The organism is Alishewanella aestuarii B11, from assembly GCF_000280055.1.
Classification (GTDB): Bacteria; Pseudomonadota; Gammaproteobacteria; order Enterobacterales; family Alteromonadaceae; genus Alishewanella; species Alishewanella aestuarii.
Genome location: NZ_ALAB01000021.1, coordinates 57,672 through 159,382 on the forward strand (window position 1 = coordinate 57,672; position 101,711 = coordinate 159,382).

Here is a 101,711-nt window from a genome sequence, read left to right on the forward strand (position 1 = left end):
GGGTAAGGCCGATAGCACTGCTTCGGTTTGTAGGCTAAGGTAGGTATCATTAAACCAGTGCTCAGCCAGGTTGATTTGTCGCAGGCGTTTTTTCAGATCCTGCTTTACTTTGTCGCCACTACAGAGTGCGCGGTACAGCACGATTTCGGCCAGCACTTCTTCCAGACTAAAGTGTTCAAACTCGTCAAAAACCTGCTGCTGGTAAAAGTGTTGCCGTAACAGTTGCATCGCCTGATGCCGGTGATGTTCAGTCAGGGCTTGCTGATAAGCTTGCCAACCTGGCCAGTCTTCAGCATCCGGCGGCGAGGAAACTTGCTGTAATAGCTGTTCATCGACGTCGCCATATAACGAGGTCTTGCCTGGTACTTTCTTGCTGACCAGACTTAACATCGACCAGCCTTTTTGAAAGGGCTTAACCACACCCTCCGGGCTTAACAGCAGATCTATCGCCTGTCTGGCGTCCCCATCTGACAAGGCCTGCAGGCCCAAACTGGTGATACCAATCACATCGTGTGCGGCCTGTTCTAACAGATGCATCTTGTACTTATTGTAGAATTTATCTGCAAACTTCAGGCTCATCAGCACCGCTTTGCTTTTGATCTGTTGCAGCTGTTCGGCACTGAGTTGTTGCTCAGCGCGTGCTAAGGTCAGGACCTGGCTTAAAAATGGGCCGGCACCCTGCTCACGTACTACTAACTGCATTGAAAAGTCCTTTAATCCAGAAAACTGAACATATCGTCGACTTCGGCAAACTCATCTTCGACCTTGTTCTTTTCTTTCGCCTGCATCACCAGTTCAGTGGCAAATTTGCTGATGATGGCTTCCCAGCCCGATTTTTCATCGCGGATCAAGGCTTTGATCGAGGTTTCAACCTTAGGGGTCAGTTGCCGGATCAGCGCCAGTAAACTTTTCGGATCATCATAGCCAATATTGTGCGCATCTTCCGCTAGTTGCCGCTCGGTATAGCTTTCGGCTTCTTCCAGATGTTCCTCATCTTCGTACAGCTTATCTTCCCAGTAGTTTTCATACTCAAGAATTTCACCGCGATAGATCTCAATAAAGGGGATCGACAGATAAAACAGACCCGCCGGATCTTCGGCTATGCATTCCAGAATTTCTGCCTGTTTTTCTTCGTTGTCCTGAGTGCGGATCAGGTAGGTCAAAAAGTCGAAGGTATGCTGCTTCAGTTCTTCGGCATTATTTTTGATTTTCTCTTCCCAATACAGCGGTTGCTGGCAGACGATGTCGCGGATTTTCTCTGGCGTCATTAACTCGGAAATAATCGAAGGGAACGACAGATCATGCTGGCTGTTAATTTGCGTCAGGGTCACGATATCAATTTGTTCAATGACCTCGGACAGCTGCTCATCGCTCATGGTATTGGCAATGATCTCGAAGCGTTCGCTGGCTTGTTTCGGCTCCACCAGCGCCAGTTGTTTAATTTCATCAGCCGCGATTTTAATCAGCTCAGTACTCATTATTAGCCCTCGTGCTTAAAGCGGATTTCATCGTATTGATCGTCGTAGCCTTCTTCATCGCTATCCTCATCATCGGCATAGGGATCATCATAATCCGCCATATCCTCATCATTTTCATCGTCTTGATAGTCGTCGGCTTGGTCGGTGTCTCGCGATTTGGCAGGTAAAGGCTTATCCTGGCTAAGTAAATACAGCGCAGCGCAGGCCTCAATTAAGACGCTTTCTGAGTAGGCCCGAATGGCTTTAACTAAAGCCAGATCGGCATTATTAAAGGCAACTGAGATTTTAAATTCGTCCCAGGACGGCACCTTGCCGCTGCTGAGCCATTGCTGCCATTTGAGCTTAGCGGCGCTCGGGAACTGCACCCGGCCAAACAGTGCCATCGGCAGGTATTCCGGTACCGACTCCAGCATTTGGGGATCGGCCAGCAATACGGCTTTCATTTTGTTGGTAAATTGTTCCAACGCTTTCGGCTGCTCGGGATCGATATAGGAGTCCATATTTTCCCGGGCATCGGTTGTTAGCTGTTTAATTTTCGCCAGATTAAGTTTGGTCGCCATCTTGGTCTCACGCGTAATATTCGTCCCACAGCTCGCGCATTGCCGCGGCCGGATCATTCACAATAACGTTGTTAAAGTCTTTTAAAAAGGCACTGCGCTGTTTCGGATCGGACAGCACCTCGTAAGCGGTTTTTACCTGCTGTAGCTGTGTCGCGGCCCGTTGTTGTTCATCTTCCGACAAACCATGCAGTTTATCCGGATGATATTTATTGGCCAGCCGCCGGTAAGCTTTTTTGATGTCTTCGTCACTGGCATTCGTTTTTACGCCCAGGATCCGAAAATGATTTTGCATCGCTGTGGTTCCTCAGATCGCTAACGGTTAAGCGCCTTGCGTCGCTAATCTGTCGCGCAGCTATGATAAAGGGCTGATCATAGCAGATTGCACTGCTCAGCACATAGCAGGAGTTTTTTTAAATCGCCCCCTTGTTTATCGCCGGGCGCACCGTCATCATAAGCAGCATAACTGCAATCTGCTGCAGTTGTTGTCGTTGGCGGGAAGTGATGCGCTGGTTCAGTGGTTTAGCCATTTTGTTGTACCTGAGTTTATTGTGCACGCCACAAGGCTTTGTGGTGCACGATTTACGTCTGGCACCACTGGCCGATCAGCAACTGACAGCTGTTACCGCCAAACCACATAGCCTAAATGAGCGCACTCTGGCTGCGGATGACAATGATGACGTTGTCAGCGGTGGCGAAAACGTCGCCCCGGCTGTTACCGCACCGCCGGTAGTCACTGCCTTACCTGCTTTTGCTGCTGCCGGCTTTTATCGGTACTTCAGCGCCCGTGGCCCGCCACAACCCTAATCCCAATCGTTAAGTATCTATATTGGGCGCCCTCTGGGTTTGCCTGTGTTTGGGTTTATGGTAATGGAGCTGTTATGCAGCTATTTCGTAATGATCTGTCGATCAATTTTATGCGTTGGCGTTGGCTGGCCGTGGTGCTGTCCAGCCTTTTAGTGGTGTTGTCTTTAGTGTTATTACTGACCCGCGGTTTGAACTGGGGATTGGATTTTACCGGTGGTACTGTGCTGGAGCTTAGTTTCGCGCAGGCGGCCAACCTCGATCTTCTGCGGCAACAGCTGACGCAGGCCGGCTATGCAGAGGCGGTAGTGCAGTTTTTTGGCAGTACCCATGATGTGTTGGTGCGGTTGCCTTCAGAGGCGGGCGCAGTGCAACAGCAAGTCGGGGAGCAGGTGTTTCGTGCCTTACAGGCGCAGAGTGAGGTGGCAATGACACTGAGCCGGGTCGAGTTTGTCGGGCCGAGCGTCGGTGAAGAACTAAAACAGGATGGTGGGCTGGCAGTACTGGTTGCCTTACTGGGGATCCTGGTTTACGTTGGTTTTCGTTTTGAATGGCGTTTATCCTTGGGTGCGGTATTGGCGCTGGCACATGATGTGATTTTAACGCTGGGCTTGTTTTCACTGCTGCAAATTGAATTTGATTTAACGGTACTGGCAGCCATTCTGGCGTTAATTGGTTACTCGATTAACGATACGATTGTGGTGTTTGACCGGGTACGCGAAATGTTCCGTAAGCTGCGGGATGAAAGCGTATTAGAAACGGTCAATCAGGCCATTACCTCCACCCTAAACCGCACCGTGATCACCTCGGCGACCACTATGCTAGTGCTATTTGTACTGTATTTTAAAGGCGGTGCTTTAATCCATGGCTTTGCCACTGCACTGCTGTTTGGTATTGCTGTGGGAACCTACTCTTCCGTTTATGTTGCCAGCTCGGTGGCAGTGTTACTGGGGCTGAGTCGTGAAGACTTGATGCCACCGAAGCCGGTTGAAACGGAAGAAGGTGAGCCTTTAGTCTAATTAAACCAGCGTGGGTCAATAGCCAGCTTGAAGATTAGCGGTGAGAACTGCTGAAACGCCGCAGCATTATCCGGACATTTAATATTCTCCGGATAATGCCGCTGCCATGGATCATTGACGAGCGCCACCTGATCACCTACCACGGCAACACCCTCGATCGAGGTATTAGCCAGCGGCTCATAGGGCGGGCAACTGCTGTTTGGACGGGTAGGCGCGTAAAAGCGCAGTGGAACCACCTTTGCCGGTTGCTGCCGGCTTAAATCTAGCACCCAGAGCTGATCATCATTGCGTGCCGCGGCCAGCAGATAGCCGGGATGCCCCTCTTTTCTGGCCGGCAGAAAGTCCAGACCATTGATCGGGTGATCTTTGGCATCCGGTACCGGCAGCGGCAACTTGAGATCGGCAACCTGAACAAACTCATCGCTGAGCCAGAAATCGTCGCTATAGGGCGTGACAAAGAGCATCGGCGCATTGGCCTGATTTTTCTCCAGCGCCAGATACAGGTTACGCTGATTATCAAACGTCAGGCCTTCAATGCCATCATTTGGGAAGTTACCAACCTGAGCTGCTGCCGGGAACTGTACTGGCCGCACCGCGACGACCTCGGCAAAGCTTAAGGCTTTATCGGTTCGGATTTTTACCAGTAAGGTCGGATAGGCGGTGGAATGGGTAACGCCGAAGCGCCGGGCGCAATTTGCGGTTAACTGAAATTTGCTGGAGTCTTCGGTGACGCTGATTAGCGTGCTGTCGTCCAGGCGATCCCAGGTCAGGGATTCCCAGTCCGGGTTGCCGGCTAACAGCCCGGCAAAGCAGCTCTGTTTTAGCGCCGGGTTGACGCTAATGGCGAGCGGGGGCGCGACTAGCTGCCCGGTTGCCGGATTGATCCTTAGCAGCTTGTTTCTAAGTGCAGGGGTCGCGCTATTATCGCCAATATGCACCAGTTCACCATGGCGGTAGGTTAACCCTGAGCTTTGTGGGTCGGGTACTGTCTGGCCATTGACATCGGTAAGCCATTGGCCGGCGAGATGCTGTTCGGTTAACCATAGCGCCGGTGTATCTGCGGCGACAGCAAGACTGCCAGCAAGGTTTAGAGTACAGCCAGCGGCGAAAAGTAAAGATGTAACAGCGCGTTTCATTAGCGAATAGTCCTGAAATAAAAAGCGTATTCTGCCAGTGTCGGATGACAATTCAAGTTTTGCTGCGCTACGGGCAACAAAAAACCCGGCGGACCGGGTTGAGTTTGTTAGTGCTTGGCTTTCGCTGCGCTATGCTTTGTCAGCGCTTGGCTGCGTCTACACTTGGCTGTGCGGTTAATAACCCTGAGCGTGCACATCGCGCACAGCACGACCAGACGGATCCGTCAGCTCGGCCATTTTGGCATCCCAGGCCAGGGCTTCCGGCGTCGAGCAGGCAACGGATTTACCACCTGGTACACAGGCAATAGCGCCAGCATGTGGGAAGTGCTCTTCAAAGATCACCCGATAGTAATAGGCTTCTTTGCTGTCCGGCGTATTGACCGGGAAGCGGAAGGCGGCAGTCGCCATCTGCTGATCACTGATCTCTTTCGCGGCATGGGCTTTTAAGCTGTCGATCCAGTTATAGCCAACGCCATCTGAGAATTGCTCTTTCTGACGCCACAGGATCTCATTCGGTAGCAAACCATCGAAAGCCTGACGCAGGATATGCTTTTCCATCTTACCGCCACCGCACATCTTCGCTTGCGGGTTTAAACGCATCGCCACGTCCATAAATTCCTTATCCAGGAAGGGTACCCGGGCTTCAATACCCCAGGCTGACATGGCTTTGTTGGCGCGGTTACAGTCGAACATATGTAAGCGCTCCAGCTTACGCAGCGTCTCTTCGTGGAACTCTTTGGCGTTGGGCGCCTTATGGAAATACAGATAGCCGCCGAAGATTTCATCCGAGCCTTCGCCCGATAGCACCATCTTAATGCCCATGGCTTTGATTTTCCGTGCCATCAGATACATCGGGGTCGAGGCACGGATGGTGGTAACGTCATAGGTTTCTAAATGATAAATCACATCACGCAGCGCATCTAAGGCTTCCTGTACACTAAAATGGATGGTGTGATGCACAGTACCGATGGCGTCCGCGACCTTTTGTGCGGCCGCCAGATCCGGTGAGCCGGGCAAGCCAACGGCAAAAGAGTGCAGCCGTGGCCACCAGGCTTCACTTTGATCATCATCTTCCACCCGGCGCTTGGCAAACTGCTGGGCAATTGCCGAGATCAGCGATGAATCCAGACCACCGGATAACAGCACACCATAGGGCACGTCTGACATCAGGTGGGTTTTAACACTGTGTTCTAGCGCGGCTTTTAACTCCGCCTCGCTGGCCAGGTTATCTTTTACCGCGTCAAACTGCATCCAGTCGCGCTGGTAGTATTTACGTAGCTCGCCAATTTTGCTGTCAAAGTAATGACCCGGTGGGAATTCTTTAATTTGCTTGCACACCGGCACCAGCGCCTTTAATTCTGACGCCACAAACAGTTGACCATGCTCGTCATAGCCATAGTACAGCGGAATAATACCGATATGGTCACGGGCGATCAGGTAGCGGTCTTGTTCGGCGTCGTACAGCACAAACGCGAACATACCATGCAGGCTGTCGATAAACTCAGCGCCGTGCTCTAAATACAGCGGTAGAATGACCTCACAATCCGACTTGGTTTTAAACGGATAGGGCGTGGCCAGATTTTTTTCCAGTTGTTTGTGATTGTAGATCTCACCATTCACTGCCAGAATGTGATTTCGATTATCATTAATGAGGGGTTGGGCACCATTTTCAGTATCTACGATGGCCAGGCGCTCGTGCACCAGAATGGCATTGTCGTTATTCCAGATCCCGGACCAATCCGGGCCACGATGACGTAATAACTTAGATAACTGCAGCGCCTGCTGGCGCAATGCTTTAACATCGGTTCTGATGTCAAGCACCCCAAATATCGAACACATGATAACCTCTGATAATCAAATTAAATAACACATAGTTTGGCAGTATGTACGTCTATACGTACCCCCTGACTGTGCCATGCCCGCTTAAAATTGCAAGTGCTTTTTGGGCTGCTGGGCGAAATTTATCACTGCTCCGATTACTGAAAGTCAATAATGCTGAAAAATTCATCAAAAAGCCGTTTTACCCCACCTGCCGACTGGTCTGCCGCCTTACTAACGGCCAATCCCATTTTTACTGATTTGGTGGCGCGTTTTCCTCTGCAAAACCAGAGTCAGTGGCCCGAACCGGCTCAGCTTAACCACTGGCGGAGTAACACCGACTTTAGCTTTGTTGAAAATGCGCTATTGGAGCAGGATGGCCGTTACTATGAAGATTTTATTTTCGCCACCCGGCAAATCCCGACCCGGGCAGCAAACTGGCATGACTTTTTTGGGGCGCTGATTTGGTGTTTGTTGCCCCGCAGTAAGGCGCTGTTAAACCAAATGCATATCGCGGAGATCGCCCAGTATGGCCAGAAACAACGCACGCCGCTGCGCAATAAGCTGACGTTATTTGATGAGTGCGGTGTGGTGCTTTGTCTGGAACCCTCAGCGGTGGCACATGCTGGCTTACTGCGCGATCACCAGTGGCAACAAAGCTTTTGGCTGCAGCGGGCTGACTGGTGGCAGGGGGTGCGGCCGCTGATTTTTGGCCATGCCATTTATGAAATGGCAGCAGTGCCTTTTATCGGTTTAACTGCCAAAGCACTATTTATCGAGGTGCCAACGGGCTTTAGCCAGTGGTCTTTAACAGATGCTTACACTTTTCTCGATGAAAAGCTGCTGCTGCAAATTGCTAACAATCACTTACTGCTTGATAATCTGCAGCTAACACCGCTACCCTTGCTGGGGGTACCGGGTTGGTACGCCGCAAATCAACAGGCGGAGTTTTATGCAAATACGGATTATTTTCGTCCACGTAGAAGGCCATAACAGGACAGGCAGATGATTGAAATAAAAAATCTGGCCAAGGCATTTGCCCTTGGTAAAGGCAGCAAACTTTCAGATACCGAAAAGCAGGATGTACGCTATGCCGACAAGGAATTCCGCTCAGTACGTGATGTCAGTTTTCACTGTGGGCAGGGTGAAGTATTGGGTCTATTAGGCCCTAATGGCGCCGGTAAAACCACCACCCTGCGCATGCTCTCTACGGCGTTGAAACCGGATGCCGGCTCGGTACTGATTAACGGTGTCGATGTGCTGCGCGAGCCGGTTAAAGCGCGCAAACAAATTGGTTTTTTATCGGCTGATACCGGTCTGTACGGTAAGCTGAGTGCCTATGAAAATATTGCCTATTTCGGCCGACTGCACGGCATGAAGGAGGCCGCTTTAAAGCAACGGATTGATGAGCTGTTCACCATGCTGAATATGCATGACTTCGCCAGCCGTCGTGCCGACAATATGTCGACCGGTATGAAACAAAAAACTGCTATTGCCCGCGCGGTGGTGCACTCGCCGAAGGTGGTGATCCTGGACGAACCCACCACCGGCCTGGATATTATGACGGTACAGACGGTACTGGATTTTATTAAAGGCTTAAAACAGGTCGGTACCCCGGTGATTTTCTCTACGCACCATCTGGATGAAGTGGCCAGCTTATGTGACCGGGTGGTAGTGATTGATAAAGGGATCAGTGCGTTTTCCGGTGATCTGGCGGAGTTTAAAGCCCTGGCACCGACCGGTGATTTGCGTGACGCCTTTTTAGCTGTGTTAAAACAACAATCCAATGAGCAAGGAGCAGCCTGATGTGGCAGGTTTATTTAAAAGAATTAACTGAACTGATGCGTGATCGCAAAACCCTGATTTTTGTGATCTTACTGCCAATTTTTATTTTCCCGGTGATTTTCGGTGTGATGGGGTTGGTGCTATCGTCGACCACGGCCAAAGCGATGCAGGAGCAACACAAGTATGTGATTGTAAATGGGGACCAAGCGCCGGAATTTGCCGAAGCCTTGTTTTACCATAAGAATTTTAAACGGGTTGAGTCTACGCTGACTGCGCCTGAGGAGCTGATAGCCGCTATCCGCGCCGGCGAATTTGCCGTGGCGGTAGTGATCCCGGATGATTTTCAGGCCAAGCAAAGCGCGGTAGAACAAAGCCAGTGGCAACTGATTTATAATCAGTCCAGTCAGCTGGATTTTATGTCGCGGTACTTTAATGAATTACTGGAAAACTATACCGGCCAGTTACAACGTCAGTCTTTATCAGCGCTGGGGGTTGATCCGGTAAAACTGACTGCTATTTTAAAACCGGTGTCGGTACAGAAAGTCGATACTGCTGATAAACGCGAAAATATCGGTGAGAAGTTTGGTGCGCTGATCGCCTATATCCTGATCCCGCTGTGTTTGCTGGGCGCTTCCTATCCGGCCATTGATATGGGCGCCGGTGAAAAAGAGCGCGGTACCCTGGAAACGCTGTTGATCTGTCCGGTTAGCCGCTCGGCCATTGTACTGGGTAAATTCTTAACGGTATTAACTACCGGTCTGGCTGGCGCGCTGATTACCGTCGCCAGCTTCGGGATCTGGGGTGCAGTTATCGGTTCCTTTGCCGGTTTTGCCGTGGTACAGGAGGCAATGGGAGCGATCGCGACCGTCGAGCTGCTGCTGATCTTCCTGATGATCGTGCCCACCTCAGCCATTTTTGCCTCTTTGTTGTTGGCGATCTCTATTTACGCCAAAACCTTTAAAGAAGCGCAAAACTATATGAGCCCGTTGTCAATTCTGATGTTTGTGCCGCTGGCTGCCGCCATGATGCCAGGGGTAGAGCTGACCACCAAGACCGCGATGATCCCGGTGATGAATGTGGCACTGGCCATTAAAGAGCTGATTAAGGGCACCGCCGATGGCAGTATGATTGCGCTGATTTTCGGAGCGACAGTGGCGTTGGCCGCTGCCTTGATTGCGTTCTGTGTGCACTGGTTCCAACAGGAAAAGGTGCTGTTCCGGTAACAGTAGACTTTTTATCCATCAGCATCAAAAAAGCTATTGATAACGATTCGCAATAATATTATTATGGCGCAGTTTTCTGAGAAGAGGCTGCGCCATGTTTGTTTGTATTTGCAAAGCGGTAACGGATAAAGCGATTAAGCAAGCTATTGCCGGCGGTGCCGAAACGATGCGTGAGTTAAAAGCAGAGTTAGGTGTCGGTAGTCAATGTGGCAAATGCGTCTGTCAGGCGCAGCAGATCCTGCATAATGAGCTGGTAAAACAGCAACAATTAATCGACAGTCTGGCCAAGCCAGCTGCGTAAGTATGAATTAATCTGCAATCCCCACCTTTTGCTTATTTTCATTACAACCAAACAACGCCATAATAAGCCCTGATTTTTATCAGGGTTTATCGTTTTGGCATTTTGCTGGCCGGCGGCACTTTGACAGTTAGGAGTTGGGAAATGGATCAGATCAAACAGGTTGCCATTGTTGGCGGCGTGCATGGGAACGAATTCTCTGGCATTTACCTGGTAAAGCAGTATCAGCAACAACCTGAGCAAATTACTCGCAGTAGCTTTACTACCGAAACCGTTTGGGCTAACCCGGAAGCGCACTACGCCAACAAACGCTACCTGCACAGTGATTTAAATCGTCAATTTAAAACCGTCGATCTGGCGAATCCTGACCTGAGTAATTACGAACAAAGCCGTGCCAAGGTGCTGAACGCGCAACTGGGGCCAAAAGGCAATGCCCGCATTGATCTGCTGATTGACCTGCATAATACCACCAGCAATATGGGCGCCTGCCTAATCCTGACGCAAGCCGGCCCCTTTTATAATAAGCTGGCTGCCTACGTCAAAATGAAAATGCCGGAAGCCATTATCTCGCGTGATGAAGATCATTTTGCTGCTGAAGATCATGCACTGATGTGTACCTTGGGTCGCTATGGTGTGCTGGTAGAAGTGGGACCACAGCCACAGTCGGTATTACGACAAGACGTGCTGGAGCTGATGCATCGGATGACGCAGCATATTTTGGATTTTGTCGAGCTGTACAATAACGATGCGTTGCCGGTACTGCCAAAACAAACCGAAGCTTTCCGCTACTTGCACAGTATCAAGTTACCCATGAACGAACGTGGTGAGCGTATTGGCATGGTACATAAAAATGTGCAGGATCGGGATTATCAGCCGATCCATCCGGGAGACCCATTGTTTACCTTATTTGACGGTACCGTCGTTCCCTATCAGGGAGAGACGGTGGTGTATCCGACTTTTATCAATGAAGCCGCTTATTATGATAATAATCTGGCTATGTCATTAAATGAGAAAGTCCTGATTGAATTGTAAGGATGTTTGGCTGTAAGCCATGCTTGGCAGTCAAAAGCTGAAATAACCATAACAGGAAGTTAACTCAGATGTCATTGCGTTACCGGGTGTTGTTACTGGCGTTGTTGTTGTCAGGTTTTGCTGTGTCGGCTGCTGAAAAGTGCAAGCAAGAGCAGTGTCACAATACGGTGGTCTTTATCACAGAGCACAGTATGCCCGGCACTTACCTGAACGAGCAGGGCGTACCGGCCGGTGTCATGGTTGAGCTGGTACAGGAGCTCAGTCGCAGGATGCAGCAACAGGGAGCGTATTTTTTAATGCCCTGGGCGCGAGCCATGCAGCGAGCGCAACAAACCCCAAGATCGGTGTTGTTTGAAACGGTGCGTAATCCGGAGCGCGAAGCCTTGTTCAAATGGGTGGGGCCGGTTAAATTTTTCGATATGCAGCTTTATGGCCCGGCTGAGCTCGCTGGTTTAAGTATCAGTGCCGCTGAACTCAGCCACCGCTATGTTGCTTGTGGTTATCGCGGTGCTTCTTATCAACAAGCTTTAGAAAGCATGGGCTTTAACGAAGGCCAAAATCTGGTTCTAATGTCACGAGCCGGCGATTGTGTGCAAATGTTACGCCTGGGGCGGGCTGAGCTGACCCCACTTAACGTGCTGCGCCATGGACCACGTTTTACGCAGGCCGGGCTGAATCTGGTGCCATTACAGCCGATTAGCGAAGTATCGCTTTATCTGGCATTTTCTTTGGATTTTTCGGACGCTGAAATTGCGCTATGGCAGCAACAACTCGATCTAATGTTCAATGATGGTACGGTACGCAAGTTGTATCAGGACACTTTTTCAGATGAATTGATTCAGCGTTTAGAGCGCGCGGCGCAACTCAGAATTGCAATACAGCAAACCGGGGCAGAGCGTGCTCCGTCAATAGAGGCCGCGCCTGGCCAGGAGCCATAAGCGCGGCTGCTAAGTTTACAGTTGCTGGTAACTGGCTTTTTTCTGAATTAACTCAATCGCATAATTATCCGGATCCCGGACAAAAGCAATCTCGGTCGTACCACCTTTAACTGGCCCGGGTTCCCGGCTGATGACGCCGCCCTTGGCGCGGATTTTGTCGCAGGCGTCGTACACGTTTTCCACCTCCAGCGCAATATGGCCAAAGGCTGAGCCTAAATCATAACTGTCTACACCCCAGTTATAAGTCAGTTCCAGTACAGCGTTACTGCTCTCATCACCATAACCGACGAAGGCCAGCGTATATTTATATTCCGGGTTTTCCGATTGCCGCAGCAATTTCATTCCTAATACTTCGGTATAAAAGGCGATGGATTTTTCCAGGTTACCAACCCGTAACATCGTATGTAGAATGCGCATTTTTTACTCCTATTCGGTTTTCGTTTTGAACTCGCAAAGGTCTTCAATCAGGCATGAGCCGCACTTAGGTTTACGGGCGACACAGGTGTAACGGCCATGCAGAATTAACCAGTGGTGGACATCCAGTTTAAACTCGGCGGGTACCACTTTTAGCAGTTTTTGTTCCACCTCATCGACATTCTTACCCGGCGCCAGTTTGGTACGGTTAGATACCCGAAAGATATGGGTATCGACCGCTATTGTCGGCCAGCGAAAGGCGGTATTCAGTACCACATTAGCCGTCTTACGGCCGACACCCGGCAGTGCCTCCAGTGCCTCGCGTTCCTCGGGCACTTCGCCATTGTGCTGCTCGACCAGGATGCGGCAGGTTTTAATCACATTCTCAGCCTTAGTATTAAACAGGCCAATAGTTTTAATATAGTCTTTTACGCCATCTACGCCCAGTGCCAGCATCGCGGCCGGCGTACGTGCGACCGGAAACAGTTTACGGGTGGCTTTATTAACGCCCACATCAGTGGCCTGCGCTGAAAGCAGGACCGCAATCAGTAACTCATAAGGTGAGCTGTATTCGAGCTCGGTAGTCGGGTTTGGATTGGCCGCACGCAGGCGGCTTAGCATAGCAATACGTTTGTTTTTATTCATGCGTTGTTTGTCTTATTGCACCGAGCCGGTAACCCGGGCGCGGGCAATACTGCCTTTTTCAATGATCTGCCGCTTAGCCAGGCGCTGGTCAATACTGTTCTTTAACGCAATCAGCAGCCCCATACCAATAAAGGCGCCTGGCGGCAGCATCGCCAGTAAGAAATGATTGTCGCTGTGAAATACTTCAATTCGCAGTACTCTGGCCCAGTCGCCCAACAATAGCTCAGCACCGTCAAACAAGGTGCCCTGACCCAGCAGCTCGCGCATGCCGCCTAACACCAGTAACACCAGTAAAAAGCCCAGCCCCATCATCAGCGCATCAATAGCGGACGGTAACACCGGGTTTTTCGACGCAAAGGCTTCGGCGCGGCCGATAATGGCGCAGTTGGTAACAATCAGAGGAATAAAGATCCCCAGTGATTGATAAAGCCCGAAGGTAAAGGCGTTCATCAGCAGCTGCACCACTGTCACAAAGCTGGCAATAATCAGTACGAAAATTGGGATCCGGATTTCATTAGGTACGTGTTGGCGTACCAGAGATACCACGATATTCGAACCGAGTAACACCAGTAGCGTTGCCAGGCCCAGCCCCAGCGCATTGGTCAGGGTACCTGTTACCGCCAACAGTGGGCAGAGCCCGAGTAACTGCACCAGGCCAGGGTTATTTTTCCATAGCCCCTGCAGGCTAAGCTCTTTAAATTGACTCATGGCATGATCTCACAATTTGCCGTGGCGTCTGCCAGTTCCGGGTGTTGTTGCACGAAGCGGGCGGTGCGATAGATGGCATTGATCACCGCTCGGGGGGTAATGGTCGCGCCGGTAAACTGGTCAAAGTCACCGCCATCTTTTTTTACCGCCCAACGTTTGGCATCGGCCTCGGTTGCGCTCTGGCCGCTAAAGGCATAAATCCAATTATTTCGGCGGCTCTCAATTTTATCACCCAGCCCCGGTGTTTCCTGATGGTTCAGTACCCGGCTGCCCAATACTTCGCCGCCAGGCGTTACTGCAACCAATAAATCGATATTGCCGCTGTAACCGTCCGGTGCTGTCGTTTCGACAATAAAGGCTTTTAGCTGTTGCTGAACGCGCCAACGGTATACCGCCTGAGCTGTGCTGCGCCCCAGCGCCTCAGGTGCCGTTACCTGGACACAATCGGCCAGTAGGGTGCGGACATCGGCTGGCTCGGGCAACACCTCCTGCAGGGTATTCATCCGGCTTAACAGCTGTTGTTCGGCAATGCGCTCTGCCGTGAGCTGATTTATGGTACCAAGAATAGCGACACAAAGCAGGGCGACCAGTGCCAGGATCAGGGCATTTTTACTGATAAAGCGGATCATTTCAGGTTCCGTTTTGCTTTGTGGCCATAGGTGCGGGGCCGGGTATAATAATCAATCAAGGGGACGCTCATATTGGCCAGCAGCACTGCGAAGGCAAAGGCATCCGGATACCCGCCATAGCTACGGATCAGGTAGACCAACAGACCAATTAAAGCGCCATACCAGAGGCGGCCTTTATCGGTAGTAGAGGCTGAAACCGGATCGGTGGCAATAAAAAAAGCCGCCAGCATAGTCGCGCCGCTAAACAGATGGAATAGCGGGCTTGGGCTGGCACCGGCTGAACCCAGCCAGAATAACAGCGAAGGCACGGCCAGACCTGCCAGCACGGCTGCAGGAATACGCCAACTGATCACCTTTTGTTGGATCAGTAGCAGTCCGCCCAGTAAGTACGCCAGATTCACCCATAACCAGCCGGCACCGGCAAAGCTATAAAATACCGGCCGTTGTAAGCTTTCTGCCAGCGTCATCCCGGCCGCCAGATCCTGACGCAAACTATCCAGCGGCGTCGCTTGTGTACTGCCATCAACGCCTTGTTGTAGCTGCGACAAACTAAAGCCACTGCAGCTGTACTCGGTAAATACCATACAAAACGCATCGAGCGGGCTGAGCGCGACCGGCTGTAAACTGACCGACGGCAGCCATTGCGTCATCTGTACCGGAAAAGAAATAAGCAGCATGACATAGGCGGCCATCGCTGGATTAAACAGATTGTTACCCAAGCCGCCATACAGCTGTTTCACCATCACAATCGCAAAGGCCGTACCTATCACAATCAGCCACCAGGGCGCATAGGGCGGTATTGCGATCGCCAGCAGTACCGCGGTTACCAGGGCACTATGATCAAGCAGGCGCGGCAATACCGCTTTCTGGCGCAACCGGAGGATCAGGGCTTCGCAAAGCCAGGCGGTACAAATAGCCAGCAGCAGTTGCACCAGCACACCGTAGCCGAAAAAGACTGCCTGTACTGCTATACCGGGCAGGGCAGCCAGCGCCACCCATTGCATCAGACTGCTGGTGGTGCGTTGGTTATGGTGGTGTGGTGAGCTGGCTATTTTAAAGCTCATTCTGTTTTACTCTCTTCACTGTCTCGTTGTTCACTGAGCTGTTGCTCAGTAGTCTGGTGCTCAGTACTCTGCTGCGCTTTGCGGGCTTTGGCGCGGGCCAGGGCGGCGGCGACTGCGGCTTTGCGCGGGTCGTCATTGCCGGCAGTGTCAGGCTGTATCCCAGTATCAGGCGCCAGGCTTTGCTGTGCTGTTGTCACAGCGATGTCTGCCGCAGCAGGCTTAACTATGGCTGTTTCTTGTGCCGGCGTTGCCGATTGCTTTGCTTTGGCTCTGGCCAGTGCTGCGGCAATAGCCGCTTTACGCGGATCTTCCTGCATCGCAACTGCATCTGCGGCCACAGGCTCTGTTACTGTTGTTTCTACGGTCGCTGTTACTGATTGTTTTGCTTTGGCTCTGGCCAACGCTGCAGCAATAGCGGCCTGGCGCGGATCTTGCTGTTCGGGTTCGGCAGCGATGGCAGAGGGTTCTGCCATGGTGCTATTGGTCTGCCCTGCTTGTCGGGCTTTGGCTCTGGCCAGGGCGGCGGCAACGGCGGCTTGGCGTGGGTCGGCTGCTTCTGGTGTTGTTGGCTCAGCGGCTGAGGTTTGCTCTACAGTAGGGCTGGAATCGGCATCTGCCTGACGCGCCTTAGCACGGGCGATGGCAGCGGCGACGGCAGCGGCTTTATTGTCCAACGAGCTGTCAGATGTGCTGGCCGGCGTGCGGTCTGCCACACTGGCTGCGGCTGCAGCCTGTTTCTGCGCCTGATATTCACGGGCTTGTTGTTTTTTCAACTCGCGTTCGGCCAGAATTTGTTGATGATCTTTGGCGCTATCGGTTGCCTGCAGCGCTGCTTTTTCCGCTTGTTGGGCTTTAACCCGCGCCAGAGCTTCGGCAACAGCCTGGTTTTCATTCGGTTGCGCCTGCTGTCTGGCGGCCGCCAGTTGCTGATTGCGCGCCAGGCGCTGCTGCTTTTCCTGCTCCAGCCGGGCATTGCGGGCTTCAAAGCGGGCTTTTGCCTGCTCTGCTTTTAAGGCTTCGCGTTGTTGCTCACGGATCTCGGCCTTGGCCACGCGGTAATATTGCACCAGTGGAATTTCACTGGGGCAAACGTAAGCGCAGGCACCACACTCTATACAGTCAAACAGGTTGTATTCCTGCAGCTTTACCGGATCCCGGGCCTTGCTGTACCAGAGCAACTGCTGGGGTAATAGTGTAGCCGGACAGGCATCCGCACATTGGCCGCAGCGGATACAGTCCAGTTCAGGACCATTATCCGGCAGTTCGTCGCGGGTTGGTGCCAAGATACAGTTAGTGGTTTTCACAATGGGTACCGCCAGATCCGGTAGCGTAAAGCCCATCATCGGGCCACCCATAATGACCTTCTGCTGTGCTTCGCTTTGAAAGCCACAAAAATCCAGCAAGGCACTGACAGGAGTACCCAGCAGTGCCAGTACATTTTGTGGCTGGCGCAGCGTTTCGCCGGTCACCGTAACAATTCGCGAGATTAACGGCTGATCATCCAATACTGCCTGAGCAATAGCAAAGGCCGTGCCGACGTTTTGCATTACGATGCCGATATCAGCTGGCCGGCGGCCGGCGGGAACCTCTTTATTGGTGAGCAATTGGATCAGCTGCTTTTCACCGCCAGACGGATATTTAACCGGGACTTCCCGTACATAGTAGTGTTCGCGTTGGCTGCAGGCGGCTTTAAGGGCGGCGATTGCAATAGGTTTATCCGCTTCAATCCCAATCAGCACCGCCTTGGGGTTTAGTAGTTGACACAGAATATCAATACCTTTGACGATGGTAGTAGGTGCTTCCTGCATCAGGGCATCATCGGCGCTGATATAGGGTTCGCACTCCACGGCATTAATAATCAGATAATCTACCGGTTGCTGCATTCCGGCTTTTAAATGCGTTGGAAAGCCAGCGCCACCCATGCCAGCAATACCGCTATCCTGGATCCGCTCCAGTATTTGATGCCGGCTGCTGGTGGCAATATTCAGTGGCCGCCGCTCGCGCCATTCGTCTTTGCCATCCGGAACTAAGACTATCACCGGCTCAGGTAGGGCTGAAGGGTGAGCGCTGGTATGCTGGCTGATACTATGAATAACACCTGAGGTTGGCGCATGTACCGGTACCGTCATAGAATTATCGGCGCTGGTTAAGGCTTCACCCTTGAGTACCCGTTGTCCGACAGCGACAATCAAACGGCCGGCAACACCAATATGCTGACGTAATGGCAGATAGAGCCGATCTGGCAGCGGTAACTGCGCCACCGGCTTACTACTGGTTTGACTTTTCCGTACCGGCGGATGGATGCCACCGTGAAAGTCCCACAGGGTGCCGGCCTGAATTTGCTGAAATAAGGTTGGCAAATATTGTTACTCCACCATCTTAACCGGTATGGCCTGCAGATCCCATTTCCAGCGCTCCACAGAGTCGGCAACAGGGATCATATCAATACAATCGACCGGGCAGGGTTCAACACAGAGATCGCAGCCGGTACATTCATCGGCAATCACCGTATGCATTTGTTTTGACGCACCGACGATGGCATCAACCGGACAGGCCTGAATACATTTGGTACAGCCGATACATTCATCTTCACGGATAAAGGCCACCCTTTTGATGGCGACTTCCTGCGCGGCATTCAGCGGTTTGGCTTCGACGCCTAACAATTCCGCTAATTTCTTAATGGTTGCCTCACCACCGGGGGGGCATTTATTAATGTCATCGCCATTGGCGATGGCTTCAGCATAAGGCCGGCAACCAGGGTAACCACACTGTCCACATTGGGTTTGCGGCAGAATATCATCAATCTGCTCTACCAGTGGGTCGCTTTCGACTTTAAAGCGGATTGCTGCATAGCCGAGCAGTGCGCCGAAAATTAAAGCCAGGGTACCTAACGCCAGTAATGCATTGAATAAGGTCATAGCGCTTTCACCAGACCACTAAAGCCCATAAAGGCCAGCGACATCAGACCGGCGGTAATCATCGCAATGGCCGCGCCTTTAAAGGGTACTGGTACGTCAGCGGCGGCCAGCCGTTCACGCATGGCAGCAAACAGGATCAGCACCAACGAGAAGCCGACTGCCGCACCAAAACCATAGAGGGCGGAGTTAATAAAATTATGCCGGGCGTTGACGTTTAATAAGGCGACGCCAAGCACCGCGCAGTTAGTGGTGATCAACGGCAGGAAGATGCCCAGTAAACGATATAATCCCGGGCTGGTTTTATGCACTACCATCTCCGTAAACTGCACCACCACGGCAATCACCAGAATAAAACTCAGAGTGCGTAAATACAGCAAGCCCAAAGGCGCCAGTAAATAGCTGTCGACCAGATAGCTGCAAATCGAGGCCAGGGTTAACACAAAGGTTGTCGCCAGCGACATACCAATAGCCGTCTCCAGCTTACCAGACACCCCCATAAAGGGGCAGAGGCCAAGAAATTTGACCAGTACAAAGTTATTCACCAGTACTGTGCTGATTAACAGCAGCAAGAATTCAGTCATAAGGGTAAAGTACTCAGCATAGGGCCTATATTATGCAAGCTTGGGCTAAGGCTTACAACCTGATAAAACAAAGGGTTTTACCTTGCAGTAAAACCTTGGTTGTAAAGCAATACAGACTGGACTACAAAGGTTGCGGCTTGCCGATGTAGTAACCCTGGGTGCCATCGATAAACAGCGACTCCAGCATATGTTTTTCTTCCTGAGATTCAACACACTCGGCAAAGACGCCGACACCGATACGGTGTGCCAGGTCGATCATCAGGCGCATAAAGTATTGATTGTTTTTGTCGTTATCAATATGACGGGTATAGCTACCGTCCATTTTAACGTAATCCGGTTTCAGGTCACGGAAAAACTTGAAGGAAGTGATACCAACACCGAATTTCTCTACGGTGATCCGGGCACCGGCGCGGTGCACCATATCGATAAAGCGTTTACTGGTTTTCAGGTTCTGCTGCAGACCAAATTCGGTCACTTCAAATACCAGCCGTGAGGCAATATTGGCATCCTTTAACAAACGCCGCTCTAGCCAGATATTAAATTGGTCATCGTGGACAGTACGTGGGGACAAGTTAATACCAAAATACTGGTCTTGCATACTGCGCTCTTTGATTGTCGTCAGCGCGGTCTCAATAATCATCCGGTCAACTGAAATAATTTTATCCAGTTTTTCTGCCATCGCTAAAAAGGATGCGGTAGGTAAAATCTGATCTTCGTGCGTTTTAAAGCGCACTAAAATCTCGGAGTAGGCCTTGGCCGCGCGACTGGAAGGCTGAATGGTTTGCACTAACAAGCTGATTCTGCTGTTCGCTAACACCTCTTCAATCACATTGCGCCAGTTCTGGTTGCCGTAGCTGTTGCTGGCATTTTCCAGACCGCTGCTGTCTTTCTGCAGATGCCAGGCGTTAGGCTGTTTGGTTTGCGCCAGGCTAATCGAGGTATCGGCTGTTGCCAGCAACTCCCCGAGCGGTTTACCGGCTTCGTAACTCACCAGGCCGGTATAGGCAACAGACTCCAGCTCCGCCAGCTTCTGGAACTCGTTAAAACGACTTTGCAGCTGCAGCGCAAAATTCTCCGCTTCTTTTGGCGTGACATGAGGTAACAGCAAACCAAAATCGGAGCTGTTCAGCCGATATAAACGCGCATGCTTATAGGTTGCGATGGTTTTCTTGATAATTTCCGCGACCTGGCTGACATAGTTGTCACCTTCCTGGAAGCCCCGGCTCTGATTAATACTCTGTAATTCGGTACAACGGGTAATAGCAAAAATGCCAAATTTATTTAAGTCTTCGTTTTGGCTAAGTTCGTCATAGCCTTGCACAAAGCGATTACGGTTCGGCAGGCCGGTTACCGGATCTTTATAGGCTTCCTCGGCAATTTGCTGAGCGTCGGCTGTCATTCTTTCATATTGCTGGCGGGTGTGTTGTGCCAGGCGCTGTAAAGCCTGAGCAAGATCAGAAAACTCCGCCGGGAGCTTCCGAAAGGCATGAACATCCGGTTGCTGTTGATTCAGGAAGCCTTCGATTGCCTGATTCACGGCCGCGCTGGTGCGAGTGTATTTATGCTCCAGGCTACTTTTAACAAAAAACACGGGCACCCAGCCTAATAACAGTGGCAATACCAGCAGTAGCCAGAAAAAGCTTTGTAGTGGCGCCAGAATTTGCTGCGGGTTTAACTCAAAGCGTACCACCAGCTCTTGCGCTTCATCTCTGACATACTGTGACGCAAAGTTATGTCCGGTCAGATTTAATAGCGCATGCAGCAGACTGCTTTGACGTTGAGGGTTGTTATACTCGTAAAGAATAGTGCCATCAGTTTTGCTGATCTGCAGACTGTTTAATGGGAAACTGCGTTCAACCTGACGGCTGAGTGCTTTACCATCTACGCCCACGTGTGAGATCAGCACCTGTTCCATGGCGAGCTTGGTTTGTACTTCCTGTTGCTGCAGTAAATTTTTACTCTGGTGTAAGAACGCAATCATTAAAAGCAGGATTAACAGCAGGGCAGAGACAAGTTGCGCGATAAGCAGTGTACGAAAATTTTTGATCATGCTAAGCCACCTTCAGAGCCAAGTTCCTGTGCGCAGGTCGGGTATTCCTTAATCACTTATATTAAAGCAAAAAAAACCTTAAAAATAAATAAATAACCAAAAAGGCTGATTTACGCGATGAGTGACACAGAAAAGAATGTGGCTCCCCAGACTGGACTCGAACCAGTGACCTACGGATTAACAGTCCGCCGCTCTAACCAACTGAGCTACTAGGGAACGATAAGTGCCTTTAAGGCTGATAGTGAAGTGGCTCCCCAGACTGGACTCGAACCAGTGACCTACGGATTAACAGTCCGCCGCTCTAACCAACTGAGCTACTAGGGAACAAAAATGCTGTTGAGGAAGTGGCTCCCCAGACTGGACTCGAACCAGTGACCTACGGATTAACAGTCCGCCGCTCTAACCAACTGAGCTACTAGGGAACAGCATTCAACGGGGCGCAATACTAATGCCAGCACATCAGCCTGTCAACACTTTGACTGCGGGATTTTCAGCACAAAGGTTCACTTGCATAGAGTTTCGCCATTATGCTGCTTTTGACAGCATTCTTGGGCGCCAGAATGGTGTGATTTTCAGAAAAGACAACCGCTGCTACAGATAAATTTGTTGTGCAGCGCTCGCCGGTAAAGGGGTGGCAAAAGTTACTCACAGAAGCTGTGGATAACTCTGTGAGTTATCAGTTATCTGTTGCAGCCAAGCCTTGATTCTGCTGCGTTTGGCTGCGGTCAATAGCTTTGCGGCAAAAAATTATATCATTAAAAAACAATAATTTATTCTTTGCGGCTTCAGATTGGAGGTGGATGATTAGCTGATTGTTGGTTAAAGCGGCGATTTGCCGCTATTGTGCACTTTTTTGCTTATTGTCGGTCGTAACGTTAATACGGGCATGGTGCTGGACGGCGAACTTAACTACAATAGAGCGCCCTTATCCCTCAGTGTATAAAATGTCAGAAAGTCGGCTTCAATCTCAAAATCCGCTATTAACAGCTGCTATGTCGCCTTTGCTGCAACGCCTGACCTGGCCGGTACTGGGCGGTATGCTGACGATGATGAGCTTTAATCTGGTTGATACCTTTTTTATCAGCTTATTAGGTACCGCACAGCTGGCGGCGATCAGCTTTACCTTTCCTGTTACTTTTTTACTAATCAGCCTGGCAATAGGTTTAAGTATCGGTACTTCAGCCGTCATTGCGAAGGCGCTGGGAGCCGGTTTAGCTGATACGGCTAAAGAAGACAGTCTAGCTGCTTTATGGTTAGGTGCCGCGCTGGTTAGTGTGCTGGCGCTGATTATCGCCTTTTACCTGGAACCATTATTTAGTTTACTGGGCGCCACTGACACGACGTTGCCGTTTATCCGGGAATATATGCTGATTTGGCTGGCAGGTTCAGTGCTGCTGGTTACGCCAATGATTGGTAATGCTATTTTGCGCGCAGCGGGCGAAACCAAGATCCCCAGCTTAGTGATGGCGAGTGGTGGTTTGGTCAATGCGGTGCTGGATCCCATCCTGATCTTCGGTTTAGGCCCGGTGCCAGCCATGGGTATGCAGGGGGCGGCACTGGCGACCGTGTTCTCCTGGTTAACGGGTTTTATTTTTATTATTTATTGGCTGGCAGTGAAAAGAGGTCTGCTTGATCGTTTCTATTTGCCGCTATCGCTAGCACTGCCGATCTGGCGGCGCATCTTGCATATCGGTATGCCGGCCGCTGTGGCAAATATGCTGACGCCGATAGCTATGGCGATACTGATGGTAATCATTGCGTCCTATGGTCCGGAAGCGGTCGCTGCGCTGGGGGTTGGTATGCGGCTGGAAAGTATTGCCTGTCTGGTGGTGCTGGCGCTCTCGATGACCTTACCGCCGGTTGTCGGGCAAAACTTCGGTGCCGGCTTGTTGGGGCGGGTGCAACAAGCCTACTTTACCGCTTGCCACTTTGTTTTAAAGTGGCAAGCCGGCGTCTTCCTGTTACTGGCGCTGCTGGCTTATCCGATAGCGGCCTTGTTTACCCAGGATCAACAGGTTGCGACCTATATCCGCTATTTTATCTGGTCATTACCGCTAAGTTATGGCTTGCAGGGCGTAATCATCTTAACCAACTCCTCGTTCAACGCTTTACATTTGCCAGCGAAAGCAATGATATTGAGTTTGGTACGGTTTTTTGTCTGTTATATTCCGCTAGCCTGGCTGGGAGCAAAAATCGCTGGGGTGCCAGGATTATTTATCGGCGCTATGGTTGGCAATTTACTGACCGCCAGTCTGGCCTATTATTGGTTTAAGCAGGTTATACAACGTTATCAGTAAGGAATTATATGTCGCGCGCTTTTGAACTTGTATCCGACTATCAACCGGCCGGCGATCAACCTGAAGCCATTCGTAAATTAGTCGAGGGTCTGGAAGACGGACTGGCGCATCAGACCCTGCTTGGGGTAACCGGCTCCGGTAAAACCTTTACTATGGCCAATGTGATTGCCAAAGTAGGGCGGCCGACGCTGATTATGGCGCATAACAAAACCCTGGCCGCGCAATTGTATGGCGAGATGAAGGCGTTTTTCCCGCACAATGCCGTCGAATACTTTGTTTCTTATTACGATTATTACCAACCTGAAGCCTACGTACCCTCGACAGATACCTTTATTGAAAAAGATGCCTCGATCAATGAGCATATTGAGCAGATGCGTTTATCCGCCACTAAAGCGCTGATGGAGCGCCGCGACGTAGTGATTATCGCATCGGTATCCGCGATCTATGGTCTGGGTGATCCCCAGTCCTATATGCAAATGTTGTTGCATCTGAAGCAGGGCGATATCGTCGATCAGCGTTTTATCCTGCGTCGCCTGGCGGAGCTGCAATATACCCGTAATGATCTGGCCTTTGAACGCGCCACTTACCGCGTGCGTGGTGAAGTGATCGATATCTTTCCGGCGGAATCGGATGATATTGCGGTAAGGGTTGAGCTGTTCGATGAAGAAATTGAGCGAATTAGCTTATTTGATCCTTTAACCGGTGCTGTTGAGAAAATTGTCACCCGCTTTACGGTTTATCCAAAAACGCACTATGTCACGCCACGCGAAACCATTTTAGCGGCCGTCGAGCAAATTAAAGTCGATTTGGCTGCCCGGCGTCAGGAGCTGTTAGCCGCGAATAAATTGCTGGAAGAGCAGCGGATCGCGCAGCGCACGCAGTTTGATATCGAAATGATGGTCGAGCTGGGTTATTGCTCAGGTATTGAAAACTATTCGCGCTATTTGTCGGGTCGTGATCCCGGCTCGCCACCGCCAACGCTGCTGGAATATTTCCCGGGTGATGGCCTGATGTTTATTGATGAGTCGCATGTCACCATTTCACAAATTGGCGCCATGTATAAGGGCGACCGTTCGCGCAAAGAAAACCTGGTGAATTATGGTTTCCGGCTGCCTTCGGCTCTGGATAACCGGCCGCTGAAATTTGAAGAGTTTGAAATTATTGCACCGCAGCGGATCTATGTGTCGGCAACACCGGCGGCCTATGAGCTGGAACACTCGGCCGGTGAGGTGGTGGAGCAGGTGGTGCGGCCAACCGGCCTGGTCGATCCGGAGATTGAGATCCGGCCGGTGGCGACCCAGGTCGATGATTTGATGTCGGAAGCGATGCAACGGGCAGAACGAAATGAGCGGGTATTGGTCACCACCTTAACCAAAAAAATGGCCGAGGATTTAACTGAGTATCTGAGCGAACATCAGATCAAAGTACGTTACCTGCACTCAGATATTGATACCGTCGAACGGATGGAAATTATCCGGGATTTACGGCTGGGCGTGTTTGATGTGCTGGTGGGTATTAACCTGCTGCGGGAAGGCCTGGATATTCCGGAAGTGTCGCTGGTGGCCATTCTGGATGCCGATAAAGAAGGGTTCTTGCGCTCAGAACGCTCGTTAATTCAAACCATCGGTCGGGCGGCGCGTAACCTGAGTGGCCGCGCCATCCTGTATGCTGATCGCATCACCGACTCCATGCAGCGGGCGATTTCGGAAACGGAGCGGCGGCGGGCCAAACAGCAAGCCTTTAATGCCTTGCACGGTATTGCCCCGCAAGCGATTAAAAAGAAAGTGGCCGACGTGATGGATCTGGGGCAGGCACCTCAACCGATGGATCCGAAGCTAAGGCAGGTGGCGGAGCAAAGCCGGTTGCGGCAGGGCAAAACGCCGTATCAGTTACAGGCGGAAATTAAGCAACTGGAGCAAAAAATGCTGCAGCACGCCCGTGATCTGGAGTTTGAACAGGCAGCGGCGTTACGGGATCAGATCCACCAACTAAAGCTGTTATTGCTCGAATTACCGGCAGATTAAGGTGTGATTGCTTAAAGTCTAAACGTTTTCATAGGGTTATTCAGTTTTCATTAAGTTGCAACGCCTAAGATGCGCTCAGTTGCACGAAACCAACGGAAAACTGACTAAGTGAGGTCATCTATGAAACGTACTTTAATCGCAACCGCCTTATCTTTGTGCTCTGCCGGCGTACTGGCCAATAGCTTCCAGCATCAGACTAATCTGGACTATCAGTGGGGCGATATCCTGAATGCCGACCTGCGCTCTTACAATTTGTCACACCAGTTCTATTTAAACCCGGTGCAGGCTGCGAATAATATGCCACTGGCAGAAGCTGGCTTTTTAAGCCGTAGCAGCAGCCTGCTGTTTGGCTACAGCTATAACCAGTTCGACTTTGGTAATCTGGGCAAAACCAGTTTAAGCGGTTGGAGTCTGGGTGGTGAATACCGTGATGTTAGCCATAACTTCTATGCCAGCTTATTATGGACTGAACTGAACAATAGCGATGATCGCGTGGGTCAGGCAAGTCTGGGTTATTACCTGGATCCAAGCTGGTTGCTAAAACTGGATGTAGAACACCTGCGCCCGGATGGCGATGGCAGTGTTACCCAGTACGGTGTGAGCACCAAAAAGTTAATGACGCTGGCACATGGCGATTTTATCAGTGTTGAAGCCAGCTATATGGATCAGGCCAATAGCTCACTGGGCCGTTTCGGTGTCGCGGGTGATTACTATTTTGGTCGTAACCTGTCACTGGGACTGGCTTATGACTGGACCAGCAAGGGCGTATTTAATTCTGAATCTGACGCCTTTACGGTTCGCGGTCAGTGGTATGCGATGCCAAATCTGGCGTTACGCGCTGGTGTAACCTTTGATAGCCTGGAAACCGGCGACGATCTGTACCATCTTGGTGCCAGCTTCCGCTTCTAAGCTGCTAAACCTTTGTTGCTGATATTAGGGGCCATGCTGGCCCCTTTTTTATACCTGTTATACCGATAAGCCCCAATCATCGCGGGCTTGCCGCGCCAGGGTTTCCTGAAATTGCGGTGCTGCTATCGCGATCAGCGCTTTCGCCCGTTCAGTTAAACTGCGGCCACGCAACTGGGCGATACCGTACTCCGTCACGATATAGTTGACGTGGGCGCGGGTCGTCACCACACCAGCACCAGGAGTCAGCAAGGAGCTAATGCGGGAAACCTTGCCACCCGCAGCGGTAGCGGGCAGGGCAATAATAGCGCGGCCACCTTCAGATAAACTGGCGCCGCGGACAAAATCCATCTGACCACCGACACCGGAATAGATCTTAGTACCGAGTGAATCGGCACAAACCTGACCGCTAAGATCAACCTGCAGCGCACTGTTAATCGCCACCACTTGCGGATTCTGGCGGATCACTGCCGTATCGTTGGTGTATTCCACATCTAAAAACACGACCTGTGGATTGTCATCGACAAAATCATACAAGGCTTGTGAGCCCATCGCGAAGGTGGTGACAATCTTACCGCGGTGCTTTTTTTTGTTTTGATTGGTAATGACGCCTTTGGCAATCAGTGGCAGTACGCCATCGGAAAACATTTCGGTATGGATCCCCAAACGCTGGTGCGATCCGAGGCAGGCCAGAGTCGCATCCGGGATAGCACCGATGCCCATTTGCAAACAATCACCATCGCGGATCAGGCTGGCAACGTGCTGGCCAATTTGCCGGGTCACCGGATCCAATTCCGCCGGCAGATGCAGCGGCATCGGTGCACTAAACTCGACATAGCGGTCAATTTGGCTTAGGTGAATAAAAGAATCGCCATGGGTACGCGGCATTTGCGGATTAACCCAGGCGATCACTTTTTTCGCCATTTGCAGCGCAGCACGGGTGGCTTCGACCGAAATACCAAGACTGCAATAGCCATGGTTATCTGGCGGCGAAACCTGGATCAGGGCCGCATCCAGCGGCTGTTCGCCACTGCGGAATAGTTTGGGAATTTCCGATAAAAAAATCGGTACATAGTCAGCCTGGCCGCACTGAATAGCGCTGCGGGTACTGCTACCAACAAAGAAACAGCGCTGACGCAGATGGCCCTGTAGCTCGGGCTGGCACAAGATTTCGCTATGTTCAGTATGTAGCTGTAGCAGAGTAAGGTTTTGGTAGCGTGGCGCCAGTTTCGCCAGGGCCTGTAATAAGAACCATGGCGTGGCGGCCATAGATTGACACCAGATTTGCTCATGATCGGCGAGGATACTTAAAGCCTGTTCGGCGGTTTCGCAGCGCATAGGGTCTCCACTGAGCGGTAAAGCCCCAGTTTAGCTGTTTTTGCGCGGCGCAAAGCTGATAACGATCAAGTCGCAGCCATAAAAAAGCCCCGCACGGGGCGGGGCTGTTTCGAAAAGCGACAATTACTTGTTAGCTTTCTTTTCTTTTTCTTTGGCGATAACCACTTCAGCCACGTTGTTTGGACATGGTGAGTAGTGATCGAATTCCATTGAGAACTGACCACGACCAGAAGTCATAGTACGCAGGTGGCTGATATAACCGAACATCTCGGCCAGTGGTACGTGCGCTTTAACGCGAACGCCCATAGCGCCTGATTCCTGGCCTAAGATCATACCACGACGACGGTTCAGGTCACCGATCACGTCACCGATGTTGTCTTCTGGTGTGAAAACGTCGACTTTCATGATTGGCTCTAACAGCTGTGGACCTGCTTTCGGCATAGACTGACGGAAAGCGCCTTTAGCAGCGATTTCGAACGCGATAGCTGATGAGTCAACAGCGTGGAAACCACCGTCGAACAGCTCAACTTCAACGTCCAGTACCGGGAAGCCTGCCAGAGGACCAGTAGCCATCATTTCTTTAAAGCCTTTCTCGATAGCCGGGAAGAATTCCTTCGGAACGCTACCGCCCACTACGGTTGACTTAAAGGTGTAACCGGTATTCACTTCGCCCGGACGGATGCGGTAGTCGATCTTACCGTACTGACCAGAACCACCAGACTGCTTCTTGTGCGTGTAGCTGTCTTCGATTTCACGGGTAATGGTTTCACGGTAAGCAACCTGTGGTTGACCCACAATCAGCTCAACGCCATAAGTCCGCTTCAGGATGTCAATCTTGATATCCAGGTGCAGTTCACCCATACCTTTCAGGATGGTTTCGCCAGAATCCTGGTCAGTTTCAACGCGGAAAGTTGGATCTTCAGATACCAGACGGCCGATAGCCACGCCCATCTTCTCGATAGCGCCTTTATCTTTTGGCTGTACTGCGATAGAGATTACCGGCTCTGGGAATACCATTGGTTCCAGCGTACAAGGGTGTTTCACGTCACACAGGGTGTGACCGGTTTGCACGTTTTTCAGACCGATCAGCGCGATGATGTCACCGGCTTGAGCCGTGGTTAAGTCGGTACGGTCGTTAGCATGCATTTCTACCATCCGGCCAACGCGCTCGGTTTTACCGGTGAACGAGTTCAGAATGGTATCGCCTTTGTTCAGTACGCCTGAGTAGATACGGATAAAGGTCAGGGCGCCGAAACGGTCGTCCATGATTTTGAACGCTAAAGCACGGAATGGCTCGTCAGCAGAAACGATAGCGTACTGGCCAGTTTCGTTACCTTCTTCGTCAGTCAGTGGCTGTGGATTAACTTCAGTTGGCGCTGGCAGATATTCAACTACGCCATCCAGCACCAGTTGCATACCTTTGTTTTTGAAGGCTGAACCACAGAAGGTTGGGAAGAATGCCAGATCACGGGTACCTTTACGGATACAACGCTTAACGTCTTCAATTGAAGGTTCTTCACCTTCCATATAAGCCATCAGCAGTTCGTCGTCCATTTCCAGCGCGGTTTCGATCAGCTGTTGACGGTACATTTCAACGTCATCAGCCATATCAGCAGGCACGTCGGTTACAGTGTAGTTTTCAGGGATACCTGAATCATCCCACACGTAAGCTTGCTTGGTTAACAGGTCAACCACACCTTTGAAAGTTTCTTCACGACCGATTGGTAACACCATGATAAGTGGGTTAGCACCCAGTACTTTTTTAACCTGTTCAGTTACACGGATAAAGTCAGCACCGATGCGGTCTAATTTATTAACGAAAATCAGACGAGATACTTTAGCGTCGTTCGCGTAGCGCCAGTTGGTTTCTGATTGTGGTTCTACACCACCAGAGCCACAGAATACGCCGATACCGCCGTCCAGAACTTTCAGTGAACGGTATACTTCTACGGTGAAGTCAACGTGACCCGGGGTATCGATAACGTTGAAACGGTGACCTTTCCAGTAACAGCTTACAGCCGCTGACTGGATAGTGATACCGCGCTCAGCTTCCTGTTCCATAAAGTCGGTAGTCGACTCACCTTCGTGAACTTCGCCCAGCTTATGGATTTTACCGGTTAATTTCAGGATCCGCTCAGTGGTAGTGGTTTTACCGGCATCAACGTGCGCGAAGATACCAATGTTTCTATATAAGGATAAATCTGCTGACATAGTAGTCTCTATAAGCTAGGGTTTGAAAATTAGGGCGACAATATACAGGATTTTTTTTCAGTTTGCCCGAAAAAAAATCAGTGAAATTTGTTAAATTTCTATGTAACTGTCAATTCTTCGGCACGCTGTGTTATTCGACCAGCGTTGCCCATAAATCATATTCATCCGCATGTTCTACCACCGCCTGCACCAGTTGACCTGGTTTTAGGCTGGTTTCACCATTCAGATACACCGCACCATCAATCTCCGGCGCATCAGCAAAACTACGGCCAATTGCGCCTTCGTCGTCCACTTCGTCAATTAGCACACTGATGGTGCGGCCGACTTTAGCTTGCAAGCGCTCAGCACTAATCGCTTGCTGTAGCTGCATAAAACGATGGTAACGCTCTTCTTTTACATCCTCTGGCACCGGATCCGGCAGCTCGTTGGCTTTGGCACCGTCGACCGGGCTATACTTAAAGCAGCCAACCCGATCCAACTGCGCTTCTTGCAGCCAATCCAGTAACAGCTGGAAATCTTCTTCGGTTTCACCCGGGAAGCCGACAATAAAGGTGGAACGGATAGTCAGATCCGGGCAAATTTGCCGCCATTTCTTGATCCGCTCCAGTACCTTTTCCGCCTGTCCCGGCCGTTTCATCAATTTTAAAATCCGTGGGCTGGCGTGCTGGAACGGGATATCCAGATAGGGTAATACTTTACCTTGCGCCATCAGAGGAATAATGTCATCGACATGCGGATAGGGATACACATAATGCAGCCGCACCCAAATGCCCATTTCGCCCAGTGCTTCGCACAGCGATTGCATTGAGGTTTTTACCGGCTGACCATTCCAAAAGCCCGTGCGGTGTTTCACATCAACGCCATAGGCACTGGTATCTTGCGAGATAATCAACAGTTCTTTTACGCCGGCGTTTTTCAGGCGCTGCGCTTCATCCAGCACTTCACCAATCGGCCGGCTGACCAAATCACCACGCATTGACGGAATAATGCAAAAAGTACAGCGGTGATTACAGCCTTCAGAAATTTTTAAATACGCATAATGCTTCGGCGTCAGTTTTACACCGTGGTCCGGCACCAGCATGGTAAAGGGATCATATTTCGGCTTCGGTACAAACTCATGCACCTGTTTTAACACATTCTCATAACTGTGCGGGCCGGTAATCCCCAGCACATTAGGGTGCACTTCACGAATTTCATCTTCCCGGGCGCCTAAACAGCCGGTGACAATAACCTTGCCATTTTCCGCCAGCGCTTCGCCGATGGTGTCTAAGGATTCCTGCACCGCAGAGTCAATAAAACCGCAGGTGTTCACGATCACCAGCTCGGCGTCGTCGTAGCTTGGAACGATATTATAGCCTTCAGCTTTAAGTTGGGTCAGGATCCGTTCTGAGTCGACCAGGTTTTTCGGGCAACCGAGCGAAACAAAGCCTATTTTGCTGCCAGTACCATTGCTGTCTCGGGCGGCTAAGGTTTTGGCCGGGGTATCCAGGGTTGTGGTCTGGCTGGGATCGAATGTCTGAACGCTCATAGTTGCCTGTGCAGGGTAAAGGAAAAACCGGGCGCGCATTATACCTAAAGCGCGCTAAAGATACAGAGAGTATTGTTTAAAAAGTCAGCGATAGCGCTTTTGCGCTTTGCGTTTGCGCTCGGCTTCGCGTTCGGCTTTCTCTGCCGACTTTGCCGCTTCTTCGGCCTTGGCGTCAATCAGCTCCTGACTCACCATCTCCGGTGTTTCCAGCGTAATGGGGCCAAGGTTGCCGGCTCGCAGCTCCGTAATCAGGATAGCACCGGCTTTTTCTAAATCGACCACGCCGCCTTTACGCATGGCACCGCGGCGCATGCCGATCGCATCCAGCAGCGCCAAATCGTTCTCTGGCTGCTCCGTCAGTCCGAAACGTGTCATCACTGCTGACGGATAGGCTTGCAGCAGATAGTCGGCGGCAAAGAGCGCGATATCGGCATAATCAAAAACCGTGTCTTTGATGGCGCCGGTCACCGCCAGCCGGTAACCGCAGGTCGTCGGGCTAAGTTTGGGCCATAAAAAGCCCGGCGTGTCGGTTAAGATCACGTTATTTTCCAGCTTGATCCTTTGCTGTGCCTTGGTCACGCCGGCTTCGTTACCGGTTTTGGCGATAGTACGCCCCGCCAGGGTATTGATCAGCGTGGATTTGCCGACATTGGGGATACCCATAATCATCGCCCGGGCGGCACGCACTTCCAGATTACGTTCCGGCAGCATGCTATTGCAAAGCTCCAGCAGGGCTTTGATTTGTTCCGGTTGCTGTTGGCTGATCGGGATGGCGCGGACATTTTTTTGCTCGGCAAAATAGTCAACCCAGCGCGCGGTGAGGGCAGGATCGGCCAGATCGGCTTTGTTTAATACCTTGATACAGGGGGTATCTTTGCGCAGTTGCGGCACCAGTGGATTCTCGCTGGAAAAGGGGATCCGCGCATCCAGCATTTCGATAATAATATCGACCTGTGGCATCACCTCGGCGATTTCTTTGCGGGCCTTGTGCATATGGCCCGGAAACCAGTTAATTGACATGAGGTATCCTGTATAAGGTTAAAATTGGTCCAGCAGTTCGCGCCGGTAATCTGCTGGGTCCAGCTTAAGTCCCAGTTCGGCTATCTGCTGTTGTAATTGATTAGCGGCCAGATTTAGCTCTGACATCATCAGCGTATTATCGTCGAGTTGCCAGATCAGCCTGGAGCCGGCATAGCTGTATGCCAGTATCAGCAGTGCGCTTGGGTTATGCTGTTCGGCCGCCGCCTGGATTGCCCGCAGCTTGCGCTGAATTAAATTCAGCTCGTGTTTCAGATCCCAGATATAGGCGACTTCGCTAAAGTAGGGGTGGCGCTTTAGTTTTTTTAAAGCGCTGCCAACCAGGATACAGCCGATAACGACCCCGGCGAAGTTTAGCCAGAAATTAGAGCCGCTGCCGTCCGATAGCAGGCTGATCAACAGCGTCGAACTGGCAAGGCTGACAATCAGCAGCGCCAGTATACTTAACACCGTAATCCGGTTCAGACGTTTACGGTATAGCGCTTTATCAATCACTTTTAGTTGCATAATGTTCCTAGACTACTCGATGATGCTGGCATCAGAGCGTGCCGTCGCCGGATCAAAACGGCGGATCTGTAAAATAATGCCCAGTTTAGGATGATCCAGATAATGGATTTCGCCACTGATTAAGCGCCGGCTTTGTTTTACGTTAATGCTTTGCAGGCTGTTAGCCTGAGGGCGGCGCAGGTTAAAGTCGGTATTTACAAACAGATAACGATCCAGATGTAAGCGAAACAGGCCATCCAGCTGCCAGACCTGAGACGGTAAATTAGCTGCGCTTTGCTCCAGCCGCCGCTGTTCGTCTGTGCTGCTTTCCGGCTGGGTCAGCGCCACTCCGGCCGCCAGTTGTTGCCGTCGGCTGGCGATCTGGGCCAGTAAATCGGCTTCCTGCTGCTCTTCCGTGGCAAACGCCAGATTGCTGTCCACTTCACTCGTCAGCGGCTGGCCCCAGTAATCAAATTGCTGGCTAAAGTTTTTGCCGGCAAACCAACGGCTGGGGATCGCCCGGCGCTCTGTTACCGGTGCCTGACGCCACACCGTATGCAGTAATATCTGATGCTGGCGCTGCCGTCTTAAGCGGTTAACCACCTCATTAAGCTGAAAGGCGTTTTCGTCAGCCAGATAGGGCACCGGCTGATGCAGGCCTTCGCCAAAGATCCGTACCGGCAGTTGTTGCGGCCAGTATTGATGTGGGGTGGCTTGTTCCAGCGCAGCAGCCAACAAGGCATCAGTATTGTCACTCGCAAGCGGCGTCTGTTCTGTCGGTTGCGGCGTACACTCTGCTGCTGGTTCAGCTTCGCCCGGGATAGCTAAGCCGGCCGCATCGACAGCGTCTGACGTTTGACATTCAGGATCTACCGGCAGCGGGATAAAAAATTGATCTGTCAGTAAATCGATATGCCGCCCCAGTCTGATTGGGGTGACTTGGGTAGGGAAATGTTCTTTCAGCGCACTGTCGCCGGTGCGTTCAAAAATAATCATTTCTACCTCAAACCAGCGTTCGTTGGCTTGCAGTGTCAGGGCGTTGACGAGTAAACAACTGCCAAGTAACAGCCGAAATTTCATTAATGTCCCACCTTATGTTTGGCCAGTTCGGCCAGCATATTACTGATAAGTTGTAACCGATCTTTGTAGTCCGCTGCGGCAATAGTAAAACGCAGCTTTTGGCCCTGTTCCAGCTTGAAGATCCGCGACTGAGTCTGGATCAGCTGAATAATATAGGCCGGACTCACCAAAGTCCGCTCGGCGAATTCTAGCACACCACCCTTGGCATTGGCTTCAATCCGTTTAATGCCTAGCTCCTGTGCTAACAATTTAAACTGACTGAGCTGTACCAGGTGTTTGGCCGCGTCCGGTAATAATCCAAAGCGGTCGATTAATTCCACCTGAACCTCATCCAGTTCCTGCTCATTGCGCACGCTGGCCAGCTTTTTATAGAACGACAAGCGTAAATTGACATCTGGAATATAACTATCAGGTAATAGCGCCGGGATCTTTAAATCAATTTCTGTTTGCTGACTAAGCAGGCTATCTAAACTGGGTTCACGGCCGGCTTTTAAAGCGTGCACGGCTTCTTCCAGCATTTCCATATAGAGCGTAAAGCCAACCGCTTCAATCTGACCGCTTTGCTCGTCGCCCAGCAGTTCACCAGCCCCGCGGATCTCCAGGTCGTGGGTAGCCAGCGCAAAGCCAGCGCCGAGATCTTCGAGGCTGGCAATAGCCTCCAGCCGCTTCTCCGCGTCCTTGGTTAAACGCTTCGGTGGCGGCGTTAACAGATAGGCATAGGCCTGATGGTGCGAGCGACCGACCCGGCCCCGTAACTGGTGCAGTTGCGCCAGGCCAAAGTTATCGGCGCGGTTAATAATAATGGTATTGGCAGTGGGGACATCGATACCGGTTTCAATAATGGTCGAACACAGCAGCAGGTTATAACGCTGATGATAGAAATCGGCCATAATCTGCTCCAGTTCGCGTTCGCGCAGTTGGCCATGGGCAATCGCGATATTGGCTTCCGGTACCAGCTCCAGCAAATCGCTGGCCATTTTCTCAATGCTGGCAACATCGTTATGCAGAAAGTACACCTGACCCCCGCGCAGGATCTCCCGCATAATGGCTTCGCGTAACAGACCATTTTCGAACTCGCGGACAAAGGTTTTCACTGCCAGCCGTCGGGCTGGCGGTGTGGCGATAATGGAGAGGTCGCGCATGCCAGACATTGACATATTCAGGGTGCGCGGAATAGGGGTGGCGGTCAGCGTCAGGATATCGATATTGGCACGCAGCACCTTGATCTTTTCTTTTTGCCGCACACCAAAGCGGTGTTCTTCGTCGACAATCAGTAACCCCAGATCGGCAAACTTAATATCGTTTTGCAGCAATTTATGGGTACCAATCAGGATATCAACCTTGCCTTGAGTCAGATCGTCAAGGATCGCCTTTTGCGCTTTAGGGCTAACAAAACGCGACAGCACTTCAACCCGTACCGGCCAGTTGGCAAAACGGTCTTTAAAGTTTTCAAAATGTTGTTGTGCCAATAGCGTGGTGGGCACCAGTAGCGCGACCTGTTTACCATCGTTAACTGCCACAAAGGCGGCGCGCATCGCCACCTCGGTTTTACCAAAGCCGACATCACCGCACACCAGCCGGTCCATCGGTTGTGGTTGCTGCATATCGTTTAGTACCGCATTAATCGCATCTAACTGGTCGGCCGTTTCTTCAAACGGGAAGCTGTCGGCAAAAGCCGCGTATTGCTGTTGATCCAGTTTAAACGCATAGCCCTGGTGCGCCGCACGCTGGGCATAGATATCCAGCAATTCTGCCGCGACATCACGCACCTTTTCGGCAGCTTTTTTACGGGCTTTCTCCCAGGTATCGTTACCGAGTTTGTGTAGCGGTGCATGCTCGGCATCGCTACCGGAATAGCGACTTAATAAATGTAACGAGGTCACCGGCACATAGAGCTTGCTGCCACCGGCATATTCAATGGTAACAAACTCAGCGCTTATGCCGGCGGCGTCTAATACCTGTAAACCCTGATAACGGCCAATACCATGTTGTAAATGCACAACCGGCTGACCAAGGCTCAGCTCTGCCAGATTACGGATAATGGTATCGGAAGAGATTTGTTGGCTTTGCTTGCGGCGTCGGCGTTGGCTGATTTTCTGGCCGAACAATTCATTCTCGCTGATCAGGGCCAGCGGCTTATCCAGCTGCAGCAGGGCGCCTTGCTCCAAATTACCAACCATTACCCCCAAATCATCTTCGGCCTGCCAAAAGGCCGTAAGGCTGGGGTATTCGCGCAAGTGCACTGCTGCTTTGTGCAATAGTTGCAGTAAACTCTCGCGCCGGCCTTCACTTTCCACCAGGAACAGCGCCCGGCCTTGCTGCTGTTTTAGCGTGACTAAAAAACTGAGTAAGGCTTCCAGTGGCTGTTTCAATTGATGATTAATATTTAGTGCCGGCAGCTCCGCCACGGGTAAGTTGTGCATGCCAGCTTTGGCGGGGAGCGCAGCCCGACTCAGTTTAGCCCGGGGTAAGTCTTTTAACAGTGCGAACAGTTCATCGACCGCCAGATAGAGTTCTGCTGGAGGCAAAATGGGCCTTAGCAGATCGATAGCTCTATCCTGATAGCGGCGTTTTAGTTCAGTCCAGAACTGCTGGGCGCTATGTTCTATGTCACCACAAATCAATACCCGGCTATCGGCCGGCAGATAGGAAAATAAGCTACTGGTACTTTCGGCAAACAAGGGTAAATAGTACTCGATACCGGCCGGCAAAATGCCCTGGCTCACCTGTTGATACAACGATTCTTTTTCGTTGCGGGCGGCAAAGCGCTCGCGGTATTTTAGCCGGAAACGCTCGATGGCGGCTTTATCGGTCGGAAATTCATGCGCCGGTAGCAGCGCGATCTGTGGCACCTTATCTAAGCTGCGCTGGGTGTCCGGATCGAAGGTGCGAATGGCATCAACTGCATCGTCAAAAAAATCAATCCGATAAGGCGTAGTGGCGCCCATCGGGTATAAGTCCAGCAGGGAGCCGCGCACCGAAAATTCGCCGTGTTCCATAACCTGTTCAACATGGCGGTAGCCCACGGCAGTGAGCTGCTGTTTTAAGGCTGTCAGATCGGTTTGCTGCTGTTCGCGGATTAAAAAGCTGTGTTGCTCCAAATGTTCACGCCCGGCAATCCTAAGCAGTAAGGTGCTAACCGGTACTATGACTAAAGCGTGCTTTAAGCGCGGTAACCGATAGAGGGTTTCCAGTCGCTGCGAAATAATATCCTGATGCGGTGAGAACACATCATAGGGCAGGGTTTCCCAATCCGGTAAGGTCAGTAACGGGCACTGGCTTGGTTGCAAAAACACCGCCAGCTCCTGCTCCAGACGCAGGGCAGCAGGGGTGTCTTGCACGATAAGTAGCGTAACCCCGGGCTGTTGTTGCAATAATTCGCTGATAAAAAGAGGTAGGGCGGCGCCCGTTAACTGGCCCAGGCTTTGCGGTTCGCTGGCGTTGACCAGGGCAGGAATAGTCGAAAAAAGCTGCATCTGAAGTTTAAACCTGTTATTTCTTAAAAACGGGGCGGGTCGCGGCTATTGCCAAATCACGAGCCCCGGCTTGCCGGTTGCTTGCTTACGTTAAGCGCTTGGGTTTCGTTCAACGCTCGGCGGCTTTTTGTTTCAGTTGCCGGGCTTGTTGTTGCAAACTGGCGCGAACCAGCAGTTCGCGGTCTTCGTCCCGGATCCGCATAAACACAACCTGAGTCAGATAGCCGTTTGCATCAGGCTCGCAACTTAGCACCTGCCCATAGCAGAACACAGCACCGGCATTGTCGGCCAAAAACAGTTTGATCTCCAGCACCGACAGCGGCACTAGTGCTTCCCGTGCCAAAAAGGTCAGGCCGGCACCACCATAGCTTAGCGTCTGGTAGCGATACTCAGCCAGATCCTGTTGCCGCAGCACATAATGTAACAGCAGATCGAGCTTATGCGCCTGCTGCTGCAGATAGTGCGCCAGCTCTTCTGCCAGTTCGCCCAGTCGCTGCAAGGAGCGCAGGGCGCTGATATTTAGCTGCCCGATATTACCGGCTAACAAAAACGGCTCCGGAATTGCCGCCTGAAATTGTGTTTCATCCGGCAGTGGACTGTGCGTCGGTTGGATATTGATGGCGATGGCGTGTTCCACTTTAAAAAACTGCGAAAAGGCCTCGCTCAATTGCTGCAATTCGGTGTCCATGGTTGTTACCTCAGGCTGCCGCTTGTTATTGTGCCGAATAGTCTCTATCATCGGCACCAGTCTGAATGCTAATTTATCATCTAACCGGCTCAAAGTCCTGAATTATCACATGCATCTGCCAGTCAGTCTCTACATAGGGCTAAGATATAGCCAAAGCCGAAAAGGCAATGCGTTTATCTCCTTTATTACTCTGTTTTCGGTTACCGGTATTTTGCTGGGCGTCATGGCCTTGACCATTGTCAGCTCGGTGATGAATGGCTTTGAAGCCGAACTTAAAAAACGCATTCTCGGCGTTATTCCGCATATTCTGCTAAAGCCTGCCGCGCCAGACAGCGACTGGCAGCAACACTTACAACAACAGTATCCGGTACTGGACGTCAGTCGCTTGCTACAAACCGAAGCCCTGATCCAGTCACCGCGGCAAATGACAGCAGTGATGCTGCAAGGCGTCGATGTCAGCGCTATCCCGCAATTTTTACAACATTCGCTGCTACTGGGCGACTGGCAAAGCCTGGATCAGCAGCGTTACAGCATTATGTTGGGCCGCGAGCTGGCCAAGCAATTGGATGTGCACCTGGGGCAACAGATCCGGGTGTTATTGGCGCAGGGTGGCAGTTATACGCCCCTGGGCTGGATGCCGCGGCAACGGTTATTCACGGTAGCCGGTTATCTGGATACCGGCTCTGAGCTGGATAGTGTGATAGCGATTACTGCACTGGATGATCTGAGTCGGCTACTGCCGATAGAGCAGCGCGAGGTCAGCTGGCGGGTTAGCTTAGAGGAGCCTTTCCAGGCCCCGGTGCTGGCAGCGCAATTACAACAACAGGGACACTTTAGCCTGGTGCAGGACTGGCGGCAGAGTCATGGCAAATTGTTTGCTGCGGTAGCGATGGAAAAAGCCATGATGTCGCTGATGCTGCTGCTGATTGTTGCAGTAGCGGCTTTTAATATCGTGTCGGCGCTGGTGATGATGGTCACCGAAAAGCAAGCGGAAGTGGCGATCCTGAAAACCCAGGGTATGACCGATCGGGCATTGTTTACCGTCTTTGCCGTGCAAGGCTTCTTAAATGGCTTGATCGGCGCTCTGCTTGGCGTGGTGCTTGGCGTGCTGATTAGCTGGCAGCTTAATCCGTTACTGGCGTTATTTTCATTGCAGGTTGCTGGTGGGATCGAGTTACCGGTAGTGATGAAGCTATCGCAAATTCTCAGTATTTTTGCCAGTGCCCTGGGCCTGACGTTACTGGCAGTGCTGTATCCGGCCTGGCGGGCCGTTAAACTTAATCCGGCGGAAATTTTACGAGATGAATAAGGTGTTACAGGCCAGCGGGATCAGCAAAAGCTACCGTGATGGCAAGAATATAACCCAGGTGTTACATCAGGTCGATTTGGCTGTCCCTGTGGGTAAGATGGTGGCGATTGTCGGTAGCTCAGGCTCAGGTAAAAGTACCCTGTTGCATATTCTCGGTACCCTGGATCAGGCCGATAGCGGACAGCTGACCATTGCCGGTCAGGATGTCAGCCGCTTATCGGCCAATGCCAAAGCCCGGCTCAGAAATGAAAAGCTGGGTTTTATCTACCAGTTTCATCATCTGTTGATGGACTTTACGGCGCTGGAAAATGTGGCGATGCCGCTGCGGATCCGCGGCACTGCTACGGCACAGGCAGAGCAAAAGGCTGCTACGTTATTACAGCGGGTAGGGCTGGGGCATCGGATGCAGCACAAGCCTTCTGAACTTAGTGGTGGTGAGCGGCAACGGGTGGCGATAGCCAGGGCACTGGTTAATCAGCCGGCGTTAGTGCTGGCGGATGAACCGACCGGCAATCTCGATCAACAGGCTGCCGAGTCTATCTATCAGTTATTGCGCAGCCTGAATCAGGATTTAAAAACCAGCTTTATTGTGGTGACACACGACCGCCAGCTGGCCTCAAGGCTTGACCAGCAGTATCAAATGCACGACGGACACCTGCAACCATGTTAAGCCGCGCTCTTGTCTGGCAACTGGCCCGCCGTTACCGTTCAACCCGCCATACCAGTGGTTTTATTCGTTTTATTTCGGCGTCATCGACCCTGGGCATAGCACTGGGGGTAGCGATTCTGATCCTGGCATTATCCGTGATGAATGGTTTTGAGCAGGCACTGAAGCAGCGTCTGCTGGCGGTGATCCCGCATGTTGAGCTGGAAGCGGTGTCGAATCAACTGGATAACTGGCCCGATAAACTGCCTGCGTTAGCATCGGTACCGGGCGTGGTGGCAGTCGCCCCCTATATTAAAGCCAACGGTATGCTGCGTAAGGGTAATCAGATTAAGGCGGCACAGTTCCGTGGTATCGAGCTGGAGCTGGAGCAGCAAATCAGTGATTTTGCCGATTACCTGCAAAGTGGCAGCCTGCAAAGTCTGAACGATGAGCAACTGGTGCTGGGCAGCGGTATAGCTGAATTGCTGCAATTAGAGGTCGGAGATAGCGTGCAGCTGATGTTGCCGCGTTTTACCGAGGATGGCCGGCTGGCCAGCTATTCCAATCGCCTGTTAACTGTAAGTGGTATTGTGCATATGGGTGGGCAGTTGGATCAGAGTCAGGTCTGGCTGTCGCTAACAGCGTTAAACAAATTTCTGGAAATGCCACCCGGCGCGGTACAGGGCTTTGCCTTCCGGCTGGACGATATTTTTGCTGCCCAGCAGATGGCCAGAACCCTGGGCCAGGTCTCAGAAGACTATGTCTATCTGCTCGACTGGTTCCGCACTCAGGGCCATGTTTACAACGATATCCAACTGGTGCGCGGTATTTTGTATCTGGTGTTAACCCTGGTTATCGCAGTGGCCTGTTTTAATATAGTCGCAACGCTGGTGATGGCAGTGCGGGAAAAGGAATCGGATATCGCGATCTTACTGACCATGGGCATACAGCCTGTCAGGATAATCAAAGTATTTGTGCTGCTCGGCTCTTTAAATGGCGTGGTCGGCACTCTGAGCGGCGCGCTCTGCGGTGTACTACTGGCGCTGAATATCGAACAGATTTTTTACTGGGTAACCCAGGCGCTGGGTCGCTCTTTGCTCGACCCCAGTATCTACTTTATCGATTTTATTCCGTCGCTGCTGCAGTGGCAGGATGTTGCGGTAACAGTGGCGCTGGGGCTGGGGCTGAGTACCCTGGCGACGCTTTATCCGGCTTACCGCGCCAGTTTGGTTAATCCGGCGCGGGTGCTGGGGCAGCGTTAATATCGGTTAAGGGGCATCTTCAGGGGGTTGCTGTTTATTGCGCCGCAGCAATAAACGGCTGAGTTTTTCCTTGCGGATTGAAAAACGCCACAGCCAGTCAATGGCAAAATAGCCGACGATACTGGCAGTAATCCCCATCAGCAGGCAGCCAGTTACCAGTGGCTTACCGATCGTTTGCATACTGTGCCACAGCCAGGCAAAGCTGGCTTCGAAGGCAAAGGGTTCGGCCGGCGCTGCTAATACCACAGTGCCAACCAGATAACACAGGTACAGCATAACCGGCATCGTCAAAGGGTTAGAAACCCAGACCAGCGCCACCGACAGCGGCAGATTAACCCGCAACGGCACCGCCATCACCGCCGAAAATACCATCTGAAATGGCAGTGGCATCCAGGCCCAGAATAAACCCACAGCAAAGGCGCCACGCGCTGAGCGGCGGTTCAGATGCCAGAGGTTGCCATCATGTAGCATGGTCCCAAACAGATTCAGGATTTTCATCTGCTTGATTTTTTCCGGCGATGGTAAATATTTCTTAATAGTTTTCTTTGGCATTACAACTAATTTACATAAAGAAAAAATGCACAGGCTCTATTATGGTGTGCTGGCTGGTTGTCTATTGTCGTTATTTTTGCCGCTTCTGCCAGTTTTTTTGAAAATTATTTTGCCATTGCTGCTACTGTTGGCGGCACTGTACCGCTGCTGGTTAATTACCGGGCTGTTATGTTTTCTCTGCAGCTGGCATTGGCAGTTGCTGAGCCATCATCAATCCGTATCGCAGCTACTGGCTGCTGCGCCAGCTTACTATGAGGTGCGGATCCGGGCTGTGCAGCAGGACAGTGACAGCAGTTTGTTGCAGCTGGAGATACTGGACCCGCAAGCCAGAGGCTATCAGCTCAGAGTGCGCTGGTTACAGGCACCTGCGCTTGAAGTCGGTGAGCGGTGGCGCCTCCCGCTGCGCTTAAAAGCAGTATATAGCCGGCAAAATCCCGGTGCGGCAAATGCTGAGCTAAGTGCGTTACAAGAGAGGGTCATTGCAACCGGCTATGTAGACCGGCAGCGCCCGGCGATTAAGCTGGCATCCAGCCGGGCTCTACGCCCGCGGCTGTTGCAGCAACTGGAACTTGCTTGGCAGGGGCGGGAGACTGCTATCCTGCTGCGGGCTCTCAGTAGCGGTGAGCGTGATTTTTCGCCAGAGCTTTGGCAGGGATTGCGGCACAGTGGCCTCGGGCATTTACTGGTGATCTCGGGATTACATATTAGTCTGGTCTACGGCTGGAGTCTGGCGCTGTTGCTGGGGCTGGGGACAGTATGTCGTCGCAGGGTCCCACTGCCGCTGGCACTCATGCTGTCACTGCTACCGGCGCTGGCTTACGCCTGGCTGGCCGGCTTTGCGGTGCCGACGTTAAGAGCCATAGTGGCGCTCGGATTATTTTTAACCGGGCGCTTGCTGTTACGTCCGGCAAATGCGGCTAATTACTGGCTGCTGCTCTGTAGCACGCTGCTATTGCTCAATCCGTTGTGGGTAATCAGTGTCAGTTTCTGGTTATCGATCCTGGCAGTTGGCATGATTTTGTTGCTAAGTTGGTATCTGGGGCCGCTGCCACAGCCCTGGCGGCAGCGTCTGCGCTACTGGCTGTGTTTTCATCTATTGCTTACCGCGAGCATGAGCCTGCTGACCGCGGTGTTTTTTAATGGCTTAAGTGCGCTGACGCTAATTTCTAATCTGTTATTTATCCCCTGGTGTACTTTGCTGGCGATCCCGCTGGTCTTACTGGCGCTACTTTATAGCCTGAGCGGGTTGCCTTTTGCCACCGAGGTCTGGCTGCTACCGGATCTGGCGCTCAGGCCATTACAGCTTTGGCTGGATTGGGCGGCGCAGTGGCCGGTGTGGTGGAGCTTACCAGGGTTAAATGGCACGGTTTCGCTGCTGTTATGTGCGCTGTTTTTACTATTGTTACTGTTAAGAGTACGTTATCTGGTTTGGAGCTGCTTTGTATTAACCTTCAGCATTGCCATGCTGCTAACGCCAACAGCGGGTGTCAGATTGACGTTGCTGGATAGCGGTCAGGCAACGGTGTTACTGCTCGAGCAAAGAAACACTAAGCTGCTGTATCTGGATATCCCGGCGCCTCAGGCCGAACAACTGATACGGCAACAGCTGCTGCCGCTATTGCAGTTCTACCGCATTCGCCAACTGGATGCCGTGATCTGGCCGCGTTTAACGGCCGAGCATCTGCCGGCTTTAGCGTTATTACGTCAACATACTGCAGCCTGGCCGCTGTTTAGTGCCGATGTGCTGCCGGCGACCAGCCAGGCTTGTGCTGCTATTGAAAAGCATGAACTGGCGGCGAAACTGACGCTACGGCACTGGTCACTGCCTGACAAGGATCCTTGCAGCTTAAGTATTAGCCTGAATGGCTGGCAACTACTGTTGCCCGGCAGGTTGCAGCGACTGACTGAGCAGCGGCTACTGGCACGTTATCCTGAATTGAGCGCAGATCTCTATTTGCTAAGTGATTTTGGGCGTGACAGCGCGAATTCACTGGCCTTATTACAGCAGTTGGCACCGGTACAACTGCTGCTTGCTGCCAATGGTGCCGCTGCGCACCCGTATCCGGTGACGGCGGTTCGGCAACGAATTGCCTTGTTGCAGTTGCCGCTCTACCACACTGGCGAACAAGGTGCTATTGTCGTGGATTTTCAGCCAAGGCAGCTTAAAATTTCAACCTGGCGACAGCGGCAGCGACCGCGCTGGACAGAAAACGTGACGCCAGGTGCTGAAACTGAGATCAGAACGCGCTAGAATAGCAAGCTTAGAATAAAAAGGTGCTTATTTTGCAGTCAGATAACGATACAAGCATGGTAGTTTACCGCCGTCTTCTTGGTTACTTAAAGCCTTACCGGCTCGGCTTTGTCGCCGCCATAGTCGGCATGATTGGTTACTCCCTGGTTGATGCAGGATTTATCGCGTCGGTACAGCCTTTTATTGACCGCGGTATTCAGGAAAAAGACACCGACTTTTTGCGTTATGCTCCGCTGGTCGTGATCTTATTATTTATTTTGCGCGGCATTTTTCATTTTACGGCAACCTATTGTATCAGCTGGGTTGGTAATCAGATCGTAAAGGATATGCGGCAGCAGTTGTTTGGTCATATGATGCGGCTGCCGGTCAGTTTTCATGATAAGCATTCTACTGGTGAGTTGATCTCGAAAATCACCTATGACGCCGAGCAGATTAAACAATCCCTTACTAAGGCACTGATCGTGCTGGTGCGCGACGGCGCTCTGGTGGTTGGCCTGATTTTCGTTATGTTCTGGTATAGCTGGCAGTTGTCACTAATCTTCTTTCTGATTGCGCCGGTGATCGCCGTTATCGTCAGCCTGGTATCAAAGCGCTTCCGGCAACTGAGCCATAAGATCCAACATGCGATGGGCGGTGTTACCACCGCCTCAGAGCAGATGTTAAATGGCCATAAGGTGATCCTGTCTTTTGGTGGCCAGCAACTGGAAGATCAACGTTTTGCCGAGGTGAATAACCAGACCCGTTTGCAAGGGGTCAAAATGGACTCAACCTCGGCCATCAGCTCGGGGGTGATCCAACTGATCGCCTCTTTCGCGCTGGCGTTTGTCGTCTTTATGGCCAGCCAGCCGGAAATGCTGGACACGCTGACACCCGGTATTTTCTCATCTATCGTCACGGCGATGGTGATGATGCTAAAACCACTAAAGCAATTAACCACCGTCAACAGTGAGTTTCAACGTGGTTTAGCTGCTGCTGCCAGTATTTTTAAGATCCTGGATCAACTGACGGAGCAGGAAACCGGCCGGATAGAGCTCAAAGTTGCCAGGGGCGATATCAGCTTTAGCCATGTCAGTTTTCATTACCCGGGACATCAGCAACAGGTATTAAAGGATATCAGTTTTAGTATCAAAGCCGGCCAGACGGTGGCGCTGGTCGGGCGCTCCGGCAGTGGCAAAACCACGATATCCAGTCTGCTGCCGCGTTTTTACGAAGTGGAGCAGGGCGAAATCCTGCTCGATGGTCAAAATATTCAGAGTTACACCCGGGCTTCGTTGCGCAGTCAAATTGCTGTGGTGTCGCAGCATGTCATGCTGTTTAACGATACTATTGCTAATAATATTTGCTATGGCATGCCCGGTCCGGTCAGCCGCGAGCAGTTGCTTGATGTGGCGGAGAAAGCACATGTGCTGGAATTTACCGATAAGCTGCCGGATGGGTTGGATACGCAAATTGGTGAAAATGGCGTCAGTTTGTCGGGCGGCCAGCGCCAGCGCATTGCCATTGCCAGAGCCCTGCTACGTCAGGCACCGGTGCTAATTCTGGATGAAGCGACCTCGGCGCTGGACACCGAGTCAGAGCGAAAAATTCAGGCGGCACTGGATGTATTATTAAAGGGCCGCACCAGCATTGTGATTGCGCACCGCTTATCGACGATTGAAAAAGCAGACAATATTATTGTGATGGATCAAGGACGTATTCTGGAGCAGGGCACCCATCAGCAATTGCTGGCAAAGGACGGTGCCTATGCCTCCTTGCATAAACTGCAGTTTGGTGGCGACGCATGAACCTGTTAGAGCAAGCCTGGTATAAAAAACACTGGTGGTGCGCCTTATTGCTGCCGTTTAGCGCCTTGTTCTATCTGGTTAGCAGTGTCCGGCGCTTATTGTTTCGCGCTGGGGTGCTAAAGACAGAAAGATTGCCGGTACCGGTGCTGATTGTCGGCAATATCACGGTAGGCGGCACCGGCAAGACGCCTTTTACGATTTGGTTGTGTGACTATCTGCGGCAGCGGGGTTATACACCCGGCATTATTTCACGTGGTTATGGTGGTAAGGTTAAGGCGCCGCGGCTGGTCACTGAGTTGGATAGTCCGGCGCTGGTTGGCGACGAACCCCTGTTACTGGCGCAGCGCAGCGGCTGTCCCATAGTGGTGTCACCCGATCGGGTAGCGGCGGGGCGTTTTTTGCTGGAGAAGCGACCACAGGTTGATATTATTATTTCCGATGATGGTTTACAGCATTACCGTCTGGCCCGGGATCTGGAAATCGTGTTGCTGGATGGGCAACGCGGCCTGGGCAACGGCTGGTTATTGCCGGCCGGGCCGCTACGGGAATTACCAAAGCGCCTTGCCAGTGTCGATCTGGTGATTGCCAATAGTGGTAGCTCAGCGCTTGCTGCTGGCGAAATCAAGCTCAGTTCTGCGGCAGCATCGCCGTTATTGCCCGATGCGGAGCCACTGACGCCTGACACCGAGATTCAACTGGTCGCCGGTATTGGCAATCCGCTACGTTTTAAAGCCTCTGCCGAGCAGGCTGGATTTAAAATCAAACATTGTCACTTCTGGCCCGATCATCACCCTTTTCAGGCGGATGACTTTAACATGGTCTCAGGTCCGATCCTGATGACGGAAAAAGATGCGGTAAAATGCCGCAAATTTGCCCGGCCTGACTGGTATTATTTACCCGTGCAGGCGGAGCCGGACGCGGCAGTCGTCGCCCGTCTGGACGCCTTATTAAATACTTTGGGAATTCGTTATGGCACTCAATCCGGCATTGACTGATATCCTGGCCTGCCCGGTCTGCAAGGGTAAACTGAAATACGACAAAGACGGCCAGCGCTTGATCTGTACGCTGGATCGGCTGGCCTATCGTTTAAGTAATAACATTCCGGTATTACTGGCCAATGAAGCCACCATATTAAGCGCTGAAGAGTGTGAAAAATGGCGTTCCTAGTGGTGATACCGGCGCGCTACGCCAGTAGCCGCCTGCCAGGTAAACCCCTGGCTGATATCAACGGTAAAACGATGATTGAACGGGTATACCGCCAGGCGTTGCAAAGTGGTGCGGCCCGGGTGCTGGTGGCAACCGACGATCAGAGGATTAAAGCGGTTGTGGAAGGTTTTGGTGGTGAGGTTTGTGTTACTGCCACTCACCACAACTCCGGTACTGAGCGTTTGGCAGAAGTGGTGACGAAGCTGGGGCTACCGGCAGAGACTATAGTCGTTAATGTGCAGGGCGATGAACCCTTTATTCCACCGGCATTAATCGGTCAGGTGGCGGCAAATCTGGCGGCTCAGCAGCGGGCTCGGATGGCCACGCTGGCAGTGCCGCTTGGCGATGCCAGCGAAATCGCCAATCCTAATATCGTTAAAGTGGTGACCGACCAACAAGGTTATGCGCTGTATTTTAGCCGTTCGGTGATCCCCTTTGATCGCGATCAGGCGTTTCAAGCCGAGCTTGCTCAGCATTACCGGCGGCATATCGGCATCTATGCCTACCGCGCCGGTTTTATTCAGGATTACGTACGCTGGCCGGTGTCTACCCTGGAGCGGCTGGAAGCGCTGGAGCAATTGCGGGTGCTGTGGCAGGGTGAAGCCATCCATGTTGCCGATGCCATAGCGCCGCCGGCGATGGGGGTGGATACTGCCGAGGATCTGGCAAGGGCCATCGCCCATGCTAAAACCTATGACTGATGCTTTTCAGATAGTGGCGCAAACCGACGATTTCTATGTTCTGAATAAAGCCGCCGGTGTCAGTTTTCATTCTGAGCAAGGCCCCGGCCTGGTGGCGTTGGCCGAGCAACAGCTGGCACAAAAGCTTTATCCGGTGCATCGGCTGGATAAAGTCACCTCTGGCTTGCTGTTACTGGCACGCCGGCCTGGGGTAGCGGCTGAGTTAACCCGGTTATTTGCCAAGCGGCAGGTGCAGAAATGCTATCTGGCACTTAGTGCGGCGCGACCACAAAAAAAGCAAGGCTGGGTCAAGGGCCCCATGCAACCGGCGCGGCGTGGCGCCTGGCGTCTTGGTCAGGGCGAGCAAGCGCCTGCGGTGACCTATTTTGTCAGCCAGGGCTATCAGGATGCACCGTTTCGGGCTTTTCTGTTAAAACCTTTCACCGGTAAAACCCATCAGTTAAGAGTGGCGCTAAAGAGCGTCGGGGCTGCTATTCTGGGTGATGAACTCTATGGTGGTGCAGTAGCAGATCGGGTCTACCTGCATGCCTATGCGCTCAGCTTCAGCTTGTTCGGCAAGCAGTATCAGTTCCAGGTATTACCTGATAGCGGCGCGGCCTTTGCTGAACTATTGCAACTTGGCTTGCCATCAAGCTGGTTAACGCCGGCTGATTTTCCCTGGCCAGCTGCTCCTGCGCAGTTGGCTGCTTGTTCAGATCAGGATGAATAATGTCAGATTATGAAACCCGTTTTGCCGGTATTGCCCGGCTTTATGGTCAGACCGCATTGCAGCAATTTCGCCAGGCGCATGTGGTGGTGATAGGTATTGGTGGTGTGGGCAGCTGGGCGGCAGAGGCTTTGGCCCGCTCTGGTATTGGCGAGCTGACCTTGATTGATTTGGATGATGTCTGTGTCAGCAATATTAATCGCCAATTACATGCGCTGACTGCAACAGTGGGGCAGGATAAGGTTGCGGTAATGGCAGAGCGGATCCATCAGATCAACCCGGAATGTGTGGTACATCAGGTGGCAGATTTTATCGCAGCTGATAATCTGGCACAGTTATTACACGGCAAAATTGATTATGTGCTGGATGCGATTGATGCCGTGAAAGCCAAAACAGCATTAATTGCCTGGTGTAAGCGGCGCAAGATCCCGCTGATCACCACAGGCGGCGCCGGAGGTCAACTTGACCCGACGCAGATCCAAATCGCCGATCTGACACAGGCCTACAACGACCCGCTGTTAGCGAAGGTACGCAATATGCTGCGACGTGATCATCAGTTTAGCCGCAATCCGAAGCGGCGTTTTGGCGTCGATTGTGTATTTTCAACCGAGCAGTTACGTTATCCGGCTACTGATGGCAGTGTTTGTCAGCAAAAGCCGGATACTAGCGGCGCGATGCGGCTGGATTGCAGCGGCGGTTTTGGTGCCGCCACTGTGGTGACGGCCAGCTTCGGTTTTGCTGCGGTTTCGCGCCTGCTAGTCAAACTGGTCCGCAAGGGTGTAAGCGAGCAACAGGCTGAGCACAATCCAGGGTAACTTACTACGTTGTTGACCACTGCGGTGCTGGCGTAATTGCCGCAGCGCCAGCAAGGCTTGCTTGCCATCTTTACCGAGTAAGCCATGGCTTAGTTCCAGTAATGGATAAACTAACCACATCTGCTCTACCACCGCCAGACTATCGCGCCATACTCGTCCAGGCGCGAGGCGGCGATACTCGGTAATGACTTCGTCAATCAGCGGATCTGTGTGCTCAAGATAGCGATACAGGCCATGGATAAAGATAAGTACATCCCGTACCATACACTGGTCAATACTCAGTTGTTGATGCGGGTTTTCTTCAAAATCAATAAAACCAATCTGTTTACCATCCCAACACAGATCGCGTAATGCCGGCCGGCCGTGCCAGCGATTATGCTGATGCAGTTTAGCCAGCGCGGCTGCCGCCTGCAGCAAAATCTCGCGTCGCTGCTCGGCGTCAGGTTGTGCTTCCGTTAGCCAGTATTTTAGCGAAGGCCCAACATCGGAAAGCACCAGGTACTCCTCCGACGCGACTAAAACCCGCGGCACATTAAAACCCAGACTACCCAGCAGTTGTAAGCGTTTAGCTTCGCCGGCCAGGGCGGCAAAAGGTTCAATACTGGGAAAGTACAGTGGATTAGAGCTCAGGCTGGCAATCAGTTTTGGTAATACGCGACGCCAGCCCGGTAGGGCAGGTTCTTGCTGCTTTAACCACAGTTTCTGGCCTTGCCAGTTAAAGCTGAAAGAACGTTGTGGTTGTTGCTGCCGTAACTGCAGACTAAATTCAAGAAGAGAGACATTATCCATAGCGCGCATCCCCGATAAGCCTGGACGTGCAGTGTGCCCAGGGTGCGGCATTAGAACTTATGGTAGCTGAATTTTAGCTGAATATCGGTAAAGTCTACAGCTAGCTAAGGGCGAGCTCTAAGCTTTAATAGTGCTTTGAATGCGTTGTAGCATCATAGTCAGGCCATTGCCCCGGGATTGACTCAGGTAAGGGCGCAGATTTAGCGCATCAAAATGGCGACTGAGTTCCAGCTCGGCAAGTTCACTACTGGTTTTACCATTCACAAAACATAGCATAATTGCCAGTAGACCTTTAACGATACGGGCTTCACTGTCCAGTACAAAATAGTGCTTGCCAGTTACCGGCTCCTGATAGTGCAGTAGCCAGGCCCGGCTTTCACAGCCACGGACCAGATATTCAGTCTGGCGCATTTTCTCCGGTAGGGCAGGTAATTTCTTACCCAGTTGCATTAACAACCGATATTTACTTTGCCAATCGGTTGGTTGTTGCAGCAATGGTAGTTCTTGTTCCGCTATCTGCTGCAAGCCGGTGGCGGTATCGGCAATAAGTTGTTGTAGCATGGTTACCTCAGGATCTCGGTGGCTGCCGCTAATGCCTGCAGGGTGACATCGACCTCGGCTGGTAAATTATAGGCTGCAAAAGCAAAACGCACCGCGCCAGGCAACTGCAGCATGGCAAATAACGGCATGGCGCAGTGGCTGCCGGCACGTACGGCGATTTTTTGTTCATTTAACAACATCGCCAGATCATTTGGATGCTCTCCGGCCAGCTGCAGACTAATAATACCGGCGCTCTGTTCAACCCTGGTCAACGGGCTTAGGCCGGGAATTTGACTTAGCCCAGCAGCAAATTGTTGTAATAATTCGCCTTTATACTGATTTATTTGCTGAGCGTCAAACTGCCGGATAAATTCAATGGCAGCGGCCAGGCCTATGGCGCCGGCAATATTGGGTGTGCCGGCCTCGAGCCGGGCCGGTAGTGCAGCAAAGCTAGAGCGCTGAAAGCTGACATCGCTAATCATCTCGCCCCCGCCCAGCAAGGGCCTCAACTGTTCCAGATACCGCTGTTTGCCATATAAGACGCCAATACCAGTGGGGCCATAGAGCTTATGACCGGAAAAGCAGTAAAAATCTACCGGCCATTGTTGCACATCCGGTACCTGCCAGCTTATGCCCTGAGCCCCATCCACTATGGTAATTGCCCCTGCGGCTTTAGCTGCCCGTAACATAGTTGCTAAGGGCAGAATATGCCCCAGCGCATTGGATACCTGGGTCAGGCTGACAATCTTAGGTTTGAGCGCCAATAACTGCTGATAGACGTCAAGGTCCGGCATTAACTGCTGATCCAGGGGGATCACATCCAGCTGCACACCACGACTTTGGCAGTGTAGCTGCCAGGGTACGATATTGGCGTGATGCTCCAGCGCGGAAATCAGGATCCGGTCGCCGGGCTTGAGAATGGTATTCATTAAACCAAACGCCAGTTGGTTAAAGGCGGCAGTGGTGCCGCTGGTAAAGATGATTTCAGAGCGGCATGCCGCGTTCAGAAATTGTTGCACGCTGTCCCGGGCGGCTTCAAAGGCCGCAGTGGCGTGCTGGCTTAGTTGGTGGGCACCGCGATGCACGTTACTATTTTGCTGCTGATAAAATGCCAACTCGGCGTCGATCACCTGCTGTGGTTTCTGGCTGGTGGCTGCGGTATCCAGGTAGATCCACTCCGGGTTATGGTTAAAAAACGGAAAAAACTGCCGGAAGGCCAGGGCATCGAAACTTGACATGAGAACTTGGGCTCCATAACACCAATAGCATAATTATGCCAATTTATGGCCAATTTATCGAACGACAGTGTGCATAAAAATGCAAAAAATAAAAAAGCGGCCTCAGGCCGCTTTGATAATTAGCAAAAAATGTTATTTCTTGCTGACATAATCACGGGCAGTATAGCCGGTATACAGCTGACGCGGCCGACCGATCTTATGGCCTTTGTCCGACAGCATTTCATCCCAGTGTGAAATCCAGCCAACAGTACGTGACATGGCGAAGATCACGGTAAACATACTTGTTGGAATACCGATGGCTTTTAAGATGATACCAGAGTAGAAATCGACGTTTGGATACAGTTTCTTCTCGATAAAGTACGGGTCTGACAGCGCAATTCGCTCCAGCTCCATCGCCACATCCAGCAGTGGATCTTTAATATTCAGCTCGCTCAGCACCTCGTGGCAGGTTTCACGCATTACCTTAGCGCGTGGGTCAAAGTTCTTGTACACGCGGTGACCAAAGCCCATCAGACGGAAAGTGTCATTCTTGTCTTTGGCGCGGGCGACAAATTCTGGGATACGATCAACAGAGCCAATTTGTTGTAACATCTTCAGGCAGGCTTCGTTGGCGCCACCGTGTGCCGGGCCCCACAGTGAGGCGATACCGGCAGCGATACAGGCATAAGGATTAGCGCCTGATGAACCGGCTAAACGCACCGTTGAGGTTGAAGCGTTCTGCTCATGGTCAGCGTGCAGCATAAAGATGCGGTCCATCGCTTTTGCTAATACCGGGCTGACTTTGTACTCTTCAGCCGGCACTGAGAACATCATATGCAGGAAGTTTTCTGAGTAGCTCAGTTCGTTGCGTGGATAGACGAATGGCTGACCCACAGTGTATTTGTAAGCCATAGCTGCGATAGTTGGCAGTTTGGCAATTAAACGGTGCGCGCTACGCTTGCGCTGCATTGGGTCGTTAATATCTAAATCGGAGTGATAGAAAGACGACATGGCACCAACGACACCACACAGCATCGCCATTGGGTGGGCATCAACGCGGAAACCCTGGAAAAAAGCAGCGATTTTCTCGTGAACCATGGTGTGGCGGGTAATGGTCTTTACGAAGTCCTGATACTGCTGTTCAGAAGGTAATTCACCTTCTAACAGTAAATAACAGGTTTCCAGATAATTTGATTTTTCAGCAAGTTGTTCAATCGGATAACCGCGGTGCAGCAATACGCCATTGTCGCCATCGATATAGGTAATCTTCGATTCACAGGAGCCGGTAGACATAAAGCCCGGGTCAAAAGTGAAGTAGCCCTGTTGCCCGAGAGTACGTACGTCGATTACGTCAGTGCCTGCCGTGCCAGAATAGATCGGTAGCTCGAAGGTCTTACCATCAATCTGCACGACGGCCTTTTTATCTGCCATTGGATTTCTCCTATTGTTGTAGTATCGGATATTAGGGTTTGGGCTATTCTACTCGCAAACCACACCTGAAAGTCAATTCTAAAGACTAATCGTTGAATAAGTATTCGACTCTAGTCGTATTGCTGCTTTTGACAATTTATGTAAATTTCCATCTGCGGAATTTTCCGTGTAAAACCAAACAAAAATTGTAATAGCCTTTTATGAAATATATACTATTGGCGGCGTAAAAGCAGTTCACCTGACACCAGCTTTTTTGCTGAACCAGCTTGGGGCATAAAGAGTATATTGGCGTTGGGATGTCACTGGTTTTACAGCGACAATAATGACAACTACGCTCTACACGGGCATCGATGGGCAAGAAACTGTGAAAAAGCAAAGACCAATAAATCTCGATTTATCGACTATCTCTCTACCTGCGACTGCCAAAGCTTCTATTCTGCACCGGGTTACTGGTGTAGCAATGTTTTTCGCACTGCTGTTTGTGATCTGGGCATGGGCGACTTCATTGCAAAGCGCAGAAGGCTTTGACTACGTGAAGTCCTTGCTAAATTCACATTTAGCGAAATTTATCGCCTGGGGTACGATTACTGTACTGACCTACCACCTGCTGGGTGGCGTTCGCCATCTGATTATGGATATGGGCCATTGGGAGGAATTAGATTCCGGTAACCTGAGCGCCAAAATCACAATCGGCTTGTGGATTGTATTAGCAGTATTAGCAGGAGTATGGGTATGGTTCTGAATCAGGCTAGCCTGAAACGCGACGGCGTTCAGGATTACGTTTCGCTGCGTGCCACCGCTATTGTACTGGCACTGTACAGCTTATTTATCTTAGGTTTCTTCCTCTTTACCCCAGAGGTTACTTTCGAAGTATGGCAGGGGTTATTTGCCAATACACTGATGAAAGTCTTCACTTTACTCGCCCTGATCTCAATTGCCATCCACACCCGTATTGGTTTGTGGCAGGTACTGACTGACTACGTGAAATGCGCCAGACTGCGCGCCGTATTGCAGTTTGTCCTTTATGTGATTGCCTTCGCGTATGTGGCAGTAGGTTTATTTGTGTTGTGGGGTGCTTAAGTGACTATTCCAGTAAGAGAATTTGATGCCATCGTTATTGGGGCCGGTGGTGCAGGTATGCGTGCGGCGTTACAGATCACCCAGTCTGGTTTAACTTGCGCCTTATTGTCTAAAGTGTTTCCAACCCGTTCGCACACTGTATCTGCCCAGGGCGGTATTACGGTAGCACTGGGTAACTCCCATGAAGATAACTGGGAATGGCACATGTTCGATACCGTTAAGGGCTCGGACTATATCGGTGACCAGGACGCCATTGAATATATGTGTAAAACCGGCCCGGAAGCCATTACCGAGCTGGAAAATATGGGCTTACCGTTCTCTCGTTTTGAAAACGGTCGCGTCTATCAGCGCCCATTCGGCGGTCAGTCGAAGAATTTCGGTGGTGAGCAGGCTGCCCGTACTGCTGCCGCTGCTGACCGTACCGGCCATGCGCTGTTACACCTGCTGTATCAGCAAAACGTTAAAAACCGTACTCAGGTCTTCTCTGAGTGGTACGCGCTCGACCTGGTAAAGAATCAGGACGGTGCCGTAGTAGGCTGTACCGCTATCGATATCGAGACCGGTGAGATTGTTTACTTCAAAGCCAAAGCGACCGTATTAGCAACGGGCGGTGCCGGCCGTATCTACGCCTCGACGACGAATGCCCACATCAATACCGGTGATGGTGTTGGTATGGCCCTGCGTGCCGGTGTGCCGCTGCAGGATATGGAAATGTGGCAATTCCACCCAACCGGTATCGCCGGTGCCGGTACGCTGGTAACCGAAGGCTGCCGTGGTGAAGGTGGCTACCTGCTGAATAAAGACGGTGAACGCTTTATGGAGCGGTATGCACCAAACGCCAAAGACTTAGCCGGCCGTGACGTGGTAGCCCGCGCCATGATGACCGAAATCCGTGAAGGCCGCGGTTGTGATGGTCCTTGGGGCGTCCATATCAAGCTGAAACTAGATCACTTAGGTGAAGAGGTTCTGGAAAGCCGTCTGCCAGGTATTTGTGAATTGTCACGTACTTTTGCGCACGTTGATCCGGTAAAAGAACCAATTCCGGTTATCCCAACCTGTCACTATATGATGGGTGGTATTCCAACCAACGTCCATGGTCAGGTGATTTCGCCAAAAGCTGACGGCTCAGAAGCGGTGGTACCTGGCTTATTTGCCTGTGGTGAAATTGCTTGTGTATCGGTACATGGTGCTAACCGTTTAGGCGGTAACTCACTGTTAGACTTAGTGGTGTTTGGCCGTGCTACTGGCTTACACCTGGGCGAAGCCCTGGCTGCTACCGCAGAAGCCCGTGCCGCCTCTGCTGACGATATTGATGCTGCTCTGGCCCGCACCCGTCGCTGGGAAGACAGCAAACCAGGTCAGGGTGAAGATCCGGTACAGATTAAGAAAGACCTGCAAAACTGCATGCAACTTAACTTCTCGGTATTCCGTGAAGGTCAGGCGATGGCCGAAGGTCTGCAACAGTTAAAAGAAATCCGTGAGCGGCTGAAGTTTGCCCGTCTGGATGACAAGAGCTCAGATTTCAATACCCAGCGTATTGAATGTTTAGAGCTGGACAACCTGATGGAAACCGCTTACTCAACTGCGGTAGCAGCGAACTTCCGTACTGAAAGCCGTGGTGCCCATGCCCGTTTTGACTTCCCGGATCGTGATGATGAAAACTGGTTATGCCACAGTGTTTACACACCGGATACTGAATCTATGTTTAAGCGTAAAGTGAATCTGGAACCGAAGTTCCGTGAAGCTTTCCCGCCAAAAGCACGTAAGTACTAAGAGGGGCCACAACGATGCAGAAGTTAGTATTTTCCATCTATCGTTATAACCCTGATGTCGACCAAGCGCCGCGCATGCAGGATTACACGCTGGATAACCCGGAAGGCCGGGATATGATGGTGCTGGATGCACTGTTAAAGTTAAAAGAGCAGGACCCTACCTTGTCGTTCCGTCGCAGCTGCCGTGAAGGTGTTTGCGGTTCAGATGGTCTGAACATGAACGGCAAAAACGGTCTGGCTTGTATTACGCCATTATCTGCCGTTGGTTTAAAAGGCGGCAAGATTGTATTGCGGCCACTGCCAGGTTTACCGGTAATCCGCGATCTGGTGGTAGATATGAGCCAGTTCTACACCCAGTATGAGAAGGTAAAACCGTACCTGATCAACGACAGCAAGTTACCACCAGCGGGTGAGTTCCTGCAGTCGCCGGAAGAACGTGCTAAACTTGACGGCCTGTACGAATGTATTTTATGTGCTTGTTGTTCGACCTCTTGTCCGTCGTTCTGGTGGAACCCGGATAAGTTTATCGGCCCGGCTGGTTTACTGCATGCCTACCGCTTCCTGGCTGACAGTCGCGATACTGCGACTGAACAACGCTTAAATGATCTTGACGACGCTTTCAGCGTGTTCCGCTGCCACGGTATTATGAACTGTGTCAACGTCTGTCCAAAAGGACTGAACCCGACTAAAGCTATCGGACAGATCAAATCGATGTTGTTAAACCGGGCGCTGTAATGCGCCCTTTTTTAGTATTTAACTGAAACTGTCCGGGCTGCATGCAGCACGGCAGTTTTTTTGCTAATTTTTCCAGGTGCTCAGAAATAAGGGAAACTAAATGCACGAAGGTGTAATGAAGGCGTGGTTAGAGTCTTCACATCTTGGCGGTGGCAACATGGCCTATGTGGATGAACTCTATGAATCCTACTTAGCAGAGCCCACCAGTGTTGGTGACGAATGGCGCGAATTTTTTGCCAAGTTACCAAAAATCGATGGGGTCGATCTCGAAACCCGGCACAGTGATGTCCGGCAACAGTTTGCTGAACTGGCTAAAAACAAACACCGTGAAGTGGTGGTCGTCAATAGCGGCAGTGGTGCCGACAGCCGTCAGGTCAAAGTGCTGCAATTAATCAACTCCTATCGGTTCCGTGGTCACCAGCATGCCAATCTTGACCCGCTGAATTTATGGAAGCAACCCAGGGTACGTGACCTTGAATTGTCTTACCATGAACTGTCTGAAGCTGATTACGATACAGAGTTCCATGTTGGATCATTCGCAGCTGGTCAGGAAACGATGAAATTAGGCGATTTGCACAAAGCCCTGGAGCGCACTTATTGCGGCTCTATTGGTGCTGAGTATATGCACATCGTATCGACTGATGAAAAACGCTGGATCCAGCAACGTTTGGAGAGCATTCAGTCACAGCCTCGCTATGATAAAGCTACCAAGTTACAGATCTTAAAAGGTCTGGTTGCCGCTGATGGCCTGGAAAAATATTTAGGGTCAAAATTCCCGGGTGCCAAACGCTTTGGTCTGGAAGGTGGCGATGCCATGATCCCGATGCTCAAAGCCATGATCCACCGTGCCGGTGAGCAGGGCGCACAGGACTCCGTTATCGGTATGGCACACCGTGGCCGCTTAAATACGCTGATCAACGTACTGGGTAAAAACCCGTCAAAATTATTTGACGAGTTCGCCGGTAAATACGAAGTGGTGGGTGCCGGTGACGTGAAATACCACATGGGTTTCTCGTCTGACTTTGAAACCAAAGGTGGTATCGTCCATTTAGCCCTGGCGTTTAACCCGTCGCATCTGGAAATTGTTAACCCGGTAGTGTTAGGTTCAGTGCGCGCCCGCTTAGATCGTCGTGGTTGCACTGACGGCTCTTTAGCACTGCCAATTACTATTCACGGTGACTCTGCGTTTGCCGGTCAGGGTGTGGTAGCCGAAACCTTTAACCTGTCGCAAACCCGTGCCTTTAAAGTGGGTGGCACCGTGCGGATCGTGATTAACAACCAGGTTGGCTTTACCACCTCTAACCCGGAAGACACGCGTTCTACACCTTACTGTACTGATATCGCTAAGATGGTACAGGCGCCAATTTTCCACGTTAACGGTGATGATCCGGAAGCCGTCGTATTTGTGGCACAACTTGCCGTAGATTACCGCAACACCTTTAAACGCGATGTGGTGATTGACCTGGTTTGTTATCGTCGTAATGGCCACAACGAAGCGGATGAGCCGAATGCGACCCAACCGCTGATGTACCAGAAGATTAAGAAGCACCCGACGCCGCGTGAAATCTATGCCGAGAAACTGCAGTTAGAAGGCATTGTGACGGCGGACGAGGTTAAGGCGCTGATTGATGGTTATCGTGATGCCCTGGACAAAGGTGATTGCGTAGTAGAAGAACTGCGTCCTATGGCTCCTACTTCAGTTGATTGGACGCCATACCTGAACAAAGATTGGGATAGTCCTTACGACGCCAGTGTACCGGTGGAGAAACTGGTCGCGCTGGGTGAAAAAGCGATCCAGGTTCCAGCCGCACATGCTTTACAACGTCAGGTCGGTCGTGTTTACGAAGACCGCGCCCTGATGCTAAAAGGTGAGAAGAAAATCGATTGGGGCTTTGCTGAAATTCTGGCCTACGCTTCTACGGTTGCCGAAGGTAGCCGGGTGCGGATTGTTGGTCAGGATTCTGGTCGTGGTACCTTCTTCCATCGCCATGCAGTACTGCACAGTCAAACTGATGCCAGCACTTATACGCCACTTGAGCATATTGACGAGAAACAGGGTGTGTTTCAGGTCTATGACTCGGCGCTGTCTGAAGAAGCGGTATTGGCCTTTGAATATGGTTATGCCACCGCAGAACCTCGCGCCATGGTGATCTGGGAAGGTCAGTTTGGTGACTTCGCCAACGGTGCCCAGGTGGTCATTGACCAGTTCTTAAGCTCAGGCGAGCAGAAGTGGGGTCGTCTCTGTGGTTTAACGCTGTTATTACCACACGGTTACGAAGGCCAGGGCCCGGAGCACTCTTCAGCCCGTTTGGAGCGTTTCCTGCAACTGTGTGCCGACCACAATATGCAAGTCTGTGTGCCAACCACACCGGCTCAGGTATTTAATATGTTGCGTCGGCAGATGGTGCGGCCAATGCGCCGGCCATTGATCGTGATGTCGCCAAAATCGTTACTGCGTCACCCACTGGCAACCTCTACGCTGGAAGAGCTGGCGTCAGGCGTCTACCATAACGTGATTGGCGAGATTGACGAGCTGAACCCGGCCGATGTGAAACGCGTGGTGTTCTGTAGCGGTAAGGTGTACTACGAACTGCTGGAAGAGCGGCGTAAGCGCGAGCAGAAAGACGTGGCGATCATCCGGGTTGAGCAGCTGTATCCGTTCCCGCATCAGGAAATGGCGCAAGCGCTGGCAGCCTATCAGCATGTCACCGATTTCGTCTGGTGTCAGGAAGAGCCGCAAAACCAGGGTGCCTGGTACTGCAGTCAGCACCATTTCTGGGCTGCTATTCCGCAAGGCGCTAAGCTGACCTATGCCGGTCGTGAAGCTTCGTCTTCACCTGCTGTTGGTTACCTGTCGGTACATAACAAGCAGCAGCAAGCGCTGGTAAATGACGCCCTGACACTGAAATAAAACGCTTTGCAGCCCGCTTTGGCGGGCTGTTATAACTGATAAGACCAACCGTTAAAGGTGAAAAAGTGGAAATTAAAGTACCCGTATTACCGGAATCTGTTGCAGATGCAACTATCGCCACCTGGCACGTAAAAACCGGTGAAGCCGTAAGCCGTGATCAGGTATTAGTCGATATCGAAACCGACAAAGTTGTGCTGGAAGTCGTCGCTCAGGCCGATGGCGTGATGGGCGAGATCCTGCATGATGTTGGCGCCACTGTAACTGCTGAGCAGGTCATCGGTAAGATGTCTGCCGGTGGTGCACCAGCTGCGAAAGCTGACGCACCAAAAGCAGAGGCCGCCGCCGCTGCGCCAGCTGCCAGCGATGACAGTGATGATGCCTTAAGCCCGTCAGTGCGTCGTTTAATTGCCGAAAAAGGTCTGGATGCCAGCAAAATCAAAGGCACCGGCAAAAACGGCCGTGTTACCAAAGAAGACGTTGAAAAATTCTTAGCCGGTGCACCTGCTAAAGCCGCTGCGCCTGCCGCTACCACACCTGTGGTTGCTGCCGGTGACCGTAGCCAGAAACGCGTACCGATGACCCGTCTGCGTAAGACCATCGCGAACCGCTTACTGGAAGCGAAAAACTCTACCGCTATGTTAACGACGTTCAATGAAGTGAACATGAAGCCGATTATGGATCTGCGTAAGCAGTATCAGGACGTGTTTGAGAAGCGTCATGGTATCCGTTTAGGTTTTATGTCGTTCTATGTTAAAGCAGTTACCGAAGCCCTGAAACGCTTCCCGGAAGTGAATGCGGCGATCGATGGTGATGATATCGTTTATCACAACTACTTCGATGTCAGTATCGCGGTATCTACACCTCGTGGTCTGGTAACGCCAGTACTGCGTGACTGTGACAAGATGAATCTGGCCGAAATCGAAAAAGCGATTAAAGATCTGGCCATCAAAGGCCGTGATGGCAAGCTGGCGATGGACGACCTGATGGGCGGTAACTTCACTATCACTAACGGTGGTGTGTTCGGCTCTCTGATGTCTACGCCAATTATCAATCCACCACAGTCAGCGATTCTGGGTATGCACAAGATCCAGGACCGCGTGATGGTAGTCGACGGTAAGATGGAAATTCTGCCAATGATGTATCTGGCGCTGTCTTATGACCACCGCATCATCGATGGTAAAGAGTCTGTGGGTTTCCTGGTAACCATTAAAGAGTTACTGGAAGATCCAACCCGTATTCTGCTGGATATCTAAGCGGTAAAAGCGGATAAAAATGCTGTTGTTTGCGCAACAGCGTTTTTAAATACATCGGGTTGGCGCTATAATGCGCGCCGACCTAAACGACAGGCTGCGATAACTGCAGCCTTCAATCAAAAATGAACGGAAAATAGCCATGAATTTGCACGAGTATCAGGGTAAGCAACTGTTTGCCCAATATGGTTTGCCTGTATCTAAAGGCATCGCTGCAGCCACTGTAGAAGAAGCAGTTGCCGCAGCCGATCAGATCGGCGGCGATATGTTTGTTGTTAAGGCTCAGGTTCACGCTGGTGGCCGCGGTAAAGCGGGCGGCGTTAAGCTGGTCAAGAGCAAGGACGAAATTCGCGCCTTCGCAGAAAAATGGCTGGGTAAGAATCTGGTAACTTACCAGACAGACGAAAAAGGTCAGCCGGTTAGCCGTATTCTGGTAGAAACCTGTACTGATATCGCCAAAGAGCTGTATTTAGGTGCGGTAGTGGATCGCTCTTCACGCCGTATCGTGTTTATGGCCTCTACTGAAGGTGGTGTGGAAATTGAAAAAGTTGCCCACGAAACGCCAGAGAAAATCTTAAAAGCTACTGTTGACCCGCTGGTTGGCGCTCAGCCATACCAGGGCCGTGAACTGGCATTCAAACTGGGCCTGGAAGGCAAGCAAGTTAACCAGTTTGTCAAAATCTTCTTAGGTTTAGCGAAACTGTTCCAGGACAAAGACCTGGCACTGTTAGAAGTAAACCCACTGGTTATTACACCTGCTGGCGATCTGCACTGTTTGGATGCCAAACTGGTTATCGATGGTAACGCCTTATACCGTCATCCAGAACTGAAAGCGATGCAGGATCCTTCACAGGAAGATCCACGTGAAGCTCATGCTGCTTCATGGGAACTGAACTATGTTGCTTTAGGTGGTGATATCGGTTGTATGGTTAACGGTGCCGGCTTAGCCATGGGTACCATGGACATCGTAAAATTACACGGTGGCCAGCCAGCTAACTTCCTGGACGTTGGCGGCGGTGCAACCAAAGAGCGCGTTGTAGAAGCATTCAAAATTATCCTGTCTGACGCTGCCGTTAAAGCAGTATTTATCAATATCTTCGGTGGTATCGTGCGTTGTGACATGATCGCTGAGGGTGTGATCGGCGCCGTAAAAGAAGTTGGCGTTAAAGTACCGGTAGTAGTGCGGTTACAAGGTAACAACGCTGAACTGGGCGCGAAGGTACTGTCAGAAAGTGGCCTGAACATTATTGCTGATACCGACTTAACTGGCGCTGCCCAGAAAGTGGTTGCAGCTGCGGCCAAGGCATAAGGGGTAAGCAATGAGCGTTTTAATTAACAAAGATACCAAAGTAATTTGTCAGGGTTTCACTGGCGCCCAGGGTACTTTCCACTCTGAGCAAGCTATTGCTTACGGTACCAAGATGGTTGGCGGTGTAACGCCGGGTAAAGGCGGTCAAACGCATTTAGGTCTGCCAGTGTTTAACACGGTAAAAGAAGCGGTTGATGCCACTGGCGCAGAAGCTTCTGTGATCTATGTACCAGCACCATTCTGTAAGGATTCTATCCTGGAAGCGGCTAACGCCGGTATCAAACTGATCGTCTGTATCACTGAAGGTATCCCGACGTTAGATATGCTGGATGCCAAAGTAAAATGTGACGAATTAGGCGTACGCTTAATTGGCCCGAACTGCCCAGGCGTCATCACGCCAGGTGAATGTAAGATTGGTATTATGCCAGGCCACATTCACAAGCCAGGTAAAGTCGGTATCGTGTCACGTTCAGGCACCCTGACTTATGAAGCCGTTAAGCAAACGACTGATTACGGTTTCGGTCAGTCTACCTGTGTTGGTATCGGTGGCGACCCAATCCCGGGTTCTAACTTTATCGATATCCTGAAGTTATTCCAGGAAGATCCACAAACTGAAGCCATCGTGATGATCGGTGAAATCGGTGGTTCTGCGGAAGAAGAAGCTGCAGCTTACATCAAAGCACACGTCACTAAGCCAGTGGTATCTTACATTGCCGGTGTCACTGCACCTGCTGGTAAGCGCATGGGCCATGCTGGCGCCATCATCTCTGGTGGTAAAGGTACTGCTGATGAGAAGTTTGCTGCGTTAGAAGACGCCGGTGTAAAAACCGTGAAGAGCTTAGCCGATATCGGTAAAGCCCTGAAAGAGCTGACTGGCTGGTAAGCTATTACTGTGTTAGTCTGAAAACCCGCTCATCTGAGCGGGTTTTTTTGTTAATGAATTTAGGTAATCCGATGCTTTGGCAAGATTTAACCCGGCTGAACCGCTACGAGCGATACTGGTTAGCCGCGTTCTTACTGATTATTATGCTCAGTACGCTCTGGTTTAGCAGTACGGGCACTGATTGGCAAAGCTGGTGCTCGATTACGCTGAACTGGCTGATCAGCCCGCTGAGTGCTATTAGTGGCGTGCTTTGCGTGGTGATGGTGGCCAAAGGCTTACTGTCAAACTGGATTTGGGGCCTAATCAGTGCCAGCAGTTACGGCCTGATTGCCTTGACCTCAGGCTATTATGGTGACTGGTTATTAAATTGGTTTTACTTCTTACCGGCACAATTCTTTATTTATTATAGCTGGCGCCATCAGTTACACAGTGAAACCCGACAGGTCAGGGTGCGGCGTCTCGGTTGGCATTGGCTATGGGTGTTGGTCGTTGTAGGGGTTGGTGTTACCGCTTTGGCGCAAATGCTTAATGGCCTGGATGGCTTTATTAGTGACGCGCTAAAGCGTAACTCGGCGGTCTATGATAGCCTGCAGACGTTGACGGGATTTGACCTGAGCGGCCCCTTACTGGATGCCAGCACGGTGGTACTGCAAATTACTGCGCAATTGTTAATGATTCGGATGTTTGCGGCGCAGTGGCCATTTTGGATTGCCACCAATGTGCTGACCATCTTTGCCTGGAGCCTGGTGCTGTTAACCACGCCAGACTCAGCGCCTTATGCGGTTCCTACCTTATTAATGTGGATCGCCTTTTTAATTAATTCAGTATATGGTGCCGTCAGCTGGCATCGCGGAGCTAAAATAGCGTGAACAGAGTAGGGGTTTTCCCGGGTAAATTTTTACCGCCGCACCGTGGTCATCTGACCGCGATTTTACGCGCGCATGCGCTCTGTGATGAACTCTATGTGGTGATCAGTGAACGACCGCAGGAAGATGGTGAGCTCTGCGCCCAGGCCGGTATTCCTTATATCGATGGTGTACTGCGCCAACGCTGGTTATCACAGGAGCTGCAGGGGCTGGGTATTAAGGTGCTGTTACAACAGGAAAGACAGATTCCGCCATTTCCACAAGGATGGGGCGAGTACGCGGCCTTATTACGGCAAAGCGTACCAGTGCCGTTTCAGCTGATTTTCGGTGGTGAAGAAAGCTACCGTACCGGTCATCAGCAGCATTTTCCGGATATTCAGTATCAGGTGTTGGATCCACAGCGTACCCAGTGGCCGATTAGTGGCACTGAGATCCGCAACCACCCCTATTTACACTGGGATTATATTGCTGGTGCCGCGCGGCCATTTTTTGCCCGCAAGGTGCTGATCACCGGTCCGGAGTCCTGTGGTAAAACCACCTTAACCCGCAAGCTGGCAAAGGTGTATTGCACCTCCTGGTCAGAAGAGCTGGGGCGGGATTATCAGGAAGAAGTGGTCGGTGGTGATGGCGATCTCTTTAACCTGGAAGATTTTAACCGTATTACCCACCTGCAGTATGAGCAGGATTATCAGGCGCTGCGCAGTGCCAACAAAGTCTGTTTTTTTGATACCGATGCGGTGGTAACCGCCTTTTTTAGTCAGGTTTTTCTGGGGCAGCTGGCCAGCCGTATCGAAAGCTTTATCGACCCCAACAAATATGACTTGATTATCGCGCTGGAGCCAACTGTGCCCTGGGTAGCTGACGGTATGCGTGAACTGGGCGATCCCGGTGTGCGTCAGCAAAGCTTCGAGCAGTTATTGGCGCTTTATCAGCAGTACGGTTTTCCCGCTGAGCGGATCCTGCGGGTCAGTTCAGCCAATTATTATGAACGGCTGGAGGCCTGTATCGGCGCTGTTGATGCCTTATTGGCCGCCAGATAGCAGTGGGGCGAAAATCTCAGTAGGCATTACAGCCAGATATAGCCAGCGGGCTTTTCGCTGCTATAATGCCGCATCATTTATGTATTCGTTTTATAGGATTATGCAGTTTATGTCGGACGTCGCGAATCGCCCAACTAACTTTATCCGGCAAATTATTGATGCCGATCTGGCTAGTGGCAAACATCACAGTGTGCAAACCCGCTTTCCGCCTGAACCAAACGGTTATTTGCATATCGGTCATGCAAAGTCGATTTGTCTAAACTTTGGCATCGCCGAAGATTATCAGGGTCAGTGTAATCTGCGTTTTGACGACACCAACCCGGAAAAGGAAAACGTAGAGTTTGTGGAATCGATTCAGCGTGACGTGAACTGGCTGGGCTTTCAGTGGTCTGGCGCGGTGCGTTACTCTTCTGATTATTTCGAGCAGCTGTATGGTTACGCCGTTGAGCTGATCAATAAAGGCCTGGCCTATGTTTGCTTCCTGAATGCGGAGCAAATGCGTGAATACCGCGGTAATCTGACCCAGCCTGGCAAACCCAGCCCATACCGCGACACCAGCCCGGCCGAAAATCTGGCGCTGTTTGAAAAAATGCGTGCCGGTGGTTTTAAAGAGGGCGAATGTTCCCTGCGCGCAAAAATTGATATGGCCTCCAGCTTTATCTGTATGCGGGACCCGGTGATTTACCGGATCAAGTTTGCCCATCACCATCAAACCGGTGATAACTGGTGCATTTACCCGATGTACGATTTTACCCATTGTATTTCGGACGCGCTGGAAGGTATTACGCACTCGCTGTGTACGCTGGAGTTTCAGGATAACCGCCGTCTATATGACTGGATCCTGGATAACATCACCATTCCTTGTCACCCGCAGCAAATCGAATTTTCGCGCTTGAATCTGGAATTTGCAGTGATGAGTAAGCGTAAGCTGCAAACACTGGTGGAGCAACAGCTGGTCAGTGGCTGGGATGATCCGCGGATGCCGACCATTGCCGGTTTGCGCCGTCGTGGCTACACGCCATCCGCGATCCGTGAATTCGCCAAGCGCATCGGTATTACCAAACAAGATAACGTGATTGAGATGAGCGCGCTGGAAGCCTGTATCCGGGAAGATCTGGATGCGACAGCACCGCGGGCGATGGCAGTACTGGACCCAATCAAAGTGACCATTACCAACTATCCGGCCGATCAGCTGGAGTGGTTAACTGCGCCGAACCATCCAAAAGAAGATATGGGTGAGCGTAAACTGCCATTTGGCCGTGAGCTCTATATTGACCGCGCCGACTTCCGGGAAGAAGCCAACAAAAAATATAAGCGTCTGGTATTAGGTGGCGATGTGCGGCTGCGCAATGCCTATGTGATCCATGCCGATGAAGTGATTAAAAACGAGCAAGGCGAAGTGGTCGCGCTGAACTGTACCTATCTGCCGGAAACCCTGGGGGAAAACCCGGCCGATGGTCGTAAAGTTCGCGGCGTGATTCATTGGGTTGAACAAAGTCAGGCTCTGCCAGCCGAGTTCCGGGTGTATGACCGCCTGTTCAGCGTACCCAACCCGGCAGCTGAAGATGACTTTATCAGCACGGTAAATCCGAACTCACTGGTAGTGAAGCATGGCTTCGCCGAACCCTCGCTGCAAACCGCGGTAGCGGAAAAGGCGTATCAGTTTGAACGCGAAGGTTATTACTGCGCCGATAACAGGGACTCACAGCCCACCAAGCTGGTATTTAACCGTACCGTCGGCTTGCGTGATAGCTGGGGTAAAGACGAAGAGTAAGCTGCGTTAAAGGCGGCAGGCATTCGCCTGCCGCTACCTCTGATATTGCTGTAAAGCCAGTCCGATTATCTTATTCATCATATTCTCCTGTTGTGTTACGGTGTTAAAAGCAGTTAACTTTAAGCACTGAGGTAACGACGATGGTCAACATACTGTTTTACTGTAGCTAAATTAACTTAACTTTGGGTGAATTCTTTAGCGGATGACGTGATGGAAATTTTTTTAGCCGTTTTATTCTTTGCTTTTTCGACAACGATTACGCCGGGACCGAATAACATTATGATTATGTCCTCCGGAGTAAACTACGGTGTTAAAGCCAGTTTGCCGCATTGGCTGGGGATCTGTCTCGGTTTTCCGCTGATGGTGTTATTGGTGGGGCTGGGCTTTGGTCTGGTATTTGACCGTTATCCGCATCTGCATCAGTTAATTAAAGTTTTAGGTACCGCCTATCTGTTGTATCTGGCATGGAAAATTGCCAGCGCACGGCCGGAAACTATTGCTACCGGCAAGAGTAAACCACTGAATTTCTGGCAAGCTGCCGCCTTCCAGTGGGTAAATGGTAAAGCCTGGGTGATGGCCTCAGGCGCTGTTGCGGCCTTTACCTCGGTAACCGGTGTCTACTGGTGGCAGGTATTGATGATTACGCTGGCCTTTTTACTGGTGGCCTTTCCCTGTGTTGGCGTCTGGATGCTGTTCGGAGCTGGGCTGCGTAAGCTGTTAAACAATGCAGTGGCACAGCGGATCTTTAATCTGCTGATGGCTCTGATCCTTTTACTGTCAGTGTTACCTGTTGTGATCGAAATATGGCAGTATTATCTGAGTCCTGCCCAATAGCGGATAACAGTGATGAATGCAGCAGAGAAAGTGGCACTGGAGCATGAAGCAGCGCGGATCTTTATGCGGCATTATGAGCAGCGCTTTGGCATTAAGATGCGGCATATCTGGCACAATGAACCCAGACGACCGGATGTGTCCTGTTATTACGATAGTCAACGTCTGGATTTGGAAATTGCGCACCTTTATGGCAGTGAAGCCGAAGCCATGCATATCCTGGGGCGCGAGCTTAGCCAGCAAACGCATCAGGAATTGCTGGCACTGCTGCGTTTACCGGTCGAGCAGCGGATGTTGGAGGCGTTAAATCGTATTATCTGTAATAAAGCCCAAAAATACTATGACAGCCAGCGGGTCTGGCTGGTGATCCGCAATGCTAACCCTCTGTGGCGGCGCGAAGATATGCTGGCACACTGTGACAAACTGCATCTACCCAAACAGCATCCATTTGAGCAGATCTGGGTGGTGGGCGATATGTTGGGTATCTCCGGCATTTTACCGTTATTTCCACTGACCTTACTGCACGCTGAGGCGACGCTGTGTTAAGGCATTACCGAGCGCTGGCACGTTGCTTAAAGCCCTGGCGACCGCTGCTGTTGCTGGCAACCTTGTTGACGGCAGCCGGCTTTATCTGGCAGTTATTACCGGGGAACGGGCAGGGGCCTTATTTGCTGCCCACCCTGGTTAGTGCCATCCTGTTCCTGTGTTTACTGTTGTTAGTGCAATTTTTCGGCACCGAGCGGCCAGCACCCGTCAGTCGCTGGCGGCGTGCACTGGCGACGCTGTGGCAAGGGTTACTGGCGGTACTACTGACGTTGATCTTGCTCAGCTGGTTTTTTCTGTTTTTAAAAGCCTTATCCGCTATAATCCGCCTGCATTTTTTTTAGGTCCAGGCTATGTCAAGCGATAATACCCATAAGCTGCGCTGGGAAGTCTTCTGCAGCGTCGTAGATAACTTTGGCGATATTGGCATTTGCTGGCGCTTGTGTCGTCAGTTAGCTGCCGAATTCCAGGTACCGGTTCGGTTATGGGTTGATGATTTGCTGAGTTTTCAGCGGATCTGTCCTGACGTTGAGCCTGCTTTGTCAGAACAACACCTGGCTGGGGTAGTGATTTGTCACTGGCAACCGGATCTCGACTGGCGCACTATCACGCCGGCACAGGTAGTGATTGAGGCGCTGGCCTGTACCATTCCTTTTGCCTATCAGCAGCAGATGGCCGCGCAAACTGTGCCACCGCTGTGGCTAAATCTGGAGTACCTGTCAGCTGAAGCCTGGGTGGAAGACTGTCATACGCTGGCCTCACCACAGCCGCAATTACCGCTGAATAAATACTTCTTTTTCCCCGGCTTTACCGCAAAAACCGGTGGTTTACTCCGCGAGCAGCAGCTAATCACACAACTGGACCAGTTTGCCAGTGACCGGGTCGCGCAGCAGCGTTTCTGGCAGCAATTACAGCTGGATGATGCTTTAGACTTCTCCCGCCGGATTTCGCTGTTTGCGTATTCGCAGCAGCAACTGGCCGGTTTATTGCAGCTCTGGCAACAGCAAACCGAGAGCACCCTATGTCTGATCCCGGAAGGCACTCTGGCAGAGCAAGCGATGGCGCTGTGTCCCGGTCTGGCGCTGGGCAAACCCTGGCAACAGGGGCAGCTTAAGTTGTGTATTTTGCCGTTCTTACCACAACCCGATTATGATTTACTGCTGGCGGCCTGTGATATCAACTTTGTCCGTGGGGAAGACTCGATCATTCGTGCTCAGTGGGCGGCGAAACCCTTTATCTGGCAGATCTACCGCCAGGCGGAACAGGCACATCTGGATAAGCTGGCAGCATTTTATCAGCGTTATAGTCAGCATTGGCCGCCACAGCTGGCAACGGCAGTCTGGCAATTCTGGTTAGGCTGGAATACCGAGCAGGAGCTCAGTACCGCCTGGCTGGGCTTTGTACAGCAACTTAATGAAATAGAACAAAAAAACCGGGAGTGGCGGGCGCAGCTTATCGGCAATGGCGATCTTGCGACTAACCTCGTGCGTTTTGTTGAAAAAAAAATTATAATGCCTCGCAATTTTTCCTAACCAGAAGATCTTTTTATTATGATGAAGACAGCTCAAGAAGTCCGCGCCGGCCAGGTAATCATGGTTGGTACCGAAGCCATGGTAGTGATCAAAGCCGAATTTAACAAATCAGGCCGTAACGCTGCTGTAGTTAAAATGAAATTAAAAAACCTGCTGAACGGTCAGGGCACAGAAACGGTTTACCGTGCTGATGACAAGTTCGAGCAAGTGATGCTGGAAACCAAAGAAGTTACCTATTCTTACTTCGCTGATCCGATGTACGTCTTTATGGACGCTGAGTACAACCAGTATGAAATTGAAGCCGAATATATGGGCGAAGCCCTGAAGTATCTGGTTGATGGCATGGAGTGTTCAGTGGTGTTCTACGGTGAGCGTCCAATCTCTGTTGACCTGCCAACTGTGGTCGTGCGCACTGTTACTTACACTGAACCAGCCGCCCGTGGCGATACCTCGGGTAAAGTGATGAAGCCAGCGAAAATCGAAACCGGTTTTGAACTGATGGTGCCTGCGTTCGTGGAAGAAGGTGACAAGATCGAAATCGATACCCGTACCGACGAGTACCGCAGCCGCGCCAAATAATGGCCGGTAACAAAAAAGGCGCGTCAGCGCCTTTTTTACTGTTGCTCTCTTTTTTTACTGCTCTCTCGTAATTGCTTAACACAGCCGGACCCCAGCCATGACTAACAATGATATCCTGCGTCGGTTACGCTATATTCTAAACATCAACAACAGCAATCTGGCGGCAACCTTTGCGCTGGGCGGCCTGGTCGCCACTAAGGAGCAAATTATCAGTTGGTTGGCCAAGGACGAAGATCCGGAATTTGTTGCCTTGCTGGATATTGAATTGGCGCAGTTTTTAAATGGTCTGATCACCAGCAAAAGAGGGATGCGCGAAGGCGAGCAGCCGGTTGCGGAGAGTCGGCTGAATAACAACCTGATCCTGCGTAAATTGAAGATTGCTTTCAATCTGCGCGATGACGACTTTTTGGAATTGCTGCAATTGGCCAATTTCCGGTTGGGTCGCTCAGAGCTGAGTGCCTTTTTCCGTAAACCCGATCACCCGCACTACCGGCAATGTCAGGCGCAGGTGTTGCGCAATGTATTAAGAGGCCTGCAGTTAAAACTGCGCCCGGGCACTAGCGAGTAAATTTCTGCGCTAACTGCTTTGTACTAACAAATCGCCCAAGGTGATGTGTGGGTGGCTTTTTTTCAGCTGGCTCAGAAACAACAGGGCGCAGCCGTAGGCATCTTCGAGCGCATGATGCTGTGCACTGACCGGCAATTTATGCCGGGCCAGACACTGCGGCAAGCGCAGCGCATCCTTTTTCATCACGGTGCCTTGTTTTTGCATGCGGTGCCACTCGATATTCAGCGTATCCATAAACTGCATGGTCGGCGCCTTGCCAAACAAGCGTTGATACGCAATTTGTAAAAAGGCCCGGTCCAGTCGGCAGTGATGCGCGACAAACACATAGCCGGCGTAGTCCTGTAATAGTTGCAGCAACACATCCGCCAGCTCGCTGGCGTTTTTCAGATCCTTGTCATGCACACCATGATAAATAGCGCTCTGGCCAACACTGGTTGGTGGCCGGAATAAATAGTGTTTGGCTTCGCTTAAACAAATTTGCTGGTTGCGAATAGGTACCCAGCCGATACTGACGATATGATCTTGTTTGGCATGCAGGCCGGTTAGCTCTAGATCCAGTGCCAGATAATGGCACTCCCTGGCCGGGGTGTTGGCCGCAGGGATCCCGACCTGATTAAAGGCTTGTACCGCGCTATAAAGCGGTGGTTTCTTTTTCAGCCAACCCAGCATGTTATACCTCCTTACAGAACCGGTGTTTAAGGGAGGATTGGGCGGCGTTGATCACCGCAAAGCTGTCCTTTAGCTGATGACGTTGCAGACCGGAGAGCACTGCCGGATCCAGCAAATTGCTGGCATCATGCCCCTGATCTAAATCATGCAAATGTTTATCCCAACGTAGCTGTGCCAGCACATCAAAGGCGTCGCATAAATTCTGGGTATCCTTACTGTCCAATACGCCGTCGGTGGCCAGTTGCTGCAGGCGGCTACGAGTATTTACTTCCAGCACGCCATTGGCCAGCGCATAGACCCGGACAATATCAGTGATTAAACTGATGCCGCGCTTTTTCAGGTCCAGGCCTTTTTTCTGTTTGCCATCATGCTCCAGAATAAAATTGCGCAAGAAACTCAGTGGCGCGGTGCGCTGTAAGGCAGTCTGTGCCATATGCATTAAAAACAGCGAGTTATTGGTGCGCGCCAGAATGTCCTGTTGTAAGGCATTAAACAGGCCTCTGGAGCCCTCGACAACCCGCATATCAAAGAAAATTGTCGCTTTTAAGATGGCATCTGGAGTGGGGGCGGCGATCCATTTGCTAAATTTACCGGACCAGCCTTTTAGGCTCATCCGTAGCTCCGGGTTAGACGCCATAATATTACCCGGACAGAGTTTAATACCGCAGCGCGCCAGGCCCTGGCAGACGAAGTCAGCCAATTGGCTGAAATAGTTGGCAACGTCGCCGACCGGCTCTTTCTCCAGCAATAGCGCATTATCCTGATCGGCATTAATACTCTGATCCATCCTGGCTTGCGAGCCGAAGCTAAGCCAGCTAAACACACAGGGGGCAGGGCCGAGCTCCTGCTGGGCCAGCTTAATCAGGCGCTGGGTAAAGGCATCGGTAATGGTGGTGATAATATGGCCGGCCTCATAGGCTGGCACCTGCTGTTTACCGAGGATTTGCGCCAGATTACTGATTTGCAGACTGCAGTGTTCCAGGCCATCCAGGCTGGATTGACGATGGATCTCACCAATCAGATAGACCGGGTGATCTTGCTGCGAGCGGATAATGTCGGTGGCGGTAATCATACTGAAACTTAAACCCTGATCGACCACCGGTAAATGATGTACATTAAAGCGGCTCATCAGTTGTACCGCTTCAAATAAATAAGCATGCTTTTCAATGGTATAGGGCTTAGGCGTCATCACCTCTTTAATAGCGGTAGTGGTAGGCAGGCCTGCCGCCAGCACCCGGCTACGCAGGTCGCGGTCAGTTAGAATGCCAATCAAACGGTTATCATCTTCCACCAACAGGGATGAAACCCGTTTTTCTGACATCAGCCGGGCCGCTTGCTGCACATCCTGTTCGCCACTGATCGCGACTTTTCTGGCCTGCACGATATCGGCAACCTTTAGCGTAAAACGCGAGCTTTGTTGCTCTTTATACTGATGTAAACGGCGGCCAAACAGGCGCTGAAAGAAAATATCAATATTTTTGTACTGATAACGCAGCTGATGAAACACATCACTGGGTAACCAGTACACCAGGCCGTCTTCTTCACAGATCAGCCGGTCGTTGTCAGCCAGACCGGTAAGCAGCAGCTGGTAACCATAAAAGTCGCCTTCTTCCAGCTTGGTCAGCAGTTGTTGCTGGTCACTGAAAAGGGCGAAGATGCCGGTGCGGACAATCAGCAGCCGCTCCTGATTGATTTCAAGATGCTCACCGGCCTGGCAATAGTAAACATTAAAATGCGCGGCTAACCCGGCAAGTTGCGCCAAACCCAGTTGTTCAAAAGGAATGGTTTGTTTTAAAAAATTGGTAACTTCAGCAACTTCCATAGTTCAACCCCAGTGATAACACTTATTCCTGGCACAGGTACTGGTACAACAGATCGCTGGTTTCCAGCGGGAACCACTCAGCCCCCAGCTCAGCTCCGGGCTGTGGGATTTCCAGGCTATCGGTAAAGTCGGCCCTGGCCTGTTTGCCACAGTGCACAACCTGTGGGATCCGACGCGCGCTCATCCGGCGCTCAAAAATATAGAGGTCGACCAGATACACCTCCGGATTACGTTGATTGCGGGCTGCGTTTTCGATATCGGCAGCCAGAAAGCGCATCGTTTGCGGATATAAATAACTCCAGGGCCGCCAGGCGGCGGTTTCTTCCACGGTACGAACCACCTTTACCCCGGCGGGTAACAGGCTGCTTTGATGGTCAAACCAGGTATATTCATTAACAATCTGATAGCCGAGCATACCGGCACCGGCGGCAACCGGAATAATCCAGCTCGGTAACTTTTTAAGTGTTAGTAATCTGAGTACCAGCGCAATACCGGCAGCACCTAAACCAGCAGAAAAAGTTGCAATTAATTCCCACAACATAGTTATCTTCCTAAAAATTCGGGCTTTCTGTTGAAAGCCCGAGTGTACTGCAGAAGTCTCGTTTCTGCTATCTAAGCAGGTAGTGCTTAGTGGTCAACAGCGGCACCGGCACCTTTTGGATAGCGGACGCTTTCAACCAGTTCCTGAATTTCTTTCGGTGGCGCTGCAGTGACAGATGACACAGCAAAAGCAACCACGAAGTTAATCATGGCACCCACAGCACCGAAAGACAGTGGAGAGATACCTAAGATCCAGTTATCCGCGGTATTTGGCAACATATTGGTACCAGGGATAAAGAACCAGCCCAGATAGGTAAAGATATACAGTAAGGTGACCAGCAGACCGGCTAACATACCGGCGATAGCGCCCTGACTGGATACGCGTTTTGAGAAAATACCCATCATCAGTGCCGGGAACAGGGTAGCTGCGGCAATACCAAATGCCAGCGCAACCACCTGTGCGGCGAACCCGGGCGGATTAAGCCCCAGATAAGTCGCCAGTAAAATGGCACCGGCCATGGAAATCCGGGCGGCTAACATTTCACCTTTTTCACTGATTTGCGGGTTAATGATATTTTTGATCAGGTCATGGCTGATAGCCGAGGAAATCGCCAGCAACAGACCGGCGGCAGTAGACAGTGCCGCGGCAATACCACCGGCAGCAATTAAGCCCACGACCCAGCCTGGCAGATTAGCAATCTCAGGGTTTGCCAGTACTAGAATATCATTGTTTACTGTCAGCTCGTTACCAGCCCAGCCGCGCTCTTCTGCTTTGGCAGCGAAAGCCGGGGTATCGTTATACAGCTGAATACGGCCATCATTATTTTTATCTTCCCAACGGATCAAACCGGTTTGTTCCCAGTTTTTGATCCAGTCCGGACGCTCAGCATAATTAATCGCATCCGCGGTAGGACCAGCAGGGTAGATAGTGGTTAACAGGTTTAAACGTGCCATAGAGGCTACAGCTGGTGCAGTTAAATACAGCAGGGCAATAAACACTAGCGTCCAGCCGGCAGACCAGCGGGCATCGGCAACCTTAGGCACGGTGAAGAAACGAATGATAACGTGCGGTAAACCGGCAGTACCGATCATCAGAGACAGCGTAAATAACACCATATTCAGTTTGTTGCTGACGTCAGCGGTGTAATCCTGGAAGCCCAGTTCACGCACGATTTCATCCAGCTTCACCAGCAAGGGCTGGCCGGATTCAACGTGGGTGCTGAACATACCAAACATTGGAATAGGGTTATTGGTCAGTTGCAGCGAAATAAATACCGCTGGGATGGTATAGGCGATAATCAGCACGACATACTGCGCGACCTGAGTGTAGGTGATGCCTTTCATGCCGCCAAATACTGCGTACACGAACACCACACCAGCTGCGATCCAGATCCCGGTTGAGGAACTCACTTCCAGGAAGCGGGAGAAGGCAACACCGGCACCAGTCATCTGGCCGATTACATAGGTTACCGACATAATGATTAAGCACACCACTGCTGTTAAGCGCGCGCCCCTGCTGTAAAAGCGGTCACCGATAAAGTCAGGAACGGTAAATTTACCGAATTTACGTAAGTAGGGTGCTAACAGCATGGCCAGCAGTACATAACCACCGGTCCAGCCCATCAGGAAGGTTGAGTTGGCATAACCGCCAGCAGCGATTAAGCCAGCCATTGAAATGAAAGACGCCGCTGACATCCAGTCGGCGGCGGTTGCCATACCGTTAGTGACAGGGTTAACGCCACCACCGGCAACATAGAATTCTTTGGTAGAGCCGGCACGCGCCCAAATGGCGATACCGATGTAGAGCGCAAAGGAGGCGCCTACAAAGATTAAGTTTATTGCAAATTGACTCATGCCAATCACTCCTCTACACCGAATTCTTTATCTAACTTATTCATTTTCCAGGCGTAAATGAAGATGATAGCGATAAAGGTTATGATAGAACCCTGCTGTGCGAACCAAAAGCCAAGATCAGTACCGCCAACACTGATGCCGGCCAGCATAGGTCTGAGCAAGATCGCAAAGCCATATGATACAAGTGCCCAGACAAACAGGCTTATCGATATGTAGCGCAGGTTAGCGCTCCAGTACGCGGCGGCATTCATGTTATGATCTGCCATAGTTGTGTCTCCTTTAGTTTATTTTTTATCGAGCAAGTTTAATCTAGCAGCAGTTAGCCAAGGCGCTAGCCCGACTTTAGTCGAAGGCAACAGCCACAGCATTGACATAACGACTGGCTGCCACCACAGTTAGGGCGTGTTAACCTGCCACATAAACAAGCAGCAAAGGTCAACACGCCCTAGTTAAAATAAGAAAAGGGAGAACCCCGTGACGGTATGGACTGTAGCCTTATTGGCCCTGTTATATGTGGGCGGATTGTTCTGGATTGCCAACTGGGGTGAACGGCATGCTGATGACCGCCTGATACGAAAGTATGGGGGCCTGATCTACAGTCTGGCGTTAGCTGTTTACTGTACGTCCTGGACCTACTACGGCGCTGTGGGAACGGCCGTGACCCGGGGCTGGGATTATATGGCCATTTATCTCGGGCCGATCCTGCTGTTTATCTTTGCCCAGCCGTTCTTATTTAAGCTGCTGTATGTTTCCAAAAAACAAAACGTAACTTCGATTGCTGACTTTATCTCCGCCCGTTACGGAAAAAGACGCAATATCGCGACCCTGGCTGCCATTATTTGTCTGATTGTCGTTATCCCTTATATTTCGCTGCAACTGAAAGCCGTGGCCGGCTCCTATCAGGTTTTACTCGGCGGCGCCTTTGATGACGCACAGGTCGCCTGGTATCAGGACAGCGCCTTACTCAGCGCCGTAGCGATGGCGTTTTTTGCCATTTTATTTGGTACCCGCAAACTGCATCTGACGGAGCAAAACCGTGGTGTAATGGTGGCAATCGCTTTCGAGTCAGTGGTCAAGCTGTTTGCGCTACTGACGCTGGCTATCGCCGTCTATGTCTTTATTTTGGATACCGATCAATCCGCATTACGCGCTTTTACTGAGCATTCGATCCGTCAGCAAGAAAAGCTCGATACGCCCGGACTGGTCGAGTTTATTACCAAGACTATTTTAGCGATGGTGGCAGTATTTTTGTTACCGCGGCAGTTCCATGTCGCCTTTGTCGAGAACGTTTCGCACCATCATTTACGGCACGCCCGGCGCTGGTTTTCCGGTTACCTGTTAGCTGTCACCCTGGTGGTGATCCCGATTGCCGTTGCCGGGATGCAGCTGTTTCCCGGTATCCTGGCGCAGGCTGATAGTTTTGTGCTGCTGATCCCATCCAGTATGAACTGGAATGTGCTCAGTATTATTGTCTTTATCGGTGGTTTCTCGGCTGCGACCTCGATGATTATTATCGCTACACTGGCACTGTCGACGATGATCAGTAACGACGTGGTAATGCCGGGCTTGCTGAAATCTACCAAGCAAAAAGGCATGTCGCATGATTTTAGTCTGCTAATTCTGCTGGTGCGCCGTACCATGATTATTCTGGTGATGGCGCTGTCTTATCTTTACTACAGTATTTTTGCCCGTAACTATGAGCTGGCTGAAACCGGCTTGCTGGCCTTTGCGCTGACTATCCAGCTGGTACCGGCCGTGATAGGGGGGCTGTATTGGCGTCGCGGCAATGCCTATGGCGTTTATGCCGGCTTAAGCTTGGGACTGCTGCTGTGGTTCTACACCCTGATGCTACCGCAGTTGGTCAATGCCGGTGTGATCAACAGCGATATTATGCAGCAGGGCCTGTTTGGCCTTAGTTGGCTGCTACCCACCTCGATGTTTGGCATCCAGCTCGACTCCCTTAGTCATGGCGTGATTATTTCACTGGGCTTTAATCTGCTTGCTTACTTGCTAGTGTCGTTGACCACCACCGTTAATTTACAGGACCGCTTGCAGGCCGTGGCCTTTGTTAAGCCAAATCTACCAATTAATCATCAGGATACACCGGCTCGTCGCATCCGGATCCGCAACAATGATTTGAAAACCCTGTTAGAGCGTTTTGTCGGACCGCAGCGCGCGGCAGAATGTCTGGCGGAGTTTGGCCGTAAACAGCAGCAAAGCGTGCAGTTGGATGATTTGCCTTCAGTTGGTCTGGTAGAGCATGTTGAGCGTGAGCTGTCTGGCGTGATCGGCGCTTCTTCGGCATCCGCCATGGTTAATGCCGTATTGGAAGGTCGCCAGCTGGCCTTTGAAGATGTAGTGACCTTATTTGATGATACTACGCAGGCGATCCAATTTTCGCGCAAGATTTTGTTCTCCACGCTGGAGCATCTGAGTCAGGGCGTCAGTGTGGTCGACCGCGATCTGAATCTGGTGGCCTGGAATAAAGCTTATCTGGAAATGTTTAACTATCCGGAGGGGATGATTCGAGTAGGCCGGCCGGTAGCCGATATCGTGCGGCTGAATGCCGAGCGCGGTCTTTGCGGGCCCGGTGATCCGGACGAGCATGTTGAAAAGCGTACCCTGCATATGAAAAACGGCACCGCCCATGTGTTTCAGCGGGTAAGGCCGGATGGCCGGGTCATTGAAATGCGCGGCAATCCGATCCCGGGGGGCGGCTTTGTAACCAGCTTTACCGATATTTCTGAGCATGTAAAAGCCGTACAGGGCTTAGCTGAAGCCAAACAATATCTGGAAGATCGGGTTAATGAACGTACTCAGACGATTTCTGAGATGAACCAGGAGTTACTGGCCGAGGTATCCAGGCGGCGCGAAACCGAGCAGCAATTGCTGCAGGCTAAAGCCGAAGCGGAAGCGGCTAATGCCTCGAAAACCCGCTTTTTGGCGCTGGCCAGTCACGATATTTTGCAGCCGCTGAATGCTGCCCGCTTGTTTACTGCCGCTTTAGCCGGGGTGAAGGAACCGCAGCAGCAGGCGGCGATCCTTAACCAGCTGGATAATTCGTTAAAGGCGTCAGAAGAGCTGATCTCTACCCTGTTGGAAATTGCCAAACTGGATGATGGCAAGCTACAGCCGAATGTACAGCCGGTAGCCTTAAAAGACTTACTGGCACAACTGGCTGAGGAATATCGTCTGGTGGCGGATCAAAAAGGCTTGCAGCTAAGTGTGCGCAGTAACCGCTATCAGGTGATGACTGACGCTACCTATTTGCGCCGGATCCTGCAAAATATGTTATCCAACGCCATTAAGTACACTATAAGTGGCCGGATCTTGCTGGGTTGTCGCAAACGCGGCAGTCAGTTATTACTGCAGGTCTGGGATACCGGTCCCGGTATTGCTGAGCCGGATTTGCAGCGTATTTTCGAAGACTTTTATCGAATTGATGCCACTGCCAAAGGGCAGCAAGGCGTTGGGCTCGGCCTGGGTGTGGTGCACCGGATGGCGAAACTGCTTGGGCATCCGCTTGAGGTGCGCTCCTGGCCTGGCAAAGGCACGGTATTTAGTATTAGCTTACCGTTGGCGGCGGTTAAAGTCCGGCAGGAGCTGACGGTTGAAACCAGCCTGCAGCAAAGGCCCTTACCCGGGTTGAGTGTCGTCTGTGTCGATGATGATGCCGCGAATCTATCCGCGCTTAAAGTCTTACTGGAACAGTGGCAAATCAGTGAGGTACAGTGTTTTTATGATACCGATGCTTTAATGGCGTATGCGGCTACCGCCGCGGCGCCGGATGTGCTCTTGCTTGATTACCAGCTGGGGCAACAGCTAAACGGCCTGCAGTTGTATCAGCAAATCCGCCAACATTGGGGCGCGGTGCATGGCGTACTGGTGTCAGCATCACCACAGGCTGATCTGGCGGCGCTGGCAAAAGCACAGGGCTTAATGTTCCTGGCTAAACCTATTAAACCGGGTGCGCTCAGAGCCACCTTAAATCACTTTAAAATGTTAAAGCGGGCTGGCACGGTTGCTGACTAAGCCCGCGCTAAGCGGGCGGTCGGGAAATCCCTTACAGAGAGGGCGCGATATTAAAGCGGATTCGCTGCAAGCCTGGCAGGCTAATGCTGCTGCGCCATAGCGCGGTCTACCGGGGGTTCCAGCGTCAGGCGCTGTGCCTGGATCACCACCTGGGTGCGGTTAGTACAGCCTAATTTGCGGAAAATCGCGGTAATATGCGCTTTTACCGTCGCTTCCGAGATATGTAAATCATAGGCGATCTGTTTATTCAGCCAGCCTTCGGTCAGATAGTACAACACCTTATATTGCTGTTGGGTCAGTTGGGCCACTTTAGCGGCTAAATCCAGATCCTGTTCGGTTTCCTGCTGATCCAGCACTTGCTTACGCAGCTCTGCCGGCACCCATAATTCACCTTCCAATACCGCGTTCAGGGCACTGCTGATATCCTGCGGCCGTGCTGATTTTGGCACATAGGCCGAAGCACCAAATGCCATCACGCGGCGGATCACATCCAGGTCTTCACTGGCCGAAATCACCACTATCGGTAAGCTGGGGTAGTTTTTGCGCAGCTGGATCAAGCCAAGGAAGCCACAATTACCAGGCATATGTAAATCCAGCAGCAATAAGTCCGCATCAGGATGCTGTTCCAGTGCGGTGCAGGTGCTGTCAAAACTGTCAGTCTCAATTGTTGCTTTGGTAGCAAAGGTGCTGCTAATGGCGTTGATCAGCGCATTGCGAAATAACGGATGATCATCTGCGACGATAAGCTTCGCCATTGTTTCCTCCAGCATAGTTCTGGTTATAGTTATAAGAAAGGCCGCAATGTGGCGGCCTTTCTGCTGCAACTGGAGACACGCAAGCTCAGGGAGCGGTGTTGGTGTCCTACTTACGATTTAAGCGGTTATTCACCAGAATTTCAACTACTGACGGATCGGCCAGGGTGGAAATATCACCTAATTGGTCATGCTCGTTCGCAGCAATTTTCCGCAGAATACGACGCATGATCTTACCTGAGCGGGTCTTCGGTAGGCCTGCTGGAGCCCACTGTATCAGATCCGGACTGGCAATAGGTGAAATTTCTTCACGTACCCAGGCACGAATGGCTTTCGTCAGATCTTCACTGGGTTCAACACCAACCCGCGGCGTGACATAAACATAAATGCCCTGGCCCTTAATATCGTGCGGATAGCCAACCACAGCGGCTTCGGCGATAGCCTCATGAGCTACCAGGCAGCTTTCGATTTCCGCAGTGCCCAGACGGTGGCCTGAGACGTTTAACACATCGTCGACCCGGCCGGTTAACCAGTAATAGCCATCTTCATCCCGGCGCGAACCGTCACCGGTAAAGTAACTGCCCGGATAGGTGCTGAAATAGGTTTGTTCAAAGCGCTCGTGATCGCCATACAGGGTACGCATTTGACCCGGCCAGCTGTCGGTAATCACCAGATTGCCTTCACCCGCGCCAGTAACCGTTTTACCCTCGTTATCGACGATGGCCGGTTTGACACCGAAGAACGGACGGGTCGCTGAGCCGGGCTTTAAAGCAGTGGCACCCGGTAACGGCGTAATCAAAATGCCACCGGTTTCAGTTTGCCACCAGGTATCAACGATAGGGCAGTTGCCCTTACCAAACTTATCGTGATACCAGTTCCAGGCTTCAGGGTTGATGGGTTCACCCACACTACCTAAAACCCGAAGTGAACTCAGCTTGGTGCCTTCAACCGGCGCCTCACCATGTGCCATCAGGGCACGAATGGCGGTAGGTGCGGTATACAGAATATTGACCTGATATTTATCGACAATCTGAGCGATACGCTTCACGCTGGGGTAGGTAGGTACCCCTTCAAACATCACGCTGCTGGCCCCGTTGGCCAACGGGCCATAGACAATATAGCTGTGACCGGTAACCCAGCCGACGTCGGCGGCGCACCAGTAGATATCACCATCGTGGTAATCAAACACATACTGATGGGTCATAGCGGCATACACCAGGTAGCCGCCGGTAGTGTGCAGTACCCCTTTTGGCTTACCTGTTGAGCCTGAGGTATAAAGAATAAACAGCGGATCTTCGGCGTTCATCGGCTCAGGCACGCACTCTTTTGGCTGCGCAGCAATCAGCTCGTGGTACCACAGATCGCGGCCCTGATGAAAATCAATCGGCTTACCAACGTGTTTAATCACAATAACGTTCTGCACCGGATTGGCATCACCCAGATGCGCCAAAGCGATATCAGTATTATCTTTCAGGTTGGTGGCCCGGCTACCACGCAGGGCCTGATCGGTGGTGATCACCAGCTTGGAATCACAGTCGGTGATCCGGCTACCCAGCGCATCTGGTGAGAATCCAGCAAAAACCACTGAGTGCACAGCGCCAATGCGGGCGCAAGCCAGCAGCGCTACTGCCGCCTGTGGGATCATCGGCAGATAAATAGTAACTCTATCCCCCTTGCCAACACCTAAAGAGCGCATCGCATTTGCCAACTGACAGGTCTCTTCGTATAGCTCGCGATACGTGACTTTTTTCTCAATGCCAGGCTCATCGCCTTCCCAATAAAAGGCAACCTGATCGCCCCGCGTTGCCAGGTGACGGTCCAGACAGTTAACGCTGGCATTCAGTACGCCGTCAGCAAACCATTTGATGCTAACGTTACCCAAAGCGAAGCTGGTGTCTTTTACCTGAGTATAAGGCTTGATCCAGTCCAGTCTTTTACCATGTTCGTTCCAGAAAGCTTCCGGCTGCTCTACCGATCCGCGATACATCTCAAGATATTGCTCATTGGTGACATGAGCGCGTTGTTTGATGGTTTCCGGTACCGGATAAAGTGTTGCTTGTGTCATAACATCCCCTGCGGAGCTTATTAAAATAATGAGGTATTTCTAAAGGAGCATTCACATAAAAGGAATTAGACCATAGTCTAGACGAGCTGCTGCGGTTATGCGAACTGCGACTAAAGGCTAATTGCGCATAACGATAGTGTCGACCAAAGTTTACAAAGAAGAGACTGCCAGCTGTAGTTTCTGTAAAATAACCGCGAAGACAGTAAAACTATAAAAACCAATGGAGAACTCCAGATGAGACAAAGAAAGACGCTCAACGCCCTGACTGCAGCTGTGGCACTTGCCCTGACAGCAGGTGCGGCTCAGGCTAATAACGGTTTTAAAGTTGGCGATACCGAAGTTACCTACGGTGGTTTTATTAAATTAGATATGATGTACACCGAGACATCAGACGGTGAAATTAGCAATTTTCTCGGTCGTGATTTCTATGTGCCTTCGTTAACTCCGGTTTCAGCTACAGGCAGCAGCGCGTCACGTTTTGATGCCCATGCCCGTCAATCGCGCTTCTTCTTTGCAACATCAACCGATCTGGGTGATGGCGAGAAACTAGCCGGTCGTTTAGAGTTTGACATGTTGACCAGTAATAATGGTAACGATGAGCGAACCACTAATGGTTACAGCCCGGTTATTCGGCATGCATTTGTTACCTACAAAAACTGGACTGTCGGACAAACCTGGTCAAACTTTATGGATCTGCAATCGCTGCCAGATACACTGGACTTCGTTGGTAACCCTGATGCAGCTGTGTTTATCCGTCAGGCGCAAATCCGTTACACCTCTGGTAATTTCTCGGTAGCCTTAGAGAACCCGGAAAGTACCATCACGCCCTTTGGTGGTGGGGCCCGCATTACCACTGATGATAATGCGACACCGGATCTGACCTTCGGCTACAGTTTTAAAGCCGGTAATGCGTCTTTCCGTCTGGGCGGTTTATTACGCCAAATCGCTATCGACGAGGGCGTGTTTGACGATACCGTCACCTCTTATGGTGTATCGTTCAGCGGTAAGTTTAATCTGGCAAACAATGATGATATCCGTTTCACCCTGAACCATGGTAAGGGCTTAGGCCGTTATGTGGGCTTAAATACCATTAATGGCGCGGTGTTAACAGGCACCACTAATGCGGCCCGGCTGGAAGCAATTGACGTAACGGCATTCTCTGTGGCTTATCGTCACCTGTGGAATGACAAGTGGCGTTCTACCTTCCTGTACTCAATGTTAAGTGCCGATAACGATACCACCTTAACCGGAACCGGTGTAACTAAGAGTACTCACAGCTACAGCGCTAATGCTCTGTATCAGTTCAATCCGAAGTTTATGATGGGTATTGAATATAAGTTTGCTAATCGTGAAATTGAAAGCGGCCGCGACGGTGATATGCATCGCATTCAGTTCAGCGCTAAGTACGACTTCTAAGCCAGGCTGATGCCTAGTAAAAAACCACCGCTCTGACGGTGGTTTTTTATTGCTGCTAGTTTGTATCAGATATTGCTGGCTGACTGTTCGCGATCCGACAGCGATATACTTAAAAAAAAGGTATCGAAAAGAAAGATACTTAAAAGAAGATAATAAAAAAGCCGGCATTTGCCGGCTTTTGCTACAGAGTGGTGATTTACTCCGCTTGACCAGGTTTGGTCATAGGCGCAGATACTGTCTGACGGGCAAAGGCTGAACCGGCTGGCCGCTCAGACGATTGCACAACCGGACGCTGTTCGGCGCTGGCAGCATTGATCACAATCTCCTGCTGCGTATCGGTAACCGCCGTTGGCTTAGTCATTTCAGCGACTACCATATTGCCAAAGCGGCTGCCCGCAGGGCGCTTGGCCGTAGCAGGTGCTACTGCTGTTTCAACTGCAACAGTTGCGGTTGCTGCTTCAACTGGCGCGGCTGATGTTGGCTGCACCGGCGCTGCTGCGGCTGACTCAGTGGCTGCGGCTTGCTCAACGGCCGGTTCTAACGCCAGGCTTTGTTGCTCAGGGCTGCTCTGGCTGGCGACCGCTTCCTCAGTTGCCGTGACCTCTACTGCTGCCACTTCAGTCTCAGCAACAGGCGCTTGCGTTACGGTATCAGCGGTATCCGCTTTTGTCGTGCGACGACGGCTGCGGCTACGGGCTGGTTTGTCTTCAGCATCGACAGCGCTTTCCTCTGACGCAGCTGCCTTAACAGCGTCATCAGTAGCCACCTCAACTGCGACAACCACAGGCTCTGCGACCGTCTCAGTAACAAGCTCTGAGGCGATAGTCGCTGCAGTCTCGGCTGTGGCTGCAGCAACAGGGGTCTCTGCTTGGCTACTAACAGCAGCTTGTTCCGCTGTGACAGTGGCTGTTATCGCTTCATCTGCGGCAGCTGTTTCCTCAACGGCATTATCGGTTTGCTCTTTGCGACGCTTCTGACCGGCAGCGCGCAGATGACGTGGTGAACGACGGCTGCGGCTGCGCGGCTCTGCAGCTTCTGCGGCATCATCAGCTAACACCTCGGTTTCAGGCACTGCTGCTGTGGCAACAGTCGCTTGAGCAGAGGTATCAACAACAGTATCAACAACAGCCTCAGGTGCCTTGGTCAGAGCTTCTGGCGCTGCGTCAACTACCGCGGTCACTGTTGTGCTTACCGCAGGCTCAGCAGCGGTCACCGGTGCTTCGGTTGCAGCAGTGTTAGCGACAGCTTCTGCTTTCGCTACCCGCACTGAACGCTGTAACTGGCGGCGGGCCCGACGCTCAGCAGCAGCGGCACGGCTATTTGGCTCGTCTGCTTCCTCTCGTTCTACCTTATCGACCTTAGCTTCAGCCGGCGCTTTACGGGCTTCTTGCGGCCGTGGCTGGCGCTCCTGTTGTTTCGGACGTTCCTGCCGCTCTGGGCGACTGCTCTGGTTCGCTTTGTCTTCGCTTACCTTATCCTGTGCTTTATCGGCAACTTTCTCGACCTGATCCCGGCGTTTATTCCGGTTATTACGTCTTCTGTTATCGCCGCGTTCACCACGCTCACCACGTTGCTCCGGACGGGCGGCTGATTTCTCTTTCGGTTTATCCGCCGGTTTTTCCACTGCCGGTGCGGCAAATAAACCCGATAACCAACTTCCTAAACGGCTGAATAAACCTGGTGTACTGGCCACAGGGGCCGCGGTTTCTGCAACAACAGCTTTCGGTTGTGGTGCCGGCGCAGCAGTTTGCGCCATACTCAGCGCTGATACCGCCGGTTTCTCTTTTACCGCTTCAGAAGCCGGCTGGTACAGCTTGGTAGTGTGTTCCGGTACCTTGGTCAGGTTATAGCTGACATCTTCGATCTCTTCATCGATACGGATGCGGATCACTTCGTAGTTTGGTGTTTCCAGATGCTCATTCGGGATCACATACACCTGGACGCCATTGCGCTGCTCGATGCGACGTACACCTTCACGTTTTTCGTTCATCAGATAAGTAGCAACCGATACCGGCACCTGTGCCTGCACCTGGCTGGTGTTATCTTTAATCGCTTCTTCTTCGATTAAACGTAAAATTGACAGGGCAGAGGACTCAACACTGCGGATAGTGCCGCGGCCATGACAACGCGGACAGACATGACCGGCTGACTCACCCAGTGACGGACGTAAACGCTGCCGTGACATTTCCAGCAGACCAAAACGCGAAATCCGGCCAATTTGTACCCGGGCACGGTCTTGCTTCACGGCGTCTTTTAAACGGTTTTCCACTTCACGCTGATGCCGTACCGGCGTCATATCGATAAAGTCGATCACGATCAGACCGCCCAGGTCACGTAACCGCAGTTGGCGGGCGATTTCATCGGCCGCTTCCAGGTTGGTATTAAAGGCGGTTTCCTCAATATCGCCGCCTTTAGTGGCTTTCGAGGAGTTAATATCAATCGCAGTTAAGGCTTCGGTGCTGTCGATAACGATAGAGCCGCCAGAGGGTAAACGCACTTCACGGCGGAAGGCGGTTTCGATCTGGTTTTCAATTTGATAGTGCATAAACAGCGGCACTTCACCCTGATACATCTTGACGCGGTGCGCGAAGTCCGGGCGAAACTGTTGGATATAAACCTTGGCTTCTTCGAAAATCTTCTGGCTGTCGATCAGGATCTCACCGACATCGCGGCGCAGATAATCACGAATAGCACGGAATACCACATTGCTTTCCTGGTGGATCAGGAAAGGCGCGGCACGTTTCTGCGCTTCTTCGGTAATAGCCGACCAGTGTTTCAGCAGGGCTTTTAAGTCGTAATCCAGCTCTTCGTAGGATTTGCCAACACCAGCGGTACGCACAATCAGACCCATGCCATCCGGCATTTCCAGCTGGCCTAAGGAATCTTTTAATTCCTGACGCTCATCGCCTTCAATACGACGGGAAATGCCACCGGCGCGCGGGTTATTCGGCATCAGTACCAGGTAAGAACCGGCCAGGCTGATAAAGGTGGTTAGCGCGGCGCCTTTTTGGCCACGTTCTTCTTTATCGATCTGGATAATGACTTCCTGACCTTCTTTTACCACTTCTTTGATGTTTGGACGACCATCGAAGCTGTAACCAGCAGGGAAGTATTCGCGGGAGATTTCTTTTAACGGCAGGAAACCATGGCGCTCAGCACCGTAGTCAACGAAGGCGGCTTCTAAACTCGGCTCGACCCGCGTGATTTTACCTTTGTAAATATTGGCTTTCTTTTGTTCATGGCCTGGGCTTTCAATGTCCAGGTCGTACAGTTTCTGGCCATCGACCAGGGCTACGCGGATTTCTTCTTCCTGCGTGGCATTAATTAACATTCTTTTCATTGTGTGGTGACTCTATTGCGAAGCCACAACACAACAACCGGGCACCTGAGTGTCAGCCGTTATCAAACACAGAAGGGTGCAGTCTCACGACTGGGTGCTTGAGGGAACCTAATTTTACGTTTTACAACCCCGCTGCCGGCAAAACAGTGCCTGGCAGCGGGGTTTTCGTTATGCTTTCTGACACACAGCGCCTGCAGGCGTTGTGTTCTGACTAATCTTTACTGTTGTTGCCCGGTGACCGGACTTTGTGGTTTGCCGTTATTGGTAACAAATTACTCAACATTACCTCAGGCAAGTGGCAGTGGATTAACGCCGGGGTTATAAAAAACATTGGTTTTCACCACGATTTCGGTATGATCACATCCCCTGACGGTGCCGCACAAATTCTCTTATGTCACTTTGAGCGCCCTAATTGCCGTATTTCGGCACAATTAGCGGGCTGATTATCCCACTAATCTGCGCTGATTAGCAACTGAATTGTAATTTTAGCTGAGTATTTTGCAAACATGACCGATGAAATAAAATTGCCAGTACAAATGATTGAAATTGAAGATGATTTCATCGGTCAGCGCATAGACAACTTTTTAATCGCCCGGCTGCGCGGTGTACCAAAAAGTGTGATTTACCGCGTTTTGCGCAAAGGTGAGGTGCGGGTGAATAAAAAACGCATCAAACCTGAGTATAAATTAGAGCAGGGTGATGTGGTGCGGGTGCCACCGTTAACCGTTGCCAGCGAACCCGATGCGGTATCGGTGAAATTGAGTCTGGTCAAAGATCTTGAGCAGCATATTTTGTATGAAGATAAAGATTTGATCGTACTGAATAAACCCTCTGGCATGGCGGTGCATGGTGGCAGTGGTTTACAGTTTGGTGTAATAGAAGCGCTGCGGGCGCTGCGCCCGGACGCTAAGCATCTGGAATTGGTGCATCGGTTGGATCGCGATACCTCGGGCTGTTTGCTGATCGCGAAAAAGCGCTCGGTTTTAACGCATTTACACGAGCAGCTACGCAATAAAACGGTAGAGAAAAAATACTGGGCGCTGGTTGCCGGCGATTGGGATAACAAAGTACGCAAGGTCACAGAGCCGCTGCGAAAAAATACGCTGCAGTCCGGTGAGCGGGTGGTCAAAGTGGATGCTGTGGAAGGCAAGCCATCGGAAACCCGGTTTCGGATTTTGCAGCGCTATCAGGAAGGCACCTTGGTAGAAGCCTTTCCGGTTACCGGCCGTACCCATCAGATCCGGGTTCATACCGCCTGTAAAGGCCATCCGATTGCCTGTGATGATAAATACGGTGATAACCAGTTTAGCCAGCAGATGCAGCAAATTGGACTTAACCGGCTGTTTCTGCATGCCTTTAGCTTAAGCTTTATCCATCCAATCAGCGAAACCACTATGCGCTTTGAAGCGCCACTGGATCCGAAATTAAGCCAGACTCTGGAACGGTTAAACCGTAAGTAGCAAGTTATAAAAAGCGTAACGACGCGGAGTAGTGATGTCAGCAGTAAAACTGGTTATTTTCGATTGGGACGGTACGGTGATGGACTCGGTCGGACGCATTGTGTCTTCAATGCGTGCCGCCGCAGCCTTAACCGCATTAGAGGTACCCAGCCATGATGCGGTAAAGCAAATTATTGGCCTGAGCCTGGATCCGGCCTTTGACCAGCTGTTTCCGACCGCCAATAAAGCCCAGCGGCAGCAAATATTTGAACATTATCGCGATCAATATGTGCTGCATGACACCACGCCTACACCCTTGTTTGCAGGTGCTGAGGCAACGTTAAAGCAGCTGGCTGAGCAGAATATCCTGTTGGCAGTGGCAACCGGTAAGGCGCGCAAAGGGCTGGATCGGATGTTTGCCGAAACCGGGCTGGCGCCATACTTTGCTACCAGCCGCTGTGCCGATGAAGCGCAGTCAAAGCCGCATCCGGATATGCTTAAGCAAATTATCACTGAACTCGGTGTTAATGCGGAACAGGCTATTATGGTCGGCGATACCAGCCATGACTTAAAGATGGCACAGGCGATTAATATGCCAAGGGTAGGGGTAAGCCATGGCGCTCATCCGGTATCGGTATTGGCGCAATATCAGCCGCTGGCGATTATTGACCGCTTACCTGAGTTAACCTCACTGGTTTTGCAGTAACAGGTTTAAGCCTTCATCACGTAGCATCGCCAGCAGCCTGATCAGTGGTAAGCCAATTAGGCTGTTGGGGTCATCACCTTGCAGTTTGTCAAACAGGGCGATGCCCAACCCCTCACTTTTAAAGCTGCCGGCGCAATCCAGCGGCTGTTCCCGCGCCACATAGTGGCGGATTTCGGCCTCACTCAGCTCACGAAAATACACCACAAAGGGTTCAATCGCTTGCCGAACCTTGCCGGTTGCTGCATTCACCACGGCCAGCCCGGTTAAAAACGTCACCGCCTGGCCGCTAAACCGTCTAAGCTGGGCTTCAGCATTAGCTACAGTATGTGGCTTACCAAGTATTTCCCCCTGAAATACCGCCACCTGATCCGACCCTATCACTAAACCGGCTTTGAGCGTCGCGGCTACTGCCTTGGCTTTAGCGAGCGCCAGCCGGTTAACCAGAGCTTCTGCGGTTTCGTCAGGTAAAGGGCTTTCATCGACCTCTGGTTTAACGCAGTTAAACTGTGTAGTCAGCTTTTGCAGCAAGGCGCGCCGGTAAACAGAGGTCGAGGCCAGATAGAGTGGCGGATGCTGCTGCGTAGTCATTTTTCATCCTTAGGGTGATTTCACGCTATGATTCAGGGGGCGGGCGCACTATAATGCGAAGCCGCGCTATTCGCCAGAAAGCAGCGAGAAATATGTTAAAAAACCTGCAGAACCCTTTGACACTCAGGGACTGCTTCTATATGATGCGCGCCTTATGCAAAAAGTGAAAATACCTGTTACGCTGGATCCGGTAAAGGCAGCGCAAAAGCGGTCAGACTACGAAGGCATTATTGTGCTGAGTACGTTAAGCCGACTTTCTGAGAGCTTGCTGAATAACGACGGCGATGTAACAGTCAGAATTGAATGCGGAACTGACCAGCAGGGACTGACTGTACTACAGGGTACAGCAACTTGTCTGGTAAGTGTAAAGTGTGAGCGATGTGGCGAAGCGATGCCGCTAACACTAGACTGCAGTTTTGCATATACTCCGGTTAACGGAGATGATGATGCGGCTTTGGAGTTGATTCCTGAGCGCTACGACGTGATCGAACGTGATGAACACGGCGAAATTAATTTACGGCAGCTGATTGAAGACGAGTTGATTCTGACGCTTCCTTTGTACCCGATGCATGCGCCTGAAGATTGTTCAGTTAATCCAGACAGCATGAGTTTCGGTGACATAGGCCCGGAGCCGGAAAAGCCCAACCCGTTTGCAGTGCTGCAAGAATTGAAGAAAAAGTGATTTAGGAGAAATACAATGGCTGTTCAGCAAAACAAAAAATCTCGTGCACGTCGTGACATGCGTCGTTCACACGATGCTTTAACTGGCCCAACGCTGTCAGTTGATTCAACTTCAGGTGAGACGCACCGTCGTCACCACATTACTGCCGACGGTTTCTATAAAGGCCGTAAAGTAAAATAAGTCTGGACCCTTGTCCTGACGGTCTTTACTGGTAGTAAAGTGCAGCCGCTAAAGCCGACTCTGGCTTTAGATATGATGGGGGGCGACTTCGGCCCCCGATCTACTATACCTGCCGCCCTGGCAGCGCTAACAGAATTCCCCGAACTCGAACTTGTGTTTTGTGGTGACCAGCCACTGCTTAGCCGTATGCTGACTGAAGCAGGCGTTGCTGCGCATCCGCGCATTCGCTTTGTGCACAGTGACGATCAGGTTTCGATGGCCGATAAACCCTCATTGGCTTTACGCACTAAACGCGACTCTTCGATGCGCCACGCCCTCGATCTGGTCGAGCAGGGTACGGTCCAGGCCTGTGTCTCTGCCGGTAATACCGGTGCTCTGATTGCGATGGCGCACTATGTGCTGAAAATGCTCAATGGCGTCGAGCGGCCTGCGCTGGTCAGTGCCTTACCCAGCTGCAACGGTAAGCCAGTGTATATGCTGGATTTAGGTGCTACTGTCAATTGTGACGCCGACACCTTGTTTCAGTTTGCGGTGATGGGCGCGGTGATGGCCGAAGAAGTGATCGGCATCCGGGCGCCGCGCGTGGCCTTACTGAATATGGGCGAAGAAGAAATTAAAGGCTCTGATCAAATCAAACGTGCCTCACAGCTACTGCAGGAATGCCGGGATCTGAATTATATCGGCTATATCGAAGGTAATGATATTTTCTCCGGTAAGGCGGATGTGATTGTTTGCGATGGCTTTGTCGGTAATGTGGCGCTAAAAACCTGCGAAGGGGTAGCGAAACTGATCCTGAAGCGGGCGCAACAAGGTGTGAAACAGCGGCCTTTTGCTGCTTTATTAAGCTGGCTGTGTAAACCTGCCCTAAAAAGTCTTTATCAGGGGATGAACCCCGACCAGTATAATGGTGCAAGTCTGATAGGATTGCGCGGCATTGTAGTGAAAAGTCATGGAAATGCGACGAAAGACGCATTTTTAAGTGCCATCCGACAAGCAGTGTGCGAGGTTCAACGCCAGGTACCTGCAAAAATAAAAGATCGGCTGGAACAGGTTCTGATAGATAAAGCATAGGCCAGCATGTACTCAAGAATTATTGGTACCGGAAGTTATTTTCCGGCAACAGTCCGCACTAATGCGGACTTAGAGTCTATGGTGGAAACCACAGACGAATGGATTATCGAACGCACCGGTATTAAAGAGCGGCGCATTATCGGTAAAGACGAAAGTGTGGCGACCATGGGTGCTGCTGCTGCCCGTAAAGCACTGGAAGCGGCCAACGTTGATAAAAACAGTGTCGATATGATTATCTGCGCCACCACCAGTGCCTCGCGCGCCTTACCCAGTGCTGCCTGCGAAATTCAACGCGAACTGGATATTCCTGCTATTCCTGCCTTCGATATTGCTGCCGCCTGCGCCGGTTTTTGTTATGCCTTAAGTATTGCCGATCAATACATTAAAACCGGTCTGGCAAAACGTATCCTGGTGATTGGCTCAGACTGCCTGTCACAGCTGGTCAGCCCGGAAGATCGCTCTATGGTGATCCTGTTTGGTGATGCCGCCGGTGCTGTGTTACTGGAAGCGTCAGAACAGCCGGGCATTTTATCGACCCATATTCATGCTGACGGTAAATACTCAGAATTGCTTTACGTCGATAACCCTATTCGCGGTGACGAAGCCTCGGTACATAACTCCTGGGGTAGCATGAAGGGTAACGACGTCTTTAAAGTTGCCGTGACCAAGCTGTCTGAAGTGGTTGAGCAAACCCTGGCCGCTAATAATATGGACAAATCGCAAATCGACTGGCTGGTGCCGCATCAGGCGAACTTACGAATTATTGCTGCGGTGGCGCGTAAACTGGATATGTCGATGGATCAGGTGGTGATTAACCTGGATCGCTATGGCAATACCTCGGCGGCGACCGTACCGACAGCGCTGGATGAAGCAGTACGTGATGGTCGGATTCAGCGTGGTCAAACCTTATTGTTAGAAGCCTTTGGCGGCGGTTTCGCCTGGGCCTCTGCACTGGTTCGCTACTAAGCTTTTATTTCAATGAAAATTCTTAATTTCAATGCAGGCACCTTTTAACAGGGTATAACGATGACGAAAAAACTTGCAATTGTCTTTCCAGGTCAGGGTTCACAGAGTGTTGGCATGTTAGCCGATCTGTATCAAACTTACCCGCTGGTAAAGGATACGTTTAACGAAGCTTCAGCGGCACTGGGTTATGATTTATGGGCACTGGTTGCGAATGGCCCGGAAGAGCAGCTGAATGAAACCCAGCGCACCCAGCCGGCATTATTAACGGCTTCTGTTGCCGTCTGGCGTGTATGGCAGCAACAAGGCGGCGCTACGCCAGCCTATTTTGCCGGTCACTCGTTAGGAGAATACTCGGCACTGGTTTGTGCGGGCGTATTGTCTTTGGCCGATGCGGTAAAACTGGTGGAAAAGCGTGGCCAGTATATGCAGCAGGCCGTGCCGGCCGGTACTGGCGCCATGGCAGCAATTATTGGTCTGGACGATGCGGCCATTGCCAAAGCCTGTGCCGACGCGGCTCAGGGTGAAGTCGTGGCGCCGGTTAACTACAACTCACCGGGGCAGGTGGTGATTGCCGGTCATAAAGCTGCGGTAGAGCGGGCCGGTGAAGCCTGTAAAGCGGCCGGAGCCAAACGCGCGCTGCCGTTGCCAGTAAGCGTACCGTCACATTGTGCGTTGATGCGCCCGGCAGCTGAGCAACTAGCCGTTGATTTAGCTGCGCTGCATTTTAATATGCCGGTCATACCTGTGGTTAATAATGTTGATGTCGAGTTGGCAGACAGTGCTGAAGCAATTAAAGAGGCATTAATTCGTCAGCTGTATAGCCCGGTGCGCTGGACGGAAACCATTGAGTATTTCGCCGCGCAGGGCGTGACCGAAGTACTGGAACTGGGCGCGGGCAAGGTACTAAGTGGCCTGATTAAACGCATTAATAAAGAGCTGAACACCAGCTCAATTACCGATAGCGCCGCGTTAAGCGCTGCCCTTACAGCAGAATAAGGTAACAAGATGACAGCATTTATTTCATTAGAAGGTAAGGTCGCGCTGGTAACAGGCGCCAGCCGTGGGATTGGTAAAGCCATTGCTGAGCAACTGGCTGCTCTGGGTGCCAAAGTAGTCGGTACCGCGACCAGTGAGAAGGGCGCAGCCGCTATTTCTGACTATCTGGGCGCTAACGGCAAAGGTTTAGTGTTGAATGTGACCGATGCCGATTCTGTTGAGCAGTGCCTGGCGCAAATCAAAGAAAGCTTTGGCGAGATCGATATTCTGGTAAATAATGCCGGTATTACCCGCGATAATCTGCTGATGCGGATGAAAGATGAAGAATGGTTTGATATTATGCAGACCAATTTAACTTCGGTGTATCGGCTGAGCAAGGCGGTACTGCGTAGCATGATGAAAAAGCGTTTTGGCCGCATCATTACTATTGGCTCAGTAGTGGGCTCAATGGGCAATGCCGGACAAACCAATTATGCTGCGGCGAAAGCGGGTGTGCTGGGCTTTACCAAATCACTGGCCCGTGAAGTGGCATCACGCGGTATTACCGTAAATGCTATCGCACCGGGTTTTATTGATACGGACATGACGAAAGAGTTGTCGGACGAGCAAAAAGAAGCTATTTTCTCGCAAGTCCCTGCAAATCGTTTAGGGCAGCCAGAAGAAATTGCGGCGACAGTGGCATTTCTGGCGTCCACGCAGGCAGCCTATATTACCGGTGAAACAGTTCACGTTAACGGCGGTATGTATATGGTGTAAGCAAATCAGGTTTGACCAGCAAAAAATGCCAAGGGCATTGCTTGCATCAACCCCTGCTTACGCATAAACTAGCGCCAAACCAAATTGCACGATTTGTTGCGATTTAGATGAGAAAAAGGAAGAAAAGATGAGCAACATCGAAGAACGCGTTAAAAAGATTATTGTTGAACAACTGGGCGTTAAAGAAGAAGAAGTGAAAAACGAAGCTTCTTTCGTTGACGATCTGGGTGCAGACTCACTGGACACAGTAGAGCTGGTGATGGCGCTGGAAGAAGAATTCGATACTGAAATTCCAGACGAAGAAGCAGAGAAAATCACCACGGTGCAATCAGCCATTGATTACATCAAAGCCCACGCTGAATAAGCCGAAAGCTTGAGAAACGGGTAGCGAGGCTACCCGTTTTCGTTTTAAGAATCAGAAAAACAGGTATCTACGGAGGACACGGTGGCAAAACGTCGTGTAGTGGTAACAGGTTTAGGAATGTTGACGCCGCTGGGCAATGATGTGACCAGCAGCTGGCAGGGACTGCAGCAGGCGAAAAGCGGCATTGGCCTGATCGAGCACTTTGACACCAGTGCTTATACAACTAAATTTGCCGGCTTAGTCAAAGATTTTGATGTTGAGCCTTATTTCCCGGCGAAAGACGCCAAAAAAATGGATTTGTTTATCCAATACGGCGTAGCAGCAGCCATGCAGGCCTTTCGTGACTCCGGCCTGGAAATCAATGAAGTGAACGCCCATCGCATTGGTGCCGCTATCGGTTCCGGTATTGGTGGTTTAGGTTTAATTGAAGAAAACCACACCAAGCTGATGAATAGTGGCCCGAAGCGTTTATCACCGTTCTTTGTGCCATCAACCATTATTAATATGATTGCCGGCCAGCTGTCGATTATGCTGGGTTTAAAAGGCCCGAATATCAGTATCGTTACCGCCTGTACTACAGGTGTACACAATATTGGTCAGGCCGCGCGGATGATTGCTTATGGCGATGCCGATGTGATGGTAGCCGGTGGTGCTGAAAAAGCTTCAACCGAGCTCGGTATGGGGGGGTTTGGCGCGGCTCGCGCGTTATCAACCCGTAACGATGCGCCGCAGCAAGCCAGCCGGCCCTGGGATAAAGACCGTGACGGTTTTGTGCTGGGCGACGGTGCCGGTGTGATGGTGTTGGAAGAATATGAGCATGCCAAGGCCCGTGGTGCGAAAATTTACGCCGAGCTGGTCGGTTTTGGCATGAGCGGTGATGCCTACCATATGACCTCGCCACCGGAAAACGGTGATGGCGCTGCCCTTGCGATGAAAAATGCACTGAATGATGCTCAGGTTAACCCAGAGCAAGTGCAGTATATCAATGCCCACGGTACCTCAACGCCAGCGGGTGATATCGCGGAAACCATGGCGATTAAAACCGTATTTGCCAACAACTTGGATAAACTGATGGTCAGCTCATCGAAGTCGATGATTGGTCACCTGTTAGGGGCTGCCGGTTCAGTGGAGTCCATTATTACCGTGCTGTCGCTGCAGGATCAGCTGGTGACGCCAACCATTAACCTGGATAATCCAAGCGAAGGTTGTGATCTGGACTATGTGCCGCATCAGGCGCGTCAGGCGAAACTGGAGTATGCACTGTGTAACTCCTTTGGTTTTGGTGGCACTAACGGCTCGATTTTGTTTAAGAAAATCTAAGCCGCGATGCTGTTTGCAAGAAACCGCAGTTAAATACTGCGGTTTTTTTATGCAGCTAAAGCCGCTAAACCGGGCTTTGCTTTGCAAGGCGGCAGCCTTAAGGCATACTGAGCTCAACCTTATGCAAAGCTGTGGCAAATTTTTGTAAAGAGCAGATATGGCTGATTTCATCCTGATTAATTCGCCAAACAGTACCGCCGTTGCCGGCGGCTGCCGCGCTTTACAATATGGCGATGGCTTGTTTACGACAATGCGGGTAAGTCAGGGTGAAATTGCACTCTGGTCGTTGCATCTGGCGCGGCTACAATACAGTGCCCGGCGCCTTGGCTTTGTGGAACCAGACTGGCAACAGCTCAGCGCCTGGCTGCAGGTGCAAGCCCGGCAAATGACAGCTGACTGCGTTTTTAAACTACTGATTTCACGCGGTATCGGGGGGCGCGGTTATGCAGCGGATCCAAAGGCAGAAGTCAGCTTTTATTTGTATCAGGCACCGATGCCGGATTATCGCGCGCTAAAGGCCGCCGGTTTAAAGGTGGGGCTGGCCAAATTGCGTCTGGCAGCACAACCGGCGTTGGCAGGGTTAAAGCACTGTAACCGGCTGGAGCAGGTGCTGCTAAAACAAGAGCTGGCGGGCACAGCATTAGATGATTTGGTGGTGGCAGACAGTAATGATCTGGTGATAGAGGGCAGTGCCGCCAATCTGTTCTATCAGTTGCATGGGCACTGGTACACCCCGCCGCTGGATAAATGCGGCGTAGCAGGGGTAATGCGCAGCCATATTATGCAGCAGCAGCCTCAGATCGCTGAGCGGCCGTTAGCGCTACACGAATTGCCGCTTCTAAGCGCGATGTTTTTTAGCAATGCATTGCTGGGGATAGCCGCAGTGCGAGAATTAGATGGCCGGCCGCTGCCGATGGCGGCCGTGCATAGCTTACAACAACAGGTATTATGCTAAGACGTTTATCTTATTGGCTGCCGGTACTACTGGTCCTGGTACTGGTTGCCGGCAATAGTTACTGGCAACAGGCACAACAGGCCTTATTGGCGGCGCCGATCCGTTTTAGCGAAGCCTTGTATGACGTAAAGCCCGGTGCCTCGGCCCGACAACTATGCCGGCAGTGGCAAACACAGCAACAACTTACCGCCTGGCAGTGCCAGCAGTTGAAACTTTATCTGCGCCAACACCCAGAGCAGGCGCAATTGCAACAGGGCCTGTACCGGGTAGAGGCCGAAATGTCGTTGCAACAGGCATTGGCACTGTTTCGCTCGGGTCGGGTCGCACAATTTAGTGTTACCCTGATTGAGGGCGAAACCCTGGCGCAAAGCTGGCAACGCTTTGTCGATTTACCTTATTTACAACAGGATTTGCAGCAGATCGCCGAATTACAGCAGCTGTTACGCTGGCCAGCTGAGTGGGGCGAATTGGCGCCAATGCCAGAGCTGGCTCAGCAAATGGAAGGATTATTCTTTCCGGACACCTATTTTTATACTGCCAACAGTAAAGCCAGCGCTATCTGGTTGCGCGCCCATCAGGCACTGTTAACGCAGCTGGAGCAGATTTGGCAGCAACGGCAACCCGATTTACCACTGCAAACGCCCTATCAGCTGTTGATACTGGCGTCGATTATTGAAAAAGAGAGTGGTTTGCAAGCTGAACGCGGTCTGGTTAGTTCGGTGTTCGTCAACCGTTTAAATACCGGGATGCGCTTACAAACCGATCCGACAGTGATCTATGGCGTAGCAGATTATAATGGTCGCATTACCCGGGCACATTTGCGTGATCCACACCCTTACAATACCTACCGGCATCATGGTTTGCCACCGGGGCCAATTTCACTGGTGAGTATCAGTGCGCTAAAAGCGGCAGCGGCACCGGAGCAAAGCGATTATTACTACTTTGTCAGCCGCGGTGATGGCTCTCACGTGTTTTCACAAACACTAGAGCAACATAACAGCGCAGTACGCAAATATATTCTTGGGCAAAATAATGAGCAGTAACGGCAAATTTATCGTTATCGAAGGGCTGGAGGGCGCCGGTAAAAGTACCGCTATCGCCACGGTGAAGCAATACCTGGAAAGCCGCGGCCATCAGGTGGTTTGCACCCGGGAGCCGGGCGGTACACCTCTGGCAGAGCAGTTACGGACTTTGGTAAAGCAAGCCGATGTTCAAGAGCAGATAGCGCCGGAAACAGAGCTACTGCTGATGTATGCTTCACGGGTACAGCTGTTGACCAATGTGATCCGGCCGGCGCTCTCTGCCGGTAATTGGGTGCTGGCTGACCGGCATGATTTATCGTCACGCGCCTATCAGGGCGGTGGCCGGCAACTCGGTGATCAACTGATTGATACATTACGCCAGGCGGTACTGGGTAATACCAGGCCGGATCTGACACTGTATCTGGATCTTGATCCGGCACTCGGTTTAGCCCGTGCTGCCAGCCGCGGTGAATTGGATCGGATTGAACAGGAACAACTGAGCTTTTTCCAGCGCACCCGGGCCAAATATCTGGAAATTGCCGGCAAAGAGCCGAATATCGTGGTGATTGACGCCAGTCAGCCGCTAGCCGAGGTACAGCAGGCGCTAGTGACTGCCCTGGCTGCGGCCGGAGTTTAAGATGGCGCTGGTGCAACTGCACAATTATCCGTGGCTGGCCGAGAGCTTTGATAAGCTCTCCTTGCTGTATCAGCAACAACGGCTGGCGCATGCTTTATTGCTAAGCGGCCCGGAGGGGATGGGCAAGTTTGAGCTGGCGCAGCTGCTGAGTGCCTTGCTGTTATGTAAGAGCCCGCAGGCCGGTCAGCACTGTGGCCAGTGTAAAAGCTGTTTGTTGCTGGCTGCAGGCAACCATCCGGATTTACTGATGCTGCAACCGGAGGGCACTAGCCTGGGCGTGGATGAAATTCGCCGTCTGACCGACTTTACTCAGGGCAGGGCGCAGCAGCATGGCCATAAGGTGATAGTTGTACGTCATACCGAACGGATGACCGAGGCCGCCGCCAATGCACTACTTAAAACACTGGAAGAGCCGCCGGCAGGCTGTTTTTTACTGTTATGTACTGCGCAGGCACAGCGCTTAAAGCCAACTATTTTAAGCCGTTGTCAGCGCTGGGCTATAGCGCCGCTGGCGCCACAGGCGCTGGCCGATCATCTGGCAGCACAGCACAGCGGCCCCATTGCTGATTTTATTATCAGCTTTAGTGGCGGGGCGCCGCTAAAAGCCATGGCGTTGCTGCAATCGGACCAGTACGCGACCCTGGATACGCTGTTACAGCAGTTATTCACTGTACTGTTGCAACGGCAACCGCTGCAGCCGATGCTCAAAACCCTAGAAGGGCGCACAGATCTGTCGTTGATCCTGAGTTATCTGCTGCATAAATTTAGCTCAGAGCAGCGGTTAGGTGCACAGCAGCTGCAGACTATGCAACAAAGCTTAATCCGCTTCTGCCGTGACGAGCAGCAGATTTTAGGGCAAAATAAGAGTCTGGCAATCAGCGCTATACTTAGTGAGTGGCAACAGTTGTTGGCGCCGGCGCGCGCTCAGCCTGGTCGTCGCTAACCGGAGGCAAGAATGGAAGAGCTGGCATTAGGTTTTACTGATATGAAAGAGCTTTATCGCTGTTATATGCCGTTTTTCAAAAATGGCGGCTTGTTTATCCGCTCGGCCCGTCATTACAAAATGGGACAATCCCTGGCGTTAAGCGTTACCCTGCCTGATGCACTGGAGCCGGTTGTGGTAACAGGCAAGGTTGCCTGGGTATCGCCGCTGGGCGCACAAAGTTCTAATCCGGCAGGAATAGGTGTGGCCTTTATCGACGATAAACATGGTTTAAGCAGCCGGATAGAAAAATTACTGGGTGTGCAATTACACAGTAATGAAATTACATACACGATGTAACAACTGCGATGCAGTTAATGAATTTGAGGTTATTTTGTTTGTAGATTCACATTGTCATCTCGACCGTCTGGAGTTGGACAAATTAGGGCTGACATTACAGCAGGTTTTGGATAATGCCCGGCAACGCCAGGTTGAACATTTACTTTGCGTTAGCGTGTCATTAGCTGAGTATCCGGCGATGGCCGAACTGGTGGCTCCTTTCTCCGAAGTCTCTGTCTCCTGTGGCGAACACCCGCTGCATCAAACCGATAGTGTTGATGCTGAACTGTTATTACAGCTGGCGGCGCAGCAACAAGTCGTTGCTGTTGGCGAAACCGGGTTGGATTATTTCTATAATCCGGATTCAAAGCTAAGCCAGCAGGATGCCTTTGTGAAACACATTGATGTCGCCCGTCAGTTACAAAAGCCGCTGATTATCCATACCCGTGATGCCCGTGCTGATACGATTGCCCTGATGAAAGCCCATGCCGCGGCAGATGCCGGGGGCGTATTGCACTGCTTTACTGAAAATTACGAGATGGCTAAGGCGGCTTTAGATCTGGGATTTTATATTTCGTTGTCGGGCATTATGACCTTTCGTAATGCCAGTGAGCTGCGTGAGGTGGTGCGTAAATTACCGCTGGATCGTTTACTGATCGAGACGGATGCGCCTTATCTGGCGCCGGTGCCACATCGCGGTAAAACCAATCAGCCAGCCTATGTTACTGACGTGGCAGCGGCAATGGCGGAGATTAAGGCGGTGTCGTTAGTGGAGTTAGCGCAGCAGACCAGCGCCAACTTTTACTCACTGTTCCCGCTGGCAGCAGCCAAACGCAAAGCCGCTTGAGCATAGCCTAACATTTTGAAAGTAGTAGATAAAAGGAGCCCGGAACCAATCCGAATTGTTCCGGGCTTAGGGGAATGGCTCATAGGGAATGAGCCGTGCGCTATCGAGAAGAAGTTACAAAAGGTAAAATCAAGTGTAGCCAAGCTTCACTAATTTTCATGTTCCTAAAGCAGCTAAATTAGCAAGCGCTTGCATCAATCATCCGTCGGGTTATACCCAAGTTATCCCCAGCTTATCCGTGCAATTATGCACAGCTACTGAATTTGACCTGTTATAGGGTCAGAATTTGTTATCATTATGTAAGCTAAAGAGCCTGCTTTATATTCTAAAAAAATCTAAAAAATTCATCTTCAGCTACAACGATAGCTCGGGTTTATTAT

92 protein-coding genes, 3 tRNA genes and 1 pseudogene (1 of these 96 only partly in view) are annotated in these 101,711 nt (G+C 51.4%); 56 read left to right on the plus strand and 40 right to left on the minus strand.

What is annotated here, in order from left to right; translation table 11 throughout:
• The 4 genes in view from atcC to atcJ are tightly spaced (at most 11 nt apart) and all read right to left on the minus strand, a layout consistent with a single transcriptional unit that may run on beyond the window.
• Nucleotides 1-702 carry the 5' portion of a cold adaptation protein AtcC gene (gene atcC / locus AEST_RS07460; protein ID WP_008608193.1) on the minus strand. The gene continues 195 nt to the left of window position 1, outside the view, so the window shows 702 of its 897 coding nt (coding positions 1-702); the start codon lies at nucleotides 700-702; its stop codon lies beyond the left edge, outside the window.
• An 11-nt stretch (nucleotides 703-713) separates the two neighbouring features.
• Complete coding sequence (gene atcB / locus AEST_RS07465; protein WP_008608194.1) at nucleotides 714-1,478, minus strand: cold adaptation protein AtcB; 765 nt, start codon at nucleotides 1,476-1,478, stop codon at nucleotides 714-716.
• Nucleotides 1,479-1,480: 2 nt separating this feature from the next.
• Nucleotides 1,481-2,038 carry a cold adaptation protein AtcA gene (gene atcA / locus AEST_RS07470; protein ID WP_008608195.1) on the minus strand — a complete coding sequence of 186 codons (558 nt, stop codon included), beginning with the start codon at nucleotides 2,036-2,038 and terminating at the stop codon, nucleotides 1,481-1,483.
• A 7-nt stretch (nucleotides 2,039-2,045) separates the two neighbouring features.
• On the minus strand, nucleotides 2,046-2,330 hold the full coding sequence (atcJ, locus tag AEST_RS07475; protein ID WP_008608197.1) for a cold adaptation protein ActJcold adaptation protein ActJ: 285 nt from the start codon (nucleotides 2,328-2,330) through the stop codon (nucleotides 2,046-2,048).
• A 209-nt stretch (nucleotides 2,331-2,539) separates the two neighbouring features.
• Between atcJ and AEST_RS07480 the strand changes: the two genes are divergently transcribed.
• Both AEST_RS07480 and secF read left to right on the plus strand, forming a co-directional pair.
• A complete protein-coding gene (locus AEST_RS07480; protein WP_008608198.1) occupies nucleotides 2,540-2,842 on the plus strand; it encodes a hypothetical protein in 303 nt (100 codons plus the stop codon).
• 74 nt (nucleotides 2,843-2,916) lie between these two features.
• Nucleotides 2,917-3,858, plus strand: coding sequence for a protein translocase subunit SecF (gene secF, locus AEST_RS07485; protein WP_008608201.1), 942 nt, complete (start codon nucleotides 2,917-2,919; stop codon nucleotides 3,856-3,858).
• Here the strand turns inward: secF and AEST_RS07490 are convergent.
• Together AEST_RS07490 and asnB are read right to left on the minus strand one after the other, a co-directional pair.
• Complete coding sequence (locus AEST_RS07490; protein ID WP_008608203.1) at nucleotides 3,855-4,994, minus strand: hypothetical protein; 1,140 nt, start codon at nucleotides 4,992-4,994, stop codon at nucleotides 3,855-3,857. The two genes, secF and AEST_RS07490, sit on opposite strands and share 4 nt — an antisense overlap.
• A gap of 174 nt (nucleotides 4,995-5,168) precedes the next feature.
• Entirely contained in the window at nucleotides 5,169-6,833 is a 1,665-nt protein-coding gene (gene asnB, locus AEST_RS07495; protein ID WP_008608204.1) for an asparagine synthase B, read from the minus strand.
• A 153-nt stretch (nucleotides 6,834-6,986) separates the two neighbouring features.
• Here asnB and AEST_RS07500 point away from each other — a divergent pair, with 153 nt between their 5' ends.
• The 6 genes from AEST_RS07500 to AEST_RS07525 all read left to right on the plus strand — a co-directional run bounded on the left by AEST_RS07500 (nucleotide 6,987) and on the right by AEST_RS07525 (nucleotide 12,088).
• Nucleotides 6,987-7,805, plus strand: a complete 819-nt coding sequence (locus tag AEST_RS07500; protein ID WP_008608205.1) for a DUF3025 domain-containing protein — start codon at nucleotides 6,987-6,989, stop codon at nucleotides 7,803-7,805.
• A 12-nt stretch (nucleotides 7,806-7,817) separates the two neighbouring features.
• A complete protein-coding gene (locus AEST_RS07505) occupies nucleotides 7,818-8,618 on the plus strand; it encodes an ABC transporter ATP-binding protein (RefSeq protein WP_008608206.1) in 801 nt (266 codons plus the stop codon).
• Nucleotides 8,618-9,820 carry an ABC transporter permease gene (locus AEST_RS07510; protein ID WP_008608207.1) on the plus strand — a complete coding sequence of 401 codons (1,203 nt, stop codon included), beginning with the start codon at nucleotides 8,618-8,620 and terminating at the stop codon, nucleotides 9,818-9,820. The genes AEST_RS07505 and AEST_RS07510 overlap by 1 nt, the downstream gene beginning before the upstream one ends.
• A gap of 94 nt (nucleotides 9,821-9,914) precedes the next feature.
• Nucleotides 9,915-10,121, plus strand: a complete 207-nt coding sequence (locus AEST_RS07515; protein ID WP_008608208.1) for a bacterioferritin-associated ferredoxin — start codon at nucleotides 9,915-9,917, stop codon at nucleotides 10,119-10,121.
• 141 nt (nucleotides 10,122-10,262) lie between these two features.
• The gene (locus AEST_RS07520; protein WP_008608210.1) at nucleotides 10,263-11,150 is read left to right on the plus strand and encodes an aspartoacylase; all 888 of its coding nucleotides are present in this window, start codon (nucleotides 10,263-10,265) and stop codon (nucleotides 11,148-11,150) included.
• Nucleotides 11,151-11,218: 68 nt separating this feature from the next.
• Entirely contained in the window at nucleotides 11,219-12,088 is an 870-nt protein-coding gene (locus AEST_RS07525) for a substrate-binding periplasmic protein (protein ID WP_008608212.1), read from the plus strand.
• Nucleotides 12,089-12,103: 15 nt separating this feature from the next.
• Here AEST_RS07525 and gloA read toward each other — a convergent pair whose 3' ends face one another.
• The 12 genes from gloA to AEST_RS07585 all read right to left on the minus strand — a co-directional run bounded on the left by gloA (nucleotide 12,104) and on the right by AEST_RS07585 (nucleotide 21,519).
• Entirely contained in the window at nucleotides 12,104-12,505 is a 402-nt protein-coding gene (gloA, locus tag AEST_RS07530; protein WP_008608213.1) for a lactoylglutathione lyase, read from the minus strand.
• Nucleotides 12,506-12,514: 9 nt separating this feature from the next.
• Nucleotides 12,515-13,147 carry an endonuclease III gene (gene nth / locus AEST_RS07535; protein ID WP_008608214.1) on the minus strand — a complete coding sequence of 211 codons (633 nt, stop codon included), beginning with the start codon at nucleotides 13,145-13,147 and terminating at the stop codon, nucleotides 12,515-12,517.
• 12 nt (nucleotides 13,148-13,159) lie between these two features.
• Entirely contained in the window at nucleotides 13,160-13,855 is a 696-nt protein-coding gene (locus AEST_RS07540) for an electron transport complex subunit E (RefSeq protein WP_008608215.1), read from the minus strand.
• Entirely contained in the window at nucleotides 13,852-14,484 is a 633-nt protein-coding gene (gene rsxG / locus AEST_RS07545; RefSeq protein ID WP_008608216.1) for an electron transport complex subunit RsxG, read from the minus strand. Before rsxG ends, AEST_RS07540 begins: the two co-directional genes overlap by 4 nt.
• Nucleotides 14,481-15,548: an electron transport complex subunit RsxD gene (gene rsxD, locus AEST_RS07550; protein WP_008608217.1), complete on the minus strand. Its 1,068-nt coding sequence runs from the start codon at nucleotides 15,546-15,548 to the stop codon at nucleotides 14,481-14,483. Before rsxD ends, rsxG begins: the two co-directional genes overlap by 4 nt.
• On the minus strand, nucleotides 15,545-17,908 hold the full coding sequence (gene rsxC / locus AEST_RS07555; RefSeq protein ID WP_008608219.1) for an electron transport complex subunit RsxC: 2,364 nt from the start codon (nucleotides 17,906-17,908) through the stop codon (nucleotides 15,545-15,547). Before rsxC ends, rsxD begins: the two co-directional genes overlap by 4 nt.
• 6 nt (nucleotides 17,909-17,914) lie before the next feature.
• Nucleotides 17,915-18,466: an electron transport complex subunit RsxB gene (gene rsxB, locus AEST_RS07560; RefSeq protein ID WP_008608220.1), complete on the minus strand. Its 552-nt coding sequence runs from the start codon at nucleotides 18,464-18,466 to the stop codon at nucleotides 17,915-17,917.
• On the minus strand, nucleotides 18,463-19,047 hold the full coding sequence (rsxA, locus tag AEST_RS07565; RefSeq protein ID WP_008608221.1) for an electron transport complex subunit RsxA: 585 nt from the start codon (nucleotides 19,045-19,047) through the stop codon (nucleotides 18,463-18,465). Before rsxA ends, rsxB begins: the two co-directional genes overlap by 4 nt.
• Nucleotides 19,048-19,168: 121 nt before the next feature.
• The gene (locus AEST_RS07570; RefSeq protein ID WP_008608223.1) at nucleotides 19,169-21,097 is read right to left on the minus strand and encodes an EAL domain-containing protein; all 1,929 of its coding nucleotides are present in this window, start codon (nucleotides 21,095-21,097) and stop codon (nucleotides 19,169-19,171) included.
• Nucleotides 21,098-21,236: 139 nt separating this feature from the next.
• A tRNA-Asn gene (locus AEST_RS07575) sits at nucleotides 21,237-21,313 on the minus strand.
• Between the two features lie 31 nt (nucleotides 21,314-21,344).
• Nucleotides 21,345-21,421: transfer RNA gene (locus AEST_RS07580), tRNA-Asn, on the minus strand.
• A gap of 21 nt (nucleotides 21,422-21,442) precedes the next feature.
• Nucleotides 21,443-21,519, minus strand: a tRNA-Asn gene (locus AEST_RS07585).
• A gap of 570 nt (nucleotides 21,520-22,089) precedes the next feature.
• On the opposite strand from AEST_RS07585, the gene AEST_RS07590 reads away from it, so the two are divergent.
• The 3 genes from AEST_RS07590 (at nucleotide 22,090) to AEST_RS07600 (ending at nucleotide 26,327) form a co-directional block, all read left to right on the plus strand.
• Entirely contained in the window at nucleotides 22,090-23,394 is a 1,305-nt protein-coding gene (locus AEST_RS07590) for an MATE family efflux transporter (protein WP_008608224.1), read from the plus strand.
• Nucleotides 23,395-23,402: 8 nt separating this feature from the next.
• A complete protein-coding gene (gene uvrB, locus AEST_RS07595; RefSeq protein WP_008608225.1) occupies nucleotides 23,403-25,418 on the plus strand; it encodes an excinuclease ABC subunit UvrB in 2,016 nt (671 codons plus the stop codon).
• A gap of 120 nt (nucleotides 25,419-25,538) precedes the next feature.
• On the plus strand, nucleotides 25,539-26,327 hold the full coding sequence (locus AEST_RS07600) for a putative porin (protein WP_008608226.1): 789 nt from the start codon (nucleotides 25,539-25,541) through the stop codon (nucleotides 26,325-26,327).
• 57 nt (nucleotides 26,328-26,384) lie between these two features.
• Here the strand turns inward: AEST_RS07600 and AEST_RS07605 are convergent, their stop codons facing one another.
• From AEST_RS07605 to AEST_RS07640, 8 genes are all read right to left on the minus strand, one after another.
• A complete protein-coding gene (locus tag AEST_RS07605; RefSeq protein ID WP_008608227.1) occupies nucleotides 26,385-27,662 on the minus strand; it encodes an acetyl-CoA hydrolase/transferase family protein in 1,278 nt (425 codons plus the stop codon).
• A gap of 123 nt (nucleotides 27,663-27,785) precedes the next feature.
• Nucleotides 27,786-29,873 carry an elongation factor G gene (gene fusA / locus AEST_RS07610; protein WP_008608228.1) on the minus strand — a complete coding sequence of 696 codons (2,088 nt, stop codon included), beginning with the start codon at nucleotides 29,871-29,873 and terminating at the stop codon, nucleotides 27,786-27,788.
• 130 nt (nucleotides 29,874-30,003) lie between these two features.
• Nucleotides 30,004-31,401, minus strand: coding sequence for a 30S ribosomal protein S12 methylthiotransferase RimO (gene rimO, locus AEST_RS07615; RefSeq protein WP_008608229.1), 1,398 nt, complete (start codon nucleotides 31,399-31,401; stop codon nucleotides 30,004-30,006).
• A gap of 84 nt (nucleotides 31,402-31,485) precedes the next feature.
• Nucleotides 31,486-32,421, minus strand: coding sequence for a ribosome biogenesis GTPase YlqF (gene ylqF / locus AEST_RS07620; protein WP_008608230.1), 936 nt, complete (start codon nucleotides 32,419-32,421; stop codon nucleotides 31,486-31,488).
• An 18-nt stretch (nucleotides 32,422-32,439) separates the two neighbouring features.
• Nucleotides 32,440-32,946 (minus strand): DUF3087 family protein, encoded by a 507-nt coding sequence (locus AEST_RS07625; RefSeq protein WP_008608231.1) that lies wholly within the window; start codon nucleotides 32,944-32,946, stop codon nucleotides 32,440-32,442.
• 12 nt (nucleotides 32,947-32,958) lie between these two features.
• On the minus strand, nucleotides 32,959-34,005 hold the full coding sequence (locus AEST_RS07630) for a CsiV family protein (RefSeq protein WP_008608232.1): 1,047 nt from the start codon (nucleotides 34,003-34,005) through the stop codon (nucleotides 32,959-32,961).
• Nucleotides 34,005-37,481: a transcription-repair coupling factor gene (gene mfd / locus AEST_RS07635; protein ID WP_008608233.1), complete on the minus strand. Its 3,477-nt coding sequence runs from the start codon at nucleotides 37,479-37,481 to the stop codon at nucleotides 34,005-34,007. The genes AEST_RS07630 and mfd overlap by 1 nt, the downstream gene beginning before the upstream one ends.
• A gap of 109 nt (nucleotides 37,482-37,590) precedes the next feature.
• On the minus strand, nucleotides 37,591-38,169 hold the full coding sequence (locus AEST_RS07640; protein ID WP_008608236.1) for a PilZ domain-containing protein: 579 nt from the start codon (nucleotides 38,167-38,169) through the stop codon (nucleotides 37,591-37,593).
• A gap of 109 nt (nucleotides 38,170-38,278) precedes the next feature.
• Here AEST_RS07640 and AEST_RS07645 point away from each other — a divergent pair, with 109 nt between their 5' ends.
• The 3 genes from AEST_RS07645 to AEST_RS07655 are packed head-to-tail and all read left to right on the plus strand — an operon-like array spanning nucleotide 38,279 to nucleotide 41,386.
• A complete protein-coding gene (locus tag AEST_RS07645; RefSeq protein ID WP_039925267.1) occupies nucleotides 38,279-39,478 on the plus strand; it encodes a lipoprotein-releasing ABC transporter permease subunit in 1,200 nt (399 codons plus the stop codon).
• Entirely contained in the window at nucleotides 39,471-40,148 is a 678-nt protein-coding gene (gene lolD, locus AEST_RS07650; RefSeq protein ID WP_008608237.1) for a lipoprotein-releasing ABC transporter ATP-binding protein LolD, read from the plus strand. Before AEST_RS07645 ends, lolD begins: the two co-directional genes overlap by 8 nt.
• A complete protein-coding gene (locus AEST_RS07655) occupies nucleotides 40,142-41,386 on the plus strand; it encodes a lipoprotein-releasing ABC transporter permease subunit (RefSeq protein WP_008608239.1) in 1,245 nt (414 codons plus the stop codon). Before lolD ends, AEST_RS07655 begins: the two co-directional genes overlap by 7 nt.
• A gap of 6 nt (nucleotides 41,387-41,392) precedes the next feature.
• Here the strand turns inward: AEST_RS07655 and AEST_RS07660 are convergent, their stop codons facing one another.
• Nucleotides 41,393-41,938, minus strand: a complete 546-nt coding sequence (locus AEST_RS07660) for a DUF2062 domain-containing protein (protein ID WP_008608240.1) — start codon at nucleotides 41,936-41,938, stop codon at nucleotides 41,393-41,395.
• A gap of 97 nt (nucleotides 41,939-42,035) precedes the next feature.
• On the opposite strand from AEST_RS07660, the gene AEST_RS07665 reads away from it, so the two are divergent.
• The 7 genes from AEST_RS07665 to tcdA are packed head-to-tail and all read left to right on the plus strand — an operon-like array spanning nucleotide 42,036 to nucleotide 49,401.
• Nucleotides 42,036-44,189, plus strand: a complete 2,154-nt coding sequence (locus AEST_RS07665) for a ComEC/Rec2 family competence protein (protein WP_238534574.1) — start codon at nucleotides 42,036-42,038, stop codon at nucleotides 44,187-44,189.
• A 56-nt stretch (nucleotides 44,190-44,245) separates the two neighbouring features.
• Nucleotides 44,246-45,973 carry a lipid A export permease/ATP-binding protein MsbA gene (gene msbA / locus AEST_RS07670; protein WP_193759643.1) on the plus strand — a complete coding sequence of 576 codons (1,728 nt, stop codon included), beginning with the start codon at nucleotides 44,246-44,248 and terminating at the stop codon, nucleotides 45,971-45,973.
• Nucleotides 45,970-46,968 (plus strand): tetraacyldisaccharide 4'-kinase, encoded by a 999-nt coding sequence (gene lpxK / locus AEST_RS07675; protein ID WP_008608244.1) that lies wholly within the window; start codon nucleotides 45,970-45,972, stop codon nucleotides 46,966-46,968. Before msbA ends, lpxK begins: the two co-directional genes overlap by 4 nt.
• Nucleotides 46,943-47,140, plus strand: a complete 198-nt coding sequence (locus AEST_RS07680; protein WP_008608245.1) for a Trm112 family protein — start codon at nucleotides 46,943-46,945, stop codon at nucleotides 47,138-47,140. Before lpxK ends, AEST_RS07680 begins: the two co-directional genes overlap by 26 nt.
• Nucleotides 47,128-47,880 carry a 3-deoxy-manno-octulosonate cytidylyltransferase gene (gene kdsB / locus AEST_RS07685; RefSeq protein WP_008951856.1) on the plus strand — a complete coding sequence of 251 codons (753 nt, stop codon included), beginning with the start codon at nucleotides 47,128-47,130 and terminating at the stop codon, nucleotides 47,878-47,880. Before AEST_RS07680 ends, kdsB begins: the two co-directional genes overlap by 13 nt.
• Nucleotides 47,873-48,589: a pseudouridine synthase gene (locus AEST_RS07690; RefSeq protein WP_008608247.1), complete on the plus strand. Its 717-nt coding sequence runs from the start codon at nucleotides 47,873-47,875 to the stop codon at nucleotides 48,587-48,589. Before kdsB ends, AEST_RS07690 begins: the two co-directional genes overlap by 8 nt.
• Nucleotides 48,589-49,401 carry a tRNA cyclic N6-threonylcarbamoyladenosine(37) synthase TcdA gene (tcdA, locus tag AEST_RS07695; RefSeq protein WP_008608248.1) on the plus strand — a complete coding sequence of 271 codons (813 nt, stop codon included), beginning with the start codon at nucleotides 48,589-48,591 and terminating at the stop codon, nucleotides 49,399-49,401. Before AEST_RS07690 ends, tcdA begins: the two co-directional genes overlap by 1 nt.
• Here the strand turns inward: tcdA and AEST_RS16815 are convergent.
• The 4 genes from AEST_RS16815 to gltA form a co-directional block, all read right to left on the minus strand.
• Complete coding sequence (locus AEST_RS16815) at nucleotides 49,342-50,190, minus strand: BUD32 family EKC/KEOPS complex subunit (RefSeq protein ID WP_156803882.1); 849 nt, start codon at nucleotides 50,188-50,190, stop codon at nucleotides 49,342-49,344. The genes tcdA and AEST_RS16815 overlap by 60 nt on opposite strands.
• A gap of 117 nt (nucleotides 50,191-50,307) precedes the next feature.
• The gene (locus tag AEST_RS07705) at nucleotides 50,308-50,751 is read right to left on the minus strand and encodes a SufE family protein (RefSeq protein WP_008608249.1); all 444 of its coding nucleotides are present in this window, start codon (nucleotides 50,749-50,751) and stop codon (nucleotides 50,308-50,310) included.
• Between the two features lie 2 nt (nucleotides 50,752-50,753).
• Complete coding sequence (locus AEST_RS07710; protein WP_008608250.1) at nucleotides 50,754-51,968, minus strand: aminotransferase class V-fold PLP-dependent enzyme; 1,215 nt, start codon at nucleotides 51,966-51,968, stop codon at nucleotides 50,754-50,756.
• A 132-nt stretch (nucleotides 51,969-52,100) separates the two neighbouring features.
• A complete protein-coding gene (gene gltA, locus AEST_RS07715) occupies nucleotides 52,101-53,378 on the minus strand; it encodes a citrate synthase (protein WP_008608251.1) in 1,278 nt (425 codons plus the stop codon).
• A 364-nt stretch (nucleotides 53,379-53,742) separates the two neighbouring features.
• On the opposite strand from gltA, the gene sdhC reads away from it, so the two are divergent.
• From sdhC to AEST_RS07800, 17 genes and pseudogenes are all read left to right on the plus strand, one after another.
• Nucleotides 53,743-54,120 (plus strand): succinate dehydrogenase, cytochrome b556 subunit, encoded by a 378-nt coding sequence (sdhC, locus tag AEST_RS07720; protein WP_156803883.1) that lies wholly within the window; start codon nucleotides 53,743-53,745, stop codon nucleotides 54,118-54,120.
• Nucleotides 54,111-54,458 carry a succinate dehydrogenase, hydrophobic membrane anchor protein gene (gene sdhD, locus AEST_RS07725; protein WP_008608253.1) on the plus strand — a complete coding sequence of 116 codons (348 nt, stop codon included), beginning with the start codon at nucleotides 54,111-54,113 and terminating at the stop codon, nucleotides 54,456-54,458. The genes sdhC and sdhD overlap by 10 nt, the downstream gene beginning before the upstream one ends.
• Nucleotides 54,459-56,231 (plus strand): succinate dehydrogenase flavoprotein subunit, encoded by a 1,773-nt coding sequence (sdhA, locus tag AEST_RS07730; protein ID WP_008608255.1) that lies wholly within the window; start codon nucleotides 54,459-54,461, stop codon nucleotides 56,229-56,231. It begins immediately after the preceding gene.
• A gap of 14 nt (nucleotides 56,232-56,245) precedes the next feature.
• Nucleotides 56,246-56,965 carry a succinate dehydrogenase iron-sulfur subunit gene (locus tag AEST_RS07735; RefSeq protein WP_008608256.1) on the plus strand — a complete coding sequence of 240 codons (720 nt, stop codon included), beginning with the start codon at nucleotides 56,246-56,248 and terminating at the stop codon, nucleotides 56,963-56,965.
• 100 nt (nucleotides 56,966-57,065) lie between these two features.
• Entirely contained in the window at nucleotides 57,066-59,876 is a 2,811-nt protein-coding gene (locus AEST_RS07740; RefSeq protein ID WP_008951865.1) for a 2-oxoglutarate dehydrogenase E1 component, read from the plus strand.
• Nucleotides 59,877-59,938: 62 nt separating this feature from the next.
• A pseudogene (gene odhB / locus AEST_RS07745) lies at nucleotides 59,939-61,129 on the plus strand (2-oxoglutarate dehydrogenase complex dihydrolipoyllysine-residue succinyltransferase); the annotation flags it as partial.
• A 139-nt stretch (nucleotides 61,130-61,268) separates the two neighbouring features.
• The gene (sucC, locus tag AEST_RS07750; protein WP_008608259.1) at nucleotides 61,269-62,435 is read left to right on the plus strand and encodes an ADP-forming succinate--CoA ligase subunit beta; all 1,167 of its coding nucleotides are present in this window, start codon (nucleotides 61,269-61,271) and stop codon (nucleotides 62,433-62,435) included.
• A 10-nt stretch (nucleotides 62,436-62,445) separates the two neighbouring features.
• Entirely contained in the window at nucleotides 62,446-63,318 is an 873-nt protein-coding gene (gene sucD, locus AEST_RS07755) for a succinate--CoA ligase subunit alpha (RefSeq protein WP_008951868.1), read from the plus strand.
• Between the two features lie 71 nt (nucleotides 63,319-63,389).
• Nucleotides 63,390-64,187, plus strand: coding sequence for a nicotinamide riboside transporter PnuC (gene pnuC, locus AEST_RS07760; protein ID WP_238534575.1), 798 nt, complete (start codon nucleotides 63,390-63,392; stop codon nucleotides 64,185-64,187).
• A complete protein-coding gene (gene nadR / locus AEST_RS07765; RefSeq protein ID WP_008608264.1) occupies nucleotides 64,184-65,224 on the plus strand; it encodes a multifunctional transcriptional regulator/nicotinamide-nucleotide adenylyltransferase/ribosylnicotinamide kinase NadR in 1,041 nt (346 codons plus the stop codon). The genes pnuC and nadR overlap by 4 nt, the downstream gene beginning before the upstream one ends.
• A gap of 109 nt (nucleotides 65,225-65,333) precedes the next feature.
• Nucleotides 65,334-66,998 (plus strand): glutamine--tRNA ligase, encoded by a 1,665-nt coding sequence (gene glnS, locus AEST_RS07770; protein ID WP_008608265.1) that lies wholly within the window; start codon nucleotides 65,334-65,336, stop codon nucleotides 66,996-66,998.
• Nucleotides 66,999-67,208: 210 nt separating this feature from the next.
• Nucleotides 67,209-67,832: a LysE family translocator gene (locus AEST_RS07775; protein ID WP_008608266.1), complete on the plus strand. Its 624-nt coding sequence runs from the start codon at nucleotides 67,209-67,211 to the stop codon at nucleotides 67,830-67,832.
• 12 nt (nucleotides 67,833-67,844) lie between these two features.
• Nucleotides 67,845-68,375 carry a hypothetical protein gene (locus AEST_RS07780; RefSeq protein ID WP_008608267.1) on the plus strand — a complete coding sequence of 177 codons (531 nt, stop codon included), beginning with the start codon at nucleotides 67,845-67,847 and terminating at the stop codon, nucleotides 68,373-68,375.
• Entirely contained in the window at nucleotides 68,369-68,716 is a 348-nt protein-coding gene (locus tag AEST_RS07785) for a hypothetical protein (RefSeq protein ID WP_008608268.1), read from the plus strand. Before AEST_RS07780 ends, AEST_RS07785 begins: the two co-directional genes overlap by 7 nt.
• A gap of 9 nt (nucleotides 68,717-68,725) precedes the next feature.
• Nucleotides 68,726-69,904, plus strand: coding sequence for an elongation factor P maturation arginine rhamnosyltransferase EarP (gene earP / locus AEST_RS07790; RefSeq protein ID WP_008608269.1), 1,179 nt, complete (start codon nucleotides 68,726-68,728; stop codon nucleotides 69,902-69,904).
• Nucleotides 69,905-69,925: 21 nt separating this feature from the next.
• Nucleotides 69,926-70,483 carry an elongation factor P gene (gene efp, locus AEST_RS07795; RefSeq protein WP_039925269.1) on the plus strand — a complete coding sequence of 186 codons (558 nt, stop codon included), beginning with the start codon at nucleotides 69,926-69,928 and terminating at the stop codon, nucleotides 70,481-70,483.
• 97 nt (nucleotides 70,484-70,580) lie between these two features.
• Complete coding sequence (locus tag AEST_RS07800) at nucleotides 70,581-71,051, plus strand: YehS family protein (protein ID WP_008608273.1); 471 nt, start codon at nucleotides 70,581-70,583, stop codon at nucleotides 71,049-71,051.
• A 9-nt stretch (nucleotides 71,052-71,060) separates the two neighbouring features.
• Here AEST_RS07800 and AEST_RS07805 read toward each other — a convergent pair whose 3' ends face one another.
• From AEST_RS07805 to AEST_RS07825, 5 genes are all read right to left on the minus strand, one after another.
• On the minus strand, nucleotides 71,061-71,720 hold the full coding sequence (locus AEST_RS07805) for an exonuclease domain-containing protein (RefSeq protein ID WP_008608275.1): 660 nt from the start codon (nucleotides 71,718-71,720) through the stop codon (nucleotides 71,061-71,063).
• A 1-nt stretch (nucleotide 71,721) separates the two neighbouring features.
• Complete coding sequence (locus AEST_RS07810) at nucleotides 71,722-73,542, minus strand: putative nucleotidyltransferase substrate binding domain-containing protein (protein WP_008608276.1); 1,821 nt, start codon at nucleotides 73,540-73,542, stop codon at nucleotides 71,722-71,724.
• 22 nt (nucleotides 73,543-73,564) lie between these two features.
• Nucleotides 73,565-74,083, minus strand: coding sequence for a hypothetical protein (locus AEST_RS07815; protein WP_008608278.1), 519 nt, complete (start codon nucleotides 74,081-74,083; stop codon nucleotides 73,565-73,567).
• 86 nt (nucleotides 74,084-74,169) lie between these two features.
• A complete protein-coding gene (locus AEST_RS07820; protein ID WP_008608279.1) occupies nucleotides 74,170-75,936 on the minus strand; it encodes a sodium:solute symporter family protein in 1,767 nt (588 codons plus the stop codon).
• A 5-nt stretch (nucleotides 75,937-75,941) separates the two neighbouring features.
• On the minus strand, nucleotides 75,942-76,202 hold the full coding sequence (locus AEST_RS07825; RefSeq protein ID WP_008608280.1) for a DUF4212 domain-containing protein: 261 nt from the start codon (nucleotides 76,200-76,202) through the stop codon (nucleotides 75,942-75,944).
• 208 nt (nucleotides 76,203-76,410) lie between these two features.
• Between AEST_RS07825 and AEST_RS07830 the strand changes: the two genes are divergently transcribed.
• A complete protein-coding gene (locus tag AEST_RS07830; protein ID WP_008608281.1) occupies nucleotides 76,411-79,968 on the plus strand; it encodes a PAS domain-containing hybrid sensor histidine kinase/response regulator in 3,558 nt (1,185 codons plus the stop codon).
• An 80-nt stretch (nucleotides 79,969-80,048) separates the two neighbouring features.
• Here AEST_RS07830 and AEST_RS07835 read toward each other — a convergent pair whose 3' ends face one another.
• Nucleotides 80,049-80,723 carry a response regulator transcription factor gene (locus AEST_RS07835; RefSeq protein WP_008608282.1) on the minus strand — a complete coding sequence of 225 codons (675 nt, stop codon included), beginning with the start codon at nucleotides 80,721-80,723 and terminating at the stop codon, nucleotides 80,049-80,051.
• A 106-nt stretch (nucleotides 80,724-80,829) separates the two neighbouring features.
• Nucleotides 80,830-82,785 carry an acetate--CoA ligase gene (acs, locus tag AEST_RS07840; protein ID WP_008608283.1) on the minus strand — a complete coding sequence of 652 codons (1,956 nt, stop codon included), beginning with the start codon at nucleotides 82,783-82,785 and terminating at the stop codon, nucleotides 80,830-80,832.
• 234 nt (nucleotides 82,786-83,019) lie between these two features.
• Between acs and AEST_RS07845 the strand changes: the two genes are divergently transcribed.
• On the plus strand, nucleotides 83,020-84,201 hold the full coding sequence (locus AEST_RS07845) for a DcaP family trimeric outer membrane transporter (protein WP_008608284.1): 1,182 nt from the start codon (nucleotides 83,020-83,022) through the stop codon (nucleotides 84,199-84,201).
• 196 nt (nucleotides 84,202-84,397) lie between these two features.
• Here the strand turns inward: AEST_RS07845 and rne are convergent, their stop codons facing one another.
• A complete protein-coding gene (rne, locus tag AEST_RS07850; RefSeq protein ID WP_008608285.1) occupies nucleotides 84,398-87,532 on the minus strand; it encodes a ribonuclease E in 3,135 nt (1,044 codons plus the stop codon).
• Nucleotides 87,533-88,047: 515 nt separating this feature from the next.
• On the opposite strand from rne, the gene rluC reads away from it, so the two are divergent.
• Complete coding sequence (gene rluC, locus AEST_RS07855; protein ID WP_008608288.1) at nucleotides 88,048-89,001, plus strand: 23S rRNA pseudouridine(955/2504/2580) synthase RluC; 954 nt, start codon at nucleotides 88,048-88,050, stop codon at nucleotides 88,999-89,001.
• Between the two features lie 34 nt (nucleotides 89,002-89,035).
• Nucleotides 89,036-89,686 carry an HAD-IA family hydrolase gene (locus AEST_RS07860; protein ID WP_008608289.1) on the plus strand — a complete coding sequence of 217 codons (651 nt, stop codon included), beginning with the start codon at nucleotides 89,036-89,038 and terminating at the stop codon, nucleotides 89,684-89,686.
• On the opposite strand, the gene AEST_RS07865 is transcribed toward AEST_RS07860, so the two are convergent.
• Nucleotides 89,669-90,274 (minus strand): Maf family protein, encoded by a 606-nt coding sequence (locus AEST_RS07865; protein WP_008608290.1) that lies wholly within the window; start codon nucleotides 90,272-90,274, stop codon nucleotides 89,669-89,671. The two genes, AEST_RS07860 and AEST_RS07865, sit on opposite strands and share 18 nt — an antisense overlap.
• Nucleotides 90,275-90,428: 154 nt before the next feature.
• On the opposite strand from AEST_RS07865, the gene yceD reads away from it, so the two are divergent.
• The 14 genes from yceD to AEST_RS07930 all read left to right on the plus strand — a co-directional run bounded on the left by yceD (nucleotide 90,429) and on the right by AEST_RS07930 (nucleotide 101,331).
• Nucleotides 90,429-90,956 (plus strand): 23S rRNA accumulation protein YceD, encoded by a 528-nt coding sequence (gene yceD, locus AEST_RS07870; protein WP_008608291.1) that lies wholly within the window; start codon nucleotides 90,429-90,431, stop codon nucleotides 90,954-90,956.
• 15 nt (nucleotides 90,957-90,971) lie between these two features.
• The gene (gene rpmF / locus AEST_RS17020; RefSeq protein WP_008951891.1) at nucleotides 90,972-91,136 is read left to right on the plus strand and encodes a 50S ribosomal protein L32; all 165 of its coding nucleotides are present in this window, start codon (nucleotides 90,972-90,974) and stop codon (nucleotides 91,134-91,136) included.
• A 39-nt stretch (nucleotides 91,137-91,175) separates the two neighbouring features.
• Nucleotides 91,176-92,207 (plus strand): phosphate acyltransferase PlsX, encoded by a 1,032-nt coding sequence (plsX, locus tag AEST_RS07875; protein WP_039925262.1) that lies wholly within the window; start codon nucleotides 91,176-91,178, stop codon nucleotides 92,205-92,207.
• Nucleotides 92,208-92,213: 6 nt separating this feature from the next.
• Nucleotides 92,214-93,173: a beta-ketoacyl-ACP synthase III gene (locus AEST_RS07880; protein ID WP_008608293.1), complete on the plus strand. Its 960-nt coding sequence runs from the start codon at nucleotides 92,214-92,216 to the stop codon at nucleotides 93,171-93,173.
• 60 nt (nucleotides 93,174-93,233) lie between these two features.
• Nucleotides 93,234-94,169 carry an ACP S-malonyltransferase gene (fabD, locus tag AEST_RS07885; protein ID WP_039925263.1) on the plus strand — a complete coding sequence of 312 codons (936 nt, stop codon included), beginning with the start codon at nucleotides 93,234-93,236 and terminating at the stop codon, nucleotides 94,167-94,169.
• Between the two features lie 9 nt (nucleotides 94,170-94,178).
• The gene (gene fabG, locus AEST_RS07890) at nucleotides 94,179-94,925 is read left to right on the plus strand and encodes a 3-oxoacyl-ACP reductase FabG (RefSeq protein ID WP_008608296.1); all 747 of its coding nucleotides are present in this window, start codon (nucleotides 94,179-94,181) and stop codon (nucleotides 94,923-94,925) included.
• A gap of 127 nt (nucleotides 94,926-95,052) precedes the next feature.
• Nucleotides 95,053-95,289 carry an acyl carrier protein gene (gene acpP / locus AEST_RS07895; RefSeq protein WP_008608297.1) on the plus strand — a complete coding sequence of 79 codons (237 nt, stop codon included), beginning with the start codon at nucleotides 95,053-95,055 and terminating at the stop codon, nucleotides 95,287-95,289.
• An 81-nt stretch (nucleotides 95,290-95,370) separates the two neighbouring features.
• The gene (gene fabF / locus AEST_RS07900) at nucleotides 95,371-96,609 is read left to right on the plus strand and encodes a beta-ketoacyl-ACP synthase II (RefSeq protein ID WP_008608298.1); all 1,239 of its coding nucleotides are present in this window, start codon (nucleotides 95,371-95,373) and stop codon (nucleotides 96,607-96,609) included.
• 157 nt (nucleotides 96,610-96,766) lie between these two features.
• A complete protein-coding gene (gene pabC / locus AEST_RS07905; protein ID WP_008608301.1) occupies nucleotides 96,767-97,564 on the plus strand; it encodes an aminodeoxychorismate lyase in 798 nt (265 codons plus the stop codon).
• A complete protein-coding gene (gene mltG / locus AEST_RS07910) occupies nucleotides 97,558-98,607 on the plus strand; it encodes an endolytic transglycosylase MltG (protein ID WP_008608302.1) in 1,050 nt (349 codons plus the stop codon). The genes pabC and mltG overlap by 7 nt, the downstream gene beginning before the upstream one ends.
• Nucleotides 98,597-99,223: a dTMP kinase gene (tmk, locus tag AEST_RS07915; protein WP_008608303.1), complete on the plus strand. Its 627-nt coding sequence runs from the start codon at nucleotides 98,597-98,599 to the stop codon at nucleotides 99,221-99,223. The genes mltG and tmk overlap by 11 nt, the downstream gene beginning before the upstream one ends.
• A gap of 1 nt (nucleotide 99,224) precedes the next feature.
• Nucleotides 99,225-100,166 carry a DNA polymerase III subunit delta' gene (gene holB, locus AEST_RS07920; protein ID WP_008608304.1) on the plus strand — a complete coding sequence of 314 codons (942 nt, stop codon included), beginning with the start codon at nucleotides 99,225-99,227 and terminating at the stop codon, nucleotides 100,164-100,166.
• A gap of 12 nt (nucleotides 100,167-100,178) precedes the next feature.
• Nucleotides 100,179-100,505 carry a PilZ domain-containing protein gene (locus AEST_RS07925; protein ID WP_008608306.1) on the plus strand — a complete coding sequence of 109 codons (327 nt, stop codon included), beginning with the start codon at nucleotides 100,179-100,181 and terminating at the stop codon, nucleotides 100,503-100,505.
• A gap of 34 nt (nucleotides 100,506-100,539) precedes the next feature.
• On the plus strand, nucleotides 100,540-101,331 hold the full coding sequence (locus AEST_RS07930; protein WP_039925271.1) for a TatD family hydrolase: 792 nt from the start codon (nucleotides 100,540-100,542) through the stop codon (nucleotides 101,329-101,331).
• Nucleotides 101,332-101,711: the final 380 nt, after the last annotated feature.

Coding starts and splice junctions, on each gene's coding strand:
- atcA (WP_008608195.1), bottom strand. CDS start 2,038: ATGGCGACCAAACTTAATCTGGCGAAAATTAAACAGCTAACAACCGAT.
- ylqF (WP_008608230.1), bottom strand. CDS start 32,421: ATGTCAATTAACTGGTTTCCGGGCCATATGCACAAGGCCCGCAAAGAA.
- rsxB (WP_008608220.1), bottom strand. CDS start 18,466: ATGACCTTATTCAATGCATTACTGGCGTTAGGTACCCTGGCTTTAATT.
- AEST_RS07845 (WP_008608284.1), top strand. CDS start 83,020: ATGAGACAAAGAAAGACGCTCAACGCCCTGACTGCAGCTGTGGCACTT.
- holB (WP_008608304.1), top strand. CDS start 99,225: ATGGCGCTGGTGCAACTGCACAATTATCCGTGGCTGGCCGAGAGCTTT.
- pnuC (WP_238534575.1), top strand. CDS start 63,390: ATGCTTTGGCAAGATTTAACCCGGCTGAACCGCTACGAGCGATACTGG.
- AEST_RS07660 (WP_008608240.1), bottom strand. CDS start 41,938: ATGCCAAAGAAAACTATTAAGAAATATTTACCATCGCCGGAAAAAATC.
- AEST_RS07540 (WP_008608215.1), bottom strand. CDS start 13,855: ATGAGTCAATTTAAAGAGCTTAGCCTGCAGGGGCTATGGAAAAATAAC.
- tcdA (WP_008608248.1), top strand. CDS start 48,589: ATGTCAGATTATGAAACCCGTTTTGCCGGTATTGCCCGGCTTTATGGT.
- acpP (WP_008608297.1), top strand. CDS start 95,053: ATGAGCAACATCGAAGAACGCGTTAAAAAGATTATTGTTGAACAACTG.
- AEST_RS07815 (WP_008608278.1), bottom strand. CDS start 74,083: ATGTTGTGGGAATTAATTGCAACTTTTTCTGCTGGTTTAGGTGCTGCC.
- AEST_RS07600 (WP_008608226.1), top strand. CDS start 25,539: ATGAAACGTACTTTAATCGCAACCGCCTTATCTTTGTGCTCTGCCGGC.
- AEST_RS07645 (WP_039925267.1), top strand. CDS start 38,279: ATGCATCTGCCAGTCAGTCTCTACATAGGGCTAAGATATAGCCAAAGC.
- AEST_RS07880 (WP_008608293.1), top strand. CDS start 92,214: ATGTACTCAAGAATTATTGGTACCGGAAGTTATTTTCCGGCAACAGTC.
- rsxD (WP_008608217.1), bottom strand. CDS start 15,548: ATGAGCTTTAAAATAGCCAGCTCACCACACCACCATAACCAACGCACC.
- AEST_RS07680 (WP_008608245.1), top strand. CDS start 46,943: ATGGCACTCAATCCGGCATTGACTGATATCCTGGCCTGCCCGGTCTGC.
- fusA (WP_008608228.1), bottom strand. CDS start 29,873: ATGTCAGCAGATTTATCCTTATATAGAAACATTGGTATCTTCGCGCAC.
- AEST_RS16815 (WP_156803882.1), bottom strand. CDS start 50,190: ATGGATAATGTCTCTCTTCTTGAATTTAGTCTGCAGTTACGGCAGCAA.
- AEST_RS07735 (WP_008608256.1), top strand. CDS start 56,246: ATGCAGAAGTTAGTATTTTCCATCTATCGTTATAACCCTGATGTCGAC.
- AEST_RS07655 (WP_008608239.1), top strand. CDS start 40,142: ATGTTAAGCCGCGCTCTTGTCTGGCAACTGGCCCGCCGTTACCGTTCA.
- asnB (WP_008608204.1), bottom strand. CDS start 6,833: ATGTGTTCGATATTTGGGGTGCTTGACATCAGAACCGATGTTAAAGCA.
- kdsB (WP_008951856.1), top strand. CDS start 47,128: ATGGCGTTCCTAGTGGTGATACCGGCGCGCTACGCCAGTAGCCGCCTG.
- sdhD (WP_008608253.1), top strand. CDS start 54,111: ATGGTTCTGAATCAGGCTAGCCTGAAACGCGACGGCGTTCAGGATTAC.
- efp (WP_039925269.1), top strand. CDS start 69,926: ATGAAGACAGCTCAAGAAGTCCGCGCCGGCCAGGTAATCATGGTTGGT.
- AEST_RS07490 (WP_008608203.1), bottom strand. CDS start 4,994: ATGAAACGCGCTGTTACATCTTTACTTTTCGCCGCTGGCTGTACTCTA.
- rsxG (WP_008608216.1), bottom strand. CDS start 14,484: ATGATCCGCTTTATCAGTAAAAATGCCCTGATCCTGGCACTGGTCGCC.
- secF (WP_008608201.1), top strand. CDS start 2,917: ATGCAGCTATTTCGTAATGATCTGTCGATCAATTTTATGCGTTGGCGT.
- gltA (WP_008608251.1), bottom strand. CDS start 53,378: ATGGCAGATAAAAAGGCCGTCGTGCAGATTGATGGTAAGACCTTCGAG.
- tmk (WP_008608303.1), top strand. CDS start 98,597: ATGAGCAGTAACGGCAAATTTATCGTTATCGAAGGGCTGGAGGGCGCC.
- pabC (WP_008608301.1), top strand. CDS start 96,767: ATGGCTGATTTCATCCTGATTAATTCGCCAAACAGTACCGCCGTTGCC.
- AEST_RS07590 (WP_008608224.1), top strand. CDS start 22,090: ATGTCGCCTTTGCTGCAACGCCTGACCTGGCCGGTACTGGGCGGTATG.
- glnS (WP_008608265.1), top strand. CDS start 65,334: ATGTCGGACGTCGCGAATCGCCCAACTAACTTTATCCGGCAAATTATT.
- rne (WP_008608285.1), bottom strand. CDS start 87,532: ATGTTAATTAATGCCACGCAGGAAGAAGAAATCCGCGTAGCCCTGGTC.
- lolD (WP_008608237.1), top strand. CDS start 39,471: ATGAATAAGGTGTTACAGGCCAGCGGGATCAGCAAAAGCTACCGTGAT.
- rsxA (WP_008608221.1), bottom strand. CDS start 19,047: ATGACTGAATTCTTGCTGCTGTTAATCAGCACAGTACTGGTGAATAAC.
- AEST_RS07865 (WP_008608290.1), bottom strand. CDS start 90,274: ATGACTACGCAGCAGCATCCGCCACTCTATCTGGCCTCGACCTCTGTT.
- AEST_RS07805 (WP_008608275.1), bottom strand. CDS start 71,720: ATGCTGGGTTGGCTGAAAAAGAAACCACCGCTTTATAGCGCGGTACAA.
- AEST_RS07640 (WP_008608236.1), bottom strand. CDS start 38,169: ATGGACACCGAATTGCAGCAATTGAGCGAGGCCTTTTCGCAGTTTTTT.
- lpxK (WP_008608244.1), top strand. CDS start 45,970: ATGAACCTGTTAGAGCAAGCCTGGTATAAAAAACACTGGTGGTGCGCC.
- nth (WP_008608214.1), bottom strand. CDS start 13,147: ATGAATAAAAACAAACGTATTGCTATGCTAAGCCGCCTGCGTGCGGCC.
- rimO (WP_008608229.1), bottom strand. CDS start 31,401: ATGAGCGTTCAGACATTCGATCCCAGCCAGACCACAACCCTGGATACC.
- AEST_RS07500 (WP_008608205.1), top strand. CDS start 6,987: ATGCTGAAAAATTCATCAAAAAGCCGTTTTACCCCACCTGCCGACTGG.
- AEST_RS07775 (WP_008608266.1), top strand. CDS start 67,209: ATGGAAATTTTTTTAGCCGTTTTATTCTTTGCTTTTTCGACAACGATT.
- yceD (WP_008608291.1), top strand. CDS start 90,429: ATGCAAAAAGTGAAAATACCTGTTACGCTGGATCCGGTAAAGGCAGCG.
- msbA (WP_193759643.1), top strand. CDS start 44,246: ATGGTAGTTTACCGCCGTCTTCTTGGTTACTTAAAGCCTTACCGGCTC.
- mfd (WP_008608233.1), bottom strand. CDS start 37,481: ATGCAGCTTTTTTCGACTATTCCTGCCCTGGTCAACGCCAGCGAACCG.
- AEST_RS07925 (WP_008608306.1), top strand. CDS start 100,179: ATGGAAGAGCTGGCATTAGGTTTTACTGATATGAAAGAGCTTTATCGC.
- AEST_RS07690 (WP_008608247.1), top strand. CDS start 47,873: ATGACTGATGCTTTTCAGATAGTGGCGCAAACCGACGATTTCTATGTT.
- rluC (WP_008608288.1), top strand. CDS start 88,048: ATGACCGATGAAATAAAATTGCCAGTACAAATGATTGAAATTGAAGAT.
- AEST_RS07570 (WP_008608223.1), bottom strand. CDS start 21,097: ATGATCAAAAATTTTCGTACACTGCTTATCGCGCAACTTGTCTCTGCC.
- AEST_RS07740 (WP_008951865.1), top strand. CDS start 57,066: ATGCACGAAGGTGTAATGAAGGCGTGGTTAGAGTCTTCACATCTTGGC.
- AEST_RS07515 (WP_008608208.1), top strand. CDS start 9,915: ATGTTTGTTTGTATTTGCAAAGCGGTAACGGATAAAGCGATTAAGCAA.
- rpmF (WP_008951891.1), top strand. CDS start 90,972: ATGGCTGTTCAGCAAAACAAAAAATCTCGTGCACGTCGTGACATGCGT.
- AEST_RS07860 (WP_008608289.1), top strand. CDS start 89,036: ATGTCAGCAGTAAAACTGGTTATTTTCGATTGGGACGGTACGGTGATG.
- sucD (WP_008951868.1), top strand. CDS start 62,446: ATGAGCGTTTTAATTAACAAAGATACCAAAGTAATTTGTCAGGGTTTC.
- AEST_RS07630 (WP_008608232.1), bottom strand. CDS start 34,005: ATGAAATTTCGGCTGTTACTTGGCAGTTGTTTACTCGTCAACGCCCTG.
- fabD (WP_039925263.1), top strand. CDS start 93,234: ATGACGAAAAAACTTGCAATTGTCTTTCCAGGTCAGGGTTCACAGAGT.
- AEST_RS07825 (WP_008608280.1), bottom strand. CDS start 76,202: ATGGCAGATCATAACATGAATGCCGCCGCGTACTGGAGCGCTAACCTG.
- sucC (WP_008608259.1), top strand. CDS start 61,269: ATGAATTTGCACGAGTATCAGGGTAAGCAACTGTTTGCCCAATATGGT.
- AEST_RS07525 (WP_008608212.1), top strand. CDS start 11,219: ATGTCATTGCGTTACCGGGTGTTGTTACTGGCGTTGTTGTTGTCAGGT.
- atcB (WP_008608194.1), bottom strand. CDS start 1,478: ATGAGTACTGAGCTGATTAAAATCGCGGCTGATGAAATTAAACAACTG.
- AEST_RS07705 (WP_008608249.1), bottom strand. CDS start 50,751: ATGCTACAACAACTTATTGCCGATACCGCCACCGGCTTGCAGCAGATA.
- uvrB (WP_008608225.1), top strand. CDS start 23,403: ATGTCGCGCGCTTTTGAACTTGTATCCGACTATCAACCGGCCGGCGAT.
- atcJ (WP_008608197.1), bottom strand. CDS start 2,330: ATGCAAAATCATTTTCGGATCCTGGGCGTAAAAACGAATGCCAGTGAC.
- AEST_RS07520 (WP_008608210.1), top strand. CDS start 10,263: ATGGATCAGATCAAACAGGTTGCCATTGTTGGCGGCGTGCATGGGAAC.
- AEST_RS07505 (WP_008608206.1), top strand. CDS start 7,818: ATGATTGAAATAAAAAATCTGGCCAAGGCATTTGCCCTTGGTAAAGGC.
- earP (WP_008608269.1), top strand. CDS start 68,726: ATGTCAAGCGATAATACCCATAAGCTGCGCTGGGAAGTCTTCTGCAGC.
- AEST_RS07480 (WP_008608198.1), top strand. CDS start 2,540: ATGCGCTGGTTCAGTGGTTTAGCCATTTTGTTGTACCTGAGTTTATTG.
- AEST_RS07625 (WP_008608231.1), bottom strand. CDS start 32,946: ATGCAACTAAAAGTGATTGATAAAGCGCTATACCGTAAACGTCTGAAC.
- AEST_RS07810 (WP_008608276.1), bottom strand. CDS start 73,542: ATGGAAGTTGCTGAAGTTACCAATTTTTTAAAACAAACCATTCCTTTT.
- AEST_RS07510 (WP_008608207.1), top strand. CDS start 8,618: ATGTGGCAGGTTTATTTAAAAGAATTAACTGAACTGATGCGTGATCGC.
- AEST_RS07605 (WP_008608227.1), bottom strand. CDS start 27,662: ATGCGCTGCGAAACCGCCGAACAGGCTTTAAGTATCCTCGCCGATCAT.
- mltG (WP_008608302.1), top strand. CDS start 97,558: ATGCTAAGACGTTTATCTTATTGGCTGCCGGTACTACTGGTCCTGGTA.
- gloA (WP_008608213.1), bottom strand. CDS start 12,505: ATGCGCATTCTACATACGATGTTACGGGTTGGTAACCTGGAAAAATCC.
- AEST_RS07780 (WP_008608267.1), top strand. CDS start 67,845: ATGAATGCAGCAGAGAAAGTGGCACTGGAGCATGAAGCAGCGCGGATC.
- AEST_RS07820 (WP_008608279.1), bottom strand. CDS start 75,936: ATGAGTCAATTTGCAATAAACTTAATCTTTGTAGGCGCCTCCTTTGCG.
- acs (WP_008608283.1), bottom strand. CDS start 82,785: ATGACACAAGCAACACTTTATCCGGTACCGGAAACCATCAAACAACGC.
- AEST_RS07800 (WP_008608273.1), top strand. CDS start 70,581: ATGACTAACAATGATATCCTGCGTCGGTTACGCTATATTCTAAACATC.
- AEST_RS07710 (WP_008608250.1), bottom strand. CDS start 51,968: ATGTCAAGTTTCGATGCCCTGGCCTTCCGGCAGTTTTTTCCGTTTTTT.
- fabG (WP_008608296.1), top strand. CDS start 94,179: ATGACAGCATTTATTTCATTAGAAGGTAAGGTCGCGCTGGTAACAGGC.
- AEST_RS07835 (WP_008608282.1), bottom strand. CDS start 80,723: ATGGCGAAGCTTATCGTCGCAGATGATCATCCGTTATTTCGCAATGCG.